Source organism: Microbacterium sp. DT81.1 (assembly GCF_049844955.1).
Classification (GTDB): domain Bacteria; phylum Actinomycetota; class Actinomycetes; order Actinomycetales; family Microbacteriaceae; genus Microbacterium.
Window position 1 is genome coordinate 321,323 of sequence record NZ_JBNCMA010000003.1, and the last position, 103,152, is coordinate 424,474.

A 103,152-nucleotide genomic window follows, 5' to 3' on the forward strand; every position below is an offset into this window, starting at 1 on the left:
CCGGATGGACAGGTTCACGGACCGCAGGCTGCGCGACCGGATGCCGCGAGCAGGCGCCTGGACATCCGCGCCCTGATCCCGGCGATCGTCGGCGTCGTTCTGGTCGTCTTCATGGCGATCCTGCCTCTGCTGAACATCTCGATCCCCGGCATCCTGCCCACCCCCACATACATGCCGGGAAGCCTCGCGCTGCTCTCCCTCTGCATGGTGTTCGCCGCGCTCGCGCTGTCGTACAACCTGCTGCTCGGGACGGCCGGGATGCTGTCGTTCGGGCACGCGCTGTATTTCGGCGCCGGCGCCTACGGGCTCGGCATCGTGCTCGAGAACGCGGGCGTTCCGCTGTTTCCCGGCATCCTGATCGCGCTCGTCGGCGGACTCGTCATCGCCCTCGTCACCGGCGCCGTGAGCATGCGGGTGTCGGGCATCCCGTTAGCGATGGTCACCCTCGCCTTCGCGCAGGCCGGCTCGGTGCTCGTGCGGCGCAATCCCCAGGTCACGGGCGGCGAGGAGGGCCTCGGGCTCAACACGGACAACGTGCCGGACTGGCTCGTCGGCGTCGCAGACACGCGCAACCTGTACTGGTTCACGCTGGCCGTTCTCGTGATCGTCTACCTCGTCGTGCTGTGGGTGGACGCGTCGCGCCTGGGACACCTGGCCGAGGCGACCCGCGAGAACGAGCTGCGCGTTCGCGTGCTGGGCCTTCGCCCCTACACCGGGAAGCTCATCATCTTCGTGATCGCGGCGCTGCTCGCGAGCCTCGCCGGCATGGCCTACCTCCTGCTGCAGTCGGGCACGGTGCCCCGCTCCGTCTCGGCCGATCTGACGATCACCGTGCTCGTCATGGTGGTGCTCGGTGGTGTCGGGTTCCGGTGGGGTGCCATCGTGGGGGGCGTGGTGTACACGCTCCTCGACCAGCGCCTCACCGTGCTGGCCGGATCGGACGCCATCGCGGGCCTTCCCGCTGTGCTGCGCGTTCCGCTGTCGGAACCGCTCTTCATCCTCGGAGTGCTGTTCATCCTCGTGGTCATGTTCCTCCCCGGCGGGATCGCCGGTACGGCCGACGCGTGGGTGCGTCGTCGCCGCGGGGAGCGCGCCCGCACCTCGCTCGCCCGCCTCGACGATGCGGATGCCTCGGCCGACACCGCACCCGAAGAGGTGAAGGCGTGACCTGGGAATGGGAGTTCGCCGGGCGCTCGTCGTCGGACGGAGCGCACACCATCGGACGGTGGCTGACCGACCGGGCCGTCGCCTCGCCGGACCGCATCGCGATCGATGACCGCGGCGTCACGATCGGCTACCGCGACCTCGAGACCCGGGCGCACGAACTGGCGCTCGCACTCCGCCGCGCGGGGTACGGTGCCGGCGACCGGATCGCCACGGTGTCGGGCAACTCCATCGATCACGTCGTCGCCTTCTTCGCGTGCGCCAAGGCGGGCGTCGCGTTCGTCCCGCTCTCGTGGCGCCTGACCGCCCGCGAACTGGCCGGGGTCGCGCAGCGCGCCGACGCGCAGCTCGTGCTCGTCGAGGACGAATACGAGGCCGTGGCCGCCGATGCCCTGGTTGTGATGCGGATGGGGACGGATGCCCAGGCGCCGCCCATCGCGACGCTCGGCACGACCGGGGTCGAGGCGCTCGTGCCGCCGCGCGACCCGCGCTTCGGCATCCCGCGCGAGACCCGCGCGGTGCTCGACGACGACCCGCTGCTGATCATCTTCACCTCGGGCAGTGAGGCTGCGCCCAAAGGCGTGGTCCTGACGCATGCCAACTGCTTCTGGAACAACCTCGCACTCGCCGGCGCCGTGCAGCTCACGGCCGATGACGTCGTACTGGCGATGCTTCCGCAGTTCCATGTCGCCGCCTGGAACTGCCAGCCGCTGCTCGCGTGGTGGGTGGGAGCGACCGTGGTGCTCGAGCGCTCGTTCCAGCCGTCCCGCGTGCTGCAGCTGCTGCAGGAGCGCCGGGTCACCACGATGATGGGGGTGCCCACGCAGTACCAGCTGCTGGCGGAGGACGCCCGCTTCGCGGCATCCGATCTCTCGCACCTGCGCACGGCGCTCGTGGGCGGCGCGACGATGCCGCCGGCCCTGTTCGACACGTGGACCGATCGCGGTGTCACACTGACTCAGGGATACGGGCTCACCGAAGCCGCCCCCAACGTGCTCTGTCTCACGCCCGCCGACGCGTCGCGGCATCCGGGCGCCGTCGGTCGCCCCTACCCGCACGTCGATGTCTGCCTTGCGGATCCCGAGACCGGCGAAGTGCTCGAGGGGCCGGTCACAGGCGAGCTGTGGGTACGAGGACCGAGCGTCTTCGCCGGATATCTCGGCGATCCGGATGCCACCCAGCGTGCGCGTTCCGGGGAGTGGCTGCGCACCGGCGACCTCGCAGCGCGCGATGCGGACGGCGTCTATCGGATCGTCGACCGCATCAAGGACATCTTCATCTCCGGCGGCGAGAACGTCGCACCCGCCGAGGTCGAGCAGGCGCTCATGCTGCATCCAGTGATCGAGGCGGCCGCGGTCGTCGGCGTCCCCGATCGCGTCTGGGGCGAGCGGGGCGTCGCATTCGTCGTCGCATCAGGCACGATCGACGAAGCCGAGGTGCTCGCGCACGCTCGTTCCGTGCTCGCCGCCTTCAAACTTCCCGTTCGTGTCGCCTTCGTCGACGAGCTGCCTCGCTCGACGATCGACAAGCTCGCCCGTTCCCGCCTCCGCGATCGCGCGCAGGCCCTCGTGGAGGAGGTGCGCCGTGAGCGCTCCTGACCCGCTGACCCTCGACGACGAGGCCGCCGGCATCTCGCAGGCGACCGGTCGCCCGCTCACCAAACGGGGGGAGGCGACTCGCCGCCGGCTGCTCGAGGCCGCGGAGCACGTGTTCGCCGAGTCCGGCTACCACGAGGCATCCATCGTCAAGATCACCGAGCGCGCGGGCGTGGGGCTCGGCACGTTCTACCTGTACTTCGACGGCAAGCAGGTGATCTTCGAGGCGCTGGTCATCGACCTGAACCGCCGCGTGCGCCACTCGATGGCGGAGGCGATGGCGGGCGCGGCGACGCGCCTCGAGGCCGAGCGCGCGGGATTCGCGGGCTTCTTCCGGTTCACCGCCGAGCACCCGGCGCTCTACCGGGTCGTGCGCGAGGCCGAGTTCGTCTCGCCCGAGACGCTGCGCATGCATTACACGCGCATCGTCGAAGGCTATGAATCGGGACTGCGGGCGGCGCAGGCCGTCGGCGAGGTCGACCCGGCGCTCGATCCGGGAATCACCGCGTGGGCGCTCATGGGGATGGGCGAGCTGATCGGGATGCGGTTCCTGCTGTGGGAGCGGGATGCCGACGGCCGCCCGCCCGCCGAGCTCCCGCCGGCCATCTTCGACGACATGATGCGCTTCATCCACAACGCACTGGCACCACGTGAGCAGGGGGATGCACGATGACCGAGCAGGATCTGAGTGACAAGCGCGCGCTCGTCACGGGCGGCGCGAGCGGCATCGGGCTGGCCTGCGCCCGGGAGTTCGCCGCGCGCGGCGCCCACGTGGTGATCGCGGACCTCGACGGACCGGCGGCGGACGCCGTGGCCGCCGAACTGGGCGGAGAGGCGTGGGCCGTGGACCTCGCGGCCACGACGGCCCTCGACGACCTGACGCTGGAGGTAGACATCCTGGTCAACAACGCGGGCATCCAGCGCGTCAGCCCGATTCCGGAGTTCGATCCAGAGGCGTTCCGCCTCATCCAGCGGCTCATGGTCGAGTCGCCGTTCCTGCTGATCCGCGCGGCGCTGCCCACGATGTACGAACGCGGCTGGGGGCGCATCGTCAACATCTCGAGCGTGCACGGGCTGCGAGCGAGCCCGTTCAAGTCGGCGTACGTCGCGGCCAAGCACGGCCTGGAGGGCCTGTCGAAGGTCACCGCGCTCGAGGGCGGACCCCACGGCGTGACGAGCAACTGCATCAACCCCGGCTACGTCCGCACGCCCCTCGTCGAGAAGCAGATCGCCGACCAGGCCCGCCTGCACGGCATCCTCGAGAGCGAGGTGGTCGAGAAGGTCATGCTGACCGAGAGCGCGATCAAGCGGCTGGTCGACGCGACCGAGGTCGCGTCGCTGGCCGGCTGGCTCGTCTCCGAGAAGGCCGGAATGGTCACGGGCGCCTCGTACACGATGGACGGCGGGTGGACGTCGCGATGACCGCGGGCGCGTATCGAACGCTGGATGTTCCCGTGGCCGGGGGAGAACTCCGGGTCGGGGTCTGGGAACCCCAGGGAGCGGAGGATCCGGATGCCGCGCCCGCCGTACTCCTGATCCACGGGGTGACGGCATCCCACCTGTCCTGGCCGCTGGTTGCGGAGCGCCTGCCTTTCGCGCGGGTGATCGCTCCCGACCTCCGGGGCCGCGGGCGCAGCAACGGCCTCGAAGGCCGCGCCGGGCTGGACACCCACGCCGCGGACCTGGTCGCCGTGCTCGACGCGCTCGGCGTGCAGCGCGCGATCGTCGTCGGACACTCGATGGGCGCGTTCGTGGCCCTCGTGCTGGGCGACCTGTACCCCGACCGCGTGTCGCGGATCGTGCTGGTGGACGGAGGCCTGCCGCTGGACCTGCCCGACGGCCTGTCGCCCGAGGGCACCATCAAGCTCGTGCTCGGACCGACGGCCGAACGGCTGGCGATGCGATTCGCCTCGGTCGATGCGTACCTCGACTTCTGGCGCGCGCACCCCGCGTTCCGGCGGGACTGGTCGCCGGCGCTCGAGGCGTATCTCGCGTACGACCTCGTCGGGCAGGAGCCCCACCTTCGGCCCGCGACGAGCTATGCGACGCTCGAAGAGGACTCGATCGATCAGAACTCCGGGACCGCGATCGCCGACGCGCTGGCGAGGCTGCGGCATCCGACCGTGCTCCTGACCGCCGAGCGCGGACTGCTCGACCAGGTCCCGCCGCTGTACGGGGAGGATCGGCTGCCCGGACTGCTCGCCGCCTATCCGGGACTCGAGCACGTGCCGGTCCCCGACGTGAACCACTACACGATCGCCCTCTCCGACCGGGGCGCGGACGCCGTCGCCTCCGTGGTGCGCGAGCACGCCAGGATCCCGGCGGACACAACGCAGGACTGAGCGCCGTGCAGGGCCGAGTTCGGGACGCCCGCGCCCCGATTCGACCCCGTTCTCCTGCGTTGTGTACGTGGGGCGGGGGCCGTTCGGACGTGTGCGTCGCGCGCCGGTCGGGTGGGTGTGGCCCGCCGGGGGCGCCGAGCTGCCGGTCGGCCCAGGACGCCGCCGATCACCGGGGAGCAGATCCGCGGTCCGCAGGCCCCTGGGGTGCGGATTCGTCGCTTTCGCGCCCGGATCTGCTCCCGAGTGCTCGGTCCGCTCCCCCCGCCGCGGCGCACCACCGGCGGGTCAGCGGCCCGAGGCCGCGATCCGGGTCGTGAGCTGGTGGGCGTGTGCAAGCAGCGTTCGGCCGAGGGACGGAAGCCGATCGGGGCCGAACCGGAACTCCACGCCCGTCAGGCTCAGCGCCCACTCCGGCTGGCCGGCGCGGTTGAAGACCGCCGCACCCAGACCCCAGCTGCCCTTGACGATGAGCCCGGGGTTGACCGCGTACCCGCGATCGCGGGTGTCCGCGATGCGGGCACGCAGCGGGCGGGGGGCGTGCGGGCGCCCGAAGCGCTCCGGCAGCTCGGGATGCCGCTCGAGGTAGGCCTCGACATCCGCCTCCGGCAGGAACGCGAGGATCGCGAGCCCCGCCGACGCCACGCCGAGCGGGAACCGCACGCCCTCGCTGAGCACGAACGACCGGATCGGGAAGCTGCCCTCTTCGCGCAGCAGGCAGACCGTCTCATCGGCGCGCCGCACGGACAGGAACGCGCTCTCCTCCGTCTTCACGGCGAGCGATCGCACGATGTCGCGCGCGAGACCCGTCACGTCGTACCGCGCGGCCGCGACGCTACCCATCAGGAACAGCTCGGGCCCCGGCATCCACCGTGCGGTGTTCTCATCCTGGTCGACGAGTCCCTCCACGCGGAGAGCGGTGAGCAGCCGGTGGGCGGTGGAACGCGAGAGGTCGGCCTGCCGCGCGAGCTCCTGGACGCCTGCCCCCATCTCGCCGGCGGCCGTCACGAGCCGCAGCAGCCGCGCCGCCCGCGCGATCGCCTGGGCACCGGGCACCGAGGTCGTCCGTTCCATAATGTGGACACTAGGTCCCATAGAACCCACATCACAAGCGGGCGCTTGAGACCTGCGTGCATACGGGAGCAGATTGGATCTGGCAACCCTGTCGGAACGCCGTGCACCGGGCCGCGGGCAGCGGTTCTGCGCCGCGGTGCTCGCTGAAACCCAGGGTGCTCACCGAATGCAGTGCTCACCGAAACCGAGGGTGCACCGAAACCGAGGATGCACCGAAACCGAGGGTGCGCCGAAACCGGCGCCCACGACGACCAGTGTTCGACGAAGGAGTGGCAACACGTGATCGACAAGACGTACGCATCGGCGGCGGAAGCCGTTGCCGACATCCCGGACGGCGCAAGCCTCGCCGTCGGCGGATTCGGGCTCTCCGGCAACCCGATCGCCCTCATCGAAGCGCTGCTCGCGCAGGGAACGAGCGACCTCAGCATCGTCTCCAACAACTGCGGGGTGGATGACTGGGGCCTCGGCATCCTGCTGAACGCCAAGCGCATCCGCAAGATGACCTCGTCGTACGTCGGCGAGAACAAGGAGTTCGAGCGGCAGTTCCTCTCCGGCGAGCTCGAACTCGAGCTGACGCCCCAGGGCACGCTCGCCGAGAAGCTCCGCGCCGGAGGCTCCGGCGTTGCGGCCTTCTTCACGCAGACCGGCGTGGGGACGCAGGTGGCCGAGGGCGGCCTTCCTCGTCGCTACGACGGCAACGGCGGCATCGCGGTCGCATCGCCGGTGAAGGACGTGCGCACCTTCGATGTCAGCGGCGCCCCTCGCGAGTACGTGCTCGAGGAGGCGATCGTCACCGACTTCGCCCTCGTGCACGCGCTGAAGGGCGACCGGCACGGCAACCTGATCTTCAACAAGGCCGCCCGCAACTTCAACCCACTCGCCGCGATGGCGGGCAAGGTGTGCATCGCCCAGGTCGAGCAGCTCGTCGAGCCGGGCGAGCTCGACCCGGACCAGGTGCACCTGCCGGGAATCTACGTGCACCGCATCATCGAGGTCGGCACCGACATCGAGAAGCGCATCGAGCGCCGCACCGTCAGCGTCGACCGTTCGACAGGCTCACGGACCGATACCTCGGCCCCGATGCCGGAAGGAGCGTGACCGCCATGGCCCTCACCCGCAACGAGATGGCGGCCCGCGCGGCCGCCGAGCTCACCGACGGCTCGTACGTGAACCTCGGCATCGGTCTGCCGACCCTCGTCCCGAACTTCGTGCCCGAAGGCGTCACGCTCGTGCTGCAGTCCGAGAACGGCATCCTCGGCGTAGGCCCGTACCCGAGCGAAGAAGCCGTCGATCCCGACCTCATCAACGCCGGCAAGGAGACGGTGACGACGCTCCCCGGTGCGTCGTTCTTCGACTCGGCGACGAGCTTCGGCATGATCCGCGGCGGAAAGATCGATGCGGCGATCCTCGGCGCGGTGCAGGTCTCCGCCACCGGTGACCTCGCCAACTGGATGATCCCCGGCAAGATGGTCAAGGGACCGGGCGGCGCGATGGACCTCGTGCACGGCGCCGCCAAGGTCATCGTGCTGATGGAGCATGTCGCCCGCGACGGATCGGCCAAGATCGTTGACGAATGCTCTCTCCCGCTCACCGGCAAGGGCGTGGTCGACCGGATCATCACGGACCTCGCGGTCATCGACGTGACGGATGCCGGACTCGTACTCGTCGAGACGGCCCCCGGCGTCACCGTCGACCAGGTGCGAGAGGCCACCGAGCCGACCCTTCTCGTCTCCGACGCGCTTAAGGTGGCCTCATGAATTCCCGCACCGCCCTCGACACCGGCGACGTCGTGCTCGTCGCCGCCGCCCGCACGCCGCAGGGCCGGCTCAAGGGCCAGCTGGCCCCGCTGACGGCGACGCAGCTCGGCTCGATCGCGATCCGCGGCGCTCTCGAGCGCGGGGGCATCCCCGCCGACGCCGTCGACGCGGTGGTCGTCGGGCAGGTCCTTCAAGCCGGGGCCGGCCAGAACCCCGCCCGCCAGGCCGCCGTCGGCGCCGGCATCCCGTGGACCGTGCACTCCGTCGCCGTCAACAAGGTGTGCCTGTCCGGCCTCACCGCCATCATCGACGCGAAGCGCATGATCCAGACCGGCGATGCGGATGTCGTCGTCGCGGCCGGCATGGAATCCATGACGCGTTCGCCCCACCTGCTGATGGGCTCTCGCGACGGCTGGAACTACGGCAGCGTCGAGGTGCTCGACTCCATGGCGTACGACGGCCTGACCGACGCCTACGACTCCGAGAGCATGGGCGCCTCCACCGAGCGGCACAACGAGCGCTACGGAATCGATCGAACGACTCAGGATGCCGTGGCCGCCCGCTCGCACCAGCGCGCCGCGGCCGCCCAGGCTGCTGGCGTCTTCGATGCCGAGATCGTGCCGGTCGAGATCCCGCAGCGCAAGGGCGACCCGGTGGTCGTCACGAAGGACGAAGGCATCCGGCCCGACACCACGGTGGAGACCCTCGCCGGTCTGCGTGCCGCGTTCGCCGCCGGCGGCTCGATCACCGCCGGCAACTCGTCTCAGATCTCGGATGGCGCATCCGCCGTCGTGCTCACCACACGGGCCCACGCTGATGAGAAGGGGTGGCCCGTGCTCGCGGTCATCGGATCCTCCGGTCAGGTCGCCGGCCCCGACAACTCCCTCCACTCACAGCCGTCGCGGGCGATCTCCAACGCGTGCAAGAAGCAGGGCATCGAGCCCGCGGACCTCGACCTGGTCGAGATCAACGAGGCGTTCGGCGCGGTCGTCGCGGCGTCACAGGCGGAGCTGTCGCTGTCGGACGATGTCGTGAACATCCACGGCGGCGGCATCGCCATCGGCCACCCCATCGGTGCGTCCGGCAACCGCCTCGTCGTGCACGCGGTGCACGAGCTCGTCCGTCGAGGAGGCGGCACGGCGGCCGTCGGCCTCTGCGGCGGTGGGGGACAGGGCGAGGCCCTCATCCTCACCCGCTAGGGCGACCCCTCGACAGCTCGGGGACCCGGGAGGATTGCTGAGGGGCGACCCTCGACAGGCTCGTGGACCGGGGGGATCGGTGAGCCGCGTTCGGTCGCTGAGCCTGTCGAAGCGTCGGAGTACCCTCGGCAGGGTGACGACGATTGCGCGATTGACGGCATCCGACCACGACGAGTGGCTGTCGCTCTGGTCGGGATACCTCGACTTCTACGAGAGCGTCCTGACGCGGGAGCAGACCGAGCTGACCTTCCAGCGCATCCTCGACGCCGACTCCGGGATCCACGGCGCCATCGCTCGGGATGACGGGGGCCGCGCAATCGGCATCACCCACTGGCTCACGCATCCGGCGACCTGGTCGGCCGGTCCGTACTGCTATCTGGAGGACCTGTATGTCGACCCGGCCGTGCGGCGTTCCGGGGCCGGCGCGGCGCTGATCGAGCATGTCCGGGACTGGGCGCGGGAGCATGGCTGCGCGAAGGTGTACTGGCTTACCCAGGAGCACAACCGAACGGCCCGTTCGCTGTACGGCCGGGTCGCTGAGGACACCGGCTTCGTGCATTACGAGATCGAGCTCTGACACGAAGCCCGAGCCCCCCGGCCTTCGGACTACCGCGTCGACGCCTCGATCTTGCGAAGGCGCTTCGCGCGCAGCTTCGCTTCCTTCCCGTGCGCGGGTGAGTCCGGGTCGATGGGCGCACCCATAGCGGCGCGGCGCATGTCGACGATCGCCCCGACCGCGAGGGCGAAGGTGATACCCCAGCTGATCCACCCCAGCGCCTCCCGCCAGGTGAATCTGCTGTCTCGCGACCCGCGCAGCAGTGTGAGTCCTCCGACGATCGCCGGGATTATGCCGCTACCGAACAAGTACTTCCGCATGGCCCCACGCTATCGCGACCGTTCGCTCGGATGGTGCCCCTTGACACCGGGCTGATCGCGATGCGAGGGCACGGTAGCCTGGAAAGACCGCGCCACCCACCGGCAGGAGCACGTGTGCCTCAGGCAGATTTCGTCGTCGTCGCGAACCGGCTTCCGGTCGATCGCGTCACGGATCCCGATGGCGAGCATTCCTGGCGGCGGTCGCCCGGTGGCCTCGTCACCGCCCTCGAGCCGGTCATGCGCCGCGCGGAGGGCGCGTGGGTCGGATGGCCGGGACAGCCGGACCTCGAGCTCGAGCCCTTCGATTTCGACGGGACGCATCTCGTTCCGATCTCGCTGAGCGCCGAGGACGTCGAGCTCTATTACGAGGGCTTCTCCAACGACACGATCTGGCCGCTCTACCACGACGTGATCGCCGAGCCCCGTTACAGCCGTCCCTGGTGGGACGCGTATGTACGCGTGAACCAGCGGTTCGCCGAGGCTGCGGCATCCGCCCTCGCCGAGAACGGCACCGTATGGGTGCAGGACTATCAACTCCAGCTCGTGCCGAAGATGATCCGCGAACTGCGGCCCGACGCGACGATCGGCTACTTCCACCACATACCCTTCCCGGCATACGGCTTGTTCTCGCAGCTGCCGTGGCGTCGCCAGGTTCTCGAGGGACTGCTCGGCGCCGACGTCATCGGCTTCCAGCGCGTGGCGGATGCCGGGAACTTCGCGCGCGCCGTGCGGCGGCAGCTGCGCTTCGAGACGAAGGCGTCCGGCATCACCGTGCCGCTCGCCGACGGCACGACCCGCATCGCCCGTGCCCGCGCGTTCCCGATCTCGATCGACGCGGCCTCGTATGTGCAGCTGGCCCGCAAGCCCGAGGTGCGTGCGCGCGCGGCGGAGATCCGCGAGAGCCTCGGCAACCCGAAGAAGATCCTGCTCGGCGTCGATCGCCTCGACTACACGAAGGGCATCGGCCATCGGCTCAAGGCCTACGGCGAACTGCTCGCCGAGGGCCGGCTCAACGTCGAGGACGTCACGCTCGTGCAGGTCGCGAGCCCGAGTCGCGAGCGGGTCGAGGCCTACATGTCGCTGCGCGACGAGATCGAGCTGACCGTGAGCCGCATCAACGGCGACGTCGACACGATGGGCCATTCGGCGATCCGCTACCTTCACCAGGGCTACCCCCGGGAGGAGATGGTCTCGCTGTTCCTTGCCGCCGACGTGATGCTGGTCACGGCCCTCCGCGACGGCATGAACCTCGTCGCGAAGGAGTACGTCGCGACGCGCACCGACAACCGCGGGGTGCTCGTGCTGAGCGAGTTCACCGGAGCGTCGGATGAGCTGGGCAGCGCGATCCGGATCAATCCCCACGACATCGAGGGCCTGAAGGACGCGATCATGCGCGCCATCGAAATGCCGGGAGCGGAGCAAGGGCGCCGGATGCGCGCACTCCGGCGTCGCGTGATGGAGCACGACGTCGACGCCTGGTCGCGGGACTTCCTGCGGGCGCTCGAGCGGGCCAAGCGCGAGGACGCGCAGACGGAGGCGGCACGATGACCTCGGAACTCGACGACACGGCGCTGGAGAACGACACGGCGCTGGGCCAGACGACGGCGCTCGACCAGACGACGGTCGACGCGGTGCGCCGCATCGCGGCATCCGAGAGGCTGCTGATCGCGCTCGACTTCGACGGCACCCTGGCGCCCCTCGAGGACGAGCCAATGCGCGCCCGTGCACTTCCCGAGGCGATCGCGGCGATCGACCGTCTGACGGCGCTGCCGGACACGACGGTCGCCTTCGTCTCCGGACGGCAGCTCGCCGACCTGGTCGTGATCTCCGAGCACACCGACGCGTCGCTCATCCATCTCGCCGGATCGCACGGCGCGGAGTTCTGGCACCCGGCGTCCAGCCGCGTCGCCGCGCGTCCTATGGCCGACGACGTCGCCGAGCGCGCGCACGCGGATGCGATCGTGGATTCCGCGCGCGACCTGGTCGCGAACATCCCCGGCGCATGGATCGAGCCCAAGGCCTTCGGGTTCGGGCTGCACACCCGCCTCGCGGACGACGCCGCCACCGTGCGGGCGACCGACGCGATCGACGAGCTCGTCACCACCCGCGTCCCCCGGTGGCGCCGGCGCGTCGGCCGCGACATCCTCGAGTACGCCTGGCGACACGAAGGCAAGGACACCGCGGTCGAGGCCCTCAGAGAGCTCAGCGGGGCGACCGCCGTGCTCTTCGCGGGCGACGACGTGACCGACGAGGACGCCCTGGCGAGCCTCGGGCCCGATGACCTCGGCGTACGCGTCGGAGAAGGCAGGACGGCGGCGTCCGTTCGCGTTCCGGATGCCGCATCGCTGGCCGTGCTGCTCGATCTGCTCGGCACCTTCCGCGCCGAGCGCTCGCAATAGACTGCAGGAATGGCGTCAGACACCTCCGCTCCCGACATCAAACCCCGCAGCCGCGTCGTCACAGACGGCATCGAAGCGACCACGTCGCGCGGCATGCTGCGCGCCGTCGGGATGGGCGACGCCGACTGGGAGAAGCCCCAGATCGGCATCGCGTCGAGCTGGAACGAGATCACCCCCTGCAACCTGAGCCTGGACCGCCTGGCACAGGGCGCCAAGGAGGGCGTGCACTCCGGCGGCGGGTATCCGCTGCAGTTCGGCACCATCTCCGTCTCGGACGGCATCTCGATGGGCCACGAGGGCATGCACTTCTCGCTCGTCTCGCGCGAGGTCATCGCCGACTCGGTCGAGACCGTCGTGATGGCGGAGCGCCTCGACGGCACCGTCCTGCTTGCGGGGTGCGACAAGTCGATCCCGGGCATGCTCATGGCAAGCGCCCGCCTCGATCTCTCCAGCGTCTTCCTGTACGCCGGATCGATCGCCCCTGGTTGGGTGAAGCTCAGTGACGGCACCGAGAAGGACATCACGATCATCGACTCCTTCGAGGGCGTCGGCGCGTGCATGGCGGGCCGGATGACGGAGGCCGACCTCAAGCGCATCGAGTGCGCCTTCGCGCCGGGCGAGGGTGCCTGCGGCGGCATGTACACCGCGAACACGATGGCGTCGGTCGCCGAAGCCCTTGGCCTGAGCCTGCCCGGCTCCGCGGCGCCGCCCGCGGCCGACCGTCGCCGTGACTACTACGCGCATCGCTCCGGCGAGGCTGTGGTCAACCTGCTGCGCCTGGGCATCACCACGAGCGACATCCTCACCAAGGAGGCGTTCGAGAACGCGATCGCCCTCGCCATGGCGCTCGGAGGATCGACCAACGTCGTGCTGCATCTGCTGGCCATCGCTCGCGAGGCTCAGGTGGATCTGACCCTGCACGACTTCAACCGCATCGGCGACAAGACCCCCCACATCGCCGACATGAAGCCGTTCGGCAAGTACGTGATGAACGACGTCGACCGCCACGGCGGCATCCCGGTCATCATGAAGGCGATGCTCGACGAGGGCCTGCTGCACGGCGACGCCCTCACCGTGACGGGCAAGACGCTCGCCGAGAATCTGCGCGACCTCGACCCCGACCCGATCGATGGCACCGTGATCCACACCATCGACGATCCGATCCATGCCACCGGCGGCATCACGATCCTGCACGGCTCGCTCGCCCCCGAGGGGGCGGTCGTCAAGTCCGCCGGGTTCGACGCGAACGTGTTCGAGGGACCGGCCCGCGTCTTCGAGCGGGAGCGCGCCGCGATGGACGCCCTCGAGGCGGGGGAGATCGCCGCCGGGGATGTCGTCGTCATCCGCTACGAGGGACCGAAGGGCGGCCCGGGAATGCGCGAGATGCTCGCCATCACGGCCGCCATCAAGGGAGCCGGGCTCGGAAAAGATGTACTACTCTTGACGGACGGCAGATTCTCAGGCGGCACAACCGGCCTGTGCATCGGCCACATAGCACCCGAAGCGGTGGACTCAGGTCCGATCGCCTTCGTGCGCGATGGTGATCTGATACGGGTCGATATCGCGGCTCGCACTCTCGACCTACTCGTCGACGAGGCTGAGCTGAGCTCCCGCCGGGACGGCTGGGAGCCACTTCCTCCGCGCTATACCCGAGGCGTTCTGGCCAAGTACTCCCGACTCGTGCGCTCCGCTGCAGAGGGCGCGACGACGGGCTGAGGCCCGTCCCCGACATCCATCCGCAATCGCAAGGACACTCCCATGCCTGCCGAAACCGCCACGGCCGTACCTCGGCCACCCGCTCGCGCCGCGTCAACGCCCGTGCTCACGGGCGCGCAGGCGGTCGTCCGCTCCCTCGAGCTGCTGGGCGTCACCGACGTCTTCGGCCTCCCGGGCGGTGCCATCCTTCCCGTCTACGACCCGCTGATGGACTCCACCGAGCTGCGGCACATCCTCGTGCGCCACGAGCAGGGCGCCGGCCACGCGGCCGAGGGCTACGCCGCGGCCTCGAACAAGATCGGGGTGGCGATCGCCACGTCGGGCCCCGGCGCCACGAACCTGGTCACGGCCATCGCCGACGCCTACATGGACTCTGTGCCGATCGTCTGCATCACCGGCCAGGTCTTCTCGAACCTGATGGGCACCGACGCGTTCCAGGAGGCCGACATCGTCGGCATCACGATGCCGATCACGAAGCACTCGTTCCTCGTGAAGCGCCCGGAGGACATCCCCGGAGCGATCGCCGCCGCGTTCGAGGTGGCGGGCACCGGTCGGCCCGGCCCCGTGCTCGTGGACATCACGAAGGACGCCCAGCAGGCCGAGGCGCCGTTCATCTGGCCGCCGCGGATCGACCTTCCCGGCTACCGGCCCGTCACCAAGGCGCACGGCAAGCAGATCCAGGCGGCGGCGCAGCTGCTCGCCGAGGCGAAGCGGCCGGTGCTCTACGTCGGCGGCGGCGTGATCCGGTCCCAGGCGTCGGCCGAGCTGCTCGCCCTCGCCGAGACGACGGGCGCACCGGTGGTCACCACGTTGATGGCGCGCGGCGCGTTCCCGGACTCGCACCAGCAGCACCTCGGCATGCCGGGCATGCACGGCACGGTTCCGGCCGTGCTGGCGCTGCAGGAGGCCGACCTGCTCGTCTCGCTCGGCTCGCGGTTCGATGACCGCGTGACGGGCAAGGCGGCGCTGTTCGCGCCCAAGGCGAAGGTCGTGCACGTCGACATCGACCCCGCCGAGATCGGCAAGATCCGCGCCGCCGAGGTGCCGATCGTCGGTGACCTCAAGGACGTGCTCGTCGACCTCGAGGGCGCGTTCCGCGGTCAGACCGACGGCGCGAAGCCCGACTACGAGGAGTGGTGGTCGTACCTCGACGGCCTGCGTGCGGAGTTCCCGCTCGGCTATGCACCCACCACCGACGGGCTGATGGCACCCCAGTACGTGATCTCGCGCATCGGCGAGCTGACCGGGCCGGAGGGGATCTTCGCCGCCGGCGTCGGACAGCACCAGATGTGGGCGGCGCAGTTCATCAAGTACGAGCGGCCGAACGCCTGGCTCAACTCCGGCGGCGCCGGAACGATGGGCTACGCGGTGCCCGCCGCGATGGGGGCGAAGGTCGCCGAGCCGGACCGCCACGTGTGGGCGATCGACGGCGACGGCTGCTTCCAGATGACCAACCAGGAGCTCGCGACCTGTGCGATCAACAGCATCCCGATCAAGGTCGCCATCATCAACAACTCCTCGCTGGGCATGGTGCGCCAGTGGCAGACGCTGTTCTACAACGGCCGCTACTCGCACACCGACCTGAACACGGGTCACGACACCATCCGCATCCCCGACTTCGTGAAGCTGGCGGAGGCGTACGGATGCCTCGCGATCCGCGTTGAGCGGGAAGAGGACGTGGATGCCGCGATCAAGCTCGCGCTCGAGACGAACGATCGCCCCGTGGTGATCGACTTCGTCGTGAGCGCCGACGCGATGGTGTGGCCGATGGTGCCGCAGGGCGTCAGCAACAGCTACGTGCAGTACGCGAAGGACCACTCGCCGTCGTTCGAAGAGGAGGCCTGAGCGTATGCCCAGCCATGTGCTGAGTCTCCTCGTGGAGAACAAACCCGGTCTGCTGACCCGCGTGGCGGGGCTGTTCGCGCGGCGGGGCTTCAACATCGAGTCGCTCGCGGTGGGTGTCACGGAGATTCCGGGGCTCTCGCGCATCACGGTCGTCGTCGACGTCGAGGAGCTGCCGCTCGAGCAGGTGACGAAGCAGCTCAACAAGCTGATCAACGTCATCAAGATCGTGGAACTCGACCCCGTCGCATCCGTGCAGCGCGAGCACATGCTCGTGAAGGTGCGGGCCGACAACGCCACCCGATCGAACGTGCTCGAGGTCGTGAACCTGTTCCGCGGCTCGATCGTCGACTACGCCCCCGACGCACTCGTGGTGGAGGTGACCGGCGACTCCGGCAAGGTCGACGCCTTCCTCCGTGCGCTCGAGCCCTTCGGCATCCGGGAGCTGGCGCAATCCGGCCTGCTCGCCATCGGGCGCGGCGGCAAGAGCATCACCGAGCGCGTCCTGCGTGCGTGAGAACTGTCCCGGTCGCTGTAGTTCGACAGGCTCACTAACCGGTCGAAGCGTCGCGACCACAGCACGACCCCTCGACAGGCTCGGGGACCGATATCCGAACAAGGAGAAACAACACGTGACCGAGATCTTCTATGACTCCGACGCCGACCTCGCGCTCATCCAGAGCAAGAAGGTCGCGATCGTGGGCTATGGCTCGCAGGGCCACGCCCACGCACTGAACCTGCGCGACTCCGGCGTCGAGGTCGTCGTCGCCCTCAAGGAGGGCTCGTCCTCGATCCAGAAGGCCGAAGAGGCCGGCTTCACCGTCAAGACGGTGGCGGATGCCGCGGAGTGGGCCGATGTGGTGGTCATCCTTGCGCCCGACCAGCACCAGCGCGGCATCTACGCCGAGTCGATCAAGGACAAGCTGACCGAGGGCAAGGCCCTGATCTTCAGCCACGGCTTCAACATCCGCTTCGGCTACATCCAGGCGCCGGAGGGCGTCGATGTCCTGCTCGTCGCGCCGAAGGGCCCGGGGCACACCGTGCGTCGCGAGTTCGAGGCCGGCCGCGGGGTGCCGATCATCGCGGCCGTCGAGGTCGACGCATCCGGCACCGCATGGGACCTCGCGTGGTCGTATGCGAAGGCGATCGGCGGCCTGCGCGCCGGGGGCATCAAGACCACGTTCACCGAAGAGACCGAGACCGATCTGTTCGGCGAGCAGGCCGTGCTCTGCGGCGGCACGTCGCAGCTGGTGCAGTACGGCTTCGAGACGCTGATCGAGGCCGGCTACCAGCCGCAGATCGCCTACTTCGAGGTGCTGCACGAGCTGAAGCTGATCGTCGACCTCATGTGGGAGGGGGGCATCGCCAAGCAGCGCTGGTCGATCTCCGACACGGCGGAGTACGGCGATTACGTCTCCGGTCCGCGGGTCATCGACCCCAGCGTCAAGGAGAACATGAAGGCCGTGCTCGCCGACATCCAGTCCGGTGCGTTCGCCGAGCGCTTCATCGCAGACCAGGACGCCGGAGCCCCGGAGTTCCTGGCGCTGCGCGAGAAGGGGGCGAACCACCCGATCGAGGCGACGGGCAAGGAGTTGCGCGCGCTCTTCGCGTGGAAGCAGCAGGATGCCGATTACACCGAGGGATCCGCCGCGCGCTGAGTCCGCGCTCGGTCCCTCGGCCGGCTGACTCCCGGCATCGACAAGGGCCGCCCCTCCGAGGGGCGGCCCTTCGTCATGCGCGGCGTTCATCCTCTTCCGTTTGCGGACGCCCTGAGCCACGCTGAAGGGTGGAAGGGATACTGGCATGAACCTCGAACCTTGGAGCACCGTCGGAGCGGGCGCCACCGGACCGGTGGTGACCGGCATCCAGTTCCTCCTTCGGGCTCGAGCGCACGCGGTCGCGGCCGACGGCGTGTATGGCCCCGCGACGGGTGCCGCCGTCGCCGCGTTCCAGTCGGCGGCGGGGGTGCCATCGGATGGCATCGTCGGTCCCGAGACCTGGCCGCAGCTCGTCGTCTCGACCGGCCCTGGTTCGACCGGCGACGCAGTCCGCGCCGTGCAGCAGTTCGGGCTGCTCACCATGCCCGGCGACCAGCCCCTCGCCGTGGACGGCGAGTACGGGCCGCTCACCACGGATCGGGTGAGCTTCTTCCAGGAGTCATGGGGCCTCTCGATGGACGGCTTCGCCGGTCCCGAGACGTGGTCGTTCCTGAGCACCGCACTGCCGGGGCCGCGGCCATGGCCCCTGGTGAAGCAGGGCGCGACGCAGGCGACCAACTGGCGGGTGCTCGCCGCCCAGCACCTGCTTCGAGCCAGGGGCCACGACATCGCCGCCGACGGCGACTTCGGCCTCGAGAGCGGGGGCGCCGTCATGGCGTTCCAGAGGACCCTGCGAGACACCGAGATCAGCACGAACCTGGGGCAGCTGGACTGGCCGGCGCTCGTTATCACCGTGCGCCAGGGCGACAGCGGCGAGGCCGTGCGGGCTTCGCAGACGCTGCTCGGCGGCGGGCTGGTGGTCGACGGAGAGTTCGGTCCTCAGACGGACGAAGCCGTGCGGGCCTTCCAGAAGAGCTTCGCTCCGCCCGCCGACGGGATCGTCGGTCCGGTGACCTGGCACGCGCTGACGCTGCGGATCTTCGACTGACGCAGCCGCCTCCGACGGGTCCGAGTTCCGTCAGGCGGCGGGCCGTTCACCGGCATCCGGCGACCAGCCCTCGCGCTGCAGGCGTGCAATCCGCGAACGGGCCGCCTCCTCCGACGTCGACCGCTCGCCCAGCAGCCCGCGCGCCGATCGGAGCACCGCGCTTGTCGCGGGCACGACGAGCAGCGGCGGCTTGCCGAGGCCGAGCATGCGGCGGTGCTGGGGCTCGAGCGAGGCGACCGCCCCGGCGAACATGATCCGGTACGCGGGCAGCATGCCCCGGGCCAGGGGAGGGTTGCGGATGAAACGCACGATCTCGCGTACCCGGTCGTCACTCTTCAGCACCCCATCGCGCGCGAAGGCGTCGAGGCGAGCGCGCAGTTCCGCGGCCGTTTCGGGCGGATGCTCCATGCCGATGAGCCGACCGGCGACCGCCCACTCCCGCACATAGGCGTCCACGCCACCGGGAATGGGCGCCTCCCACAGCTCATGGCACGCGAGGAACGAATCGGTGAAGGCGAGGTGCACCCACTCGATCAAGTCCGGATCGCTCGCCTTGTATGAGCGGGACTCGCCGCGCGCGTCGACGTACTCTCCCTGCACTCGGCGATGAAGGCCTCGCACCATCGCGGATGAGCGCTCCGCCGTCGCACGGTCGCCGAAGGTCACGGTGATGAGCCACCGGATCGTCCCGGTCAGACGACCGAGGGGGTCCTCCCGGTAGCGCGACCAGTCGTGCACGCCCGCCATTGCCCCGGGATGCAGCGCCTGCAGGAGGAGGGCCCGGATGCCGGCGACCATCGTCGCCATGCCTCCGTGGACGGCCCACGACGCGGAACCGGGACCGAAGTACCCCGCGTCATCTCCCCGCTCGAGATCGAGCACCCACTGCGGTGAGCCGTCGTCGGTGCCGGAGAGCGTCTGCAGCAGGTGCGAGCGCATCCTGTCGCGTACCGAGGCCATACGGCCAGTACAACACGGGCCGAAAGGGTCGAGGGCCGTCGGCAGGGTGTCTGGCTGGGGCCGCGGAGCGACGCGCCGTGAGGAGGCGGGTATCGGCACCTACACGATGTACCGCGACGACCAGGCCGATCCACCGGCCCTGGTCTGCCGGGTCGGCGCCACGACGCTCACGTACCACGTGTCGGCGATCGACGATCTCGCCGCGTGGCTCCGCGAGCAGGGCGACTGGGTTCCCCCTCGGCGCCGCGGACGAGCAGAAGCCGGCCGCCGATGGCACCGTGGAGGCGTGGGGTCGCGATCTGACCGCGCGCACGAGGTTCGGAGAATGACGCGGAGCTCGGGGCTGCTGGCGAGAATCGCCTTCACGTCGCGACATCGTCCGAACTTCGTGGCGGCGCCCGAAGCAGCCTAAGAGCGCGGTTACGCTGACCCTATGGTCCGACGCGACGACGACGCCCTGTCCTGGGAAGGGGATGACGACCCGACGCTCGACGTCGGGTCACCGACTCCTGGCACAGAGGCCACCGGACCGACTCGCCCCGCGCCGAGCCCCGCGACGCTCCCGGATGGCTGGAGCGCCGTCGGCAAGGGCAGCAACGCGGTCGCCGCCGACGCGGCGGCCAAGGATTCCGCATCCGGATCCTCGGCATCCGAGTCTCCCGATGCCGCGCACGAGAGGGCGCCGGCCCTCGGAAACGGCGCCCTCATCGCCACGGGTGTGATCGGGGGCGTCTACCTGATCTACGCGATCGGATGGCTGATCGGGGGCCTGAGACTGCAGGGTCTCCGCACCTATCTCGTCACGGACGTCATGTACATCGGCAGCCTGTGGCTGGCCACCCTGGCCCCGCTCATCTGGTTCTCGACCGTATGGCTCCTCACCAGACGAAGCGCGACCTGGGTCCGGTTCGTCTGGCTCGCTGTAGGTCTGCTGCTGCTCTTGCCGTGGCCGTTCGTGCTGTTGGGAGCGGTAGGACAATGAGCGACACGACGGTGGATGCCGCGGCTCCGCGCCGCACTCCGACATGGCTCGTGGCGACGATCGCCGGCGCGTTCGGCCTGTTCTACGCGTATGCGGTGTGGAATGCCCTCGGCAACCTTGTGCAGGCTGCGGGCCTGCCGACGGGCATGAACGGACTCGGCTGGTTCGTGTGGATCTTCGCCGTGGCCTTCCCGATCCTCGTCTTCGCGGCCGCGTTCGCCTTCGGGTACAAGCGACCCCCCCACCACTTCTTCCTGCTTCTGTTGACGGGCCTAGCACTGGTGGCCGTGGTCTGGCTCGATGTCGTGGCGTACACGACCCTCTACACGGCGTCGCTGCTGGCCTGACCGGTCGCGCGACGTCCAGCGGACCTCGCGGGCCGTCACAGAGTAGGGCGGCGCGCGAGCGAGCCGGTAGGCTGATCGGGCCTCGCCCCCACGGTGTGCGGCGGGGCGTCCCCATCGCTCTGCCCGCGCTTGCGCATGCATCAAAGGATCCGCTTTCGTGTCGAAGCCCGTCGTGCTCATCGCTGAAGAACTCTCTCCCGCAACGATCGAGGCCCTCGGCCCCGACTTCGAGGTGCGCAACGTCGACGGGACCGATCGCCCCGCCCTGCTCGCGGCACTCGCCGATGCGAGCGCCGTGCTCGTCCGCTCTGCGACGAAGGTGGATGCCGAGGCCCTCGCCGCCGCGCCCGCCCTGAAGGTCGTCGCCCGCGCCGGGGTGGGGCTCGACAACGTCGACATCAAGGCCGCGACCACCGCCGGCGTCATGGTCGTCAACGCCCCGACATCCAACATCATCTCGGCCGCGGAGTTGACCGTCGGCCACATCCTGAGCCTGGCCCGCCGCATCCCGGCCGCCCATGCCTCCCTCTCACAGGGTCAGTGGAAGCGCTCGTCGTTCACCGGCACCGAGCTCTTCGAGAAGACGGTCGGCATCATCGGCCTCGGCCGCATCGGCGCACTGATCGCGGCGCGCCTGAATGCGTTCGACATGCGCGTGATCGCTTACGACCCCTACGTCACGAGCGCCCGCGCCCAGCAGCTCGGCGTGCAGCTGGTGGGCCTCGACGAGCTGGTCGAGCAGAGCGACTTCATCACGATCCACATGCCGAAGACTCCGGAGACCACGGGGATGATCGGCGCCGAGCAGCTGAAGCGTATGAAGCCCACGGCATACGTCGTCAACGTCGCGCGGGGCGGGCTCATCGACGAGGACGCGCTCTTCTCCGCGCTCACCTCCGGAGAGATCGCCGGAGCGGGTCTGGATGTCTTCAACTCCGAGCCGCCGGCCGACAAGAAGCTGCTCGATCTGCCGAACGTCGTCGTGACCCCGCACCTCGGCGCCAGCACCGAAGAGGCGCAGGAGAAGGCGGGCGTCTCGGTCGCCCGGTCCGTGCGACTCGCGCTGGGCGGCGAGCTCGTTCCGGATGCGGTCAACGTCGCGGGCGGCGTGATCGACCCGTACGTCCGCCCCGGCATCCCGCTGGTCGAGAAGCTGGGCCAGATCTTCGCCGCCCTGTCGCACTCGCCCCTCACGAGCCTCGACGTCGAGGTGCACGGCGAGCTCAGCCAGTACGACGTCAGCGTTCTGAAGCTCGCGGCCCTCAAGGGCCTGTTCACGAACATCGTGAGCGAGTCGGTGTCGTACGTGAATGCGCCGCTGCTCGCCGAGCAGCGCGGGGTCGACGTGCGACTGATCGTGGATGACGAGAGCGACGAGTACCGCAACGTGATCACTCTGCGCGGCGCGCTGTCGGACGGATCCCAGCTGTCGGTGTCGGGAACCCTCACTGGAACGAAGCAGATCGAGAAGCTCGTGGGCATCAACGGCTATGCGGTCGAGCTGCCCATCGAGAAGCACCACATCGTGATGCTCTACACCGACCGCCCAGGCATCGTCGCCATCTACGGCCAGAAGTTCGGCGAGGCGGGGATCAACATCGCCGGTATGCAGATCGCGCGAACGGCCGCCGGCGGACAGGCGCTCAGCGTGCTGACCGTCGACTCGCCGGTGCCCGACGAGCTTCTGGACGTCGTCCGATCGGCGATCCAGGCAGACCTGTTCCGCCCGATCGAGATCACCGAGTCCTGACGCGCCTCCCTCGCTCGCTGGCCGCGAAGTGCGGGTAGCCAGAGCGGCGCCCCGCGGTTGGCGACGAGTGAGACGCCCGGACGACAGGGTCAGCGCTTCGTGGCGCCTTCGACGAGCTCGATGAGCGCATCCATGTCGGCGCCTTCGGGCACCGGACCGGGGATGCTGCCCCCGGCCAGCGCGTTGTTGAAGTAGAGGCCGTCGCTGACGAGCATCACGAGGTTGAGCGCCGCCTCGTCCCTGGTGTGCGGGCCGATCGCCTCGGCCCAGCGCCGCCGGATGTCACGCAGCGCAGCGCTCGCGGCCGGGCTGCCGTTCTGGGCGAGCCGTGCCGTCGCGATGATCGCGCGATCCAGAGGGTCGTTCTGCATCACGGAGGAGCGCAGGAAGTAGGCGATCGGGCCCTCTTCGGCGCTCATGATCGCCGCGATATCCGCCTCGACGAGCACGTCCAGTCGCTCGAGCAGCCCGGCCTCGAGAGCCTCCTTGGAGCCGAAGTGATAGAGCAACCCACCCTTGGACACGCCGGCCGCGCGGGCGGTCGCTTCGAGCGTCGCCCCGCGTTCTCCGCCGTCCACCAGGATCGCCTCGAAGGCGTCGAGCACGCTCTCACGGGCACGGGGAGGGCGGCTCATGGGCACGAGCCTAGTCACGCCTGCACGGTCATATCTGATACTATACCGGCTGGACGGTTAAGAAACTGAGGAATGGCGAATGACGGACACCATCACCCGCACGGCGGCCACCGCGACTCCGCGCGTCGGCTGGCGCGGCTGGGCTGCACTGGTCGTGCTGATGCTTCCCGTGCTGCTGGTCTCGGTCGACAACACGGTGCTGAGCTTCGCCCTGCCGCAGATCGCCCTCGACCTGGAGCCCACGGCCACGCAGCAGCTCTGGATCATCGACGCCTACCCGCTCGTGCTCGCGAGCCTGCTCGTCACGATGGGCACGCTCGGCGACCGCTTCGGGCGGCGGCGGATGCTGCTGATCGGTGCGACCGGCTTCGGCGTGGTCTCCGCCCTGGCGGCCTTCGCCCCGAGCGCCGAGTGGCTGATCGCGGCCCGGGCAGCCATGGGCGTGTTCGGGGCGATGCTGATGCCGTCGACCCTGTCGCTGCTGCGCAGCATCTTCACCAACCGGGATCAGCGCCGTATGGCGATCGCGGTCTGGGCGGCGGCTTTCTCGGCCGGCGCCGCGCTCGGACCGATCGTCGGCGGCATCCTGCTCGAGCACTTCGCATGGGGATCCGTGTTCCTGCTGGCCGTGCCGGTGCTCGTACCGCTGCTGATCCTCGTTCCGGTTCTCGTGCCCGAGAGCCGGGATCCTCATCCCGGCCGATTCGACCCGGTCAGCATCGCGCTCTCGCTCGGCACGATGGTGCCGATCGTGTACGCGATCAAGGAGTTCGCCGTGCACGGGGCGGAGAGCCCGCTGCCCCTCGTGCTCGCCGTCGCGGGAATCGCGTTCGGGGTGCTCTTCGTGCGCCGCCAGAATCGCCTCGAGACACCCATGCTCGACATGAACCTGTTCCGCAGCGGTCCCTTCTCGGGCTCGGTGCTCGTGAACCTGCTGAGCGTGGTCGGCCTCGTCGGCTTCCTCTACTTCGTGGCGCAGCACCTGCAGCTCATCGTGGGGCTGTCGCCCCTCGAGGCCGGCCTGGCGCTCGTGCCGGGGCTGCTCGCGATGATCGTCGCCGGCATCGGGATCGTGCCGATCGCGAAGCGCGTCGCCCCGCGCGTCGTGGTTCCCGTGGCGCTGGTCTTCTCCGTCGTCGGCTATCTGCTGGTCGCAGTCAGCACGGACGCCGCCGCGCTGGGGCTGCTCGTCCTCGCGTTCGTGTCGCTGGGCATCGGCATCGGCGCGGCCGAGACGGTGTCGAACGAGCTGATCCTCGCCAGCGCCCCGCCCGCGAAGGCCGGCGCCGCGAGCGCCGTGTCGGAGACGGCGTACGAGCTCGGCGCCGTGCTGGGAACCACCATCCTCGGCGGCGTCCTCGCCGCGTTCTACCGCGCGAATCTGGCGCTGCCCGATGGACTTCCCACCGGTGCAGCGGATGCCGCGCGCGAGACGCTCGGGGGAGCGGTGGCGGCATCCGAGGGGCTCGAGGAGGCGCTGGGGCAGGCGCTTCGAGACGCGGCTGCGCACGCATTCGACGCCGGCGTCGGCGTGACGGCGCTCATCGGCGCGGGGCTCATCGTGGTCGCCGCGGTGATCGCTGCGCTGACCCTGGGCGGCCGCCCGAAGCAGACCAGCACCCCGCACTGACCCGAGTCGACGCGCTCGGCGGCTTCGACCTCGCCGGTACGCTGGCAGGGACAGAAGGAGAGCGATGTCGCGCGCGCAGGAATCAGGGATCGTGAGGCTGGCAGTCATCCCCGGCGATGGGATCGGTCCCGAGGTGATCGCCGAGGCCGAGAGGGTTCTGGATGCCGCGACGGCGGGCTCCGGCATCCGCTTCGAGAAGACCCGCTTCTCGCTCGGGGCGGCGCGGTATCTCGAGACCGGCGACACGCTCACCGACGATGACCTCGAGGCGATCAAAGGACACGACGCGATCCTGCTCGGCGCCGTCGGCGGAGTACCGGGCGACGTGCGGCTGAAGGACGCGAACATCGAGCGTGGCCTCCTGCTGAAGCTGCGCTTCGAGCTGGACCACTACGTCAACCTTCGTCCCTCGAAGCTCTACCCGGGTGCCGCGGGACCGCTCGCCGCGCCCGGTGAGATCGACTTCGTGGTCGTACGGGAGGGCACGGAGGGCCCGTACGTCGGCAACGGCGGATCGATCCGCAAGGGCACTTCGCACGAGGTCGCGAACGAGACATCCGTCAACACGGCCTACGGAATCGAGCGGGTCGTGCGTTACGCGTTCGATCTGGCGGAGCGCCGGCGCAAGACGCTCACGCTCGTGCACAAGACCAACGTGCTGGTGCACGCGGGCGGCATGTGGCAGCGCATCGTGAACGAGGTGGCGGGGGAGCACCCCGACGTGGCCGTAGACTATCTGCACGTCGACGCGGCGACGATCTTCCTGGTCACAAACCCGTCCCGCTTCGATGTCCTCGTCACCGACAACCTCTTCGGCGACATCCTGACAGACCTGGCCGGCGCCGTCACCGGTGGCATCGGTCTCGCCGCATCCGGGAACATCAACCCGGATGGCGCGTTCCCGTCGATGTTCGAGCCCGTCCACGGTTCGGCGCCCGACATCGCGGGGCAGCAGAAGGCCGACCCCACGGCCGCGATCCTCTCCATCTCGCTCCTGCTCGATCATCTCGGGCTGTCGGACGAAGCCGCCCGCGTGACCCGCGCGGCCGAGCAGGACATCGCGCAGAGGGACGGCACCGCCCGCACCACCGCACAGATCGGCGAAGCGATCGCCGAGCGACTGCGGGCGTAACCTGGACATCGCGGACCTCCACCCGCACCACACGCAGGAGCGCACATGACCCTTCTCGATTCCGACACAGGACTCGCCCCGCTCGAGTTCGCCGTCACCAAGAACCTCGCGGCGAAGTCGCCGGCTCAGCGAGACGAGATCCTCGCCAATCCGGGGTTCGGCACGAACTTCACCGACCACATGGTCGACATCTGCTGGTCGTCCCGCGGCGGATGGCACCGCCCGCGCGTGCAGCCGTACGGCCCGATCTCGCTCGACCCGGCCGCAGCCGTGCTGCACTACGGCCAGGAGATCTTCGAGGGGATCAAGGCCTACCGGCATCAGGACGGCTCGATCCACACCTTCCGGCCCGACCAGAACGGACGACGCCTGCAGCGCTCCGCGCGGCGCCTGGCTTTGCCGGAACTCCCGGTGGAGTACTTCATCCAGTCGCTGCGCGAGCTCGTGGCGGTGGACGGCGCCTGGGTCCCCTCGGGCCAGGACCAGAGCCTCTACCTGCGCCCCTTCATGTTCGCGAGGGAGGCGTTCCTTGGTGTGCGGCCGGCTCAGAAGGTCGCCTACTACGTGATCGCCAGCCCCGCGGGGGCCTACTTCCACGGCGGGGTGAACCCCGTGACGATCTGGCTGTCCGAGGACTACGCGCGCGCCGGCAAGGGCGGCACCGGTGCGGCCAAGACCGGCGGCAACTACGCGGCGAGCCTGCTGCCGCAGTCGGAGGCGTACGAGCACGGCTGCGACCAGGTGGTGTTCCTGGACGGCGACGGCAACGTCGAGGAGCTCGGCGGGATGAACGTGATCTTCGTGATGAAGGACGGAACGCTGGTCACCCCGGAGTCGCCCAGCATCCTCGAGGGCATCACGCGCGACTCGATCCTGCAGTTGGCGCGCGACCGCGGGCACACCGTGCACGGGCGTTCCGTGTCGCTGGCTGAATGGCGCGAGGGCGTCGCCTCGGGCGACATCGTCGAGGTGTTCGCGTGCGGCACGGCCGCGGTGGTCACGCCGATCGGGACGCTCAAGGGCAAGGACTTCATCGACGAGCAGCCGACGGGCGAACTCGCCCTGTCGCTGCGCGAGGAGCTGACCGACATCCAGTACGGCCGTCGCGAGGACAAGCACGGCTGGCTCCTGAAGCTCGACAGCTAGCCTCTCGGGTCTTCACGCCGACCCGCCGCCTCGAAACAGCACTTCGGCGCCGAGACATCGCGCATTGCGTGATGTCTCGGCGCTCCTGTGCTGTTTCGGCCCGAGCAGGGGGTTCGTCGGGCGGCGGGACGACCCCTGGGCCGTGTCCGTGGCCGTCGCTAGGCTGATCCGGTGAGGATCGCACGCTTCAGCCACCAGGACGCCATTCGCTACGGGATCGTGGATGACGGTGAACTCGTCGTGCTCGCGGGCGACCCGATGTTCGCCGGCTACGACACGACGGGCGAACGGGTGCCGCTGGCCGACGCGGTGCTGCTCGCCCCCGTCATCCCTCGGTCGAAGGTCGTTGCGGTGGGTCGCAACTACCGCGCGCACGCGGAGGAGCTCGGCAACGAGGTTCCCGCCGAGCCGATGCTCTTCTTCAAGCCCAACACCGCCGTGATCGGACCAGGCGACACGATCGTGCGACCGCCGCAGTCCCGCTTCACGTCGTTCGAGGGCGAGCTCGCCGTCGTCATCGGCTCCATAGCGAAGAACGTCGGTGCCGAGCGCGCCGACGAGGTGATCTTCGGGTACACGATCGCGAACGACATCACCGCCCGCGATCTGCAGAAGACCGATGGCCAGTGGGCCCGGGCGAAGGGCTTCGACACCTTCTGCCCCCTCGGGCCGGCGATCGAGACCGAGTTCGATGTCGCCACCGCGACTCTCGAGACCCGCCTGAACGGCGAAGTGGCACAGAGCGCGCCGCTCACCGACATGATCCACTCGGTCGCCGATATCATCGCCTACGCCTCGGCGGCCTTCACGCTGCTTCCTGGCGACGTCATCCTGACGGGCACGCCGTCCGGGGTCGGTCCGTTCCAGGCGGGTGACACGATCGAGGTCGAGATCAGCGGCCTCGGCATCCTCCGGAACGGCGCCCGCGATGCGTAGAGCAGCATCGCGCCCGCTGACGCGCTGACGACCATGACCGACTCGACGCTCGATGTCGCCGCTGTTCAGCGTCGCACCGTCTGGGTGCTCTCGGGCGGTCAGGTGCTCGGTGGTCTGGCCTTCGGAGCGACCGTTTCCCTCGGCGCGCTGCTTGCGGCGCGCATCTCCGGCGACGACTCGCTCTCCGGCCTCGCGACCGCCGCCCTCACCCTCGGCTCGGCCGCTCTCGCAGTTCCGCTCGCCGCCCTCGCGCGCCGCCGCGGTCGCCGCGTGTCGCTGGCGGGCGGGATGCTGCTGGCACTCACGGGCGTCGGCGTCGTCATCGTCGCCGCCGGGTTGTTCAGCTTCCCGCTGCTGCTCGCAGGCTTTGTGCTGATCGGCGCAGGGCAGGCGGCGAATCTCCAGTCCCGCTTCGCCGCCACGGATCTGGCGTCGGTGTCAACGCGCGGGCGCGACCTCTCCATCGTCGTCTGGGCGACGACGATCGGCGCCGTGCTCGGGCCGAACCTCGTGGGGCCGGGCGAAGCGATCGGTGCCGCCATCGGCATGCCGGCGCTCACGGGACCGTACGTCTTCGGCATCGCGGCCCAGATCGCGGCCGTGCTCCTCTACGTCATCTTCATGCGCCCGGACCCGCTCCTCCTCGCCGATCGCATCGCGCGCCAGGAGCGCCTCGACCGCCCCACCGCGGTGCAGCGAGCCGACCGCCCGTTCGTCGCGCGCTACGCCATCCTCGCGGTGTCGGCCAGTCACGGCGTCATGGTCTCGGTCATGGCCATGACGCCCGTGCACCTGCTGCATCACGGCGCGAGCCTGTCCATCGTGGGCCTGACGATCAGCATCCACGTCGCCGGCATGTTCGCCCTGTCGCCGGTGTTCGGCATCCTGGCCGACCGCGTCGGTCGATTCGCGACGATCCTGCTGGGACAGGCGCTGCTGCTCGCGGCGCTGGTGACTGCGTGGCTCGGCGCCGAGAGCACGACGGCCGTGACGGTCGCGCTCGGGCTGCTCGGGCTCGGGTGGAGTGCGGCGACCGTGGCAGGATCCGCGCTGCTGACCGAGGCCACGGCCGAACCCCTGCGCACCCGCCGCCAGGGCCGCAGCGACCTGACGATGAGCCTCGTCGGAGCATTCGGCGCAATCGTCGCGGGGCTGCTCCTGGGCTGGATCGGCTACGGCGGGCTCGCCGTCGTGGCGATCGGCGCCGTCGCCCTGGTCGTCGGCTTCACGCCCGTCGCGCGCGTCCGCGCGGCGGGCCAAGGCGCGGACGCGTCCATTGCGATTCCTGCGGTCCCGGGCGCGGCCCCGGCAGCCTCTGCGCCGGCAGCCACTTCTTCAGCGGACGCTGCGGCACCGGCCACTTCTGCCCGGATCTCAGCGGCGCAGAGCGGCGACGGCCAGCTCGACGTCCCGCTCGTCGTTGAAGACGTGGAACGCAACCCGCGCCCGCCCCGCGCGTCCTGACGCAACGATTCCGGCGGCCGTGAGCCGGCCGAGGTCCGCGCCGTCGGGGTCGTCCCACGTCACGATCGCGCTCGGGCGGGTGGGCTCCGGGATCCCGAGCTCCGCCCGGAACTGCCCCGCCAGCCGGGTCGTGTGCTCGTACACGGCGGCCGGATCGAGCGCTGTGAAGAGCTCGAGCGCCGGCTCGGCGCCCACGAACGCCTGCCAGGCAGGGGACACGTCGTAGCGCCGGGCGTCCTCGGCCAGGGTGGCACCTCCGCCGTAGCAGGCGGCCCACGGGTCATCGCCGGCGTACCAGCCGGCGTGGATGGGCCGCAGCTCCCAGCCCTCCGCGACAGTCAGGAACGCGACGCCTCGCGGCGCGCACAGCCACTTGTACGCGTGGCACACCGTCGCATCGAAGGCGGATGCCGACACCGCCAGCCACCCGACGGCCTGGGTCGTGTCGCAGAAGGTGCGGGCGCCGTGCCGGGCGGCGCCGGCTACGATGGCCGCGGCATCCGCCACCTCACCGGTCGCCGATTGCACGAGCGAGAACGCGACGAGGTCGGTACCCTCGGTGATCGCTTCGGCCAGCTGGGCCAGCGGCACACTGCGGACGCGGATGCCTCGCCCGGCGTGCACGAACGGCAGCATTATCGACGAGAAGTCACCGTCCACGCAGAGCACCTCGGCGCCGTCCGGAAGCGACGCGGCGACGAGCCCCGCGAAGACCGAGGCCTGTGAGCCGATCGCCACGCGGCCGGGATGCACGCTCACGAGCCGCGCGTAGAGGTCTCGGCTCCGCTCGACGACCGCACAGTACTCGGGGATGTTCATCCGGCCGGCGGCTGCCGACTCGACGTCTGCGATCACCGCGCGCCGCGTCGATGCCGGCGGCGGCCCGACCGTGCACGCGGCGAGATAGCCGGGCTCGACCGCGAACTCGGCACGGGCCGAAGCGAGCGGGTCGAGGAGCGTCGCGGGTGTCATGGCTCCAGCATCCGTGTTGGCGACTCATCGGTCTACGGGCGGCTATCGATGCATCACTGCTCCGATGCTTATTATTCGACGTTGCGGGCAACGAGAAGGCGCGAACGAGCGGGCGCGTTCGCTGGAGGTCTGCGGCGAGCCCGCTATGGTCAGAGCCATGGCAGCAGAAGATCGTGATCAGATGCGTGGCGGCGTGCTCAGCAACGGTGGCAGTCCCGGACTGTGGGGAGCGCTGCTCGGGCTGATCGTCTTCGCCTTCATCGCCGTTCCGCTGTCTGCCGCCGTGAGGTATGCAACACATCCGGCATCACAGCAGCTGTTCGCCGGGCGACTTTCGGAGGCGACCACGGGGGGATACGTCGCGTTCTGGTGGATCGTCGCTCTGTTCCTGCTTGCGCTGCCGTTCCTCATCGGCTACGCCGTGGCCAACCTCTCCGGCCGGACGCTCGCGATCGTCGGCGCGGTCATCGTCTTCTTCTTCGTCGCCGTACTGATCCTCGGTCAGCTCTTCGTCTTCTAGACCGCGGCGCTCGCTCCCGTCTGGCGGTGGGGCCGACCGCTACGAATCAACGGTTCACACCGGCAGACAGCCGTAAATCAGCGCGTCCGCTTATGCTTCTGGCGTGGCCGATGATGAACTGCCGGATGTCGACCCCCTGACTCTGCGGGTGGTGAAGGCGATCGCCGACGAGGGGTCGTTGACGGCGGCCGCAGCGGCGCTCGGCTACAGCCAGTCGGCGCTCAGTCAGCACGTGCGCAGGGTCGAGGTCCGCCTGGGCGTGCCGCTCGTGGAGCGTGCCGGCAGGCGGCTGCGGCTGACGGAGGCCGGCCGCATCCTTGCTCGCCATGCCACGGCGGTGACGACGGCTCTGGATGCCGCGGCCGGCGAACTGGCCGAGTTGCAGGGTCTGCGCGCAGGGCGGGTTCGCCTCGCGGCCTTCCCCTCGGCGTCCCCGACGGTGCTGCCGCGGCTGATCCAGACACTGCGCGACCGGCATCCGGGGCTTTCGCTCACCTACGTCGAGGCCGAGCCGCCGGAGGCCGTGCAGCTCGTGCGCGACGACAAGGTGGACCTCGCGCTCACCTTCAGCTACCCGGGGGACCTCGGCGATCCGCACCGCCGCAGCGCCCGGGGACTGGCCACCCGACGGGTGGGTGCAGATGACGTGCTCGCCGTGCTGCCGGAAGGCCACGATCAGGCGCGCCGCGAGGCGGTGGACATCGGCGAGCTCTCCGCCGAGTCATGGATCGCCGGCTGCCCCCGGTGTCGCGGCCACCTCGAACAGGTGTGCCGCACGGCCGGCTTCGACCCGGCGATCGCGTTCGAGACCGACAACTTCGTGGCCGTCGAGGGGCTGGTCGCCATGGGCATCGGCGTCGCGCTGCTCCCGCGCCTGGCGATCGACTCCTTTCCGGTGCTGGCGGGCGTCGTCGTGCGCCCCACCACCAACTCCGACGCCCGCACGATGCACCTCGTGTCGGCTCAGGGGGCGGCGCGGGTGCCCGCCGTGGCGGCGACCGTTCGCGCGCTCCAGGAGTCCCTCGCCGGCTGAGCCCGTCGTGTGCACAATCGCGGGGGTGGCCGGCCGACTCGCGGGACGAATGCAGCCGAGCGGGGCGCGCACCCGGGAGCAGATCCGGACCCCGACATCCGCCCCTGCGGCCGTATCGCCCCACCGGACCACCGTTCTGCTCCCGGATGCACAACTAGGCTTGAGGCGCCATGTCTGAGACCTCTCCCGCGAACGCCCATCCCACGACCACCGCGACCGGCGCCGATGTGCGGGTGCGATTCTGCCCGTCGCCGACCGGGCTGCCGCACGTCGGTCTCGTCCGTACGGCCCTCTTCAACTGGGCGTACGCGCGTCACACGGGCGGCAAGATGGTGTTCCGCATCGAAGACACGGATGCCGCGCGCGACAGCGAAGAGAGCTACCTGCAGCTGCTCGATGCACTGACGTGGCTCAACATCGACTGGGACGAGGGGGTCGAGGTCGGCGGCCCGCACGCCCCCTACCGTCAATCGCAGAGGCACCACCTGTACCGTGAGGTGCTCGAGAAGCTGATCGCCAGCGGCGCCGTCTACGAGAGCTACTCGAACGCGGAGGAGATCGATGCCCGCAACGAGGCGGCGGGGCGCGCGAAGCAGCTCGGGTACGACAACCACGACCGCACCCTCACGGACGAGCAGAAGGCGGCGTTCCGCGCGGAGGGACGCGAGCCGGCGCTGCGCCTCACGGTGCCCGACGAGGACCTCAGCTTCACCGACCTGATCCGCGGCGACGTGACCTTCCCCGCCGGATCCTTCCCCGATTTCGTGATCTTCCGCGCCGGCGGGATCCCGCTCTACACCTTCGTGAACCCGGTGGATGACGCGCTCATGGGCATCACCCACGTGCTGCGGGGTGAGGACCTGATGCCCTCGACGGCCCGCCAGCTGGCGCTCTACCGGGCGTTGATCGATGCCGGCGTCACGACCTTCATTCCGCGCTTCGGCCACATGCCGCTCGTGCTCGGCGACGGCAACAAGAAGCTCTCCAAGCGCGACCCCCGCGCCGATCTGTTCCTGCAGCGGGAGCGCGGGTTCATTCCCGAGGGCCTGCTCAACTACCTCTCGCTGCTCGGGTGGTCGCTCAGCCACGACCGCGACGTGTTCTCGCTCGATGAGATGGTCGCCGCCTTCGACATCGCCGACGTCAACCCGAACCCGGCTCGCTTCGATCAGAAGAAGGCTGAGTCGATCAACGGCGATCACATCCGGATGCTGGAGCCCGACGACTTCGCCCGGCGAATCGTGCCGTACCTGGCTTCAGCCGCGGTCTTGGCCGACCCGCCGACCGCCACCGAATTCGCGCTGCTGACGAAGGCCGCGCCGCTCATCCAGGAGCGCCTCCCTCTGCTGGGCGACGCCCCCGGTCTGCTCGGCTTCCTCTTCACGAACGACATCGCGATCGAGGACGAGGCCCGCGCGTCGCTGCCCGAGAACGCGGGCGAAGTCCTGGTGGCGTCGGTCGGCGCCCTGGAACTGATTCCCGAGTCGGAGTTCACCGCGGCCGCCGTCCAGACGGCGTTGACGTCGGCGCTGATCGAGGGCCTCGGCCTGAAGCCGCGCGTCGCGTACGGTCCGCTGCGCGTCGCGATCAGCGGTCGCCGGGTCTCACCGCCGCTCTTCGAGTCGATGGAGCTGCTCGGCAAGCCCGAGTCGATCCGTCGGCTCGGCGCCCTCGTGGGGGAGACCAGCGCGTAGCGCGACCCCCTCGGTTTGGACGGCTCAGGGAACTGGTCTAGACTTGATCCTTGGCACGAGCTTCGGTTCGTGGCCTTGGGGTATGGTGTAATTGGCAACACGGAGGTTTCTGGTACCTTTGTTCTTGGTTCGAGTCCAGGTACCCCAGCTGAGAAAAACCCCCGCTCAGGCGGGGGTTTTCTCGTTCCCGCCGCACGAGCGCACGGCGCTGGGCGCCGTGTCTCGAGGCCAAGCCGGCGGATCCGAGCCTCGCGGCGCACGCCCCTGCCTCGGGCGGAACGCACACCGTCGGCAGCCGTGCCCGCCGACCCCGGCCCTTTCAACGGTGCCGCATGTCGCCTCCGGGCGGATAATGGGGGCATGGGCGCGACGCAGGCGTCGCCCTCCCGGGCGGATCTGGCCGAGCTCGCCGAGCTGCGGCGACGCGCGTATGGGCCGGACGCGGACATAGGCGGCGACGCGGTCGCCTGCGCACGACTGATCGAGCTCGAGGCAGCACTGGGTTTCGCGAGCGCGCTTCGGCCGATCGAGGAGTCCGGGAGCGCGAACGAGTGGCGGGACGCATCCGAGACGAAGTCGATACCCGGGCGGATGCCGGTCGGCGTCGCTGCGGAATCACCCGCTGAACCGGGACCGGTGCAGCACGCCGCCCGCCAAATGCGAGCGCCCCGCTGGTGGCAGCGGCGCGCCGCGATCCTCGTCGACCTGGGGGTCGCCGTCGCCGCTCTGGGTGTCCTTGCCTCGGTGCTCAGCCCTCCGTCGAGCGATGTCACGCTGCATCCGCGCACAGACGTTCCGGTGGAGGCATCCGTGGAACTCGGCAGCGCCGATGAGCTGAACTACCTCGGCATCTCACCGCGCGACGTGCGGCTGTACGACGAGTTCCGGGGCCTCAACATCTGGAGCGGGCCGCGCGGGACCAGCACGACCTGCATGTTCGTGACCACCGATGCCCGGCCGCGGTGGCGGGTCGATTGCTCACCGTGGAACGGCGAGCCGACGATCGACCTCGTCAAGTACCGCGAGTCTTCCCGGCTCTCCGGCATCGAGGCATGGGGCGATATGCCCGTGGGCAGCATGATCCGGCTCATCCTGCGGGACGGGGTCGTTCTCGCACAGACGGTGGACGCGCCGCCGCCGCTGGCCGGCCCCTCGCGCTGAAGCGCGTAGGCACATCATCGCCTGGCGTCCCGCTGCACGCGGATAATGGGGGGATGGACACGGCGCTGGGGTCGATCGACGAGTCGGACGAACTCGAGCGGCTGCGGGAGCGCGCGTACGGTCCGGATGCCGACATCGCACAGGATGCCGCCGCCCAAGCCCGGCTCTCCGAGCTGGAGGCGGCCCGTCGGCTGTCGATCATCGCACCGGTCCCCGAGGTTCCCCGCGGTGGTGACGCCGCTCCGGCGTCGGGGCCTGCGCACGGGTCGATCTTCATGGCGACCGGTCCGGCGGGTGCCCCTCTCCCGGTTGATGCCCACCTGGAATCAGGTCCCGGGGCCCGGCTCGAGGAAGGGGCGGGGCCGGTCACGACGTCCGTCGGCGCGTCGGCGCCCGCGGCCGCGGTAGCGGGCGCACCCACGGGACTCGCCGCCACACCGTGGTGGCGCCGCCGACGCTGGCTGGCGATGATCGGCGGGGGCGTCGCTGCTGTGCTCCTCGTCGCGGCAGTGGTCAGCTCGCTCGCGCCGCGCCCGGACTTCGTGCTCCAGCTGCAGGGGCCGGCCGGTGACGAGCAGGAGATCACCGACATGAACAGCAGCATCACATGGCTGGGCCTCGACCCGGAACAGCTGCTGAGGTTCGAGGACTTCCGGGGATTCCGGGTGTGGAGCGGTCCGACCCAGTACGGGACCGACTGCCTGATCATCTCCCGAGTCGACCAGGGACTCGCCGCCCTCGGCTGCTCGCCGGCCGGCCTCGCGACCATCGCCGATCTGCAGCGGTACTCCGGCGTCACCGATGAGGTCTTCGCCGACATGCCGACCGGAAGCATGATCCGATTCGTGCTCGACGGCGACCGCGTCGAGGTGTTCCTCGGTGAGGCGGAGGCTACGGCGTCCTAGGCGCGGAATCACCGGCCGCCGCGCGTCGCGGCGACGCGTCGCAGGGGATCGACACCCCTGGCCGGGCGGCGCTTGCGGGTGCACAATGGCCCCATGGACGCCGCGCTGCGGGCGGTCGAAGGGGACGAGCCGGATGAACTGAGGCGTCTCCGTGCGCGCGCGTACGGCAGGGATGCCGACATCTTGAGCGATCCCGTCGCTCTGGCGAGGTTGACGGAGCTCGAGGCGGCGAAGATCTCGCGGCAGACCGCGGCACACGCTGGGGGCGCGGGCGCCTCCGCCCCGGAACGAGGAACGCATCCGCCGTGGGGGTCGCTCCAAGAACCGTCCCCGGTGCACGCACCGGAGTCGGTGCACGCACCGGAGTCGGTGCACGCACCGGAGTCGGTGCACGACCTGGAGCCTGTGCCCGCACTGGACCCGGTGCCCGCACTGGACCCGGTGCCCGCACTGGAGCCTGTGCCCTGGCAGGAGCCGGGGCCCGAGCCGGAATCTACCCACGACCGGCGTCCGGCTTCCGGCTCGCCCTCAGCCTCCGCGCCCGTCGAGGCGTTCCCGCGCGCCCCACGCCCGTGGTGGCGCCGATGGCGGTGGTGGGTGGTCCTGGCGGGCGGGGCAGCGGCGCTGACCATCGCCGTCTCGGCTTTCAGCTGGTTGAGTCCTCGCCCGCCGGACTACGTCCTGCACCTCGTTCCGCAGTCACCCGACGACGCCCCCGGACCCTACATCGGGGGCTACCTGGCGCAGTTCGGCATCGACGACGAAGGTCTGCGTCGGTTCGAGGACTTCAGGGGTTTCTCCGTTTGGAGCGGCGAGTCGCGCTACGGAACGGACTGCGTACTGGTCACCCATCGACAGGAAGGAGGAACGGGCGGCTGCGCAGCCGACGGCCTGATACCGACCGTCGACCTCACGCGATACCAGGGGTGGAGCGACAACCTCTTCCAGGGGATGCCGACCGGCAGTCTGGTGCGCTTCACGCTCGAGGGCGACCACGTGAACGTCTATCTCTCCTCGGCATCTCGAGTCGGGTCGGGTCCCTGAGCCAGCTCCGCAAGGCACTCCCGGCCGAGCGCGGCGTATGGCGGGTTGTCGTCGCTGTGGGCCAGCAGCATGAGGGTGACGGCCGCCGCCCACGCGCGTGCGCGCGTCCACGTGGCTGCATCGACCCGGGTACCGCAAGCCTCCACGAACACCTTGCGCGCGGGGGCATCGAACGCCAGCCAGGCGACCGCGAGATCGTAGGCCGGATCACCGGCGGTGACGTCGCCGAAGTCGATGATGCCGGCCAGGGCCGATCCTGCCGTGATGACGTTCCCGGGATGCAGGTCGCCGTGGATCCACACCGGCACCCCGGCCCACGGGTCCGCTGCGAGCCCGGCCGCCCAGGCATCGGAGACCGCTCGCAGGGCGGCGGCCCCCAGCGTGCCTCCCAGGTGGCCGATGCGCTCGCGCACCGCATCCGCCCGTTCGATCAGCGGAGCTCCCCGAAACGGGTTCCGGGGGTGGTCGTCCGGCGCAGCGACGTGCAGCGCCTCGAGGGCGGCGGCGAGCGGCTGCGCCCAGCCGGCACGGTCCCTGCGGTCGAGGGCAAGCCCTGGCCCGCCGTCGATCCAGGGCACGATCGACCACGACCACGGGAAGTCCTCGGTCGGTCCGCCGGCGAAGACCGGCGCGGGGACCTCGATGCCGGTCGGCCGGATCCGCTGCGCGATCGCCGGGAGCCACTGCTGCTCGTGCAGCACGAGCGGCGCGGCGACGGCCCGGCGGGGGAGTCGCACCGCGCGGTCCGACCCCAGCCGCCACACCGAGCAGTCCCACCCGTCGGCCGCGTGCGAGAGCGCGAGCCCGTCGGCTTGCGGGTACTGGCCGGCCAGCAGTCCGCGAACGAGCTCGGAGTCGATGATCACTTCGGCGGCTGGCTTGTCGGGCACGCCTGACAGCCTAGGGCGGGTGCCCCCGGCGGCACTCGCCGATGTTGTTCTGTCTGTCGATCTGTGGCTTCCGGGTGGCGGGGCCGGCAGGGGGGTTCTCTGCTGCCGAAGCGCCGCGCATAATGGCCCCGTGGACACGACGGGGCAGTCGGTCACGCCGGGAATCGCCGCCGAGCTTCAGCGGCTCCGTCGGCGCGCATACGGCCCGGATGCCGACATCGCCGGCGACCCCGCTGCTCAGGCCCGGCTCGCCGCCCTCGAGACCACCATCGGACGCACCACCCCGCCACTCCGCACGGGGGACGACGACGCAAATGACGCGGAGCCGACGCCCGCGCGGGCCGCGTCCGTGCAAGCCGCGTCTCCCCGACCCATCGAGGAGCCCGCGCTCGGGCGTCGTGGCATCGACGAGTCCGCTCCTCCCTGGTGGCGCCGCCGCGACATCCTCGCCCTGGCCGCCGCGCTGCTGCTGATCTGTGCGGGCATCCTGGTCGGGATGCCCGGCGCGCTGCCCCGCGTTCCGGCGGAGACCCTGCATATCCGAGCCGAGAGTGCCGGCATCCCGTCCGCCGATCGCGCGGAGCTCGATGCCGCGGGATCCCTCAGCCACCTCGCCCTGGTCGATGACGGGCTGCGCCTGTACGAGGACCTCCGCGGCATCAACGTGTGGAGCGCACCGACGGTGCACGGCACGACGTGCCTGCTGCTCACGACGCGGTCGCAAGGCCTCTGGGCGGTGGCGTGCGCACCCTCCGAGACCGAACCCCGGATCGAGCTGAACAAGTACGGCAGCGTGCTGGTGCACCGCGACGAGGAAGACCCGTGGCACGGGATGCCGTTCGGCAGCCTGATCCGCGTGGAGCTTCGGGGCGACACGGTGCTCGTCTGGGACTATCCGGCACTCGGCCCCGTATCGCTCTTCGACTGAGCACCGTCATCTTGGCGCACACCAGGCCGGCCACGGGTATCCGATTCTCTGCGTTTGCACCTTGTTTCATCTGTGTTTGTGTTGTAGCGTGTGGATATCTTCCGCACAACGAGGAGCACGATGTACGCAACGGAGCGGCAGGGCCGCATCGCCGAGGGGATCGCGACGCAGGGGCGTGTCTCGGTGGTCGAGCTCGCCTCGAGCCTCGGCGTCACGACCGAGACGATCCGTCGCGACCTCGATGCCCTCGAGAACGCCGGCCTCCTTCGCCGCGTGCACGGCGGAGCCATCGCCCCCCGCCGAGCCAGCCTGGTCGAGCCGTCGCTCGACGAGCGCTTCGGCATGGCGGGCACCGCCAAGGCTGCCATCGCCGCGCGTGCCCTGGAGATGATCGGCCGCGGCTACCGCGGCGCGGTCCTCATCGACGCCGGATCCACCACGGGGGCCCTCGCCACGCTGCTGCCGGGGCACGTCGCGGAGAACCAGGCGAACGTGGATGTCGTCACCCACGCGGTGCCGATCGCCCACGTCCTTTCCGCCGTTCCCGGTATCGACCTCACCGTCGTCGGGGGACAGGTGCGCGGCCTCACGGCCGCCGCCGTCGGCGCCTCCACGGTTCACGCCATCGAGAACCTGCGCCCCGACCTTGCATTCGTCGGCGTCAACGGCATCTCCGCCGACTTCGGCCTCAGCACCCCCGACCCGGGCGAGGCGGCCGTGAAGTCCGCGATCGTGAGGGGCGCGCGCAGGGTCGTCGTGCTGGCGGACTCGAGCAAGTTCGGGGTCGAGTCGCTCGTCCGCTTCGGCCGGCTTGAAGACGTCGACATCCTCGTGACGGACGAGAATCCGGATGCCGCGCTGGCGCGGACCCTCGACGAGGCCGGAGTGGAGGTGTGGCTCGCATGATCGTCACCGTGACTCCGAACCCGTCACTCGACCGTGCGATCGCCCTCGATAGCCCCCTCGAGGCGGGCGAGGTGCAGCGCGCGACCGGCGACCGGCAGGATGCCGGCGGCAAGGGCATCAATGTGAGCCGGGCACTCGCCGCCGCCGGCCTGGAGACCGTCGCGCTCTTCCCTGCCGCGATGACCGACCCCTTCATCCGGCTCGTCGAGGGCTCGGGCGTCGCGGCCCGCGCCGTACCCGTGGCAGGTCGGGTCCGCTCGAACATCACGCTCGTGGACCCCACCGGCACCACGACGAAGGTCAACCTTCCGGGTGATGCCTCCGTGGCCTCCGCCGCCGAGCTCCTCGTGACCGAGATCGTGGAGGCATCCGCCGGCACGACGTGGCTCGTGCTGGCCGGATCGCTGCCGCCCGGGCTCGGCGACGACTTCTTCGCACGCGTCACCCGCATGGTGCGCAAGCGATGGGGAGCGGATGCCCCTCTCATCGCCATCGACACGTCCGGCGGTCCGCTGCGCGGAGCGGTCGAGGCCCACCCCGACCTGATCAAGCCCAACGGCGAGGAGCTCGCCGAGCTTCTCGGCGAGGAGCCGGGCGACGACGCCGAGCATCCGGCGGTCGCCCTCGAGCGTGCGCGCCGGCTCGTGCCGGAGCGCGTCGGAGCGGCCCTCGTGACCCTCGGTTCGCGCGGCGCCCTCTACGTCGACGCCGACACCGCGCTGTTCGCACCGGCGCCGAAGATCACCGTCCGCAGCACGGTCGGTGCGGGCGACAGCTCGCTCGCCGGCTTCCTGATCGCCGACGGCGGCGACCCCGCCGATCGGCTGGCCAGTGCCGTCGCGTACGGTGCGGCCGCGGCCTCCCTCCCCGGTACGCAGACCCCGACCCCGGCGGACGCGAGCATGCTCGTCACCGTCACCGACTGGACGGCCGGACCCCCGGCCGGACTTTGACCCTCGAAGAGGAGAGTTCCATGGCCAACACGATCACCCCAGAGCTGGTGACGCTCGACGCCGATCTCGGCGCCGACAAGTCAGCCGTCATCCGGGCACTCGCCGCGCGTGTCGTGGCGGAGGGCCGGGCGACCGACGCCGAAGCCCTGCACGCCGACGCGTGGGCCCGCGAGCAGAAGGATGAGACCGGGCTGCCGGGCGGGATCGCGATCCCGCACGCGAAGAGCGCCGCCGTCACGCAGCCCTCGCTCGCGTTCGCCCGCCTGAAGCCCGGCGTCGACTTCGGCGCCCCAGACGGCCCGGCCGACCTCGTCTTCCTGATCGCCGCGCCCGCGGATGCCGCGGAGGCGCACCTCGCGGTGCTCTCCAAGCTCGCGCGCAGCCTGATGCAGGACGACTTCACCGCCGGTCTCCGGGCCGCCGAGACCAACGACGACGTCGTCGCCATCGTGCGCAACGCCATCGGCGAAGGGGATGCCGCGGCCCCGGCATCCGCGTCTGCCGCTGCGGTCCCGGCTGCCGCGGCCGTCCCGGCCGCGTCCGCTGCCACCGCCGCACCGGCCGCCGCGCCCGCCGCGACCGCCGTCGCCGACGGACTGAGCGTCGATGGGCGCCCGGCTCGCATCGTCGCGGTCACCGCGTGCGCCACGGGTATCGCCCACACGTTCATGGCGGCCGACGCGCTCACCGCCGCGGGCAAGAAGAACGGCATCGACCTCGTGGTCGAGCCGCAGGGATCGAGCGGCTATCAGGCGATCGATCGCAGCGTCATCGACAACGCCGACGCGGTGATCTTCGCCACCGACGTCGATGTGCGGGAGCAGCAGCGGTTCGCCGGCAAGCCGGTCATCCGATCGGGTGTGAAGCGCGGAATCGAGCAGCCCGATCAGATGATCCGCGAAGCCGTCGCGGCCGCGAACAACCCGAACGCGGCGCGCGTGAGCGGCACCGCCAGCCAGGGAGGCGCCACCGACGCCGCACCGCTGTCGATGGGAGCGCGCATCCAGCGGATCCTTCTCACCGGCGTCAGCTACATGATCCCGTTCGTCGCCGGTGGCGGTCTGCTGATCGCGATCGGCTTCGCTCTCGGCGGCTACGAGGTGGGCAACGAGGCCGGCACCGTCATCGTCGACAACGCACTGTGGGATCTGCCGGCCGGAGGGCTCGGACAGTACCTCGGCTCCGTCGCCTTCATCATCGGCGTCACATCTATGGGCTTCCTCGTCTCCGCCTTGGCGGGGTACATAGCCTTCGCCATCGCCGACCGCCCTGGAATCGCCCCGGGATTCGTGGCAGGTGCCGTGGCCGTGCTGATGAACGCCGGCTTCATCGGCGGTATCGTCGGCGGTCTCATCGCCGGTGTCGTCGCCTGGTGGCTGGGGCGCCTGGCCGCACCCCGGTGGCTGCGCGGCCTCATGCCCGTCGTCATCATCCCGCTCATCGGCTCGATCATCGCCTCGGGTCTGCTGATCCTCTTCCTCGGTCGCCCGATCGCGACGCTGATGGAAGGCCTGAACACCTGGCTGACCGATCTTGCGGGAACCTCAGGAATCATCATCGTCGGCGTGATCCTCGGCCTGATGATGTGCTTCGACCTGGGCGGCCCCGTCAACAAGGTGGCCTACGCGTTCGCCGTCGCCGGACTCTCGGCCGGTACCGCCGAGAATCCCACTCCGTACCTGATCATGGCCGCCGTCATGACGGCGGGCATGGTGCCGCCGCTCGCGATGGCCCTGGCCTCGACGGTGCTCGCCCGAAAGCTGTTCACACCCGTGGAGCGCGAGAACGGAGTCGCCGCCTGGCTGCTCGGAGCGGCATTCATCAGCGAGGGCGCGATCCCGTTCGCCGCCGCGGACCCGCTTCGCGTCATCCCCTCCTCGATGGTGGGTGGAGCCGTGACGGGTGCCCTCAGCATGGCGTTCGCCGTCCAGTCGCTGGCGCCGCACGGAGGCATCTTCGTCCTCTTCGCGATCAACCCGATCTGGGGCTTCCTGCTGGCCCTCGTCGCGGGTGTGCTCGTCTCGGGATTCCTCGTGGTGGCCGCGAAGCGCTACATCGCGCCGAAGGAACTCGCCGCGGCAGAGGACATCCCCGCGGTCGCCGTTCCGGTGTGACCCTCGCCTCCGCATCCTGGATGCGGAATGCTTGACCCACTCGTCGAACCATCAGCACGTCGAAGAAAGGAATCCCCATGGCAGAGCGCCAGGCCACCATCGCGAGCGCCTCAGGGCTGCACGCCCGCCCAGCGAAGCTGTTCGTGCAGGCCGTGCAGGAGAAGAAGATCCCCGTGACGATCGCGACCGAGGGCGGTCCCGACCTGAACGCCGGCAGCATCCTGTCCCTCATGGGTCTGGGCGCGTCGAACGGCACGGTCGTGACGCTGAAGGCCGAGGGGGATGGCGCCGAACAGGCGCTCGACGAACTCGTCGCTCTGCTCGAGACGGACCTCGACGCCGAGTAGTCGCCGCATCGAAGGCGCCCGCCGACCGTCCCGGTCGGCGGGCGCTTCTGCGTTCGCGTTACGCGTCGAGCCCCTCGCCCGGATCGAGGAAGAAGAACTCGCCGCCGTTCTCCTCCGTGGCCCACTTCAGGCGGGCCCGCGCCATATCCCGCCCGATGACCGACAGTGTCATGTCGTGCGTCCCGAACGCCATCTTCGGCTTCACGGCGAGCACGAAGTCCATCGCCTCGCCGATCTTGAGCCACGGTGCGCCGATCGGCGCCGCCAGCAGGTTGACATCGACTCCGCGCGGGACGGCATACGAGTCCCCGGGGTAGTACAGCGACCGGTTCACCAGCACCCCGACGTTGTCCACGACGGGGATCGTCTTGTGGATGACGGCGTGCTCGCCGCCGAAGAACTCGAGCGTGAAGGGATCCAGATCCACCGTGTCACCGGGCGCGACGACGGTGATGTCATAGCCGGCCGCAGCCTTGGCTACGCCCTCCGGAGCATAGATCGGGATGCCGGGTGCGCCCTTGAGGATGCGGTCGAGGTGCTCGGGGGTCCAGTGGTCGGCGTGCTCGTGCGTGAGCACGAGGCCGATCACGGGTCCGAGGTTGTCCAGAGGGGTCGTGAACGACCCGATATCGATGAGGAGGCTCTTCCCCGAGTCGTCTACCCGGAGGGCGGCATGTTCGTACTTCGTCACTCGCATCGTCCGAGTCAAGCGGTCCATATGGGGACTGGCAAGGGGCGCTCCCTCGATTTGTTGAGGCGCCCCGGCCCATGGCATACTTGTCAGGTTGTCTTGTGAGGCCCCATCGTATAGAGGCCTAGTACGCCGCCCTCTCACGGCGGTAACGCGGGTTCGAATCCCGCTGGGGTCACAAACGCAGAATGCCCGTCCGAAGGACGGGCATTCTGCGTTTATGGTGACGGCAGGGTGAGAAACGCACCGCGGGCGGGCCCCGCCGCCGGAGGCTCCACACGTCGCGAAGCGACGAGTGGAGGGGCGGTGGGACGAATCCCCCTCGGGCCACCGCAGGAGAATTGCCTCGGGCCACCGCAGGAGAGTTGCCTCGGGCCACCGCAGGAGAATTGCCTCGGGCCACCGCAGGAGAATCGCCTCGGGTCACCGACAGAGAGGATGCGCAATGAAGATGCACCCGATCACCTCGGACAGCCTCCACGCCGTCGGATACGACGCCGCACGAAGAACGCTGCGCGTCGAATTCCGCAACGGCGGCGTCTACGACTACTTCGACGTCGACCCGTCGCTGTACGACGCCATGCTGCAGCCACATCCGTGGCGGAGAGTCAGCGAGAGGGTCAAGGCCCACGCATACCGCAAGGTACGCTGACCCGGCTCACACGCCGCCGAGGCGCTCCTCGATCTCCACGTACGCATCGAGCAGCCGAAGCGCTCGGGCCGCCTGTGGGCCGCCCTCGGCGGCTTCCGCCGCCAGCGACGACCGCATCTGCTCGAGCTTCTCACCGGCCGCCGCGAGGGGTGGGAGCATCGGTGTGGCGGGGTCGGTCTCGATCGCCAGGACGCACGGCCGGTCGGCCGCCCAGGCCCGCTGCCACGCGGCATCCAGATCGTCCGCGGCGGACACCCGTTCGCCGGCCAGGCCGAGCACGCGCGCATACTCCTCGTAGGGCACCGGGGGCAGGGCCTGACTGGCCTCGAAGCGCGGGCTTCCCTCCATTTCCCGCTGCTCCCAGCTGACCTCGGCCAGATCGCGGTTGTCGAAGACCGCGATCACGAACCGCGGATCCGGCCAGCGCTGCCACCGCGAGGCGACCGTCACGAGCTCGGCCAGGCCGGTCATCTGCATGCCGCCGTCGCCCGAGAGCACCACGACGGGCCGGTCCGGGGCCGTGAGCTTGGCTGCCAGGCCATACGGGATTCCGCAGCCCATGCTCGCCAGCGTCCCCGACACGTGCGCGGGCACACCGGGCGGCAGGATGAGCTGGCGCGCGTACCAGTAGACGACGCTGCCCACGTCGAGTGCCACGCGGGCGTCGACGGGCAGGTGCTCGTTCAGGGCGCGCATCGCGGCCTCGGGGTTCAGTGGCTCGGCTTCCACCGCGGCTCGTTCGGCGCTGATGCCGCGCCATCGCCGGACGACATCCCGCACGCGTTCGCCCCACGCCGGGTCGCGTGCCGGCGCGGTCGCCTCCCGCAGGGCGCGCAGGGTTGCCGCGGCATCTCCGGCCAGTCCGATCTCCACCGCACTGCGGTTGCCGATCATCCGCGGGTCGATGTCGATCTGCACGGTTCTCGCCTGCCCCGGCTGGGGATAGAACTCGGTCCAGGGGTCGTTGGATCCGACGATCAGCAGGGCGTCGCACTCCGCGAAGACCTGAGCGCTCGCGGTCGTGCCGAGGTGTCCCATGGTACCGGCGGCGTAGGGAAGGCGCTCGTCGACGTGCGGCTTGCCGAGGAGGCTTGTGACGACCGCCGCCTGCAGGTGCTCGGCCAGGGCGACGACCTCGTCGACGGCGCCGGCGGCCCCCTGGCCCACGAGGAAGGCGGGGCGCCGAGCCGCGCCCAGGAGCTCGGCGGCCTCGGCGATGCGGTCGCCGGCGGCGCGAACGATAGGTCGGTCGAAGATCGCGGCGCTCGGCACGATCCCGTGTTCGTGGGGATGCTCCGGCTCCGGCTCCGACTGCACGTCGTGCGGAAGGATGACGACAGCGGGGGAGCGGGAGGCCAGCGCCGCGCGGAATGCCCGGTCGATCACCATCGGCACCTGCTCGGCGGTCGAGACCTCCGTGATGTAGCTCGCGGCGACATCGGAGAACAGGGTGCGCAGGTCGATCTCCTGCATGTACCCCGATCCGAGCACGCTGCGGTGCTGCTGGCCGATCAGGGCGACCACCGGCACGTGGTCGAGTTTGGCGTCGTACAGGCCGTTGAGGAGGTGTACGGCACCCGGGCCCTGTGTCGAGAGGACCACGCCCACCCCGCCGGCGTACTTCGCCTCTCCGACGGCCATGAAGGCGGCGTTCTCCTCGTGCCTCGCCTGGCCGAAGTCCACTCCGCCCTCGGACCGGCGGAGAGCGTCCAGTACGCCGTTGATCCCGTCCCCGCTGTATCCGTACACGCGCGATACGCCCCACTCGACAAGGCGTTCGACGATCGCGTCGGACACCGTCCGCTGCTGCTGCGCCACCGGCTCCTCCCTTCGGCTACTCGTGGTCGTCGTCGCCGCCGACCACGACGATGTCGTCATCCACATCGCCGCCGTCCGTGATCACGCCGGTCGGTTCGGCCTCGATCACGCTGTGACGGGTGCCGAGCTCGTCAGCGAGCCGCCGGCCGGCCTCGATGGCCTCTTCCCGACTGCTGTAGCTCTGCGAGAGATCCTCCTCACCGACCACCCGGTTCACCCACTGCCCGCGCTTCGAGCGCGTCTCCACATCGCCATCGGCCATGTTCGATCCCTTCGTCTGCGAGCGACGGTATGCGGGGGCGCCCGCGTCACGGAGGGGCTTGCGAGCGACGGACGCCGTGTGCAAAGACGCGGTATCGGGCCTGAATCATTCCTGGGAAACGCCCCGCCGGGGCCCTCAGCGATATATCGTCGAGTATCGCTGGACCCACGGGGGTCCAGGACGGAGGAGGTCATCATGAGCGGTTCCAACATGGGCGACTGGTTCGGCGGCAGCGGCAGCGGCGGGCGCGGCAGCGGCGGAGGCTGGCCCACCGGCGGACTCTGGGAGGCGATGGAGAATCTTCGCGGACAGTTCGAGCAGAAGGTCGGCGGCACGCGCATGGGCAAGGGCGACGTCCGCTCGGCGGTGCTCGCGCTGCTCGCTGAGAAGCCGATGCACGGCTACCAGATCATCCAGGAGATCGACGACCGCAGCGGCGGATCGTGGAAGCCGAGCCCCGGTTCGGTGTACCCCACCCTGCAGCTGCTCGCCGACGAAGGTCTGATCCTCGCCGAGGAGTCCAACGGCCGCAAGACGTACTCCCTGACGGTGGAGGGACGCGCGGTTGCGGATGCCGCGGGCGACCGCTCCGCGCCGTGGGAGGCGTCGAGTTCCCGCGACAGCGGGCGCGCGACGGCGTTGCCGAAGGCGGGCATCGATCTCGCTCAGGCCGCCGCGCAGGTCGGACGCTCGGGCAACCCGGAGCAGGTGAAGCAGGCCGTCGCCGTGCTCGAAGAGGCGCGACGTAAGCTCTTCAGCATCCTCGCCCAAGACTGACCCTGCTGAAAGACGCTGCAGCTGAACGACGACGCGGCCGCAGTACGTCGGCGTCAAGGAGACTCGATGTCCGACGCCGGCAACATGCGGGCCCGCTACCGCCGGATCACGCGGTTCGCCGCACGGTATCTGGTCCAGGCGTGGTGGTACGAGCTGTTCCTTCCACGCCTGGGCCTCTCCCGGATCTCCGCACACGGTCGTGCGGCGCGGCTGCAGCGGATCGCGCAGCGCTTCCACGTGCTCGCGGTCGACCTCGGCGGGCTGATGATCAAGGTCGGCCAGTTCATGTCGTCGCGCCTCGACGTGCTGCCTCCCGAGATCACGAAAGAGCTCGAGGGGCTGCAGGACGAGGTTCCACCCGTCCCGTTCCCCGCGATCCAGGCCATGGCCGAGGCCGAGCTGGGCGTGCCGCTCGAGCGTGCCTATTCCTTCGTCGATCCGACGCCTCTCGCCGCGGCATCCCTCGGTCAGGCGCACAGGGCGCGACTTTCGGATGCCGATGCCGCCCAGACGGGCCTGACCGACATCGTCGTGAAGATCCAGCGGCCGGGGATCGACGAGGTCGTCGATGTCGACCTGCGCGCGCTGCGCCGGGTGGCCGGATGGCTGTCCCGCGTGCGGCTCGTGGCGGACCGCGTCGACATGCCGGCCCTCGTCGAGGAGTTCGCCGCGACGAGCATGGAGGAGATCGACTACCTGCATGAGGCCGCCAGCGCCGAGCGCTTCGGCGAGCTGTTCCGGGATGACGCCAGGGTGGGTGTCCCGGAGGTCGTTTGGGAGCGCACCACGCGGCGGGTACTCACTCTGCAGGACGTCACGGCGATCAAGATCAACGATGTGGAGGGCTTACGAGCGGCGGGCATCGACCCTTCAGAGGTCGCGACTGAGTTCGCGGCCGTCATGTTCGACCAGCTCTTCGCCGACGGGTTCTTCCACGCGGATCCGCACCCGGGCAACATCTTCGTGACTCCTCGCGTCGGGCCGGAGGCCCGGCCCTGGACGCTCACATTCATCGATTTCGGCATGATGGGCGAGGTCCCGGATGGCCTGCGGCGCGGGCTGCGGCGCATCCTCATCGCCGCCGCATCGCGCAATGGCAAGGGAATGGTCGACGGCATGCGCGACGTGGGCGTGCTGCTTCCGTCCGCGGACACCGCCGAGCTCGAGCGCGCGATGACCAAGCTGTTCGCCCGGTTCGGCGGGATGGGATTCGCGGAGCTGCAGGAGGTCGACCCGCGGGAGTTCCGGGACTTCGCGATCGAGTTCGGCGACGTGGTTCGCTCGCTGCCTTTCCAGCTGCCGGAGAACTTCCTGCTGATCGTACGCGCGATGTCGCTGACGTCGGGAATGTGCAGCTCACTCGATCCGGCATTCAACATCTGGGACGCGGTGGAGCCCTACGCCAATCGTCTGATCCGCGAGGAGTCGGGCAACGTGGTGCAGGGCTTCGCCAGGCAGGCCGTCTCGACCGCGAGTGTGGCTGCGCGGCTTCCGCAGCGGCTCGACGAGCTGGCCACGCGGATCGAGGACGGGCGCCTCGTGGCTCAGGTTCCGCGGATCGAGCGACGGCTCGATCGCGTGGAGCGGATGGTGCGGCGTGTCGTCTCAGCGATCCTCTTCGCGGCGCTGCTGATCGGCGGCATTGTGCTCCGTGCGGATGAGGCCATTCTCGGGACCGTTTTGATGGCGGCATCCGTTCTACCGCTGCTGCACGCCCTGTTCGCAGGTTGGGCCAGCGGCCGTGGGCCGGCGTAGACCCTCTGCGGGTCAGTCTCGGAGACCCACCCTGTCGGGGATCTCGAACGGGAGGTGCGGCAGCCAGGCCGCAGGGTCGGGCCACGCCCGCGACGACGGGAGCTTGCGCAGCAGGCGGCGCACCGCGGCATCCCGCGGCGTCGTCGGGGCCGGCGAAGTGAGAACCCGGCGGGGGGCGTGGTGCCCGAGGGCACCGCACCACCAGTGTCGCCAGGTGTCGGGAGCGCCCTCCGGTTCGAGCACGATGTAGTAGTCGGGCATGAGCGCGGAGCCCGCCTCGAAGAGCGCGAGGGCGTTCTCGACTTCCAGCTCGAGCGCCCCGAGCGTCGACCGCTCCTCGAACAGCTCCACCCACGCCGCGGCCACGTGCTCGAGCGGGTCCGCGTCGTGCACGATCCACGGTGTGCCGGCGGCGGTGATGCGCCGTGTCGCCAACGTGGGCTCGCTGTCACGCAAGGCGAGAACCTCGACCCCTCGGATGCCGTCCAAAGTGGCCAGTGCATCCTCCGAGTGCTCGCCGACGATTGCTATCACCGTCCCGGTGTTCATCGAGTGCGCCATGTTCGATGGTATGTCGGCGAGGCGCCGGAGGGCGGGATCTTCTCGATGTGGGCAGCCGCCGGGCGGGTCGCGCCTCGCCGGGCGCGGTGCTGCGGGGCCGGGGATTCAGTCCTCGCTCGAGTGGAGCCCCTGCCGCGCCGACAGGATCGTGATCTCCGGATGCGCCTCCGCGAACTGGTGATCCACGCGGTCGAGCACATTCCTCACGTGCGCCGCGTCGCTCGCGACGACCGACAGGCCGATCAGGGCCCTTCGGTGCAGGTCGTGGTGCCCGACCTCCGCCGCGGCCGCTTCGGTGCGCCGGCTCAGGTCGGCGATCAGTGGCCGGATGACGCTGCGCTTCTCCTTCAGGGAGTGCACATCGCCGAGCAGCACGTCGAACTCCATCCATCCGATCCACACCCTTGCGAGTCTGCCAGGCGCTGCGGGTTCCGGCACTGTGGCGGGCACGCCCGCGGCCGCACCCGGAGCACCGCGGGCTCAACGGCGGGGATCGTCTCCGACACGCCGACTCCGGATGCCGCAACCCGGCGTGTCGCCGAGGATCCCCGCCGTTGTGCACGACCGGCCCTCGCCCGGGCCCGATGGCCCCGGCGGATGACCGACACAGAACCCCGATCTCTCCGTCGCGCGACCCCGAGCGCAACGGCGGGGATCGCTCCCGACACGCCGTCACCGGATGCCTCTGCCCGGCGTGTCGCCGAGGATCCCCGCCGTTGTGCACGACCGGCCCTCGCTCGGCGCGGCGACCGGCACCCTCCCGACGACCCCTCCGGTATCGGGCGAGTGGCATCATGGCCGCATGAAAGCCGCGCTCGTGCTCGCCACTCAGGTCTTCGAGCGGCATCCGGCCTTCGACGACCCCGAGATCGACCTCGTGCTTTTCATCGAATCGGATGCCGCCTTCCGTCGCCGCCGGTACCACTCGCACAAGATCGTGCTGCTGCTCGCCGCCATGCGGCACGCGGCGGACCGGCTCGCGCGCTCGGGGACGAGGGTGGAGCGGGTCGGGCTCGAGAGCGGCCTCGGATTCCTGGACGGCCTTCGCGCCCTCGTCCGGGAGCACGGGATCGACCCCCTCGCGTGGATGAGCGCCACCGACCGCGGGATCGACCAGCGACTGCTGCGGTTCTGCACCGACCAAGGCCTGCGGACGCGCGTCTATCCGGACGCCCTGTTCCTCACACCGGCGCCGGTCATCGACGAGTGGTTCGCCGCCGCGCCGCCGAGCGCGCGGATGGAGGACTTCTATCGGTGGCAGCGCCGCCGCACCGGCATCCTGATGGACGGCGACCGGCCCGCCGGGAGGCGCTGGAACTTCGATGCCGACAACCGCGAACCGCTTCCGCGCACCGGGATCGACGTCCCGGCGCTGCTGGTGCTCCCTCACGACGAGATCACCCGCGGCGCCATCGCCGAGGTGACCGAGCGATTCCCCGACGCGCCCGGGGATCCCCAGAACTTCTGGCTTCCGGTCGCACCGGACTCGGCGCGAGCCTGGCTCGGGGACTTCGTCGAGCACCGCCTCGCCCTGTTCGGCCGATACGAGGACGCGATGGCGGAAGGCGAGCCGTTCCTGTTCCACTCGGTCAGCAGCGCCCTGCTGAACATCGGGCTGCTGACGGTGGAGGAGGTCGTCGCCACGACACTGGCTGCCCGGGATCGGGTGCCGTTGGCATCGCTCGAGGGATACCTGCGCCAGGTGATCGGATGGCGGGAGTACATGCGCGGCGCCTACCGCGCCATGCCGGAACTCCGAGAAGCGAACCACCTGGGGCAGACGCGCCGACTCGAACCATGGTGGTACACCGGATGCGACATCCCCGACGACCTGCCGGTACCGGTGCGCACGGTGCTCCAACGCGTGCACCGGTGGGGTTACGCCCACCACATCGAGCGGCTCATGGTGCTCGGCAACTGGTTCCTGCTGCAGGGGTACGACCCGCGCGAGGCGTACGAGTGGTTCTCGACGATGTTCGTCGACGCGTACGAGTGGGTGATGGTGCCGAACGTGCAGGGCATGAGCCAGTACGCGGACGGCGGCCGGGGCGCCCACGAAGCCGTACATCTCGGGCGGCGCGTACCTGCAGAAAATGGGCTCATGGTGGCGGAACGATCGCGAGGCGCGCGGGTCGGAGTTCACGACCGCCTATTGGGAGTTCCTCGAGGCGCACGAGGATCAGCTCGTGGGCAATCCCCGGCTCGAGCTGCCGCTGGCGCAGATGCGCAAGCGGCGCAGCCGGTGAGGACGCAGCGGGTCAGGAGGCAGCGGGTGAGAACACAGTGGTGGGGAAGGTGAACACGGCTGTCAACCCGTTGGCGGCACGGCCTCCGGCTCGAAGAATGGAATCGTGACTGACGACGACGCAACGACGGAGAAGAAGTTCTCGGATGCGGTGAACATGACCGCCTCGCAGATCGAGAAGTGGCTCGACACCGACGAGTCCAAGAGCGTGGGCGACCGCTCCGGCGGGGGAGAGTCGACCGGGCACGCGTCCGGGCGAAGGATCATCGACATCCTGCGCAAGAAGAAGGCCGAGCTCACCGGCGGTGATCGGGAGCACATGCGGAAGGTCGTGGGGTACGTCCACCGCCACCTCGCCCAGCGGCCGTCGGGGGATGTCACCGACACACCGTGGCGCTACTCGCTGATGAACTGGGGACACGACCCGAGCAAGTAGGCCGGGCGACGCCTCAGCCTTGCGGATCGGGTCCACGATCGGTGACCGTCATCCAGGATGAGAACATGCCCACCCACTACGACACCATCTCCGCCCGCTACCGTCGCCTGCTCGCGCTGCCCCTCTACGGTCACCTGGGCACCATCCGCCCCGACGACACGGTGCAGGTGACCCCGATGTGGTTCGAGTTCGACGGCGAGAATCTTCGCTTCACGCACACGACGTACCGGCAGAAGTACCGCAACCTGCAGCACAACTCCTCGATGGCGCTGTCGATCATCGACCCCGATGATCCGCATCGCTACCTTGAGGTGGCTGGTCGGCTCGTCGAGACCCTTCCGGACCCCGGTGGCCTGTTCTACGTGCGGCTGCAGAACCGCTACGGCAACCCGAGTTCTACACCGCCGAAAGACAAGGCCGATCGCGTGATCCTGGTGATGTCGATCGAGCGGTCGACGAAGCAGTAGCCGCACGCCGCCTGGCGCCGCCGTGCGCCGGCGCGGACAATGAATCCATGACCGACCCCGCGCCGCAGGATGAGGACCCCGTCCTGCTCGTCTCCCGGATCGCGGAGTCGCTGCCCGCGCTCGACGCGGAGGCGCTCGAGAGGCTCGCCGGCGCGCTCGATGAGCTGACGGAGGCCGTCGGTCTGCTCATGACCGCAGACGACGGCGAGTAGCGACCGCTCCACCTGCCGCACGGGCGTAGCCTGAACGGATGCCCGCCGATCACGCCCCGCAGAGCGCTCGGGCTCAGCTGATCGCCCTCGCCGACCAGTCCGCGAACGGCCATGGGGTGCCCGGATGGCGTGTGCTCACCGACCTGCCCGACGTTCCGGATGCCCGCTCCGCGGCCGTGCTGATGTTGTTCGGCGTCCTCGATTCGCTCGAGAGCGACCATGAGGCGCAGGCCCGGGCGGTCTCGCGCGACCTCGACGTGCTCCTGCTCGCCCGGGCATCCACGCTGCGTTCGCACCCCGGGCAGGTCGCCTTTCCCGGCGGGCGGGTCGATCCGGGCGACGAGTCGGTGGTCGCCGCGGCGCTGCGCGAGGCGCGAGAGGAGACGGGCCTCGACCCGGACGGCGTGGAGGTGCTCGGAGAGCTGGAGAACATCCCCCTGGAATACTCACGGCATCTGGTGACGCCCGTGCTCGCCTGGTGGCGGCATCCGTCGCCCGTGCGCGTCGTCGACGAAGCCGAGTCGGCCGACGTGTTCCGGGCGGGCGTCGCCGATCTGCTGAACCCCGCCAACCGCGGCTCGACGGTGATCCGCCGCGACGGGCAGGAATGGCGCGGCCCCGGCTTCGTCGTGGGGCACGCGACGGGCGAACACCTCGTGTGGGGATTCACCGGCATGCTGCTGGACGGACTCTTCGACCGCCTCGGCTGGACCGAGCCGTGGGACCCCAGTCGCGAGCTTCCGCTCGTGCTGCCCGACTAGCGCGGGGTCAGTACCAGCCGACCGACTGCGAGTGCGCCCACGCTCCGCACGGCGTTCCGTAGCGGCCCGCGATGTAGCCGAGGCCCCACGCGACCTGCGTGGCGGCGTTCGTCTGCCAGTCGGCACCGGCCGACGCCATCTTGCTGCCGGGGAGAGCCTGCGGGATGCCGAACGCACCGCTCGACGCGTTGTAGGCGCGATAGTTCCAGCCCGACTCCTTGTTCCACAGCGGCACGAGGCACGAGGAGAACTGGTCATCGCCCCAGCCGTAGTTCGCGGCGGCCATACTCCGCGCGGTCGCCTGCGCGCCCGCGGGGCTGTTGTCACCGCCCCCCGTGGCGACGGGCATCGGGGCGGCGCCGCCGCCGGACGAGCGCGCCGGCGCGGACGCCTTTGCAGCGGCAGCCTTCGCCGCTTCGGCTTCGGCCGCGGCCGCCGCGGCAGCCGCCGCCGCCTCGGCCTCGAGTCGCGCCTTCTCAGCGGCCTCTTCAGCAGCCTTGCGCGCCTTCGCCTCGTCGAGGAGTCGGCGCAGCTCCGAGACCCGGCCGTCGACGGAGTCGACCAGGCCGTTGAGCTCGTCGGTCAGATACGGCAGGAAGGGGGTTGCAGCGCTGTTCGCGCCGGAGAGCCGCTCGACCGTGGCCTCGAGCTCGGCGGTGTCGATGGAGGTGTCGGGCTGTCCCAGGTCCAGACCCGTCGCTTCGATGTCGGCAGCGAGCACCAGCGCGGCCGCCTTCGTCGCGTCGGCGGCTGTCAGAGCTTCGCGTGCCTCCCCCGAAGCGCTGTCGCTCTCCGCCGCGACCGAAGCCATGGCGGGCGCCGATGTCGCGAACGACGCCAGCGCGATGCTCGGCGAACCGAACGCCGAGCTCTGCGACGAGGCGGACGCCTCGGCCGACGAGGCCGGGGCTGTCGCGACGCCGGCGGTGGCGAACAGGCCCAGCGCGAGGCCCGCGGCGATGATCGCCGACCGGCGATCACGACGGGTCATCGCCGAGCGGCGGTCGCGACGACGGGGCTGAATGGCGGGCGAAGGGGTGCTGAGAGTGCGCATGAAAACCGAGTTCCGTATATGAAGACCGAGCCGATGGGGCGGCGAGTGCACCCGCTCGCGGGACGCAAAGCACCGAGTCTGCACGGCGCGTCTGGACGATTCCCGTGTATTACCTGTGTGCCGCGAACATGGCCGAGCACCGGAACCAGCACCGCTCGCGCTTCCGAGGCGCGAAGAGCATCCTGGACTCATGACAGGCGCGCAGCGGAGATCGGGCCCTCCGAAGGCTCTTCGGCGGGCGACCGAATCGATCGCGATGCTCCTCGCCGGCCGCCGTTGGTTCCCCCTGTGGGCGGTGATGCATCATCGAGGGCGACGCTCCGGCGCCGAGTACGTCACCCCCGTCGCGGTGATCCCCACCATCGACCGTGGCACCATCCTGATCGGCCTGCCATGGGGTGCGGGCACGAACTGGGCGCGGAACGTCGAGGCCGCCGGGGGAGCGCAACTCACCTGGAAGGGGCGCGAGCACCGGGCCGCGTCGCCTCGGATCATCGATCCCGCAGAAGCCGCCTCCCTGGCGAAGCCGATGTTCCGGCTCGTCGTGCGGCGGATGCCGGCCGCCATCGCGCTGAGACGGGTGCCGTGACCGCCGCCGCTCGAGCGCGCGGCCTTCTCGTGGCGCTGGCCGCGGCATCCGCGCTGCTGCTCACCGCCTGCGCGCCGCTCGCCGACCCCACCCCGCCGGGGGCGAGCGATCTGCCGGAGGACGCGCCCGTGGTCGCCTTCTACGGCGACTCGTACACACGAGGCACAGGCGCGTCCGATCCCTCATTGCGCTGGTCGACACGCATTGCCCAGGAACGAGGGTGGCGGGAGTTCAATCCGAGCGTCGATGGGCTGGGATTCGTGAACAACCGCACCGAGACGCGGGCGGACCTGCCGGGCGAGATCATCGAAGCCGATCCCGACATCGTTCTCGTCACAATGGGCTTGAACGACGCGTTCAGCTACGACCGGGCCGGCAGCGGCATCCGCGATCAGATCGAGAAGGACTTCGAGCGCCTGAAGACGGAGCTCCCGGATGCCCGCTTCGTCGTGGTGGAGCCGTTCTGGTACACATCCGATCGCCCGGCGTCGATCGAGGCGATCGTCGGCTGGGTGGAGGCCGCCGCCGACGACATCGGCGCCGACTACATACCGGGCGCCTCCCGCTGGATCCAGGGGCGGGAGGGCGAGATGGCGGCCGATGGGCTGCATCCGAACGACGACGGGTACGAGCTGATCACGCAGAGGATGGATGCGGCGCTCAGCGACCTCGGACTGTAGCCGGCGCCGCGCGGAGGCATCGACGGGGGCTTCACTTCGCGCGCCGAGTCGTCGTAGGTTCGGTGGATGGCGGATCGCTCAGTGCCGAACCTTCCCTCCCGCGACTTCGACGCGACCATCGACTTCTACACCGGCTTCGGGTTCGAGGTGTCGTATCGCGACGGCGGGTGGCTGATCCTCGCCCGCGGAGGGGTCGTGCTCGAGTTCTTCCTCGCCCCCGAGCACGACCCGTACAGCAGCTGGTTCATGGCGAGCATCCGCGTCGGCGACCTCGATGGGCTCTATGCGGCGGTGCGGGGCAGCGGCGTGCCGGAGGCGGATTCGGGCATTCCACGGCTCGTTCCCGTCGCCCTGCAGGAGTGGGGCCAGCGCGCGGGGTATCTCGTGGACCCCGACGGGACTCAGCTGCACCTCATCGAGGATGCCGGTTAGCGTCGGAGCGCGAGAAGCTGCCGCCCGCGTCCACACCGGCGGCGCCCGCCGGTACCGTCGCGGTGGTGCGACCCTCCGGGAAGCGAGCCTTGGCGCGGTCGTGTCTGCGGCCGGGAGCGGCCGCGCTCGCTAGCCTGAGCACGTGATCGCCGACGATACCCGCACGACGGTGCACCGGCATCCGCTGGCGACCTCGCACGTCGTCGGGGCGATGCTCGCGCTGACGGTGGTGCTCGCCATGCTCTCGCCGCAGTACGGATATCACCGCGACGAACTCTACTTCCGGATGCTGCCACCGGCGTGGGGCTACACGGATCTGCCGCCGCTGACGCCGCTGCTCGCACGCCTGTCGATCGCGGTGCTCGGCGACAGCGTCGTCGCGCTCCGGGTCATCGCCCTGCTCTGCGCCGCGGCATCCATCGTCCTGCTCGTCCTCATCACGCGCGAGGTGGGCGGCACCCGGCGGGCGCAGGCTTACACGGCCTGGGGGATGGCGGGCACGACCGGAACGCTGCTGTTCGGGCACGTCCTGCTCACCGCAAGCCTCGACCTCGTGGTGTGGCCGGCGGCGCTGTTCTTCGCGGTCCGCGCTGTCCTGCGCGATGACGGCCGGTGGTGGCTCGCGGCCGGTGCCGTGATCGGCGCGAGCACGTTCAACAAGCTCCTCGTGGTCGTGCTCATGATCGGGATCGCCGGGGGCCTCGCGGTCTGCGGTCCTCGTCGCTGGTTCGCCTCCCCGTGGCTCTGGGGAGGTGTCGCGCTCGCGGGGCTCCTTGCACTGCCGAATGTGATCTACCAGGCGACGCATGGGTGGCCGCAGCTCGCGATGGGCGCGGCGCTCAGCGAGAACAACGCCGAGGAGGTGCGCATCATGATGTGGCCGATGCTGGTGCTGCTCGTCGGCCCGGTGCTCGCCGTGTTCTGGGTGGTGGCAGTCGTGGCGGTGTTCCGCAGGCCTCGCTGGAGGCCCCTGCGCTTCCTCGCGGTCACGTTCGCCATCGTGGTGGTGTTCGTCTTCGTCGGAGGCACCCAGTTCTACTACACCGCGGGGGTGCTGTCGGTGCTCTCGGCGGTGGGCGCCGCCGTCGTCGCCGACTGGGCGCGCACCCGGGCGAGACGCGTGCTGGTGCCGGCCCTGCTCGGCGTCAATGCGGTCGCCTGTGCGATCGCGTCGCTTCCGGTGCTGCCGGTGCAGGCGTTCGGTGCGACGGGGCTCGCGAACATCAACTCCGCAGCGGCGGATCAGGTCGGATGGGAGCGATACGTCGAGCAGGTGGTGGATGCCGCGGCATCCGCCGAAGCCGACGCCATCATCGCGACGAACTACGGCGAGGCCGGCGCCCTGAACCGGTTCGGCGCCGGGCTGCCGCCCGTCGTCAGCGGCCACAACGCCCTGTGGGCACTCGGCGCCCCCGCCGAGGATGCCGAGACCGTGCTGATCGTCGGATGGCAGGCGACTCGCGCTCAGGAGTGGTTCACGCAGTGCGACGTCGTCGCGGTCTTGGACAACGGTGTCGGAGTGGACACCGAGGAGCAGGAGGCACCTCTCATGCGTTGCTCGTTCCCGCTGGCGCCCTGGAGCGTGCTCTGGGAGAGGTTCCGGCACCTGGACTGAGCGAATGGGCTAGACCCGGGTGCCCACCCAGCCGAGCGCCGGAGCAACGAGCGTCGCGAAGGACTCCACCACCCGAAGGTTGAAGTCGACGCCGAGCTGGCTGGGAATCGTCAGCATCAGCGTGTCCGCGCTCTGGATGGCGGCGTCCGCCAGCAGCTGCTCCACCAGCGCGTCGGGCTCGGCGGCGTAGGTCTTGCCGAACGTCGATCGCATTCCGTCGATGATTCCGATCTGGTCGCCGTCCTGTCGGCCGCCGAAGTACATGTGGTCCTCGGCCGTCACCAGCGGGAAGATCGAGCGGCTCACCGAGACGCGCGGTTCGCCGGCGTGCCCCGCCTCGCGCCACGCGGCGCGGAAGGCATCGATCTGCTCTGCCTGCAGGATGTCGAAGGGCCTTCCGTCGGCCGAGGTCAGCAGCGTCGATGACATGAGGTTGACGCCGACGCGGCCGGCCCACTCCGCCGAGTCGCGATTGCCCGCGCCCCACCAGATGCGCGAGCGCAGGCCGGGGGAGTGCGGCTCGATCCTCTGCATCCCCGATCCGCCGCCGAAGGGACTGGAGTCGTCCCGCTCGGCGAGACCCTCCCCCTCGATCGCGCGCAAGAACAGCTCGAAGTGGTCGCGGGCGAGGTCCGCGCCCCGGGGATCTTTCGAGCCGGTGTAGCCGAACGCCTCGTAGCCGCGCACGACCGTTTCGGGTGACCCGCGGCTCACGCCGAGCGCGAGCCGTCCGTCGCTGATCAGGTCGACGGCCGCCGCTTCCTCTGCGAGGTACAGCGGGTTCTCGTACCGCATGTCGATCACGCCGGTGCCGACCTCGATGCGCCGCGTGCGGGCGGCGATCGCGGCGAGCAGCGGCAGAGGGGATGCCTGCTGCCGGGCGAAGTGGTGCACCCGGAAATAGGTGCCGTCGACGCCGAGGTCGTCCATGCCCTGCGCCAGGTCGATCGCCTGCAGCAGCGAGTCGCCCGCGGTGAGCTGGCGGCCGCCGCCGAGGGGTCCGTAGTGGCCGAACGAGAGGGTTCCGAAGCGCTGCATGACAGGTGCAACGGTAATCCTCCGGTGTCCATTCCGGTGGATGCGCGCGCCTGCGCAACCGTGGCTCGACGGCCGTCGGCGGGGCCGGATGGCGCGGTGTGCGCCAAGATCGGTGTGTGTACCTGCCTCCGATGTCCGTAACGCCCCCGGAGGACGCTCTGCCGGGGGGCCACTCATATGGCGGTGTGATCCTTCCCGCCGGCGACGTGGAGCTGGATGACCTGCTCGCGCTCCTGCGCGTGATCCGCTTCTCCGGTTGGGTGGCCCCGCCCCAGGACGGCTGGATCGTCGTGCTGGGCGACCCCGGCGCCGGCGTCGTGGCCAACGGCCGGCGCGGCGTCCTCGAGGTCGGCGCGCTCCTCGCGGAGCGCAGCCCCGGCCCGTCGCTCGCCATCCGGGTGCTGCGCGACCGACAGCTGGCACTGGTCGCCTGGCGCGGGGGCGAGGAGTTGGTGCGCTACTGCAGCGATCCGTCACGTGAGCCGGGGGCGGATGAGGACGTCCTGAGCGAGCCTGTCGGAGCGGAATCCGCGGAACTGATCGCGGGGCTGTGGGATCGACCGGATGCCGCGGAGCCGCTCGGTGAACTGCTCGAGGAAGAGCTCGACCCCGACAGCGTCTACGAGTCGGAGCGACTGGGCCAGGTGCTTCGGATGCTGGGGCTGCCCGCGTGGCTCGTCGCCGCCGGCGAACTGCCTCGCCGCATGCCGACGGGTCCCGCACCGTCGGAGCTCACCCGGCTGCGAGCAGGGCAAGCCGGATGGGCGGGGAGGGCGTTCGGGGCGCTCTTGCGGCCCGTGCGCCGACGGCAGACGGCGCCTCCCGTGATCGCGGACCCGCCCAAGGGGAACGACATGGGGTTCGAGGGATGGATGTACTGATCAGTGACACATCCGTCCACGATGTCAAGCCCCCTCCGCGACGTGAAGCGACCGATTTAGCCTTCCGAGAACCGGGCCACACCCACGTGCGGTCCAGCACCAACCATGTTCGGAGGCATCACCATGAGTGCATCACAACCGGCGAGCACCCGGCGCTTCGCTGAGACGGCCGTTCAGAAGGCGGCACTGATCGTCGGCATCGTCTTCCTGGTCGTCGGCGTCGCCGGATTCATCCCCGGGCTGACGACGGACGTCAACGCCCTGCTGATCGCGGGGCACGAGTCCCACGCGCTGCTGCTCGGCGTCTTCCAGGTCTCGATCCTGCACAACATCGTCCACCTGCTGTTCGGCATCGCCGGAGTCGCCGTCGCCCGCAGCGCCTCGGCGTCGCGGCAGTACCTGATCTGGGGCGGGGTCATCTACCTCGTGCTGTGGATCTTCGGACTGTTCGTGGCGGGGGACAACCCGGCGAACTTCGTCCCGGTGAATACGGCGGACAACTGGCTGCACTTCGTGCTCGGAGTCGGGATGATCGCGCTCGGCCTGCTGCTGACGCGCGATCGCACCAGGACCCGCCGCACCACGACCGCCTGAGCCGGAGAGGCGTCGCTCCCGGGTCGGCTCGTCCGACCCGGGAGCGAAGTGCTCCGACAATGCGCGACCGCACGAGGCGCTTCTCCTCGCTCAGAGCCCGTCGAGGAGTTCCTTCATCCGCTCGATCTCGAGCGTCTGCGCTGCGACGATCTTCTTGGACAGGTCGATCGCGCCCGGGTTCTTCCCCTCCTCGATGTGCTCCTCGGCGATCTCGATCGCGCCTTCGTGGTCGGCGATCATCTGCTCGAGGTAGAGGGAGCCGGCGGCGGTGCCGGAGGCGCTGCGGAGCGCATCGAGATCGGCATCCGTGATCATGCCATCGTCGGCATCCGGCTCTTCCGGCTCCGCGGTGGCATGCCATTCGTCGAGCCATGTCTCGAGCTGGTCGATGTCGGTCTCGTAGGCGACCTTGATGCGGTCCGCGAGCTCGGTGACGCTGCCGTCGACATCGTCCTTCTCGAGCACGATGTCGGAGGCCTCGATCGCCTGCTCGTGGTGCGCGATCATCGTGCTCGCGAACTCGATGTCGTCTTCGTTTGCATCGACCGCCGCTCCGGAGGCGTGGTCCATGTCCGACATGTCGTCATCGCCGCCCGCGGTCCCCGCGCATCCGGTCAATATGAGCAGTGCGGCCAGGATCAGCGTCGATGCCGCGCCAGGTCGTGTCTTCATGTCGCTCCCCTTCGATCGAGTCGAACCCCTGCGTCAAGGGTACGCGGGGCAGGCGATTCATCGACGGCGGCCGCCCTTCCGGGCGGCGCGGAACTCCTAGAGCGAAGCGCGCTCGCCCCCGGAATCCTGTGTCGGAGTGGAGCGGCGCGCTGCGCGGCGACGTCGGACGAGCCGCACGATGCCCCACAAGAGAAGCGCGGCCACCCCCACGACCACGATCCACGGGAGAAGGAAGCCGAGCGCGATGACGATGCCGTTGAGCGTTGCGACCAGGGCGTTCCATCCGGTGACCAGGCCGTCGCCGAAGCCGGCGGGGTCGGCCTTCACCGGCGGGGTCTCCGAGGTCAGGTTGACCTGCAGCGATGACATGGCCACCTGGCTCTCGAGCTGAGCGAGCTGCTGCTCGTAACCCTCGAGGAGAGCCTGCCGATCCGAGAGGGCCACCTCTGCGGCGATGAGATCGTCTACGGATGCCGATTGCGACATGAGCTGCGTCAGCCGGTCTACCGAGGCCCGCGTGGCATCGACGCGCGCACGCAGGTCGATCGCCTGGTCGGTGACGTCGGTGCGATTCACGGATACCGCAGTGACCTCCCCGACATCGTCGAGGTCATCGACGGCCGCCTGCAGGTCGTCGGCGGGAACCCGGATACTGACCCAGCCGTAGTCCGAGGACGGCGGCTGTGGCGGGTAGATGGTGGACATGTCGTCGACCATCGGCTCGGCGCCGCCGACAGTTCCCACATTCATGCTCTCGACATAGCCGTCATACCGGGCCGCGAGGGCGCTCACCTCGTCGGCGCCCGCTGCGACATCATCCACGAGCACGGTGGCAGATGCCGACGCGATGATCTCGCGGGCCGCATCGGCCTGATCCGTGGCGGCACCGGCCGAGCTGTCGCTGCTGCTCGATTCGTCCGCGGCTTCCAGCCGAGCCGCGTCAGGCGCCACGATCCCGCTCCCGGCGTCGGGGGCGACCGCGGACTGGTCCGCCGAGCTTCCGGCCTCCATCGGAGACACGAGGCCGCCGACCGTCGGCGCGAGCACGGCCGCAGCCACCACGACGACGGCGGCCGCCGCACCGGCGCCCAGCCACGCGCGGCCCCGGCGACTGCGGGCACGCGAGACGTCCCGCGTACGGTCCTCCGCGATCCGGGCGAAGACGCCGGACTCCATGCGGTCGATCGATTCATCGGTCAGTTCGGGCAGGTTCTCGGTGGGAGACATCAGCCTTCCGTTTCTCTCAGAGCGGTCCGCATACGCGTGCGGATGCGCGAGAGACGATTGCGCACGACCCCGTGGGCGACACCGAGTTCGTCGGCGGCCGCCTGGTAGGCGAAGCCCTCCGTGGCGCAGAGCCGGAAGATCTGCTGATCCAGGGCGCTGAGTCCCTCGACCTCCCGCAGGATGCGCGACGCGAATTCCGCATCGATGACCTGCTGCTCCACGTCGACCGTGTCGGGAAGGGTGTCGTCGGCCTCGCCGGCGATGTGCTGGCGATCCCGACGCCGGGCACGGATGCGGTTCGCCGCCTGAAAGCGGCACACCGTTGCGAGCCAGGGCAGGAGCGAGTCTCCGGCCAGCTCGAGCCCCGGAATCCTGCGCCAGGCGACGACGAAGGTCTCCTGCGTGACATCCTCCGCGTCGGCCGGGTTGCCGAGCAGCCGGTGCGCCAGCCAGTACACGGGGCGGACGTACGCGCGGTAGAGCGCGCGGAAGGCCTGCTCGCTGCCGTTCGCGGCCTGCGCCACGAGCTCAGCGTCATCCGTCGCCACCCGCTCGGCCATGCCTCATCCGTTCCGCGCCCGTTCCCAGACGGTCGGCGCCTCATTGTCTCTCACTGATAGGTGTCGAGGCAGGCGAAATCGTCTCAAACGGTCGGCGAAGCGAGCGGGACGCGCGGCCGAAACCCCTGATGCGGCAGGAAGTCAATCCTCCCTCTCCACGCTCTTTCCGGCGGTATGCTTCTTGCTCCTCCTGCCCGAGGAGGTGCGCTTCCGCCGCGTTCCAGCGCGTCGCGACAACCTGAGTACGTCGAGAGCAGAGCCGCCCGATGAACACGCCTCGCCCGCCGGACACCTCGCCCGAGCCTGCCCCGGCGCCAGCGCAGGGGCCCGCAGCAGCGAAGAGCCCAGCGGCGGCAACGACGACGTCCGCGTCCGCGAAGAGGCCCGCGTCCGGCAAGAAGCCCGCGCCGACGAAGAGCTCGGCGGCGACGAAGAAGCCGACGCCCGCGAAGAGACCCGCCACGGCCGCGAAGCCGACAGCGGCGAAGAAGCCGTCCGCTTCTTCGAAGCCGGCGCCGCCCGTGAGCAAGCCCGCCGCGTCCGCGAAGCCCACTGCGGCGACGTCGTCGGCGCCCGCGAAGAAGCTCACCGCACAGAAGCCCACCGCAACAGGAACGCCCCGCCCGACAGGAAAACCCGCCGCGCGCAACCCGGCGGCGAGCGGAAAGCGACCGGCGGCGAAGCCGGCGGCCAGCAAGCCGCGCATGACCACTCCGACCGTCACGAAGCCCGCCGCGGACGACCTCGCCGTCCGGGAGTCTCTGTCCAGCGGGGCCACTCCCGTCGCATCGGCCAGGAAGCCGCTGCCCGTGGAGGTGCCCGGATTCGTGGTGCCTCCCGTGCCGCCGCTTCCCACGCAGCCTCCCGTGCGGTTCGAGGATCCGGCGACGATCCCGCCGCCGCGGACGGCGCATACGGCCGGCACCCCGCCCGTCCGCCCCGCACATGGGGAACGGCTCACGGGGCCGGGGCGAGGACGGCGCAGGCTCGGCGGAACGCTGCTCTGGCTGGTCCCCGCGGTGATCGCAGCGTGCGTTCTCGGCGGCGTCGCGTACATCGTCACCACCGCTGATCGGCCCGCTCTCATCGAGAGCACCGGCGGATCGCTCACCCCACCTCTGCACGAGGCGAAGGGCTGGCTCATCGAGAATGCGGAGAGAAGCGACCGACTGATCGTCGACGATGCGATGGCCGACGACATGGTGCTCGCAGGTTGGACCGTGGACGACGTGATCGCCTACGAAGAGCTCACGACCGGCTCCGCGGCGGCGTCCGAGCCTCTCACGGCATGGACGGATGCGCGCTACATAGTGACGACCGAGGCGTTGCGCGCCCCGCCCGATGGCTCCGAAGTGGTGAGCTCCGCCGTGGAGAATTCGGTCGTGGTCGCCTCGTTCGGCACGGGGGCGCAGGCGGTGGAGATCCGGCGCATCGTGCCCGAGGGCGTATCGGCGGCATCCGAAGCCGAGCAGAGAGCGGCATCCGTCCGCGCGGCCTACGGAGCCGAACTGGCGCAGAATCGGTCGGTCCGGATGTCGGACGCCGACCGCGCGCTGCTGACGGAGGGCCGCGTGGATGATCGCATCGCCGTCGTGCTGGCGGGGCTCGCCGCACAGGGCGAGGTCACCGTGGCCGGGTTCCCGGTGATCGAGGGCGAGCAGCAGGAGTCGATCCGCGAGGTTGCGCTCATGGACGTCGCCGGCACGACGCTCGTCCGCGACAACCGTCCGTCACCGGAGACCGGGGCCCTCCTCGGCGGCCTTCAGGGCCGCTTCGCCCCCGACGACGTGTACGTCGAGGGCGACCGTCTGATTCTGCGGTACTCCGTTCCGATCGACGCGCTGTTCGACTGATCGAACCGACCATTGGGGAAGGACACACCATGAACAAGCTCACCCTGGACCGGAGGGCGACCTTCCTGGCGGGGCTCGCCGTGCTGCTGGCCGGCGGTGCACCGGGTATGCCCAGCGCGGCGGTGGGGGCAACGGCTCCGCTGGCCGCTCAAGCGGTGCCCGCGGCCGCCCCGGAGGGCGGGTGGCTGAGGCTGGGGCACTTCTCGCCCGACACCGTTGCGGTCGACGTGCGCGTCTCTGCGCTGAGTGGAGGCACCGTCGTGCTCGAACTGCAGGATGTCGCGTACGGCGACATCTCGGGATATCAGTCGCTTCCCGCCGGCACATACGCGATCGGCATGATCCCGTCCGGCTCCGATGACTGGACGCAGCTGGCGGTCTCCGATTCGGTGACGGTGGATCCCTCGAAGGCCGCGACCGTGGCCGCGTACGGCCCCTCGGACGATCTGCAGGTGCAGGCGTTCGCCGACGACCTCACACCACCGAGCGCCGGCACCGCGCGGGTCCGCGTGATCCACACCTCCACCATCGTCCCGAGCGTCGATGTGCAGACGACGACAGGGGTCGTCATCGCCGACGACGCCCAGTCGGGGTCGGCCGCCCCATACGTGTTGGTGCGCCCTGGGACTCTCGAACTCGAATTGACCGGTGAGGGCGTCAGCGACGAGGCGAGCGTCGACGTCGCGGCAGGCACCATCACGACGCTCTTCGTCCTGGACACCGCCGACGGCGGGCTGACGGTCATGCCGGTCATCGACAGTGCCAGCCCCGCGGTCGTCCCGGATGGTGGTGTCGACACCGGCGGCGGCTGGCTCGGCGGCAACCACTCCGAGCGGCACCACGCGGCCGCCCGCTTCGGCATGATCGCGGTCTGAGTCATGCCCACGAGCACGCGGAGTCGGCGTTGACAAAAAGGCCGTCGTTCGCGGCGCTGGCCTCCGCGCTGGCGCTCACCCTGCTGCTCGCGGGGTGTGCGCCGCGCGACAGCGTCGAGATCGCAGGACCGGCTGTCGTCGTCGGGGCCGCCGAGAATCCGCTCGCGGCGGGGCGGATGCAGGATCCGCGTGTCGGGCGGTGGGCGCAGACCCGAGGAGAAGCCTCGACGCCGACGCGCATCCTGATCCCATCCATCGGCGTGGATTCCGGGCTCGAGAGCCTGGGGGTCGGCCCCGACGGGCGACTGGATGCCCCGGCGGACTACGACGCCGCAGGGTGGTACTCCGGCGGTGTCGTGCCGGGGTCGGTGGGTCCCGCCATCATCGCCGGACACATCGACTCCCCGACGGCGCCGGCTGTCTTCGCCCGCCTCGCGTCCCTGACCACGGGCGCCGACGTGATCGTGTCGATGTCGGACGGCTCGGAGCTGAGATTCCGGGTCACCGGGTCGACGCAGTCATCGAAGTCGGAATTCCCGACCGCCGAGGTGTACAGCAACGTGCCGGCCCCCGAACTGCGCCTCATCACGTGCGCCGGCGGCTTCGATGCGGCGTTAGGCCACTACACCGACAACCTCATCGTCTTCGCCGCCCTGACCGGCTGACAGCCGGACCTTCACTGTCAGGGCGTAGGCCGCGGCATCCGCCCTGTATCCTTGGAAGGCGAGAGGGAGTATCCCGTCATCGCGCGTTCGTCACCACGGGAGCCATCGCCGCATCCCCGGGCGCGTGACGCAGCAACCGGATTCGGGTGCTGCGGGGGAGAGACTTTCGACTCTTTGTCCTCCCTCTTGAAAGGCCCGCATGGACCTCCAGCTTCCTCTCTGGTTCGAAATCGGCTCGCTCATCGTGCTGACGCTGATCCTCGCCGCCGATCTGCTGCTCATCCTGAAGCGCCCGCACATCCCCTCGACCCGCGAGTCGACGCTGTGGGTCGTGTTCTACGTCACTCTCGCGCTCATCTTCGCGGGGTTGATGTGGATCTTCGCCGGGCCCGAGTACGCCGGTCAGTTCGTGGCCGGCTGGCTCACGGAGTACAGCCTGTCGATCGACAACCTCTTCGTCTTCGTGCTGATCATGAGCCAGTTCTCGGTGCCGCGGCGCTATCAGCAGGAAGTACTGATGGTGGGCATCATCATCGCCCTGATCCTGCGAGGGGCGTTCATCCTCGTCGGCGCCGCCGTGATCGAGCAGTTCAGCTGGGTGTTCTACATCTTCGGGGCGTTCCTGGTGTGGACGGCATGGCGGCAGGCCTTCCCCGGTGGCGACCACGACTCGGACGTCAAGCAGGAGAACTTCGTGGTCAGGCTGCTGCGTCGCACGATCGACATCAGCGACCACTACGACGGAGCCAAGCTTCGCACCCTCGTCGACGGCAAGAAGATGTGGACCCCGATGGTCATCGTCTTCGCGGCGATCGGCGTGACCGACCTGCTCTTCGCCATCGACTCGATCCCGGCGATCTTCGGCATCACCACGAGCCCGTTCATCGTCTTCACGGCGAACATCTTCGCCCTCATGGGGTTGCGGCAGCTCTACTTCCTGCTCGGCGACCTGCTCGACCGCCTGCGCTACCTGCACTACGGCATCGCGTTCATCCTCGCGTTCATCGGATTCAAGCTGGTGTTCCACGCGATGCACGTCAACGAGCTGCCGTTCATCAACAACGGAGAGCACATCGAGTGGGCACCCGAGATCTCGACGTGGATGTCGCTCGGCGTCATCATCGTGTCGATGCTCGTGGCCACCGTGGCCAGCCTCATCGCGTCGGCGCGCGACAAGAAGGCCGGCACGGTGGAATCCGCCAAGGCGGTCGCCGACGAGAAGGGCACCCCGGCGACGGTGGACGATGCCGCTGCCGGGCGGGACGCCGTGGCGGGCACCGCGCCCGCCGACCCCGCCTCGTCCCGGGCGTCGGCCCAATCCTCGGCTGGCCACGGCCCCCTGGACGAGGATCCCGCCGTACCGGACCCCACGAGCAAGCGCGGCCGCGCGTAGCATCGCGCGGCGCCCCCTCGCCGTCAGGAGTCCGCTTATCGCCAGACCCCAGGGTCGCGAAGGGGCGCAACCGGCGTGAATCAGCCTCGTGACGACGCGCTTTGCGTCCTTTCGGGACCCGCGCGGCGCGCTGACCGGGACGAGACAGCGGGCGCCGATGCAACCGGTACTCAGGCGAGGCCCCGGAAGCGGAGCGCCCGGCGAGTGCGAGCGACCAGTTCGTGGGGGCGCATCCTCTTCGACACCCTGATGACCAGCCAGCCGGCTTCGGTGAGGTCGTTGTACCGTGTGAGGTCGGTGGCCCACTGCGCGGGGTCCGTGAGGTGCTGTTCGCCTTCATATTCCAGCAGCACCATCCATGGCCGAAATACGAGATCGCCCTTCGTCCATCGCCCAGAGCGGAGCAGGATGCGGCCATTGGCCTCGGGTTCGGGCAGCCCCGCCCGCACCAGCACGAGCCGCGCCCACGTCTCGCGCGACGAGTAGGCGTTGGGCCGCATCTCCGCCCGTGCCTCCCGAAGACGGACCACGCCGCGCATGCCCGACCTTTCCTGTATCGCGCGGTCGATCTCGCCCAGCGTGGCGATGGGAATCGGGAGGCCGATCAGGCGGTCTCCCGCAGCGATGAGGTCGTCCAGAACCAGGAATGTGGCGAGACCACACCATGCCTCGACCGCTTCGACCACGGGCAGCCCGTCGATGCGATCGATCGGCAGCGGCCGGTCAGCGCGATGTCCCATGACTTCCCGTCCTCGTGGTGCCCTATCGCCGTACCGAGCGATGACGTGGAGGCGGGGGTCTCGCTCGAACCAGCCGGGCAGCGGCAGACCGTGGAGGAGCGCAGCCGTTGCGTGGGAGAACGCGTGGTGTCGCGGCATCCGTGTCGCGTAGGAACGGCATCGATCGAGGAAGCTCATCCCTCCTGCCGGCGCCCGCACCCCGTGAAACGGTGACTGCAAGTCATTGCTGCGAAGCCGATGCGGCCGTACCCCCTTCGCAAGCGCCGAGCCGACGGAGAAGGGCCTATCGCGGAGATCGGCCGGCAGAGGCTCAGGATGACGCATCCGCCAAGCCTCGAACCTCAAATCGCCGACAACCCGCACTCCTGGTTGTCGGTGGAATCCACCCGATCAGTTGCCCCCTGTGCAGAGTGCCGCGAAGGGACGCAGGTTGCTGCCGATGGGGCGCCAGAGCAGCACAATGCGTCCCCTCGGCGTCGCCCGCAGGGATACGACCGACATACGAGGGGCCCAAGCAGCATGCCCTAGTGTGCCCCGGCCGACGCTGGCGAAAGGACGCGATCTGCGGCACATCGGGCGCCTGAAGCGACAGAATGCGTCCTTTCGCGAAGAAGGGTCGGGGCGCGCCCGGAGCGACCGCTGCTGGGCCGGTGGTATTCTGGCCGGGTGCGGATCGCTCTCCTTCTCCTTAGCGGCCGCGACGAGACCTCGTTCTAGGCCTCTCTCGTCGCGGAGTCTGTTGCGGGCCCACACCCCTAGCTCCAGGAGATTGAACGCATGAGCACCAGCCCGGTTTCCGGCATCCCCGACTCCCCGCGCACACTGGCGGAGAAGGTCTGGGACGACCACCTCGTCGTGAAGGGCGAGAACGGCGAGCCCGACCTGATCTACATCGACCTGCACCTCGTGCACGAGGTCACGAGCCCACAGGCCTTCGACGGCCTCCGCGCCGAGGGCCGACCGCTGCGACGCGTCGACCTGACGATCGCGACCGAGGACCACAACACGCCGACGCTCGCGATCGACAAGCCGATCGCCGACCTGACGAGCCGCACCCAGATCGAGACGCTGCGCCGCAACGCCGAGGAGTTCGGCGTGCGGCTGCACTCGCTCGGCGATAAGGAGCAGGGGATCGTCCACGTCGTCGGCCCGCAGCTCGGCCTGACGATGCCGGGGATCACGGTCGTCTGCGGCGACAGCCACACCAGCACGCACGGCGCGTTCGGCGCCATGGCGTTCGGCATCGGCACGAGCGAGGTCGAGCACGTCATGGCGACCCAGACGCTGCCGCTCAAGCCGTTCAAGACGATGGCGATCACCGTCGAGGGCACGCTGAAGCCCGGCGTCACCGCGAAGGACATCATCCTCGCCGTGATCGCGAAGATCGGCACCGGCGGCGGGCAGGGCTACGTGCTCGAGTTCCGCGGCAGCGCCATCCGCGCGCTCTCCATGGAGGGACGGATGACGGTCTGCAACATGTCGATCGAGGCCGGTGCACGCGCCGGCATGGTCGCGCCGGATGCGACGACGTTCGCCTACCTCGAGGGCCGCCCGCACGCCCCGAAGGGCCAGGACTGGGAGGACGCCGTCGCCTACTGGCGCACCCTGCCCACGGACGAGGGTGCCGTGTTCGACGCCGAGGTGTACCTCGACGCCGACGAGCTCGAGCCCTTCGTCACGTGGGGGACCAACCCGGGTCAGGGCGTCTCGCTCTCCGGCGTGGTTCCCACCCCCGCCGACATCGCCGATCCGAATGAACGGGCAGCCGCCGAGCGGGCCCTCGAATACATGGACCTGCAGGCGGGCACTCCGCTCAAGGACGTGCCGGTGGATGCCGTCTTCATGGGCTCCTGCACGAACAGCCGCATCGAGGACCTGCGTGCCTTTGCATCGATCGTTCGGGGGCGCAAGAAGGCCGACGGCGTGCGCGTCATGGTCGTGCCCGGCTCGGCCCGCGTGCGGCTGGAGGCGGAGGCGGAGGGCCTCGACAAGGTCTTCACCGACTTCGGCGCCGAGTGGCGGTTCGCCGGCTGCTCCATGTGCCTCGGGATGAATCCCGACCAGCTCGCGCCGGGGGAGCGGTGCGCCTCGACGAGCAACCGCAACTTCGAGGGGCGACAGGGCAAGGGCGGGCGCACGCACCTCGTCTCGCCGCTCGTCGCGGCGGCCACGGCCGTCCGGGGCACACTGTCGAGCCCCAGTGATCTGGAGGAGACGCCGATCTTCGCGGCGGTCGACGCCTCGACAGGCTCGGCGACCGGGATCAATGGCGGGCGGGGGCCGGTCCCTGAGCTCGTCGAAGGGTCGACGCACGAGGGGGCACGCTGACGATGGACAAGTTCATCACCCACACGGGAATCGCGGCGCCGCTGAAGCGCTCGAACGTCGACACCGACCAGATCATCCCGGCGGTCTACCTCAAGCGCGTCACGAAGACCGGCTTCGAGGACGCGCTGTTCGCCGCCTGGCGTCAGGACCCGGACTTCGTCCTGAATCAGCCGGCCTTCCAGGGCGCAAGCGTCCTGGTCACCGGCGCCGACTTCGGCACCGGCTCGAGCCGCGAACACGCCGTCTGGGCGCTGCGCGACTTCGGGTTCAAGGTCGTGCTCAGCCCCCGCTTCGGCGACATCTTCCGCGGGAACTCCGGCAAGCAGGGGCTCGTCACCGGCCTCATCTCCGAGGAGGACCTGGAACGCATCTGGGCGGCGATCGACGCGGATCCCGGTGTATCGATGACCGTCGACCTGGAGGCGCGGAGCGCCACCCTGGGCGATATCCGGGTTCCTTTCGACATCGATGATTACACTAGGTGGCGGCTCCTCGAGGGGCTCGATGACATCGGGCTCACGCTGCGCAACGAAGACAAGATCGCGCAGTTCGAGGCCCGCCGCGAGGCGTGGCGGCCACGGACGATACCCGTCCCGTGAGCCTGGCGCCCCCATCACCACCGGGGGCCGCCGGCTGATTCAGACCACGCGCTCGAACACACCAAGTGAGGCCCATCGCATGACGACCATCCTGAACGAGTCCGCAGTGTCATCCTCGGGAGGGTTGGGCGAAGTCCTTGCCATTCGCGGTGGACGCCCCTTGCGCGGCCGCGTCGAGGTCAAGGGTGCGAAGAACCTCGCCACCAAGGCCATGGTCGCCTCGCTCCTCGGCGACACGCCGAGCGTGCTCCGGGATGTGCCGGACATCAGCGATGTCAAGGTAGTCCGGTCGCTGCTCGAGGTGCACGGCGTCATGGTCGAGGAGGGCGACGAAGAGGGCTCACTCCGGTTCGACCCGCGCGGCGCCGTGTCTGCGCACATGGAGGAGATAGACGCGCACGCCGGCGCCTCCCGCATCCCGATCCTGTTCTGCGGTCCTCTGCTGCACCTGCTCGGCGAGGCGCTGATCCCCGACCTGGGCGGCTGCCGCATCGGCGACCGTCCCATCAACTTCCACATGGACGCGCTGCGTGCGTTCGGCGCGATCGTCGACAAGAGCTATGAGGGCATCCGCATCACGGCCCCGAACGGTCTGACGGGCGCGAACATCGAGCTGCCGTACCCGAGCGTCGGCGCCACCGAGCAGGTGCTGCTGACCGCCGTGAAGGCGAAGGGCATCACGGAGCTCAAGAACGCGGCGATCGAGCCCGAGATCATGGATCTCATCGCCGTGCTCCAGAAGATGGGCGCGATCATCTCCTACGAGCCAAATCGCGTCATCCTCATCGAGGGTGTCGACCGGCTCACCGGGTATGACCACCGCGCCATCTTCGACCGCAACGAGGCCGCATCCTGGGCCTGCGCCGCGCTGGCGACCGACGGCGAGATCTTCGTCGGCGGTGCCAAGCAGCAGGAGATGCTGACCTTCCTCAACGTCTTCCGCAAGGTCGGCGGCTGGTTCGACGTGCGAGAGGACGGCATCCTCTTCCGCCGCGGCGGCCCGCTGAAGCCCGTCGTCGTCGAGACGGATGTGCACCCCGGGTTCATGACCGACTGGCAGCAGCCGCTGATCGTCGCGCTGACTCAGGCCCAGGGCGAGTCGGTCGTGCACGAGACCGTCTACGAGAATCGCCTCGGCTTCACGGAGGCGCTCGTCGCGATGGGCGCCGACATCGTCGTGCACCCGAACGGCATCGACGCCGGCGGGCGGCGCGTGCCGCGGCGCGCGCTCGAGCAGGCGGCCGTCATCAACGGCCCGACGCCGCTGCACGGCGCGGACATCGTGGTTCCCGACCTGCGGGGCGGCTACAGCCACGTCATCGCCGCGCTGACCGCCGAGGGCGAGTCCGTCGTCTCCGGCGTCGGAGTGATCAGCCGCGGTTATGAGAAGTTCTTCGCCAAGCTCGAGGCGCTGGGCGCCGACTTCGACGTCATCGGCTGACGCGCGTGTCTCGCCCTCCGGCATCCGCCGAGAAGACGCGGCCGTCGATCTTCTGGCCGCTCGCCGCCGTCGCCGTTCCCGCGATCGGAGTGCTCGCCGCCATCAAGCTCGATGGCGGTGAGAAGCTGCCCCGCGATGGCGCGTTCGTCATCGCACCCAACCACTACACCGAGATCGATCCGCTCATCGTGGCGGCCGCCGTCTGGCGCGCCGGACGTGCTCCCCGGTTCATGGCGAAGGACAGCCTCTTCAAGGTTCCCGTCCTCGGTTCGATCCTGCGGGCCACCGGCATGGTGCCGGTCGCGCGCGCGTCATCGAGCGCGTCCGCCCGCGCCACGCTGGATGCCTCGGAGCAGCTCGTCGAGCAGGGATCCGGCGTCATCGTGTACGCAGAGGGCACGCTGACGCGCGACCCCGACATGTGGCCCATGCGCGGCAAGACCGGCGCGGTGCGCCTTGCGCTCGAAGCCGACGTGCCGCTCTATCCGATGGCCCATTGGGGCGCGCAGGAGGTCATGGCCCGCTACGGCAGGAAGATCGATGTGTGGCCGCCCCGCAAGAAGGTGCGGGTGCTGATCGGCGACCCGGTGAACCTCGACGCCTACCGCGGCCAGCCGCTCAACCCGGCGGCGCTGGCCGCCGCGACGACACTCCTCATGAACGACATCACGCGTCTCCTCGAGGAGATCCGCGGCGAGAAGGCCCCCGCCGAACGGTGGGACCCCGCGTCGCACTCCCAGAAGGAGACGGGTCGCTTTGAGTCGTAGAGATCCCGCCCCCCGGGTCGCCGTCATCGGCGCCGGCAGCTGGGGAACCACGTTCGGCAAGATCCTCGCCGATGGCGGCGCGCACGTCACCATGTGGGCCCGCCGCCCGGAACTCGCGCACGAGATCGCGGAGGCCAAGCGCAACAGCGGCTACCTCCCGGGCATCAACCTGCCGCGCTCGATGACCGCCACGCATCACCTGTCAGAGGCGCTCGAGGGCGCCGAGCAGGTCTACCTCTCGATTCCGAGCCAGGCGGTGCGCCAGAACCTCAAAGCGGTGCGGCCCCTTCTCTCCGACGGCGAGTCCCTCGTGGTGAGCCTCATGAAGGGGGTCGAGCGCAGCACCGGCCTCCGCATGAGCGAGGTCATCGAGCAGGAGCTGCACATCGACTCCAGCCGGATCGCTGTGGCATCCGGCCCGAACCTCGCCCTCGAGATCGCACGCGAGCAGCCGACGGCCGCCGTGATCTCGTCGACGAGCCGTGAGACCGCGGATGCCGTGGCCCGGCGCGCGCGCAACGGATACTTCCGCACCTTCGTCAACACCGACGTGATCGGCACAGAGTTCGGTGGAGTGCTGAAGAACCTCATCGCCGTCGCCATCGGGATCGTCGACGGCGTCGGATACGGGGAGAACACGAAGGCATCCATCATCACGCGCGGACTCGTGGAGATGACGGACTTCGCCGTCGCGTACGGCGCACACCCCGAGACGCTTCAGGGACTGGCGGGGCTCGGCGACCTCATCGCGACCTGCCAGTCCCCGCTGAGCCGCAACAACACCGCCGGCCGGCTCCTCGGGCAGGGCTACCGCTTCGACGATGTGGTCAAGCAGATGAACCAGACCGCTGAGGGGCTCGCATCGGTTGCGCCCATCCTGCAGCTGGCGAAGGAGGTCGGCGTCGAGATGCCGATCGTGGAGCAGGTGAAGATGGTGCTCGATGGCACCATGAACCCGCGCGACATCGCACCGCACTTGACGACAGACGATGACACCCCGAAGGGTGAGAGGACGCAGAATGGACAAGCCGGCGGTGGCGGTGCTCTTTGGCGGTCGCTCCAGCGAGCACTCGATCAGTTCCGCAACAGCGGGCGGGGTGCTGAGGGCGATCAACCGTGACCTGTACCGGGTGATCCCGGTCGGCATCACCCGGACCGGCGTGTTCGTGCTCGAGGACGACGACGCCGACAAGTTCGCGATGGACGCCGACCGTCTTCCGGAGGTCGTCGACAACGGCACGCGAGTGCTGTGGCCCGAGGGCGGCGGCGACCGCGCTCTGCGTGTTCGCCGAGCGGACGGCATCGTCGACGAGCTGGGCGACGTGGATGTCGTGCTGCCCATCCTGCACGGGCTGCACGGCGAGGACGGGACGATCCAGGGCTTCTTCGACACGCTGGAGCTCCCGTATGCGGGCGGTGGCGTGCTGGACTCGGCGCTCTGCATGGACAAGCACTTCATGAAGATCGCCCTCGAGGCGTCCGGCGTGCCGGTGTCGCCGTGGGTGACCGTGCGGGCTGCGCGGTGGGCAGCGGACCCCACCGGCGTCCGAGCGGATGCCGAGGGCCTGGGTCTTCCCGCGTTCGTCAAGCCGGCCAGGGCGGGCTCGAGTGTCGGCGTCTCGAAGGTGTCGGAGTGGACCGAGCTCGATGCCGCGCTGGAGCTGGCTTTCGCCGAGGACGACAAGGTCCTCATCGAGACGGGCATCGACGGGCGGGAGATCGAGGTGGCGATCCTCGGCGCGCGACCCGGGCATCCCGTGCGTGCGTCGCTTCCGGGCGAGATCGTGCTCACCACCCGCGAGTTCTACGACTTCGAGGGGAAGTACCTCGGGGGCGCCGGAGTGGATGTCGTCTGCCCGGCCGACCTGCCGGCTGAGGTGGTCCGCGACATCCAGCAGCTCGGCATCCGTGCCTTCGAAGCGGTCGATGGACAGGGGCTCGCGCGCGTCGACTTCTTCGCGACGCCGCAGGGGCTGGTCGTGAACGAACTCAATACGATGCCGGGCTTCACGCCGATCTCGATGTTCCCCAAATGCTGGATCGCGTCGGGGATGACTTATCCCGAACTCATCAGCGAGCTCATCGAAGGCGCTCTCGCCCGAGGCTGAGCAGAGCGAGGCGACCGACCGCCCCCGTCCTCGGTTCTCCGGAACAGGGCGTACAGTGTACGGAGACCTGTTCTGGGGGTGGGTCTGAGACGTCTGTTCTGGGGATGGACGTCGGGCGCTCGTCTGCGGACGGACGTTCATCGCAGCTGTCGGGGGACAGGTGTGTGCATAGCACCTAGGGGGACAATCGTGCTGAAGAAGTCACTCTCTGCTCTGGCGTTGGCCGGGGCATTGATCGCAATGCCCATGGCCGCGAACGCGGCGGAGTCGTATACTCCGAATCCGCAATCAGATCTGTCGCTGGCCGGTACGGTGGCCACGAGCGAGTGCCTGGGGGATGTGCCGTGGATCAGTTTCAAGGTGTCGATGGATGACCCGGGCGATGTCGCGACGAGCGGCACCGCGGTACTGGTCATGAGCGATGGCGCGAACTCCGTCACCGTGCCGCTCGGCGAGCTGGTCGACGATTCGCTGTCCGGACGCGTGCTCTGGCCGGGTGCGAGCATCGACGCCGCCGGAAACCCGACGGGCTGGCCCGGATGGGCGCAGCAGGATGGCGCCTGGGTCGAGACGTCGGGAAACTTCGCGTGGACTCGTGGCGAGATCAGCGCGGTCATCGTCGTGAACCCCGAGATCGGCGTGCCGCTGTCCTACCCGCAGGCGACACCGGAGTGCGCGACGGGACCCCGTGGCGCCGTGGCGGCCGCGACGGAGCATGAGGCGGCGCTCGCGATGACCGGCACCGACGCGGCAGCGCTGTCGATCGCCCTCGGGGCAGCGGGCACCCTGCTCGCCGGTGGCGTCCTTCTCCTCGCGCGGCGACGCTCCGCGCGACGATAGGTCGTCGTGATCTTCGAGTACGCACCCCCATCTCCCGCGCACCGCGGGAGATGGGTGTGGATCGCATTGGGTGTCGTGCTCCTCGCCCTCCTGGCATGGGGAGGGTGGGTCGGCGTGCGCGCCATCGAGGCGAAGGGCGAGCTCGATGCTCTGGTGCCGGCGGCCGTGGGGGTGCAGGACGCGCTGAAGGCGGGAGACATCGCCGAAGCGACGGATATGGCCGATGACTTCTCCGCGCATGCCGCGCGCGCGTCGGAGCTCAGCGGCGATCCACTGTGGCGTGCCGCCGAGTCCCTTCCGGCGCTCGGACCGAATCTCGCCGCCGTCCGGGTCGCTTCGGCTCAGCTCGACGCGCTCAGCACCGAGGCGCTTCAGCCGGTGCTCGGGGCGTCGGGGCAGCTGTCTTCGCTTCTGGATTCGACGACCGGGTCGTTGGATGTCGTGGCGATGGAATCCCTGCATTCGCCGCTCGTCCGGGCCTCTGAGGCGCTCGACACCGCGGGCAGCGAACTCGGCCGGCTCCCGCTCGCCTCTGTACTGACTCCGATCCGTGCCGGTGTCACGCGGATGCAGGGGCACATCGAGGAGGCGCGCTCCATCACCTCCGACCTCGCCGATGTGACCGCGGTCCTCCCTTCCATGCTGGGCGCGGACGCTCCTCGCAGCATTCTGATGGTGTTCCAGAACAACGCGGAGCTTCGCACAGGTGGCGGGATCACGGCCGCGTTCGCCGAGGTGCGCGCCGACGCGGGCGCGCTCTCGCTGGTCGATCAAGGCAGCTCCCGCGAGTTCCCGGAGCTGGACGAGCCGATCATGCCGCTTCCGCAGACGTTGACGGCTCTGCACGGGGATGTGGCGGGTCGCTGGGTGCAGAACATCTCGATGTCGGCCGACTTCACCGTGTCCGCGGATCTGGCCTCGGAGTGGTGGAACGTGCGGACGGGTCATCGCCCGGACACCGTCGTGTCTCTGGACCCCGTCACGCTGCAGTCGGCGTTGGCCGCCCTCGGTCCGGTGGACGTGCCGGGGTGGGGCCAGCTGACGGCGGACAATGCGGTGCACCGCCTGCTCGTCGAGCCCTACATGACCGTCGACGATGTGGCGGCGCAGGACACCATCTTCGAGAACGCAGCGGCCAGCGCCCTGGCGGTGCTGCTCAGCGGCTCGGCCAACCCGGTCGAGCTGATCGCCAGCCTGGAGCAGCCGATCGAGGACGGCCGGATCTCGGTCTGGAGCGCCTATCCGGAAGAGCAGACCGTTCTGGCGGCCGGCCCGCTCGCCGGTCAGGCCGCGCGGCAGGAAGCGGCGGGTGAGGACGCCTTCGCGGTCTACCTGAATGACACGACCGGCGCGAAGATGGACAGCTACCTCGACATCGCCATTGCGAGCACCGTCGCCGACTGCCGGCCCGACGGGCTGCGGGACGTCACCGTGGCGGTGACGCTCACGAACAGTGCGCCGGCCGACGCAGCGACCTTCCTGCCGCCGAGCATGACCGGTGACGGCACCTACGGTGTGGCTCCGGGGAGCATCGGCACGTACGTGGCCGTGTCGGCGCCGAGGGAGAGCTTCCCCGGCCCGGTGACCAGGGACGAAGGATCCAGCTACTCCATCCAGGCCGACGCCGATGGGCGCCCGGTCAGCCAAGCACGTCTGGATCTTGCACCGGGACAGACCAACACGCTCGTCTTCCGCTTCGTGGCCGGTTCGCCGGGAAGCATCGAACCGCAGATCCTGCACACCCCGACGATCGGACAGGTCGACGTGACCGCGCCGATCGCCGGCGATTGCCCGGCTCTCGGCTGACGCCTCGCCGAAGGCGCCGCTATGGCGCCGGTGTGGCGTCCTCGGGCGCGACGCACTCCGCGTTCTTCGGCAGCTGCTGAAGGATGGGCGAGAGAGCCTGCAGCGCCTCGCCGCCGGAGACGGCGTCGTAGTCCACGAACACCTCGACGGCGGGGGTGCGGCCATAGGTGGTGAACAGGTACTTCGGCGCCCGGGACTCGTCGATGATCCAGTCGACTCCGGCGACGGTCTGGCATCGCAGCGTCGTCGGGCCGGGGGGCGCGACCCCGCAGGTCAGCAGTACGGCCGCCGGATCGCCCCACGCCCCCGTGGACTGGGCATCCGTCCATCGACGTTGCAGCCCCGCCACCGTGTCGGGCAGCCGGACGCTGACATCGGCGCAGAGCGTGGCGTTCGCGTTCTCCGCCGGCTCCATCGACACCGTGCCCGCGCAGCCGGTGAGTCCGACGCCGACGAGCAGAACGAGGGCGAGGGAGCGGAGGCGGGGCACGATTCCAGGCTAACCGGCGCCGCGGCGATGGTCGGCCGCGCGGCACAGCCAGTAGCGTGGGGGCATGAGCGCGCCCGCGGACGATCCTGCCGTCGGCGAACTGTCGGAGGGCGAGATCCTGCGCCGCATCCTGTCGCGGCTGACGTCCGTGCCCGGGGTGGAGGTCGGGCCCGGGGACGACGCGGCGGTGCTGGCGGCTCCGGGCGGCTCGGTCGTCGCCACGACGGACACCCTCGTGCACGGTCCTGACTTCCGACTCGCGTGGTCGAGCGGGTTCGACCTCGGGTGGAAGGCCGCCGCGGTCAACCTCGCCGACATCGCCGCGATGGGCGCCCGGCCGACCGCCCTCCTCGTCGCCCTGGCGATGCCCAACGACACGCGGGCGTCGTTCGTGGAGCAGGTCGCCGACGGGCTCCGCGCCGCGTGCGAGGCGCTCGCCCCCGGCTGCGGCGTGGTGGGGGGAGACCTGACGGTGTCCGACACCCTGACGATCGCGGTGACCGCGCTCGGCGCGCTCGATGGCCGCCCGCCCCTGCTGCGCTCCGGCGCCCGGGTGGGAGATGTCGTCGCGGTCGCCGGCGAGCTCGGCGTGGCGGCGCGTGGCCTGGAGGCGCTGTTCCGGGTCTTCGTCGATGCGGCTGGGGCGCCCGCCCCGGTCGATCCGGACGTGCTCGCCGACCTGCCCGATGCCGCCGACGTCGGCGCCATCGTCGCGCAGCTGCGCCCCGAGCCGCCCGTGTCGCTGGGCGCCCTGGCGGCCACCCACGGCGCGACCGCGATGATGGATATCTCGGACGGCCTGGTGCTCGACGCGACGCGCATGGCGGATGCCTCCCTCGTGACGATCGAGATCGATACGGGCCGCCTCGGAGCCGACGCGCACCGGGCTCTCCACGGCGGCGAGGACCATGCGCTGCTCGGCACGTTTCCCGCCGACGCGGGCCTGCCCGAGGGCTTCCGCCCGATCGGCCGAGTTCTCCCGTGCGGCGAAGTGCCGGTGCTCGTCGACGGGGCTCCGTACCAGGGCGTCGGGGGGTGGGATCCGTACCGCGACTGGGACTCGCAGGGCGGCTAGCTGTGCGGGTGCACCCACCAGAGCACCGTGTCGCCGTACCGCTTGTGGCGCGCATGCTCGAGCCCCGCGGGGAGTCCCGGCGCGGGTGAGCGCCGTGCCCGCTCGATGATGACCGTGGCGCCCGGCGCCAGAGCGCCCACGAGCAGTTCGAGGCTGCCCGCCAGCTCCGCCTCGGAAACGTCATAAGGGGGGTCGAGGAACACGAGGTCGAATGCTCCCTGCGACGCCCGGAGGTAGGCGTCCACAGACGAACGATGCACGCGGATCGCGGCATCCGAGCCGATCGACTTGGCCACCTTGACGGCGTTGCGCTGCACCACGGCGGCGGCCCGCGGTGCCTTCTCGACGAGGTCAGCGGATGCCGCGCCGCGGCTCACCGCCTCGAGTCCGAGAGCTCCCGATCCGGCGTAGAGGTCGAGCACGGCCGCGCCCCGCAGGGCGTCGGCCGACTCCAGCGAGCCGAAGAGCGACTCGCGCACGCGATCGGCCGTCGGCCGCGTCCCGGCGTCGGGCACCTCGAGGGCGATCGAGCCGGCGCGGCCGGCGATGATGCGTGTCACACGATCACGATAGCCGCGGCGTCATGCCCCGGCGCGCGGCCCAGCGCCGTCGTCGGCCGCAGCGCGATCAGCCTGCGACCGGCGGATCCTCTTCGCGGAGCCGCGGTTCCATGCGCAGTTCCGGCCGCAGCCCGGACTTGTCGGAGTAGAACGCCCGGATCACTTCCATGTCGGCGCGAACGTCGCCGGTCAGGTCGATCGTCGGTCCGAGTCCGGTCGTCCTCGTGGTGCGGTCGACGTAGCCCAGCGTCACGCCGAGGCCGGCCTCCCTGGCGATGCGGTAGAAGCCCGACTTCCAGTAGCCGCCGCCGCCGCGCGTGCCCTCCGGCGTCACGACGAGGCCGAAGACCTCGCCGGCGTGGATGCGCTCGACGATGTCCGCCACGACGCGGGAGGCGTCCGCCCGGTCCACCGGGATTCCGCCGATGCCGCGCATGATCGGACCGCGCCAGCCTCTGAACAGGCTCGCCTTGCCGAGCCAGCGGAAGTTCATTCCCAGGCGCCACGCGATCCCGAGCATGAGCACGAAGTCCCAGTTCGACGTGTGCGGCACTCCGAGCAGGATGGTGGGGCGAGTCGGCGCCGGCTCCGTGGAGAGGGTCCAGCGGCTGCAGGCCCAGTACACGCGTGCGAGCAGTCGTCGGAGCATGCGCACTACGGTAAGGCACCCGGCTGGGCGGAGTCCGTTTCGGCGCGGAGCGCGGGTCGGTGCCCCTGCCTAGACTCTTGGCATGTCGTTCACCCTCGAGTCGCGCCTGGACGGCATCGTGGGCGGCAAGACGGCGGGGGTGCTGACCCGCGCGTTCGGCATGAAGACCGTGGGCGATCTGCTCGTGCACTACCCCCGGCGCTACGCGCACCGTGGCGAGCTCACCCCGATCGGCTCGCTGCCTCCGGGCGAGACGGTGACGATCGTCGCCGAGGTCAAGCGGGTGAACGAACGGCGGATGCAGCAGCGCAAGGGCACGATCCTCGAAGTGATCATCAGCGACGGGAACGGCGAGATGTCGCTGACCTTCTTCGGCCAGAGCTGGCGCATGAAGGACCTGCGGCCCGGTCGTCGAGGCGTCTTCTCGGGCAAGGTCGGCGAGTACCGGGGCGGCAGGCAGTTCACGCATCCGGACTACGAGCTGTTCGATGACGAGGACGAGGCGCGCATGAACGCCGAGGCCTTCGCCAACCAGCCGATCCCCATCTACCCCGCGACGTCGACGGTCGCGAGCTGGCAGCTGCAGAAGATCGTCGCGATGGTGCTCGACGGCCTGGCCCCGATCGAGGACCCGCTGCCCGCTGACGTCCGCCGCACGCGCGGGCTCCTCTCCGCGAGCGATGCCGTCCAGCGCATCCACCGGCCCGACTTCGACGACCAGATCGGCCCCGCACGCCAGACGCTGCGCATGCACGAGGCGCTGGTGCTCCAGACCGCGCTGCTGCAGCAGCGGCAGTTCGTGCGCGCTCTCTCCGCCACGGCGCGACCGGCGGCGTCCGGTGGGCTGCTGGAGCGTTTCGATCGGGGGCTGCCTTGGGAGCTCACCCCCGACCAGTCGGAGGTGGGGAAGCGGATCGCCGCGGACCTGGTGGGCGCCTGGCCGATGAACAGGCTCGTGCAGGGCGAGGTCGGCTCGGGCAAGACCCTCGTGGCGGTGCGCGCGATGCTGCAGGTCGCCGATTCGGGCGGGCAGTCCGCGCTCATCGCGCCGACCGAGGTGCTCGCGGGGCAGCATCTGCGCACGATCGCCCGGATGCTGGGGCCGAAGCTCGCGCCGGAGCTCATACCGACGCTGCTCACCGGCCAGATGCCGGCCGCGGAGCGGCGAAAGGCGGCCCTGCGCGTCGCCTCGGGACAGGCTCTCATCGTCATCGGCACGCACGCGCTGCTGAGCGAGAGCACCACCTTCGCCGACCTGGGCCTCGTGGTCGTCGACGAGCAGCATCGGTTCGGCGTCGAGCAGCGGGAGACGCTCCGCGGCAAGGGGTCCAGCCCGCACGCCCTGGTCCTGACGGCCACGCCCATCCCTCGCACCGTGGCGATGACCGTGTTCGGCGACCTCGACGTCTCCACGATCCGCACGATGCCGCAGGGGCGAGCCGGCATCCAGAGCTTCGTGGCCCCCGTGGCCGAGAAGCCGGCGTGGTTCGGGCGGGTGTGGGAGCGAGCCGCCGAAGAGGTGTCGAAGGGACACCAGGTGTTCGTCGTCTGTCCGGCGATCGACGCCGACGCAGGCGCCAAGGATGCCGATGCCGAGGCGCCGCCGGTGGAGGGCGAGGCGCCGAAGGCGCACTGGGGCGTCGTCCAGGCCGCCGACGTGCTGTCGCGGCATCCGCTGTTCGGTGAGATCCGCGTCTCGACGCTGCACGGTCGCATGCCCTCGGACGAGAAGGATGCGGTCATGCAGGCCTTCGCCCGTGGCGAGATCGATGTGCTCGTCGCGACGACCGTGATCGAGGTCGGCGTCGATGTGCCCAATGCGTCGACGATGATCATCCTCGACGCCGACCGGTTCGGCGTCTCGCAGCTTCATCAGCTGCGCGGGCGGGTGGGACGCGGTGGTGTACCGGGTCTCTGCCTGCTTGTGACCGAAGCCGCGCCACGCACGCCGGCGCGGGCGAGGGTCGAGGCGGTCGCAGCGACCCTCGATGGCTTCGAGCTCGCCGAGGTCGACCTCGAGCTGCGGGGTGAGGGTGACGTGCTGGGTGACGCGCAGTCGGGCGCCCGTTCCTCCCTCCGCCTGCTGCGGGTGGTGAAGGATGCCGACATCATCGCCGATGCACGCGCGGTGGCCGAGGGGATCCTCGACGATGACCCCACGCTGTCGGCGCACCCGGGTCTGGCCGCCGCCATCGAGCGGCGGGTCGGCATGGAGGAACGAGCGGCCCTGGCCAAGAACTAGCCGCCCTTCGACGGGCTCAGGGACCGAATGGCCGGAAATCGCAGAAAGACCGGATCGGCGGTGATCGCAAATAGGCTGATTGCATGAGCAGCCGGATCGCCGTCGTACCTGGTTCCTTCGACCCCCCGACGCTCGGCCACCTGGATGTCATCCGCCGTGCGGCGACCCTCTACGACGAGCTGCACGTGCTGGTGGTGCACAATCCAGGCAAAGAGGCGATGCTGCCGATCTCCCAGCGCCTCGCGCTGCTCGAGCAGTCGATCGCCGAGAGCGACATCGACTCCACCGTCATCGTCGCCTCGTGGAGCGTGGGCCTGCTGGTCGACTACGCGACGGATGTCGGCGCCGGCGTGCTGGTGAAGGGCATCCGCTCGCAGGTCGATGTGGCGTACGAGACACCCATGGCCATCGTCAACCGCCATCTGGCACACGTCGAGACCGTCTTCCTTCTCCCCGATCCCGCGCACGCGCTGGTCTCCAGCTCGCTGGTCCGCCAGGTCGCAGGCCTCGGGGGAGACGTCTCGCCCTTCGTCCCTGCGCCGGTGGCGCGCTTCCTCGACAGCGGCGCACGCGAGGCCTGACGAGCTCCGCCTGACGCACCACGGGTAGGATTGTCCGGTGAGAACCCGGCGCCCGACCCCGTACATGATCAATGTGCGCGACATCGCACACCACCCCGGTGAGATGCGAGAGCACTCGCTCACCGTCGTACCCACCGAGCGCTGGGGCGAGGGACTCGTGGCCGTCGAGGACGGTCGGGAGATCGACCTCGACGTCCGGCTGGAGTCGGTGCACGAGGGCATCCTGGTGACCGGTGAAGCCGAGACCTTCTACGACGGCGTGTGCGGTCGTTGCCTCACGGCGATCACCCAGCCCGTCGAAGTCGAGATTCAGGAGCTTTTCACGTATCCTGGGAACGAGACATCTGACTACGAGGTTCAAGACGACCACGTGGATCTTGAAAATCTGGTCAGAGATGCGATCGTATTGTCGCTTCCGTTTCAGCCGGTATGTCAGCCGGATTGCCCCGGCCTCGACCCGGTCACGGGCGAGCGACTGGCAGAGAAGCCCGGTACAGAGCCACGCGAACCCATCGATCCACGCTGGGGCGCGCTCCAACAATTCACAGACGAGGGCCGCGGAGCGTAACGCCCCGCGTCCGAAGAACACAGAAGAGAGCTAGCCATGGCAGGTAACCCCCCGAAGCGGAAGGTCTCCCGCTCCAACACTCGTTCGCGTCGCGCTCAGTGGAAGGCGGCGCCCATCACGCTCACCAAGACCGTCGAGAACGGCGTCGTCGTCTACAGCCGTCCCCACCAGGCCAAGGTCGTCACCGACTCGCAGGGCACCGAGCTGTTCCTCGAGTACAAGGGCCGCAAGGTCGCCGACGTCTAACCGCCGGTTCACGAGCGGTGTCAAGCATTTCCGAGCGCACAGCGCTCTCCGAGAAGCTCGGGGTTGATATCGACCCCGAGCTTCTTTCGCTGGCGCTCACGCACCGTTCCTTCGCGTACGAGAACGGCGGCCTGCCGCACAACGAACGCCTCGAGTTCCTCGGCGATTCCGTGCTCGGCCAGGCGGTCACGGTCATGCTGTTCACCCGGCATCCGGAACTCGATGAGGGTGCGCTCGCCAAGCGCCGCTCCAGCGTCGTGTCGACACTCGCGCTGGCGGAGGTCGCGCGCACGATCGGCCTCGGCGAATATCTGATGCTCGGTCGCGGCGAAGAGCAGACCGGCGGACGCGACAAGGACTCGATCCTCGCGGACACCATGGAGGCCGTGATCGGGGCCACCTATCTCTCGGTGGGTCCCGAGGCGGCGACGGCGCTCGTGCTGAGGCTCACCGAGCCGCTGCTCGCGGACCCCGAGCGCTACGGCGCTGCGATGGACCCGAAGACGAGCCTTCAAGAACTCGCGGCCAGGGTCGGTGCCGCACCGCCCGTCTACTCCGTCGAGTCCACCGGCCCGGATCACGATCGGCTCTTCACCGCGACCGTCCGCGTCGGCGAGGTGCTCACTCAGGGCACCGGCAGCAGCAAGAAGTCGGCCGAGATGGCCGCGGCGCTTCGGGCATGGCACGAGCTCGGCGAGAGTGCCTGAACTCCCCGAAGTCGAGGTCGTGCGCGCGGGCCTCGCCCCTGCCGTGACCGGCGCCCTCATCACGGGCGTGCAGGCGTTCGATCCTCGCGCGCTGACGAGGTTCGCGGGATCATCCGCCGAGTTCGAGGCGGCACTCGATGGCCGGCGGATCGTCGGCGCGGCTCGACGAGGCAAGTTCCTGTGGATGCCGCTCGGCGGCCGCCCCGAAGCCGAAGAGGCTTCGCTGCCGCAGGGGCTCGTCGCGCACCTGGGCATGAGCGGGCAGCTGCTGCTTCGGGATCCGGGCGCTCCGCAGGAGCGCCACGAGCGCGTTCGCCTGACGATCGAGCATCCGTCCCACGGGGAGCTCGCCGTGGTCTTCGCCGATCAGCGCACCTTCGGGTCGCTCACCATCGACATCCTGGTGCCCACTCTCGACGGCGCCGCCGGCGGCCTCGGAACCGAGGAACCACTGGTGCCGAGCCAGGTCGCGCATATCGCCCGAGACCCGCTGGACCCCGCGTTCCTCGACACGAGGTTCCGCTCGCTCCTCCGACGAAAGGACTCGGCGATCAAGCGGGTGCTGCTCGATCAGAACGTGATCAGCGGGGTCGGCAACATCTACGCCGACGAGGCACTCTGGGCGGCGCGCATCCACCCGGAGACGCCGGCGCGCGCGCTGTCGACCCGCGCCGTCAACCGGCTGCTCGCCGAGGTGCGCGCGGTGCTGCACAAGGCCCTCGCGGAGGGGGGCACGAGTTTCGACGCCCAGTACGTGAACGTCAACGGTCAGGCGGGGTACTTCGCCCACAGCCTGAACGCCTACGGGCGAGGGGGTCAGCCGTGTCCCCGGTGCGGACGGCCGGTCGTGCGCGTGTCGTTCATGAACAGGTCGAGTCACTACTGTCCGTACTGCCAGCGGATGCCGCGCGCGGCCTGATCAGGCGAGGCGCTTCCGCCACTCGCCGGCGTGCAGCACCGGCGCGAAGCCCATCGCCTCGTAGATATCGAGCATGGGACGGTTCTCCTCGGCGTTGAAGGTCTCGATGCGCTCCGCCCCGGGAACGACCTCGAGCCATCGCAGCAGGGTCTCGCACTTCACCAGCAGCCCGAGCCGATGCCCGCGGTGCTCGCGGAGCACGGGTGTGTCGTTCTGGTGGGTCAGCGCGGGGGTGGACGTATCGACCGTGAGCGAGAGCTTCGAGGTGCGCGAGCATCGCCGAGCCGGTACCCCGGCCCCACCGTTCGTGTGCGACCCGGACGTTGAGGCCCGCGGTTGATCGCCCGGCTCGAGCGGGAGATCGACCGAGCCCGACGCCACAGCGGCACCGCCCAGGCCCCCAGGTGGAACAGCTGACGTCTGTCGGACTGCTCGCGCCAGAACGGCGGCGCCTGCTCGACGGTGAGCGAATGCTCGTCGTTTCCGCGGACGCGGCGCATATCGGCGTTCCGGAGCCCGATGAGCTGCGTCAGATCATCGGACTCCGGAGCCTCGCCGTCGGCGGGGATCCGTATCCGCGTGATCACCGTGGTTTCAGGCATCCATCACCTTCTTCCACGCCCCGGCGTAGGAGGCCGGTACAAATCCGAGCGCCTCGTTGATGTCGAGCATGGGGCGATTCTCCTCCGCGTTGAACGTCGAGACGCGTGGCGACTCGGGCACGAGGTCGCGCCAGCGGCGCAGATTCTCACCCTTGACGAGCATTCCGAGGCGGTGACCGCGATGCTCCTCGAGCACCAGGGTGCCGTACTGATGGGTCGGTCCGCTGTGGTCTGGGCCGATCACCAACTCGTTGTACGCGACGATCCGCCCCGACGGCACGTGCTGCGCCGCGGCGACGGAGATCGTCTGACCACCCTTGAGCAGCCGTTCGTCCCGGCGGGCGATGCGCGCCGCATCCCACGTCTCCTCGTCGAACACCATTGCGCCGCTCGGCACATCGGTCGCCATGCGGGAGATGACGTACGCGTACCCCTCGGCGTACTCGGCAGGCGTCGGCAGGTTCCAGGTCACCACGCGGTAATCGGCGCCGGCCTTCTCGCGCGCCTCGGCGAGAAGGCGATCGGCCTTCTCGAACGATCCGCGCAGGTCGAAGACGCTGTTGCGCTCCGTCTGCTCGAACGTGTAGCCGCGACGAAGGAACAGCTCCGTCTGGGGGTCCGTCGCCGGGATGCCGCCGAAGCCCGTCGGGGCCATGAGCTTCTCGCCGGTCGAGTCGCCGCGGTGCAGCGTCCAGGTGTGGGCGACCGAGCGTCCGCGTTCCGCCGCCACCCGCTCCACCGTGTCGAGCAGCGCGTCCCCGATGCCTTCGCCCCGATGACCCGGGTGCACGAATGCATCGAAGTCGAGTGTTCTGCCGCCCTCCTCCGTCGGGATCGTGATCGTCACCGCGCCGACGAGCTTCCTGCCGCTGTACGCGAGGTAGCCGAGCCGGGTGCTATCGGTCTGGTCCTGCCAGGACGGCAGGACCTCCGAGGGAAGGTGGTCGAAGTAGTCGTGGCCGGCCTCGTGCCGGCACACCAGGTTGTCGAGCTCGGCGAGCTCGACGAACGGACGCGCATCCGGCCCCTCCAGCGTCTCGGGCACGACGAGCGGGACGATGCGAAGCTCGGTCAACGTCGAGTTCGTCATGGCAGAACCTTCTTCCAGGCGCCGTTGTAGGCGATCGGAACGAAGCCGATGGCCTCGTTGATGTCGAGCATGGGGCGATTCTCTTCGGCGTTGTACGTGATGACGCGGGGAGATTCAGGGGCGACGTCCCGCCACGCGAGCAGGTTCTCGCATTTGACGAGCATTCCGAGCTTGTGACCGCGGTGCGCCTTCAGCACCAGGGTGTCCTCCTGGTGCGACGCCTCGGTCTTGTCCACGCCGACGACGAGCTCGTTGAATGCGCAGAGCTCACCCGTCTCGATGTGCTGGGCGGCGGTGACGTGCAGCGTGCGACCCGCCGAGGTGTACCGCGCGTCGTGGATGGCGATGCGCCCGGCATCCCAGGTCTCCTCGTCGAACTCGAGCGCTGCCGCCGGTGCGTCCGTGACCATGCGCGACTTCATCCACGCGTAGCCCTCGACGAACTCCGGTGGCGTCGGTGCGAACCACTGCACCACGCGATAGCCGGCGGATGCTGCGCGTGCGTGCTCGAGCAGCTTCTGCACTCCCTCGAACGACCCTCGCAGGTCGAACGCGCTGTTGCGCTCGATCTGCTCGAGCGTGAATCCGTTGGCGACGAACCACCGCGCGGCGTGGTCGTCCGCCGGGATGCTGCCGAACCCGGTCGGCGGCTCTAGGCGGCGCCCAGGCCCGTCCGGGTGCTCGGCCCATGACTGCAGCACGGAGCGGCCGTTCTCGCGCGCGACCTTCTCGACCAGTTGGAGCGCCGCCGTGCCGATCCCCTGTCCCCAGACATCCCGGAGCAGTTCGATCAGCACGAAGGCGACCTTCGAATCGTCCTCGATCGGCAGGTCGAGGCCCACGCGGCCGACGGGCCGGTCGTCGACCAGCACGAGCCAGGAGAGGCGTCGCTCGTAGTCGTTCGGCGAGTAGTGGGGGAGCAGCTCCGCGGCGGTGATGAAGTGGTCGTCATGCCCGGAGATATCCCGGTAGATGACGTTGCGCACGTCGACCATCGCGCGGAAGTCGGCGGCATCGTCGCCGTCGATGGTCGATGGAACGTTCAGCGGCCGGAACTCGAGTCCGGTGAGCGTGAGATTCATGGTGTTCTCTCTGTTGCGTCTGGGCGACGGCGGTGTCGGGGTGGGTGTGGCCACGTTGGTCCGGGGATGACCCGGGGTCGGATGAGGACCCCGGGTCACGCACCGGTCACGCGTGCACCGTGGACAGGAGGTTCCGCCGCAAGGCGGCCTGCTCGCGGGCGAGGCGGGCTCGCTCGTTGGCACGGCGCAGGTGGTGGGATTCGTGCGCGGCGTTCCGCTGAACGCTGCGCGTGCTCCGGAGCAGCAGCCACAGGCCGACGCGCAGGAAGACGCGGTCGGCGAGCGAAGGGCGTGCGCCGGTTGCCGGCAGAGCCGGGACGGTGAACTCGGACCTGTCTCGATTCGGAGATCGGACGGGCGACAAGGTGTCGTGCATGGTGGTCGTGTCTCTTTTCAGAAGAAGGGTTGGGTGGAGGTTCGCCTGGTGGCGATGTCGCACGCATGCCGAAGAGGCCACGCGCCGACGGGAGGGCGCTCGAAGGGGCGGCGGATCTCATCGATCGGAGTGATCGAGCGATCGGCGGCGGGACGTCCTGCCCGAGGGCAGAGTCCTCCCCGGCGGCGCCTAGCGGGCGGCGGGCGTGAAGGCGCCGAAGGAAACGGCCACCACGGAGCAAGCGACTCCGCCGAAGGGCGCGAGTGCAATCGGCGCAGTGCCGGACTTGTTGATGTGCATCATCATGGTGACCTCCTTTCGACTTCAGACGCGAAGAGTGACGTTAGCGCGCTCCAGATACCCACGTCAAGCGAATTCCCAGAAATGATCGACGCCCGGGCGTTGCGGCGACGGCGCGGCGGGTGCGGTCGGGTAGCGTATGGCTGTCAACGAGCATGGCCGGGAGGCGCGTTTATGCACCTGAAGAGCGTCACGCTCAAAGGGTTCAAGTCGTTCGCGCAGCCGACGACGTTCGCCTTCGAGCCCGGGGTCACCTGCATCGTCGGGCCGAACGGATCCGGAAAATCGAACGTAGTCGACGCTCTCGCCTGGGTGATGGGCGAGCAGGGGGCCAAGACGCTGCGTGGCGGCAAGATGGAAGACGTCATCTTCGCCGGAACGGCGACGCGGGGACCACTCGGCCGCGCCGAAGTGCAGCTCACGATCGACAACGCCGACGGCGCCCTGCCGATCGAGTACGCCGAGGTCACCATCAGCCGGACCCTGTTCCGCAATGGCGCCAGTGAGTACGCGATCAACGGGGACGTGTGCCGGCTGCTCGATGTGCAGGAGCTTCTGTCCGACTCGGGGCTCGGCCGCGAAATGCACGTCATCGTCGGTCAGGGACGGCTCGACACCGTGCTGCAGGCGTCGCCGGAGGACCGACGGGGGTTCATCGAAGAGGCCGCCGGCATCCTGAAGCACCGCCGCCGCAAGGAGAAGACCCTCCGCAAGCTGGAGGCGATGGAGACCAACCTCACGCGCCTCAGCGACCTCGCGGGAGAGATCCGCCGGCAGCTGAAGCCACTCGGCCGGCAGGCCGAGATCGCCCGAGAGGCGGCGACGATCGCGGCGATCGTGCGCGATGCGAAGGCACGCCTGCTCGCCGACGAGGTCGTCGCGCTGCGTGCGGCTCTGGCGGATCACGCGCGCTCCGAACGGGAGCGGCACACCGAGCGGATGGTCCTGCAGGATCAGTCGGCGAACCTGCGGGCGCGCATCGAGGGACTCGAGCGGGAGCAGGGGTCCGAGGTCGTCGACGAGGCACGGCGGGTGTCGTTCGCGCTGGAGCAGGTGCAGGAGCGTCTGCGCGGCCTGTTCACCCTCGCGAATCAGCGGCTCGCGCTGCTGGGAGCCGACGACGAGGCCGTCGGCAGCGGTGTGACCGTCACCCAGGCGATGATCGACGAGGCGCGCGCAGAGATCCAGCTGATCTCCCAGGGGCTCGGCGACGCCCACGACGCCGCACTTGCCGCATCCAGGGAGGTCGTCCGCGCACGCGCCGAACTCGATGCGCTGGACACCGACATCGCCGCGCAGAGCGCTCTGGTGTCGGCGCATGACATGCGCCTCACGGCACTGCGCGGCCGAGCCGAGGCTGCGGCATCCGCTCTCGCTGCCGTTCGGGGCGGCGTACTTCGACAGCAGAACGCGCTGGATGCCGCGAACGCGCGCCGCGCCGAAGCCGAGCAGGCGCTGGCGGGGCTCGACCCGTCGCTCGCACCCGAAGGGTCGGCCGCAGAGCACGCGGCGGCGTACGAAGCCGCGCAGCGGGAGGTCGGCACCACCGAGGCGGACGTCGAAGCGCTGCGCGAACGCCTGCACGCCGCGGAGCGCGAGGCCGACGCCCTGACCGCGAAGGGGGCTGCGCTCGGCAGCGCCCTCGACATCACGAACGGTGCCGCGGCGCTCGTCGCGGCCGGCGGGCCGGGTATCCGGGGCATCGTCGGCGACGCGGTGCAGGTGACGGCGGGGTACGAGGCGGCGATCGCGGCCGTTCTCGGCTCGTTTGCCGAGGGGCTGCTCGTCGAGACACGGGAGGACGCCCTGCGCGTCGCCGGCGACGCCCGCGACGGGAACATGGGTGTCGTCGACATGGTGATCGCGGAGGCCGGCGCCATGCGCCCCGGATTCCCGGACATTCCGGGGATCGTCGCGGCACGCGATGTCGTTCGGGGACCCGAGGGGCTGCTCGGTGTGCTGTCCTTCGTCGCGGTCGCCGACGACCTCGAGACGGCCGCCGGTGCCGCCCCGGCGTTGACCGATGCCGGCCTCGGCGGTCCGGTGACGCTGGTGACGCGGGCCGGCGAGGTGTACACCGAGCACACGCTGCGGGCGGGGTTGGGTGGAGAGCGCTCGCGCCTCGAACTCGTCGCGGAGCGGGAAGCCGCATACGAGCGCCTCGCGGAGGTCCGGGTCATCGTCGATTCGCTGCGAGAGGCTCGTGGAGACCGCGTGCGCGACCTCGAGACGGCTCGGCAGCGGGCGAAGGCCGCGCTGACGACGTTGCGAGAGCACGACGCCGCACTCGCCGCCCATGCTGAGCAGGTGAACCGCGTGACCGTGCGGCACGAGGCGGTTCTCGCCGAGTGCGAGCGGCTGGCCGCCGGGCTCGCGCAGGCGCAGGGTGCAGTGGCGGATGCCGAAGGCGCGGCGCGCGCGGCCTCCGCTGAACTGAACACCGCGCTCGAAGCGCCACGACCGATGCTCGACGCATCGGCGCGAGATGAGATGCTCGCCGCGCTCGACGCAGCACGCGAAGGCGAGATGCGGGCCCGGCTCGACGTCGAGACGCTGCGGGAGCGCGTTCGGGCCGGCGATGCGCGGGCGACAGGGCTCGAGCGCCAGCGGGAACGCGAGCGGGAGGCCGCCGCTCAGGCGGCGCGGCGCGCCGTGATCCGCCGGGCGCAGAGGGATGCGGCGGCCGGCGTCGTGGCGGAGCTTCCTCACCTCCTCGATTCGGTGGACCGATCGGTCGCCGAGGCTCGGCTTGCGCTGAGGACCGCCGAGTCCGAGCGGTCCGCCGTGACCGCCGAGCTCACGGAGCTCCGCGGGCAGGAAGCTGGGATGCGGGAGCGACTCGCGGGGCTCACCGAGAGCGTGCACGGCCTCGAGCTGCAGATCCACGAGAAGCGACTGCATGTGCACGGGCTGCTCGAACGCGTCGGCTCCGAGCTGGGTCTCGACGAAGATATTCTTGTTTCGGAATATGGACCGGATCAGGAGGTTCCTCGCGATGGTGTCGAAGAGGGCGACGGTCACCCGGCATCCGTCCCGTTCGATCGCCGCATGCAGCAGCGCCGACTGCAGGACGCCGAGCGGAAGCTCGGCCAACTCGGCCGGGTGAATCCGCTGGCGCTCGAGGAGTACGCCGCTCTGGAGCAGAGGCACGCCTTCCTCACCGAGCAGCTCGCCGATCTCACGCAGACCCGCAAGGACCTGATGACGATCATCGGGGAGCTCGACGAGAGGATGCAGATCATCTTCTCGGCGGCCTTCGAAGACACGAAGGCCGCCTTCGCCGAAGTCTTCCCGGTGCTGTTCCCCGGTGGAACGGGCAGCATCTCGCTGACCGATCCCGAGAACATGCTGACGACGGGCATCGAGGTCTCGGTGCGACCGGTCGGGAAGAAGATCGAGCGGCTTTCGCTGCTCTCCGGAGGCGAGCGATCGCTGGCCGCGGTCGCACTGCTCACGGCGATCTTCAAGGCCCGTCCGAGCCCCTTCTACATCCTCGACGAGGTGGAGGCGGCGCTCGATGACGCGAACCTGGGCCGGCTGCTCGGGGTGTTCGAGCAGCTCCGCGAGAGCAGCCAGCTCATCGTCATCACGCACCAGAAGCGCACGATGGAGATCGCCGACGCGCTCTACGGTGTCTCGATGCGCCAGGACGGCGTCTCGGCCGTCGTCGGCCAGCGCGTCGGCGACCGCGTACCGGTCTGACGCCCGATCCTCACGGGATCCCCCGGTCGTTGAGCGAGCGCAGCGAGACGAAGCCTCCGCCACCCGATGCATGGGTGCGCTCGCGCTGCACTTCTCTGAACGCGCGCCATCAATAGGTGCAGCCTCTGCAGGAAACTGCCGCGCGACAGGCGGGTGCCGCATGCACTGATCCCCGGTCGTTCACGGCCCTTCGTCTCGCTTCGCCCGCTCAGGGACCGGGGGAGGAGGCGCTCGCTCAGGGACCGGGGGAGGAGGCGCTGGCTCAGGACCGGGGGAGGAGGCGCTCGCTCAGGGGCCGGGGAGGAGGCGCTCGCTCAGGAGCCGGGGGACGGCGGGGAGGGCGGCGGCCGCGGGGCGCCCCGTAGGCTGGAGGCATGGCGGAGAACTCCTGGTCGCTCGGCCGCGCACTGCGCGGCATGTTCGTCAAACCCACCATCGACGAGACGACCTGGGATGACCTCGAGACCGCGCTGATCACCGCCGACTTCGGGCCCGACATCACCGAGCGGATCGTGGACGAGCTCCGCGAGAAGGTCGAGCGCTACCGCACGACCGACCCCAAAGACCTGCGGCGCATGCTGAAGGAGACGCTCGAGGAGCACTTCGCGAAGTTCGACACGACGCTGCGGCTCACCGAGCGACCGGCCGTTGTGCTGGTCGTCGGCGTGAACGGCGTCGGCAAGACCACGACGATCGGCAAGTTCGCGAAGTTCCTGCAGCGCTATGGGCGCACGGTGGTGGTCGGCGCAGCCGACACGTTCCGGGCGGCGGCCGTGGACCAGCTCGCGACCTGGGCCGAACGAGGGGGAGCGGCGATCGTCCGCCCGCAGCAGGAGGGCCAGGACCCGGCATCCGTCGCCTTCCAGACCATCGAGTATGCCAAGCGCACCGCCACCGAGATCGTGCTCGTCGACACCGCCGGCCGCCTGCACACCAAGGGCGGGCTGATGGACGAGCTGACCAAGATCCGCCGGGTGATCGAGAAGCAGGCGCCGATCAGCGAGGTGCTGCTCGTGCTCGACGCCACCACGGGCCAGAACGGCGTCATGCAGGCCCAGGCCTTCCTCGAGCACGCGGGGGTCACCGGCCTCGTGATCACGAAGCTCGACGGATCCGCGAAGGGCGGGTTCGTGCTGGCCGTGCAGGAGCGCACCGGCATCCCCGTCAAGCTCCTCGGCCAGGGCGAGGGAATCGGCGACCTCACCGGTTTCACGCCGCACGTCTTCGCGGCATCCCTGGTCGAATGATCCCGGTTATGCGCGTATCCGTGGTCATTCTCCGCGTGTCGAAGTCCGTTCGGGCTACCGCCCACGCCTACACCCTGGTTTCATAGCCGTATGGCGATCGAGCACGATTTCTTCGGGCTTCTGGAGTCCGGACCGGACGGGTCGATCTTCTGGTCGGAGAACGTCGATCTCGGCGACCAGTCGGTCACCGTCGATCTGACCGCGCCCGATCAGGACGACGTGTCCGAAGACGCTCTGGATGTCGCGGCCGCCATGGTCTCATCCCTCGAGGCCATCGATTCAACGGCCCGTGACGCGATGCTCGCCGAGACCGACGACCGCACCAGCGAGGTGACGGAGTACATCCTGCAGCAGCAGGCGACCCTCGGCGACGAGCTCGAGGAGCTGCTGCTGGACAACAGCGGCGACATCAGCGTGGACATCATCCGCTCGCTGCAGCTGATGAGCATGACGATCCTCGCCGACGAACACGGCGGCAACGATCCGTTCGCCGTGCTGGAGTATGCGCTGGACCCGGATGCGACGGACGACGTGCTGCTGGTCAACCTGGCCTCCGACGGCTCGGTGCAGTCTGTCACCAGCGCCGACTGAAGCCGCTGTACAGGTTCAGGGACCCGAGAACGGTACGCGCGCGATGCAGACGTTCCTGCCGTACCCCTCGTTCGCGCGCTCCGCTGAGGTGCTCGACCCCGTGCGGCTCGGCAAGCAGCGCGTCGAGACCTTGCAGCTCCTGCGGGCGAACACCATCCCGACGTATGGGTGGCGGCACCATCCGGCGGCGAAGATGTGGGGCGGATATCTCCCGGCGCTCGTGTCGTATGGGCTGGCGATGACGGATGCCTGGACGGCGCTCGGACGGGCTGACACCGTGCGACCGCAGCTGCTGGAGTTCGCCCCGGAGGTCGATGGCGTGCCGCAGGATGAGCTCGAGATGCCGCCGTGGCTCGGCGATCCGGACTTCCACCTCGCGCACCGCTCCAACCTGCTGCGCAAGGATCGCGAGTTCTACGGCCCGAAGTTCGGAGACATCGCCGACGACCTGCCGTACATCTGGCCCCTGCCCTGACCCTTGACAGGCTCAGGGACCACGCTTCGAGGGGCTCAGCCACCGCGGCTCGAGGATCCGCCGTACGTCACACCGCCTGCGCGAACCCCAGGTCGGCGCTCTCAGCGATGTGCGCCAAGTGCGGCGGGATCTCCCGTCCCTTCGACAGCATCGACTGCGCCCACAGACGGCCCGCGCGGTAGGACGACCGCACGAGGGGTCCCGCGAGCACCCCGAGGAACCCGATCCGCTCCGCCTCCTCCTTGAATCCCACGAACTCGTCCGGCTTCACCCAGCGCGCCACCGGCAGGTGCCGCGGCGTGGGTCGCAGGTACTGCGTGATCGTGATGATGTCCGTACCGGCGTCATGCAGGTCCTGCAGCGCTTGCACGACCTCTTCGGGCTCTTCGCCCATGCCCAGGATGAGGTTGGACTTCGTGATCAGCCCGAAGTCGCGTGCCTGCGTGAGGACATCGAGCGACCGCTCGTACCGGAACGCCGGCCGGATGCGCTTGAAGATGCGGGGCACCGTCTCCACGTTGTGGGCGAAGACCTCCGGTCGCGACTCGAACACCTCGCGCAGCAGCGTCGGGTTGCCGGAGAAGTCGGTCGCGAGGATCTCCACGCCGGTCGCGGGGTTCTCGGCGTGGATGCGCCGCACCGTCTCGGCGTGCAGCCACGCGCCCTCGTCGGGCAGGTCGTCACGGGCCACACCGGTCACGGTCGCGTAGCGCAGGTTCATCCGCTGGACGCTCTCGGCGACGCGCCGGGGCTCGTCGATGTCGTAGTCGGCCGGCTTGCCCGTGTCGATCTGACAGAAGTCGCAGCGGCGTGTGCACTGGGATCCGCCGATGAGGAAGGTCGCCTCGCGGTCCTCCCAGCACTCGAAGATGTTGGGGCAGCCTGCTTCCTGGCACACCGTGTGCAGACCTTCGTCTTTGACGAGATGCTGCAGCTGCGTGTACTCCGGGCCCATCTTGGCCTTCGTGCGGATCCATTCGGGCTTGCGCTCGATCGGGGTCTCGGCGTTGCGGATCTCGAGCCGCAGCAGCTTGCGACCCGCAGGAGCCGTGGCAGCGTTCGCGCCCGAAGCGCCGGCGCGATCGTGCGCCGACCCGGAGTCGTGCGCGGACCCGCCCGCCGGCCCGCAGTCGCTCACGCGGGCACCCCCGCGTACTCGGCCTCGAACACGCGGAGCACCGAGTCGAGGATGCCGGCGGGGGAGACATCCGCCCCCACCACCTCGCTCACCGTCGTGACGCCGGCATCGGTGATGCCGCACGGGATGATGCCGCGGAACCCCGCGAGCGAGTTGTTGCAGTTGACCGCGAAGCCGTGCATGGTCACGCCGTTCTGCACCCGCACCCCGATGGCGGCGACCTTGTCCTCGGACAGCGGGCGCCGCACCCACACGCCGCTCCGGCCCTCGACCCGGTATCCGTCCACGCCGCGATCGCGCAGCGCGTCGATGAGCAGCCCCTCGAGGCGGCGGACGTGGGCGACGACATCCATCGGCTCGGGCAGTCGCACGATCGGATACCCGACCAGCTGACCGGGCCCGTGCCACGTGATCTTCCCACCGCGGTCGACGTCGATCACCGGGGTGCCGTCGGCCGGGCGCTCCTGGGGTTCGGTGCGCTTGCCGGCGGTGTACACCGCCTCGTGCTCGAGCACGATCAGCGTGTCGGCGCGTTCCCCGGATACCACGCCGGAGTGGATGCGCCTCTGCAGCTCCCACCCCTCGAGGTACGGCACATAGGCGGGGGACATCCCCGCGTTGACGATGTCGAGCATGCGCGTCCTCGTTCCTCGTGGGTGTTCTTGGATCGAGTGCAACAATACGCCCGTTGCGCCTCACAGGCGTGCACCTAAGGTGGTTGCATGACGGTCGATCCCAAGGCCGGTCGCCCCCGCGCCTCTTCCCGCGAGACGCTCGCCGAGGCCGCGTGCGAGCTCTTCCTCGAGCAGGGGTACGAGGCGACATCCATCGCGGAGATCGCCACGCGGGCGGGCGTGAGCCGTTCGAGCTTCTTCAATTACTTCTCGTCGAAGGGGGACATCCTCTGGGCGGCCTTCGACGAGCGAGCGGATGCCGCGATAGCCGCACTCGCGGTCGGCGACGCCTCGACCCGGTACATCCTCACGGCGATCGCCGACGACTTCGCGCCCGACAGCCTTGCGCTGGCCGTCGCGAACGCCGACGTCATGGGCCTCGATGACGAGCTCCAGCGCGAAAGGGCGATGCGGCAGGCGAGACTCGCCCGGGCCGTCGCCGACCGCGCGCAGCGCGACGGCGTGGCGCGCCTGCGCGCCGAGGTGGGGGGCGCGGCCGCGGCCGGGGCCGTGCTCGCCGCCGTGTGGGAGTGGGCGCTCGCCGGCGCCGGTCGTGCGGACCTCGCACCTCTTGTGGCGGAGGCGCTCGACGCGGCGCCGCTTGGCGCAGCGGGATCCGTGCGTCAGCTGCGCGTGGTGGTGCAGGCGCCCGATTTCGACACAACCCTCGCGTTCTACCGCGACGTGCTGGGAATGGTCGAGGCCGAGGCCTATGAAGAGGAGGGCGGGGCGCGCGTCGCCATCCTCGACGCGGGGCGCGCGACCCTCGAGCTGGCAAACCCGGCTCAGGTCGCGTTCATCGACCGCGTCGAGACGGACGGCGTGGCGAGCGATCGCATCCGCGTGGCTCTCGAGGTGGGGGACACCGCGGGAGTGGCCGAGCGGCTGGTCGCAGGCGGAGCCGTCATCGAGGCATCCGCTCGCGAGACGCCGTGGCGGTCGCTGAACGCCCGGCTGCGAGGCCCCGCCGACCTGCAGCTGACGCTCTTCCAGGAGCTCGGGCCGGCCTGAGGCCCGGTGCGCCTGCAGAAACCCGTGCCGCCGGGGCGTGGCGCCGCCCGGCGGCGCCGTGCCGCGGCATCCGCTCGCGTAAACTTGGATCCACCATGGCTACCTTCGGCACCCTCTCCGACCGGCTCACCGAGACGTTCCGCAACCTCCGCAAGAAGGGGCAGCTCACCCCCGCCGACGTGGACGGCACGGTCCGCGAGATCCGCCGAGCGCTGCTCGATGCCGACGTCGCGCTTCCGGTCGTCAAGGAGTTCACCGCCAAGGTGCGTGAACGCGCGCTGGGCGACGAGGTGAACAGAGCCCTCAACCCCGCACAGCAGGTCGTTCAGATCGTCAACGAGGAGCTCGTCGCCATTCTCGGCGGCCAGCAGCGCCGCCTGCAGTTCGCCAAGAACCCGCCGACCGTCATCATGCTCGCGGGACTGCAGGGATCCGGCAAGACGACCTTCGCCGGCAAGCTCGCGAAGATGCTCGAGAAGGACGGCCACACGCCGATCCTCGTCGCGGCGGATCTCCAGCGCCCGAACGCCGTGAACCAGCTGCAGGTCGTGGCCGCCCAGGCCGGTGCGGCGATCTACGCGCCGGAGCCGGGCAACGGCGTCGGGGATCCGGTGCTCGTGGCGCGCGACGGCGTCGCGTACGCGACCCGCCAGCAGCACGACGTCGTCATCATCGACACGGCCGGCCGGCTCGGCGTCGACGCCGAGCTGATGAAGCAGGCATCCGACATCCGCCGCGTCACGAACCCCGACGAGGTGCTGTTCGTCATCGACGCGATGATCGGTCAGGATGCCGTCAACACGGCGAAGGCGTTCCAGGAGGGCGTCGATTTCACCGGCGTCGTGCTCTCCAAGCTCGACGGCGACGCCCGCGGTGGTGCGGCACTGTCGGTCGCTTCGGTCACCGGACGTCCGATCATCTTCGCGTCGACGGGTGAGGGACTCGATGACCTCGAGCCCTTTTACCCCGACCGCATGGCCTCCCGCATCCTGGACCTCGGCGACATCCTCACCCTCATCGAGCAGGCGCAGTCCGCGTTCGATGAGGAGGAGGCCCGCAAGGTCGCGGAGAAGTTCGCGACCGACAGCTTCACGCTGGAGGACTTCCTCGAGCAGATGCAGCAGCTCAAGAAGATGGGCTCGATGAAGAAGATGCTCGGCATGCTGCCGGGCATGGGCCAGATGAAGCAGCAGCTCGAGGACTTCGACGAGAAGGAGATCGACCGCACCGAGGCGATCATCCGCTCGATGACCCCGGGGGAGCGACGCAACCCCAAGGTGCTCAACGGCTCGCGGCGCCTGCGCATCGCGCGCGGCTCCGGGATGACGGTGACAGACGTCAACGGGCTGGTGCAGCGCTTCGACCAGGCCGCGAAGATGATGAAGACGGTCGCGAAGGGCGGCGTGCCGCAGATCCCCGGCATGGGCCCCATGCCCGGCGCGCACGGCGGCGGCAAGCGGAACAAGCAGGCTCCGAAGCAGGTGGGTTCGCGCTCGGGCAATCCCGCGAAGCGCGCGGCCGAGAACGCCGGCCTCGCCGCGGCACCGGTCGCCCCGACCGGCTCGGGCTTCGGGCTCGGCGCCAAGGGCACGGGGGCACCCAGCGAGGCCGACCTCGCGGAGATCCAGAAGCTCTTCGGCAAGGGCTGAGTGCTTCGCTCGGCTCGGGCCGCTGGCTTCGGATCAGGCGGGATACGAGTCCATCGGCCTGATCCGGCGCTCAACACCTAATCTCGTGCACAGCACCCGCACGAGTCCGGACGGCAACCCTCGAGCGTGACGCGTGCGCCGGATCAGGAGTTATGCACCGGATCAGGTGGATATCCGCCGAATGGGCCTGAATCGGCGCACATTGCCTGAGGTCGTGCACGGCGGTGATGTGTAATCGGCGTCTCCTCCACAGCGGGGACGAGCAATCGGCGCCTCCTCCACAGCGGGGATGAGCCGCATCGTCGGCACGCACTCTCGCGGTGTGCGCTTGGGGTCGGGATATGGCCAGCAGGCTTGTCGGATGGCACGGGCGAAGGCTGTTCGGGAGTGGGTGACCGCACGGGGTGGTCTCGCGCACGGGGCGGAAGCGCGGGATGCCGGTTTCTCACGCCGCGACATCGATGAGGCAGTCGGTGCCGATCTCCTGCGCCGGGTGCGCCGGGTGTGGCTCGTCGCCCCGTCGGTCGATCGGGGTCGGCTGCTCGCCGTCTCGTGCGGCGGCCGATTGACGTGCGTGAGCGCGGCCAAGCGGGCGGGACTGTGGGTACCGAGCGGCACCGCCGTGCACGTTTCCGTAGCGCCGAACGCCTCACGCTTCACGAAGGCGGATGCCATCATCCACTGGTCTTCGCCTCCCGTGCCGGTGCGTCCCCGCACCGCTGAGCAGCCGTTGATCAATGCCCTCTTCCACACCGCGCAGTGTTTGCCGCGACTGGACGCCCTCACCGTATGGGAATCGGCCCTCAACAAGGGGCTTGTCACGAGCGGCGCTCTTACCCGTGTCGGTTGGAGAAGCAGTGCGGCGCGGCAACTGGCGGAAGCCGCGTCCGCGCTCTCCGACTCAGGACTGGAGACCCATATGGCGACGCGGCTCGCACCATTCGGCGTCGCGGTACGTCAGCAGGTCTGGGTCGACGGGCATCCGCTCGACCTCCTCGTCGGCGATCGACTCGCGATCCAGATCGACGGCGCCCACCACCTCGAGCAGGTTCAGCGGCGTCAGGACATCCGCGGGGACGCGAGACTTGTCCTGATGGGCTATACGGTGCTGCGGTTCGACTACGCGCAGGTGCTCTTCGACTGGGAGTACGTCGAAGCAACGGTGCTCACGGCGATCGCGCAAGGTCGCCACCGCGCCGCATGACCTCGTCGAGCGTCAGCTCAGGCCAGTGGCTCGAGATCAGGACGCTTCCGGAAGAATCAGCCTGTTCTGGTGCACATCTCCTGACGCGACGCACAGACCGCGCGACCGCGCACCGGCGCCCCGCGGCGCACCGGCGCCCCGCGGCGCTACTCGGCGAGGGAGGCCAGGTGGTCGCGGAGCGTCGGACCAGAGCGGAACTCGCGGATGAGGTGACGCACGACCTCCCGCAGATCGCCGTCCGCGGCATCCGCCACCCGCACCTGCCGGGCGTAGCTCGCGCCTTCGGCGAGGATCGTCTCCGTCCCCGCGAACTCGCGGGCGCACTTGAGCTGCACCGCGATCGGGGCGAGGCGCTCCATCGTCTCGCGGATGTGGTCCGTCACCATCACCTCACGCCCTGAGGGGTCGATGATGATCCGCGCATCCAGCCCATACCGGGCCGCGCGCCACTTGTTCTCGCGCACGAACCACGGCTGCAGGGACGTCAGCTCGCGTCCTTCGTCGAGCTCGCGGCTGAAGTGCTCCACGAGCACCTGCACGAGCGAGGCGACCGCGGCGAGCTCGGGCAGGGTCGACATCCCGTCGCACGCACGCACCTCGATGGTGCCCCAACGAGGCGCCGGGCGGATGTCCCAGCGCACCTCGGATGCGTCGGCCATCACCCCGGTGCGGACCATGTCGTCGAGGTACCCCTCGAACTCCGACCACGACTGCAGAGGCCACGGCAGACCCGCCGTCGGCAGCTGCTGGAAGACGAGCGCCCGGTTCGACGCGTAGCCGGTGCGCTCCCCGGCCCAGAAGGGGCTCGCCGCAGAGAGTGCCTGCAGATGGGGGAGATACACGGCGAGGGCGTTGATGATCGGGAACACCTTGTTGACGTCGTCGACGCCGACATGCACGTGGATGCCCCAGATCATCATGTTGCGGCCCCACCACTGGGTCCGCTCGATCAGCTTGTGGTACCTCGTCTTGTCGGTGACGGACTGCTCGTACCACTGCGCGAAGGGATGACTCCCGGCGCAGAGCAGCTCGACGCCGATCGGATTCGTCGCGGTGCGCACGGCCGCGATCGCGTCGGCGATGTCGTCTACGGCCGCGGCGACCGTGTCGCCGATCCCGCTCGTCACCTCGACCGTGTTGGTGAGCAGCTCGCCGGTGATCGTGTGGCGCTCGAGTTCCGAGGACGCCTCCAGTGCTTCCAGGATGTCGGGAGCCCGGCCCACCAGGTCGCCCGTCTCGCCGTCGGCCAACATGATCTCCCACTCGATTCCGACTGTCGAGCGGGCGGATGTCGCGAAGGGCACCGTCATCCGCTCATCTTGGCACGCGGTGTCCGGCGTACCGTCCGGTTGACGGCGTGCGCCGGGATGTGCGACGCCTCGTCTCCCCAGGGCCGGGTGTTCGCGGGCTGGTTCGCGGTATGGAAGGGCCGGGTGTTCGCGGGCTGGTCCGCGGTATGGAAGGGCCGGGTGTTCGCGGGCTGGTCCGCGGTATGGAAGGGCCGGGTGTTCGCGGGCTGGTCCG

At 69.8% G+C, this 103,152-nt stretch carries 106 protein-coding genes and 2 tRNA genes; 78 read left to right on the plus strand and 30 right to left on the minus strand.

From position 1 onward, the window contains the following. Window positions 1-111 precede the first annotated feature (111 nt). The 5 genes from ACLQ2Q_RS10015 to ACLQ2Q_RS10035 are packed head-to-tail and all read left to right on the plus strand — an operon-like array spanning window position 112 to window position 5,101. Window positions 112-1,167, plus strand: a complete 1,056-nt coding sequence (locus ACLQ2Q_RS10015; protein ID WP_425820577.1) for a branched-chain amino acid ABC transporter permease — start codon at window positions 112-114, stop codon at window positions 1,165-1,167. Further along, window positions 1,164-2,762 (plus strand): AMP-binding protein, encoded by a 1,599-nt coding sequence (locus tag ACLQ2Q_RS10020; RefSeq protein ID WP_425820295.1) that lies wholly within the window; start codon window positions 1,164-1,166, stop codon window positions 2,760-2,762. The genes ACLQ2Q_RS10015 and ACLQ2Q_RS10020 overlap by 4 nt, the downstream gene beginning before the upstream one ends. Continuing rightward, on the plus strand, window positions 2,749-3,432 hold the full coding sequence (locus ACLQ2Q_RS10025) for a TetR/AcrR family transcriptional regulator (RefSeq protein ID WP_425820296.1): 684 nt from the start codon (window positions 2,749-2,751) through the stop codon (window positions 3,430-3,432). The genes ACLQ2Q_RS10020 and ACLQ2Q_RS10025 overlap by 14 nt, the downstream gene beginning before the upstream one ends. Beyond that, a complete protein-coding gene (locus ACLQ2Q_RS10030; RefSeq protein WP_425820297.1) occupies window positions 3,429-4,181 on the plus strand; it encodes a 3-hydroxybutyrate dehydrogenase in 753 nt (250 codons plus the stop codon). The genes ACLQ2Q_RS10025 and ACLQ2Q_RS10030 overlap by 4 nt, the downstream gene beginning before the upstream one ends. Beyond that, window positions 4,178-5,101 carry an alpha/beta fold hydrolase gene (locus tag ACLQ2Q_RS10035; RefSeq protein WP_425820298.1) on the plus strand — a complete coding sequence of 308 codons (924 nt, stop codon included), beginning with the start codon at window positions 4,178-4,180 and terminating at the stop codon, window positions 5,099-5,101. Before ACLQ2Q_RS10030 ends, ACLQ2Q_RS10035 begins: the two co-directional genes overlap by 4 nt. 285 nt (window positions 5,102-5,386) lie before the next feature. Here the strand turns inward: ACLQ2Q_RS10035 and ACLQ2Q_RS10040 are convergent, their stop codons facing one another. Next, window positions 5,387-6,172 (minus strand): IclR family transcriptional regulator, encoded by a 786-nt coding sequence (locus ACLQ2Q_RS10040; protein ID WP_425820299.1) that lies wholly within the window; start codon window positions 6,170-6,172, stop codon window positions 5,387-5,389. 279 nt (window positions 6,173-6,451) lie between these two features. Here ACLQ2Q_RS10040 and ACLQ2Q_RS10045 point away from each other — a divergent pair, with 279 nt between their 5' ends. From ACLQ2Q_RS10045 to ACLQ2Q_RS10060, 4 genes are all read left to right on the plus strand, one after another. Further along, complete coding sequence (locus tag ACLQ2Q_RS10045; RefSeq protein WP_425820300.1) at window positions 6,452-7,270, plus strand: CoA transferase subunit A; 819 nt, start codon at window positions 6,452-6,454, stop codon at window positions 7,268-7,270. 5 nt (window positions 7,271-7,275) lie between these two features. After that, on the plus strand, window positions 7,276-7,929 hold the full coding sequence (locus ACLQ2Q_RS10050) for a CoA transferase subunit B (RefSeq protein WP_425820578.1): 654 nt from the start codon (window positions 7,276-7,278) through the stop codon (window positions 7,927-7,929). After that, complete coding sequence (locus ACLQ2Q_RS10055; protein WP_425820301.1) at window positions 7,926-9,128, plus strand: acetyl-CoA C-acetyltransferase; 1,203 nt, start codon at window positions 7,926-7,928, stop codon at window positions 9,126-9,128. The genes ACLQ2Q_RS10050 and ACLQ2Q_RS10055 overlap by 4 nt, the downstream gene beginning before the upstream one ends. A 133-nt stretch (window positions 9,129-9,261) precedes the next feature. Continuing rightward, complete coding sequence (locus ACLQ2Q_RS10060) at window positions 9,262-9,705, plus strand: GNAT family N-acetyltransferase (protein ID WP_425820302.1); 444 nt, start codon at window positions 9,262-9,264, stop codon at window positions 9,703-9,705. A 29-nt stretch (window positions 9,706-9,734) separates the two neighbouring features. On the opposite strand, the gene ACLQ2Q_RS10065 is transcribed toward ACLQ2Q_RS10060, so the two are convergent. Beyond that, entirely contained in the window at window positions 9,735-10,004 is a 270-nt protein-coding gene (locus ACLQ2Q_RS10065) for a hypothetical protein (RefSeq protein ID WP_425820303.1), read from the minus strand. A gap of 60 nt (window positions 10,005-10,064) precedes the next feature. Between ACLQ2Q_RS10065 and ACLQ2Q_RS10070 the strand changes: the two genes are divergently transcribed. From ACLQ2Q_RS10070 to ACLQ2Q_RS10100, 7 genes are all read left to right on the plus strand, one after another. Continuing rightward, the gene (locus ACLQ2Q_RS10070; protein WP_425820579.1) at window positions 10,065-11,552 is read left to right on the plus strand and encodes an alpha,alpha-trehalose-phosphate synthase (UDP-forming); all 1,488 of its coding nucleotides are present in this window, start codon (window positions 10,065-10,067) and stop codon (window positions 11,550-11,552) included. Then, complete coding sequence (gene otsB, locus ACLQ2Q_RS10075; protein ID WP_425820304.1) at window positions 11,549-12,403, plus strand: trehalose-phosphatase; 855 nt, start codon at window positions 11,549-11,551, stop codon at window positions 12,401-12,403. Before ACLQ2Q_RS10070 ends, otsB begins: the two co-directional genes overlap by 4 nt. Before the next feature lie 9 nt (window positions 12,404-12,412). Then, the gene (ilvD, locus tag ACLQ2Q_RS10080) at window positions 12,413-14,119 is read left to right on the plus strand and encodes a dihydroxy-acid dehydratase (RefSeq protein ID WP_425820305.1); all 1,707 of its coding nucleotides are present in this window, start codon (window positions 12,413-12,415) and stop codon (window positions 14,117-14,119) included. 42 nt (window positions 14,120-14,161) lie between these two features. Next, window positions 14,162-15,964, plus strand: coding sequence for an acetolactate synthase large subunit (locus tag ACLQ2Q_RS10085; RefSeq protein ID WP_425820306.1), 1,803 nt, complete (start codon window positions 14,162-14,164; stop codon window positions 15,962-15,964). Window positions 15,965-15,968: 4 nt separating this feature from the next. Continuing rightward, on the plus strand, window positions 15,969-16,478 hold the full coding sequence (gene ilvN / locus ACLQ2Q_RS10090) for an acetolactate synthase small subunit (protein WP_425820307.1): 510 nt from the start codon (window positions 15,969-15,971) through the stop codon (window positions 16,476-16,478). A gap of 115 nt (window positions 16,479-16,593) precedes the next feature. After that, entirely contained in the window at window positions 16,594-17,619 is a 1,026-nt protein-coding gene (gene ilvC, locus ACLQ2Q_RS10095) for a ketol-acid reductoisomerase (RefSeq protein WP_425820308.1), read from the plus strand. A gap of 145 nt (window positions 17,620-17,764) precedes the next feature. Then, on the plus strand, window positions 17,765-18,607 hold the full coding sequence (locus ACLQ2Q_RS10100; protein ID WP_425820309.1) for a peptidoglycan-binding domain-containing protein: 843 nt from the start codon (window positions 17,765-17,767) through the stop codon (window positions 18,605-18,607). A gap of 30 nt (window positions 18,608-18,637) precedes the next feature. Here ACLQ2Q_RS10100 and ACLQ2Q_RS10105 read toward each other — a convergent pair whose 3' ends face one another. Continuing rightward, window positions 18,638-19,567: an oxygenase MpaB family protein gene (locus ACLQ2Q_RS10105; RefSeq protein ID WP_425820310.1), complete on the minus strand. Its 930-nt coding sequence runs from the start codon at window positions 19,565-19,567 to the stop codon at window positions 18,638-18,640. A gap of 46 nt (window positions 19,568-19,613) precedes the next feature. On the opposite strand from ACLQ2Q_RS10105, the gene ACLQ2Q_RS10110 reads away from it, so the two are divergent. From ACLQ2Q_RS10110 to serA, 4 genes are all read left to right on the plus strand, one after another. After that, window positions 19,614-19,979 (plus strand): DUF6855 family protein, encoded by a 366-nt coding sequence (locus ACLQ2Q_RS10110; protein WP_425820311.1) that lies wholly within the window; start codon window positions 19,614-19,616, stop codon window positions 19,977-19,979. A 21-nt stretch (window positions 19,980-20,000) separates the two neighbouring features. Next, on the plus strand, window positions 20,001-20,549 hold the full coding sequence (locus tag ACLQ2Q_RS10115; protein ID WP_425820312.1) for a DNA polymerase III subunit gamma/tau: 549 nt from the start codon (window positions 20,001-20,003) through the stop codon (window positions 20,547-20,549). Further along, window positions 20,546-20,896 carry a bacitracin resistance protein gene (locus ACLQ2Q_RS10120; RefSeq protein WP_425820313.1) on the plus strand — a complete coding sequence of 117 codons (351 nt, stop codon included), beginning with the start codon at window positions 20,546-20,548 and terminating at the stop codon, window positions 20,894-20,896. Before ACLQ2Q_RS10115 ends, ACLQ2Q_RS10120 begins: the two co-directional genes overlap by 4 nt. A gap of 157 nt (window positions 20,897-21,053) precedes the next feature. Then, window positions 21,054-22,646 (plus strand): phosphoglycerate dehydrogenase, encoded by a 1,593-nt coding sequence (gene serA, locus ACLQ2Q_RS10125; protein ID WP_425820314.1) that lies wholly within the window; start codon window positions 21,054-21,056, stop codon window positions 22,644-22,646. Window positions 22,647-22,735: 89 nt separating this feature from the next. Here the strand turns inward: serA and ACLQ2Q_RS10130 are convergent, their stop codons facing one another. After that, window positions 22,736-23,281 carry a TetR/AcrR family transcriptional regulator gene (locus ACLQ2Q_RS10130; protein WP_425820315.1) on the minus strand — a complete coding sequence of 182 codons (546 nt, stop codon included), beginning with the start codon at window positions 23,279-23,281 and terminating at the stop codon, window positions 22,736-22,738. A gap of 79 nt (window positions 23,282-23,360) precedes the next feature. Here ACLQ2Q_RS10130 and ACLQ2Q_RS10135 point away from each other — a divergent pair, with 79 nt between their 5' ends. The 5 genes from ACLQ2Q_RS10135 to ACLQ2Q_RS10155 all read left to right on the plus strand — a co-directional run bounded on the left by ACLQ2Q_RS10135 (window position 23,361) and on the right by ACLQ2Q_RS10155 (window position 29,589). Next, window positions 23,361-24,911 carry an MFS transporter gene (locus ACLQ2Q_RS10135; protein WP_425820316.1) on the plus strand — a complete coding sequence of 517 codons (1,551 nt, stop codon included), beginning with the start codon at window positions 23,361-23,363 and terminating at the stop codon, window positions 24,909-24,911. 64 nt (window positions 24,912-24,975) lie between these two features. Then, window positions 24,976-26,043, plus strand: a complete 1,068-nt coding sequence (locus ACLQ2Q_RS10140) for a 3-isopropylmalate dehydrogenase (protein ID WP_425820317.1) — start codon at window positions 24,976-24,978, stop codon at window positions 26,041-26,043. A 45-nt stretch (window positions 26,044-26,088) separates the two neighbouring features. Continuing rightward, a complete protein-coding gene (locus ACLQ2Q_RS10145) occupies window positions 26,089-27,189 on the plus strand; it encodes a branched-chain amino acid aminotransferase (protein WP_425820318.1) in 1,101 nt (366 codons plus the stop codon). A 171-nt stretch (window positions 27,190-27,360) separates the two neighbouring features. Then, window positions 27,361-28,125: a fumarylacetoacetate hydrolase family protein gene (locus ACLQ2Q_RS10150; protein ID WP_425820319.1), complete on the plus strand. Its 765-nt coding sequence runs from the start codon at window positions 27,361-27,363 to the stop codon at window positions 28,123-28,125. 33 nt (window positions 28,126-28,158) lie between these two features. Beyond that, the gene (locus ACLQ2Q_RS10155; RefSeq protein WP_425820320.1) at window positions 28,159-29,589 is read left to right on the plus strand and encodes an MFS transporter; all 1,431 of its coding nucleotides are present in this window, start codon (window positions 28,159-28,161) and stop codon (window positions 29,587-29,589) included. Here the strand turns inward: ACLQ2Q_RS10155 and ACLQ2Q_RS10160 are convergent. Next, window positions 29,500-30,561 (minus strand): aminotransferase class V-fold PLP-dependent enzyme, encoded by a 1,062-nt coding sequence (locus ACLQ2Q_RS10160; RefSeq protein ID WP_425820321.1) that lies wholly within the window; start codon window positions 30,559-30,561, stop codon window positions 29,500-29,502. The genes ACLQ2Q_RS10155 and ACLQ2Q_RS10160 overlap by 90 nt on opposite strands. 157 nt (window positions 30,562-30,718) lie before the next feature. Here ACLQ2Q_RS10160 and ACLQ2Q_RS10165 point away from each other — a divergent pair, with 157 nt between their 5' ends. From ACLQ2Q_RS10165 to ACLQ2Q_RS10195, 7 genes are all read left to right on the plus strand, one after another. Further along, entirely contained in the window at window positions 30,719-31,081 is a 363-nt protein-coding gene (locus tag ACLQ2Q_RS10165) for a hypothetical protein (RefSeq protein WP_425820322.1), read from the plus strand. A gap of 103 nt (window positions 31,082-31,184) precedes the next feature. Continuing rightward, window positions 31,185-32,114: a LysR family transcriptional regulator gene (locus tag ACLQ2Q_RS10170; RefSeq protein ID WP_425820323.1), complete on the plus strand. Its 930-nt coding sequence runs from the start codon at window positions 31,185-31,187 to the stop codon at window positions 32,112-32,114. A gap of 170 nt (window positions 32,115-32,284) precedes the next feature. Beyond that, window positions 32,285-33,808 carry a glutamate--tRNA ligase gene (gene gltX / locus ACLQ2Q_RS10175; RefSeq protein ID WP_425820324.1) on the plus strand — a complete coding sequence of 508 codons (1,524 nt, stop codon included), beginning with the start codon at window positions 32,285-32,287 and terminating at the stop codon, window positions 33,806-33,808. A gap of 76 nt (window positions 33,809-33,884) precedes the next feature. Further along, a tRNA-Gln gene (locus ACLQ2Q_RS10180) sits at window positions 33,885-33,956 on the plus strand. Window positions 33,957-34,168: 212 nt separating this feature from the next. Beyond that, window positions 34,169-34,969 carry a hypothetical protein gene (locus ACLQ2Q_RS10185; RefSeq protein WP_425820325.1) on the plus strand — a complete coding sequence of 267 codons (801 nt, stop codon included), beginning with the start codon at window positions 34,169-34,171 and terminating at the stop codon, window positions 34,967-34,969. A gap of 53 nt (window positions 34,970-35,022) precedes the next feature. After that, entirely contained in the window at window positions 35,023-35,874 is an 852-nt protein-coding gene (locus ACLQ2Q_RS10190; RefSeq protein WP_425820326.1) for a hypothetical protein, read from the plus strand. A 93-nt stretch (window positions 35,875-35,967) separates the two neighbouring features. Continuing rightward, window positions 35,968-36,918 (plus strand): hypothetical protein, encoded by a 951-nt coding sequence (locus ACLQ2Q_RS10195; RefSeq protein ID WP_425820327.1) that lies wholly within the window; start codon window positions 35,968-35,970, stop codon window positions 36,916-36,918. Here ACLQ2Q_RS10195 and ACLQ2Q_RS10200 read toward each other — a convergent pair. Further along, on the minus strand, window positions 36,879-37,808 hold the full coding sequence (locus ACLQ2Q_RS10200) for an aminoglycoside phosphotransferase family protein (protein ID WP_425820328.1): 930 nt from the start codon (window positions 37,806-37,808) through the stop codon (window positions 36,879-36,881). The two genes, ACLQ2Q_RS10195 and ACLQ2Q_RS10200, sit on opposite strands and share 40 nt — an antisense overlap. A 130-nt stretch (window positions 37,809-37,938) precedes the next feature. Here ACLQ2Q_RS10200 and ACLQ2Q_RS10205 point away from each other — a divergent pair, with 130 nt between their 5' ends. The 5 genes from ACLQ2Q_RS10205 to ACLQ2Q_RS10225 all read left to right on the plus strand — a co-directional run bounded on the left by ACLQ2Q_RS10205 (window position 37,939) and on the right by ACLQ2Q_RS10225 (window position 43,056). Then, the gene (locus ACLQ2Q_RS10205; protein ID WP_425820329.1) at window positions 37,939-38,736 is read left to right on the plus strand and encodes a hypothetical protein; all 798 of its coding nucleotides are present in this window, start codon (window positions 37,939-37,941) and stop codon (window positions 38,734-38,736) included. Window positions 38,737-38,856: 120 nt separating this feature from the next. Beyond that, complete coding sequence (locus ACLQ2Q_RS10210) at window positions 38,857-39,642, plus strand: DeoR/GlpR family DNA-binding transcription regulator (RefSeq protein WP_425820330.1); 786 nt, start codon at window positions 38,857-38,859, stop codon at window positions 39,640-39,642. Beyond that, window positions 39,639-40,595 (plus strand): hexose kinase, encoded by a 957-nt coding sequence (locus tag ACLQ2Q_RS10215; RefSeq protein WP_425820331.1) that lies wholly within the window; start codon window positions 39,639-39,641, stop codon window positions 40,593-40,595. Before ACLQ2Q_RS10210 ends, ACLQ2Q_RS10215 begins: the two co-directional genes overlap by 4 nt. Before the next feature lie 20 nt (window positions 40,596-40,615). After that, on the plus strand, window positions 40,616-42,709 hold the full coding sequence (locus ACLQ2Q_RS10220) for a PTS fructose transporter subunit IIABC (protein ID WP_425820332.1): 2,094 nt from the start codon (window positions 40,616-40,618) through the stop codon (window positions 42,707-42,709). 77 nt (window positions 42,710-42,786) lie between these two features. Continuing rightward, complete coding sequence (locus ACLQ2Q_RS10225) at window positions 42,787-43,056, plus strand: HPr family phosphocarrier protein (protein ID WP_425820333.1); 270 nt, start codon at window positions 42,787-42,789, stop codon at window positions 43,054-43,056. 58 nt (window positions 43,057-43,114) lie between these two features. Here the strand turns inward: ACLQ2Q_RS10225 and ACLQ2Q_RS10230 are convergent, their stop codons facing one another. Further along, window positions 43,115-43,753: an MBL fold metallo-hydrolase gene (locus ACLQ2Q_RS10230; RefSeq protein ID WP_425820334.1), complete on the minus strand. Its 639-nt coding sequence runs from the start codon at window positions 43,751-43,753 to the stop codon at window positions 43,115-43,117. 99 nt (window positions 43,754-43,852) lie between these two features. On the opposite strand from ACLQ2Q_RS10230, the gene ACLQ2Q_RS10235 reads away from it, so the two are divergent. Beyond that, a tRNA-Glu gene (locus tag ACLQ2Q_RS10235) sits at window positions 43,853-43,925 on the plus strand. 267 nt (window positions 43,926-44,192) lie between these two features. Beyond that, window positions 44,193-44,399, plus strand: coding sequence for a KTSC domain-containing protein (locus ACLQ2Q_RS10240; RefSeq protein ID WP_425820335.1), 207 nt, complete (start codon window positions 44,193-44,195; stop codon window positions 44,397-44,399). Window positions 44,400-44,405: 6 nt separating this feature from the next. Here the strand turns inward: ACLQ2Q_RS10240 and ACLQ2Q_RS10245 are convergent, their stop codons facing one another. Together ACLQ2Q_RS10245 and ACLQ2Q_RS10250 are read right to left on the minus strand one after the other, a co-directional pair. Further along, window positions 44,406-46,277, minus strand: a complete 1,872-nt coding sequence (locus ACLQ2Q_RS10245; protein WP_425820336.1) for a thiamine pyrophosphate-requiring protein — start codon at window positions 46,275-46,277, stop codon at window positions 44,406-44,408. Then, the gene (locus ACLQ2Q_RS10250; RefSeq protein WP_425820337.1) at window positions 46,234-46,479 is read right to left on the minus strand and encodes a DUF2188 domain-containing protein; all 246 of its coding nucleotides are present in this window, start codon (window positions 46,477-46,479) and stop codon (window positions 46,234-46,236) included. The genes ACLQ2Q_RS10245 and ACLQ2Q_RS10250 overlap by 44 nt, the downstream gene beginning before the upstream one ends. Window positions 46,480-46,674: 195 nt before the next feature. Between ACLQ2Q_RS10250 and ACLQ2Q_RS10255 the strand changes: the two genes are divergently transcribed. After that, window positions 46,675-47,256: a PadR family transcriptional regulator gene (locus tag ACLQ2Q_RS10255; RefSeq protein ID WP_425820338.1), complete on the plus strand. Its 582-nt coding sequence runs from the start codon at window positions 46,675-46,677 to the stop codon at window positions 47,254-47,256. A 66-nt stretch (window positions 47,257-47,322) separates the two neighbouring features. Continuing rightward, a complete protein-coding gene (locus ACLQ2Q_RS10260) occupies window positions 47,323-49,011 on the plus strand; it encodes an ABC1 kinase family protein (RefSeq protein ID WP_425820339.1) in 1,689 nt (562 codons plus the stop codon). 12 nt (window positions 49,012-49,023) lie between these two features. On the opposite strand, the gene ACLQ2Q_RS10265 is transcribed toward ACLQ2Q_RS10260, so the two are convergent. Together ACLQ2Q_RS10265 and ACLQ2Q_RS10270 are read right to left on the minus strand one after the other, a co-directional pair. After that, window positions 49,024-49,572, minus strand: a complete 549-nt coding sequence (locus ACLQ2Q_RS10265; RefSeq protein WP_425820340.1) for a hypothetical protein — start codon at window positions 49,570-49,572, stop codon at window positions 49,024-49,026. Between the two features lie 105 nt (window positions 49,573-49,677). Further along, complete coding sequence (locus ACLQ2Q_RS10270) at window positions 49,678-49,974, minus strand: DUF503 domain-containing protein (RefSeq protein WP_425820341.1); 297 nt, start codon at window positions 49,972-49,974, stop codon at window positions 49,678-49,680. 400 nt (window positions 49,975-50,374) lie between these two features. On the opposite strand from ACLQ2Q_RS10270, the gene ACLQ2Q_RS10275 reads away from it, so the two are divergent. The 5 genes from ACLQ2Q_RS10275 (at window position 50,375) to ACLQ2Q_RS10295 (ending at window position 53,693) form a co-directional block, all read left to right on the plus strand. Continuing rightward, window positions 50,375-51,871, plus strand: coding sequence for a cryptochrome/photolyase family protein (locus ACLQ2Q_RS10275; RefSeq protein WP_425820342.1), 1,497 nt, complete (start codon window positions 50,375-50,377; stop codon window positions 51,869-51,871). Window positions 51,872-51,923: 52 nt separating this feature from the next. Next, window positions 51,924-52,253: a DUF3140 domain-containing protein gene (locus ACLQ2Q_RS10280; protein WP_425820343.1), complete on the plus strand. Its 330-nt coding sequence runs from the start codon at window positions 51,924-51,926 to the stop codon at window positions 52,251-52,253. 65 nt (window positions 52,254-52,318) lie between these two features. Next, window positions 52,319-52,720: a PPOX class F420-dependent oxidoreductase gene (locus tag ACLQ2Q_RS10285; RefSeq protein ID WP_425820344.1), complete on the plus strand. Its 402-nt coding sequence runs from the start codon at window positions 52,319-52,321 to the stop codon at window positions 52,718-52,720. 47 nt (window positions 52,721-52,767) lie between these two features. After that, a complete protein-coding gene (locus tag ACLQ2Q_RS10290; protein WP_425820345.1) occupies window positions 52,768-52,932 on the plus strand; it encodes a hypothetical protein in 165 nt (54 codons plus the stop codon). A 38-nt stretch (window positions 52,933-52,970) separates the two neighbouring features. Further along, entirely contained in the window at window positions 52,971-53,693 is a 723-nt protein-coding gene (locus tag ACLQ2Q_RS10295; protein ID WP_425820346.1) for an NUDIX hydrolase, read from the plus strand. Between the two features lie 7 nt (window positions 53,694-53,700). Here ACLQ2Q_RS10295 and ACLQ2Q_RS10300 read toward each other — a convergent pair whose 3' ends face one another. Continuing rightward, entirely contained in the window at window positions 53,701-54,747 is a 1,047-nt protein-coding gene (locus ACLQ2Q_RS10300; RefSeq protein ID WP_425820347.1) for a lytic transglycosylase domain-containing protein, read from the minus strand. A gap of 190 nt (window positions 54,748-54,937) precedes the next feature. Here ACLQ2Q_RS10300 and ACLQ2Q_RS10305 point away from each other — a divergent pair, with 190 nt between their 5' ends. The 4 genes from ACLQ2Q_RS10305 to ACLQ2Q_RS10320 all read left to right on the plus strand — a co-directional run bounded on the left by ACLQ2Q_RS10305 (window position 54,938) and on the right by ACLQ2Q_RS10320 (window position 58,063). Then, complete coding sequence (locus tag ACLQ2Q_RS10305; protein ID WP_425820348.1) at window positions 54,938-55,336, plus strand: nitroreductase family deazaflavin-dependent oxidoreductase; 399 nt, start codon at window positions 54,938-54,940, stop codon at window positions 55,334-55,336. Next, window positions 55,333-56,016, plus strand: coding sequence for an SGNH/GDSL hydrolase family protein (locus ACLQ2Q_RS10310; protein WP_425820349.1), 684 nt, complete (start codon window positions 55,333-55,335; stop codon window positions 56,014-56,016). Before ACLQ2Q_RS10305 ends, ACLQ2Q_RS10310 begins: the two co-directional genes overlap by 4 nt. Window positions 56,017-56,082: 66 nt before the next feature. After that, the gene (locus ACLQ2Q_RS10315; RefSeq protein ID WP_425820350.1) at window positions 56,083-56,448 is read left to right on the plus strand and encodes a bleomycin resistance protein; all 366 of its coding nucleotides are present in this window, start codon (window positions 56,083-56,085) and stop codon (window positions 56,446-56,448) included. 142 nt (window positions 56,449-56,590) lie between these two features. Next, window positions 56,591-58,063, plus strand: coding sequence for a glycosyltransferase family 39 protein (locus ACLQ2Q_RS10320; protein ID WP_425820351.1), 1,473 nt, complete (start codon window positions 56,591-56,593; stop codon window positions 58,061-58,063). A 9-nt stretch (window positions 58,064-58,072) separates the two neighbouring features. Here ACLQ2Q_RS10320 and ACLQ2Q_RS10325 read toward each other — a convergent pair whose 3' ends face one another. Beyond that, on the minus strand, window positions 58,073-59,101 hold the full coding sequence (locus ACLQ2Q_RS10325) for an LLM class flavin-dependent oxidoreductase (RefSeq protein WP_425820352.1): 1,029 nt from the start codon (window positions 59,099-59,101) through the stop codon (window positions 58,073-58,075). A gap of 131 nt (window positions 59,102-59,232) precedes the next feature. Here ACLQ2Q_RS10325 and ACLQ2Q_RS10330 point away from each other — a divergent pair, with 131 nt between their 5' ends. Beyond that, window positions 59,233-59,982: a hypothetical protein gene (locus ACLQ2Q_RS10330; RefSeq protein WP_425820353.1), complete on the plus strand. Its 750-nt coding sequence runs from the start codon at window positions 59,233-59,235 to the stop codon at window positions 59,980-59,982. Between the two features lie 123 nt (window positions 59,983-60,105). Then, window positions 60,106-60,576: a DUF4383 domain-containing protein gene (locus ACLQ2Q_RS10335; protein ID WP_425820354.1), complete on the plus strand. Its 471-nt coding sequence runs from the start codon at window positions 60,106-60,108 to the stop codon at window positions 60,574-60,576. 90 nt (window positions 60,577-60,666) lie between these two features. On the opposite strand, the gene ACLQ2Q_RS10340 is transcribed toward ACLQ2Q_RS10335, so the two are convergent. From ACLQ2Q_RS10340 to ACLQ2Q_RS10355, 4 genes are all read right to left on the minus strand, one after another. After that, the gene (locus ACLQ2Q_RS10340) at window positions 60,667-61,248 is read right to left on the minus strand and encodes a DUF305 domain-containing protein (protein WP_425820355.1); all 582 of its coding nucleotides are present in this window, start codon (window positions 61,246-61,248) and stop codon (window positions 60,667-60,669) included. A 96-nt stretch (window positions 61,249-61,344) separates the two neighbouring features. After that, window positions 61,345-62,475: a DUF4349 domain-containing protein gene (locus tag ACLQ2Q_RS10345; RefSeq protein WP_425820356.1), complete on the minus strand. Its 1,131-nt coding sequence runs from the start codon at window positions 62,473-62,475 to the stop codon at window positions 61,345-61,347. After that, entirely contained in the window at window positions 62,475-63,035 is a 561-nt protein-coding gene (locus tag ACLQ2Q_RS10350; protein ID WP_425820357.1) for an RNA polymerase sigma factor, read from the minus strand. The genes ACLQ2Q_RS10345 and ACLQ2Q_RS10350 overlap by 1 nt, the downstream gene beginning before the upstream one ends. A 40-nt stretch (window positions 63,036-63,075) precedes the next feature. Continuing rightward, complete coding sequence (locus tag ACLQ2Q_RS10355; RefSeq protein WP_425820358.1) at window positions 63,076-63,741, minus strand: hypothetical protein; 666 nt, start codon at window positions 63,739-63,741, stop codon at window positions 63,076-63,078. On the opposite strand from ACLQ2Q_RS10355, the gene ACLQ2Q_RS10360 reads away from it, so the two are divergent. The 4 genes from ACLQ2Q_RS10360 to ACLQ2Q_RS10375 all read left to right on the plus strand — a co-directional run bounded on the left by ACLQ2Q_RS10360 (window position 63,740) and on the right by ACLQ2Q_RS10375 (window position 67,821). After that, window positions 63,740-64,888: a hypothetical protein gene (locus ACLQ2Q_RS10360; protein WP_425820359.1), complete on the plus strand. Its 1,149-nt coding sequence runs from the start codon at window positions 63,740-63,742 to the stop codon at window positions 64,886-64,888. The genes ACLQ2Q_RS10355 and ACLQ2Q_RS10360 overlap by 2 nt on opposite strands. A 29-nt stretch (window positions 64,889-64,917) precedes the next feature. After that, window positions 64,918-65,763, plus strand: a complete 846-nt coding sequence (locus ACLQ2Q_RS10365; RefSeq protein WP_425820360.1) for a DUF4397 domain-containing protein — start codon at window positions 64,918-64,920, stop codon at window positions 65,761-65,763. A gap of 29 nt (window positions 65,764-65,792) precedes the next feature. Further along, window positions 65,793-66,428, plus strand: coding sequence for a class F sortase (locus ACLQ2Q_RS10370; RefSeq protein WP_425820361.1), 636 nt, complete (start codon window positions 65,793-65,795; stop codon window positions 66,426-66,428). A 199-nt stretch (window positions 66,429-66,627) separates the two neighbouring features. Beyond that, a complete protein-coding gene (locus ACLQ2Q_RS10375; RefSeq protein WP_425820362.1) occupies window positions 66,628-67,821 on the plus strand; it encodes a TerC family protein in 1,194 nt (397 codons plus the stop codon). 170 nt (window positions 67,822-67,991) lie between these two features. Here the strand turns inward: ACLQ2Q_RS10375 and ACLQ2Q_RS10380 are convergent, their stop codons facing one another. Next, window positions 67,992-68,561 (minus strand): hypothetical protein, encoded by a 570-nt coding sequence (locus tag ACLQ2Q_RS10380; protein ID WP_425820363.1) that lies wholly within the window; start codon window positions 68,559-68,561, stop codon window positions 67,992-67,994. A 777-nt stretch (window positions 68,562-69,338) separates the two neighbouring features. On the opposite strand from ACLQ2Q_RS10380, the gene leuC reads away from it, so the two are divergent. The 8 genes from leuC (at window position 69,339) to ACLQ2Q_RS10420 (ending at window position 78,450) form a co-directional block, all read left to right on the plus strand. Continuing rightward, complete coding sequence (gene leuC, locus ACLQ2Q_RS10385; protein ID WP_425820364.1) at window positions 69,339-70,889, plus strand: 3-isopropylmalate dehydratase large subunit; 1,551 nt, start codon at window positions 69,339-69,341, stop codon at window positions 70,887-70,889. Between the two features lie 2 nt (window positions 70,890-70,891). Further along, on the plus strand, window positions 70,892-71,488 hold the full coding sequence (leuD, locus tag ACLQ2Q_RS10390; protein WP_425820365.1) for a 3-isopropylmalate dehydratase small subunit: 597 nt from the start codon (window positions 70,892-70,894) through the stop codon (window positions 71,486-71,488). Between the two features lie 79 nt (window positions 71,489-71,567). After that, complete coding sequence (gene murA / locus ACLQ2Q_RS10395; protein WP_425820366.1) at window positions 71,568-72,929, plus strand: UDP-N-acetylglucosamine 1-carboxyvinyltransferase; 1,362 nt, start codon at window positions 71,568-71,570, stop codon at window positions 72,927-72,929. Then, window positions 72,926-73,696 carry a lysophospholipid acyltransferase family protein gene (locus ACLQ2Q_RS10400; RefSeq protein WP_425820580.1) on the plus strand — a complete coding sequence of 257 codons (771 nt, stop codon included), beginning with the start codon at window positions 72,926-72,928 and terminating at the stop codon, window positions 73,694-73,696. Before murA ends, ACLQ2Q_RS10400 begins: the two co-directional genes overlap by 4 nt. Further along, window positions 73,686-74,816 (plus strand): NAD(P)H-dependent glycerol-3-phosphate dehydrogenase, encoded by a 1,131-nt coding sequence (locus tag ACLQ2Q_RS10405; protein WP_425820367.1) that lies wholly within the window; start codon window positions 73,686-73,688, stop codon window positions 74,814-74,816. The genes ACLQ2Q_RS10400 and ACLQ2Q_RS10405 overlap by 11 nt, the downstream gene beginning before the upstream one ends. Further along, window positions 74,716-75,804: a D-alanine--D-alanine ligase family protein gene (locus tag ACLQ2Q_RS10410; protein ID WP_425820368.1), complete on the plus strand. Its 1,089-nt coding sequence runs from the start codon at window positions 74,716-74,718 to the stop codon at window positions 75,802-75,804. The genes ACLQ2Q_RS10405 and ACLQ2Q_RS10410 overlap by 101 nt, the downstream gene beginning before the upstream one ends. 189 nt (window positions 75,805-75,993) lie before the next feature. Further along, window positions 75,994-76,644, plus strand: a complete 651-nt coding sequence (locus ACLQ2Q_RS10415) for an LPXTG cell wall anchor domain-containing protein (RefSeq protein ID WP_425820369.1) — start codon at window positions 75,994-75,996, stop codon at window positions 76,642-76,644. Between the two features lie 6 nt (window positions 76,645-76,650). Continuing rightward, entirely contained in the window at window positions 76,651-78,450 is a 1,800-nt protein-coding gene (locus ACLQ2Q_RS10420) for a DUF4012 domain-containing protein (RefSeq protein ID WP_425820370.1), read from the plus strand. Between the two features lie 19 nt (window positions 78,451-78,469). On the opposite strand, the gene ACLQ2Q_RS10425 is transcribed toward ACLQ2Q_RS10420, so the two are convergent. Beyond that, window positions 78,470-78,940, minus strand: a complete 471-nt coding sequence (locus tag ACLQ2Q_RS10425; protein ID WP_425820371.1) for a DUF3515 family protein — start codon at window positions 78,938-78,940, stop codon at window positions 78,470-78,472. 64 nt (window positions 78,941-79,004) lie between these two features. Here ACLQ2Q_RS10425 and thiL point away from each other — a divergent pair, with 64 nt between their 5' ends. After that, window positions 79,005-80,015, plus strand: a complete 1,011-nt coding sequence (gene thiL, locus ACLQ2Q_RS10430) for a thiamine-phosphate kinase (RefSeq protein WP_425820372.1) — start codon at window positions 79,005-79,007, stop codon at window positions 80,013-80,015. Here the strand turns inward: thiL and rsmD are convergent. Further along, window positions 80,012-80,575, minus strand: coding sequence for a 16S rRNA (guanine(966)-N(2))-methyltransferase RsmD (gene rsmD, locus ACLQ2Q_RS10435; protein WP_425820373.1), 564 nt, complete (start codon window positions 80,573-80,575; stop codon window positions 80,012-80,014). The two genes, thiL and rsmD, sit on opposite strands and share 4 nt — an antisense overlap. Window positions 80,576-80,642: 67 nt before the next feature. Continuing rightward, on the minus strand, window positions 80,643-81,224 hold the full coding sequence (locus ACLQ2Q_RS10440) for a 1-acyl-sn-glycerol-3-phosphate acyltransferase (RefSeq protein ID WP_425820374.1): 582 nt from the start codon (window positions 81,222-81,224) through the stop codon (window positions 80,643-80,645). Between the two features lie 82 nt (window positions 81,225-81,306). Between ACLQ2Q_RS10440 and ACLQ2Q_RS10445 the strand changes: the two genes are divergently transcribed. From ACLQ2Q_RS10445 to mutM, 6 genes are all read left to right on the plus strand, one after another. After that, window positions 81,307-83,466 (plus strand): ATP-dependent DNA helicase RecG, encoded by a 2,160-nt coding sequence (locus tag ACLQ2Q_RS10445; protein ID WP_425820375.1) that lies wholly within the window; start codon window positions 81,307-81,309, stop codon window positions 83,464-83,466. An 83-nt stretch (window positions 83,467-83,549) separates the two neighbouring features. Then, window positions 83,550-84,047, plus strand: coding sequence for a pantetheine-phosphate adenylyltransferase (gene coaD / locus ACLQ2Q_RS10450; protein WP_425820376.1), 498 nt, complete (start codon window positions 83,550-83,552; stop codon window positions 84,045-84,047). 103 nt (window positions 84,048-84,150) lie between these two features. Further along, window positions 84,151-84,615, plus strand: coding sequence for a YceD family protein (locus ACLQ2Q_RS10455; RefSeq protein WP_425820581.1), 465 nt, complete (start codon window positions 84,151-84,153; stop codon window positions 84,613-84,615). Window positions 84,616-84,651: 36 nt separating this feature from the next. Then, a complete protein-coding gene (gene rpmF, locus ACLQ2Q_RS10460; RefSeq protein WP_425820377.1) occupies window positions 84,652-84,861 on the plus strand; it encodes a 50S ribosomal protein L32 in 210 nt (69 codons plus the stop codon). A 17-nt stretch (window positions 84,862-84,878) separates the two neighbouring features. Beyond that, a complete protein-coding gene (gene rnc / locus ACLQ2Q_RS10465; RefSeq protein ID WP_425820378.1) occupies window positions 84,879-85,568 on the plus strand; it encodes a ribonuclease III in 690 nt (229 codons plus the stop codon). Beyond that, the gene (gene mutM, locus ACLQ2Q_RS10470; protein ID WP_425820379.1) at window positions 85,561-86,487 is read left to right on the plus strand and encodes a bifunctional DNA-formamidopyrimidine glycosylase/DNA-(apurinic or apyrimidinic site) lyase; all 927 of its coding nucleotides are present in this window, start codon (window positions 85,561-85,563) and stop codon (window positions 86,485-86,487) included. The genes rnc and mutM overlap by 8 nt, the downstream gene beginning before the upstream one ends. On the opposite strand, the gene ACLQ2Q_RS10475 is transcribed toward mutM, so the two are convergent. The 5 genes from ACLQ2Q_RS10475 to ACLQ2Q_RS10495 all read right to left on the minus strand — a co-directional run bounded on the left by ACLQ2Q_RS10475 (window position 86,488) and on the right by ACLQ2Q_RS10495 (window position 89,637). Then, a complete protein-coding gene (locus ACLQ2Q_RS10475; protein WP_425820380.1) occupies window positions 86,488-86,688 on the minus strand; it encodes a hypothetical protein in 201 nt (66 codons plus the stop codon). 20 nt (window positions 86,689-86,708) lie between these two features. Then, window positions 86,709-87,089 carry a hypothetical protein gene (locus tag ACLQ2Q_RS10480; protein WP_425820381.1) on the minus strand — a complete coding sequence of 127 codons (381 nt, stop codon included), beginning with the start codon at window positions 87,087-87,089 and terminating at the stop codon, window positions 86,709-86,711. Then, window positions 87,082-88,179 (minus strand): GNAT family N-acetyltransferase, encoded by a 1,098-nt coding sequence (locus ACLQ2Q_RS10485; protein ID WP_425820382.1) that lies wholly within the window; start codon window positions 88,177-88,179, stop codon window positions 87,082-87,084. The genes ACLQ2Q_RS10480 and ACLQ2Q_RS10485 overlap by 8 nt, the downstream gene beginning before the upstream one ends. Then, window positions 88,176-89,261, minus strand: a complete 1,086-nt coding sequence (locus ACLQ2Q_RS10490; RefSeq protein ID WP_425820383.1) for a GNAT family N-acetyltransferase — start codon at window positions 89,259-89,261, stop codon at window positions 88,176-88,178. Before ACLQ2Q_RS10490 ends, ACLQ2Q_RS10485 begins: the two co-directional genes overlap by 4 nt. A 106-nt stretch (window positions 89,262-89,367) precedes the next feature. Further along, entirely contained in the window at window positions 89,368-89,637 is a 270-nt protein-coding gene (locus ACLQ2Q_RS10495; RefSeq protein ID WP_425820384.1) for a hypothetical protein, read from the minus strand. A 474-nt stretch (window positions 89,638-90,111) separates the two neighbouring features. On the opposite strand from ACLQ2Q_RS10495, the gene smc reads away from it, so the two are divergent. The 4 genes from smc to ACLQ2Q_RS10515 all read left to right on the plus strand — a co-directional run bounded on the left by smc (window position 90,112) and on the right by ACLQ2Q_RS10515 (window position 95,952). Next, window positions 90,112-93,639 carry a chromosome segregation protein SMC gene (gene smc / locus ACLQ2Q_RS10500; RefSeq protein ID WP_425820385.1) on the plus strand — a complete coding sequence of 1,176 codons (3,528 nt, stop codon included), beginning with the start codon at window positions 90,112-90,114 and terminating at the stop codon, window positions 93,637-93,639. Window positions 93,640-94,013: 374 nt separating this feature from the next. Then, window positions 94,014-94,886 (plus strand): signal recognition particle-docking protein FtsY, encoded by an 873-nt coding sequence (gene ftsY, locus ACLQ2Q_RS10505; RefSeq protein ID WP_425820386.1) that lies wholly within the window; start codon window positions 94,014-94,016, stop codon window positions 94,884-94,886. A 90-nt stretch (window positions 94,887-94,976) separates the two neighbouring features. Further along, on the plus strand, window positions 94,977-95,477 hold the full coding sequence (locus ACLQ2Q_RS10510) for a DUF2004 domain-containing protein (RefSeq protein ID WP_425820387.1): 501 nt from the start codon (window positions 94,977-94,979) through the stop codon (window positions 95,475-95,477). Window positions 95,478-95,520: 43 nt separating this feature from the next. Further along, window positions 95,521-95,952: an MSMEG_6728 family protein gene (locus ACLQ2Q_RS10515; protein ID WP_425820388.1), complete on the plus strand. Its 432-nt coding sequence runs from the start codon at window positions 95,521-95,523 to the stop codon at window positions 95,950-95,952. A gap of 67 nt (window positions 95,953-96,019) precedes the next feature. Here the strand turns inward: ACLQ2Q_RS10515 and lipA are convergent, their stop codons facing one another. Further along, window positions 96,020-96,982 carry a lipoyl synthase gene (gene lipA / locus ACLQ2Q_RS10520; protein ID WP_425820582.1) on the minus strand — a complete coding sequence of 321 codons (963 nt, stop codon included), beginning with the start codon at window positions 96,980-96,982 and terminating at the stop codon, window positions 96,020-96,022. A gap of 104 nt (window positions 96,983-97,086) precedes the next feature. Further along, a complete protein-coding gene (gene lipB, locus ACLQ2Q_RS10525; protein WP_425820389.1) occupies window positions 97,087-97,725 on the minus strand; it encodes a lipoyl(octanoyl) transferase LipB in 639 nt (212 codons plus the stop codon). A gap of 87 nt (window positions 97,726-97,812) precedes the next feature. Between lipB and ACLQ2Q_RS10530 the strand changes: the two genes are divergently transcribed. From ACLQ2Q_RS10530 to ACLQ2Q_RS10540, 3 genes are all read left to right on the plus strand, one after another. Further along, entirely contained in the window at window positions 97,813-98,775 is a 963-nt protein-coding gene (locus tag ACLQ2Q_RS10530; protein ID WP_425820390.1) for a TetR family transcriptional regulator, read from the plus strand. A 95-nt stretch (window positions 98,776-98,870) separates the two neighbouring features. Further along, window positions 98,871-100,424 (plus strand): signal recognition particle protein, encoded by a 1,554-nt coding sequence (gene ffh / locus ACLQ2Q_RS10535; protein ID WP_425820391.1) that lies wholly within the window; start codon window positions 98,871-98,873, stop codon window positions 100,422-100,424. Between the two features lie 361 nt (window positions 100,425-100,785). After that, window positions 100,786-101,628 carry an endonuclease domain-containing protein gene (locus ACLQ2Q_RS10540; protein WP_425820392.1) on the plus strand — a complete coding sequence of 281 codons (843 nt, stop codon included), beginning with the start codon at window positions 100,786-100,788 and terminating at the stop codon, window positions 101,626-101,628. A gap of 146 nt (window positions 101,629-101,774) precedes the next feature. Here ACLQ2Q_RS10540 and ACLQ2Q_RS10545 read toward each other — a convergent pair whose 3' ends face one another. Together ACLQ2Q_RS10545 and ACLQ2Q_RS10550 are read right to left on the minus strand one after the other, a co-directional pair. Further along, window positions 101,775-102,938, minus strand: coding sequence for a glutamate--cysteine ligase (locus ACLQ2Q_RS10545; RefSeq protein ID WP_425820393.1), 1,164 nt, complete (start codon window positions 102,936-102,938; stop codon window positions 101,775-101,777). Then, window positions 102,935-103,152, minus strand: a 218-nt coding sequence (locus ACLQ2Q_RS10550; RefSeq protein ID WP_425820394.1) for a hypothetical protein, incomplete at its 5' end; no start/stop codon positions are given. The genes ACLQ2Q_RS10545 and ACLQ2Q_RS10550, both read right to left, overlap by 4 nt.

What these genes read in the sequence shown, in the direction of transcription:
- ACLQ2Q_RS10015 (WP_425820577.1), top strand. Translation starts at nt 112, where the DNA reads ATGGCGATCCTGCCTCTGCTGAACATCTCGATCCCCGGCATCCTGCCC.
- ACLQ2Q_RS10030 (WP_425820297.1), top strand. Translation starts at nt 3,429, where the DNA reads ATGACCGAGCAGGATCTGAGTGACAAGCGCGCGCTCGTCACGGGCGGC.
- ACLQ2Q_RS10035 (WP_425820298.1), top strand. Translation starts at nt 4,178, where the DNA reads ATGACCGCGGGCGCGTATCGAACGCTGGATGTTCCCGTGGCCGGGGGA.
- ACLQ2Q_RS10040 (WP_425820299.1), bottom strand. Translation starts at nt 6,172, where the DNA reads ATGGAACGGACGACCTCGGTGCCCGGTGCCCAGGCGATCGCGCGGGCG.
- ACLQ2Q_RS10050 (WP_425820578.1), top strand. Translation starts at nt 7,276, where the DNA reads ATGGCCCTCACCCGCAACGAGATGGCGGCCCGCGCGGCCGCCGAGCTC.
- ACLQ2Q_RS10055 (WP_425820301.1), top strand. Translation starts at nt 7,926, where the DNA reads ATGAATTCCCGCACCGCCCTCGACACCGGCGACGTCGTGCTCGTCGCC.
- ACLQ2Q_RS10065 (WP_425820303.1), bottom strand. Translation starts at nt 10,004, where the DNA reads ATGCGGAAGTACTTGTTCGGTAGCGGCATAATCCCGGCGATCGTCGGA.
- ACLQ2Q_RS10070 (WP_425820579.1), top strand. Translation starts at nt 10,065, where the DNA reads ATGCGAGGGCACGGTAGCCTGGAAAGACCGCGCCACCCACCGGCAGGA.
- otsB (WP_425820304.1), top strand. Translation starts at nt 11,549, where the DNA reads ATGACCTCGGAACTCGACGACACGGCGCTGGAGAACGACACGGCGCTG.
- ilvD (WP_425820305.1), top strand. Translation starts at nt 12,413, where the DNA reads ATGGCGTCAGACACCTCCGCTCCCGACATCAAACCCCGCAGCCGCGTC.
- ACLQ2Q_RS10085 (WP_425820306.1), top strand. Translation starts at nt 14,162, where the DNA reads ATGCCTGCCGAAACCGCCACGGCCGTACCTCGGCCACCCGCTCGCGCC.
- ilvN (WP_425820307.1), top strand. Translation starts at nt 15,969, where the DNA reads ATGCCCAGCCATGTGCTGAGTCTCCTCGTGGAGAACAAACCCGGTCTG.
- ACLQ2Q_RS10100 (WP_425820309.1), top strand. Translation starts at nt 17,765, where the DNA reads ATGAACCTCGAACCTTGGAGCACCGTCGGAGCGGGCGCCACCGGACCG.
- ACLQ2Q_RS10105 (WP_425820310.1), bottom strand. Translation starts at nt 19,567, where the DNA reads ATGGCCTCGGTACGCGACAGGATGCGCTCGCACCTGCTGCAGACGCTC.
- ACLQ2Q_RS10115 (WP_425820312.1), top strand. Translation starts at nt 20,001, where the DNA reads ATGGTCCGACGCGACGACGACGCCCTGTCCTGGGAAGGGGATGACGAC.
- ACLQ2Q_RS10120 (WP_425820313.1), top strand. Translation starts at nt 20,546, where the DNA reads ATGAGCGACACGACGGTGGATGCCGCGGCTCCGCGCCGCACTCCGACA.
- ACLQ2Q_RS10130 (WP_425820315.1), bottom strand. Translation starts at nt 23,281, where the DNA reads ATGAGCCGCCCTCCCCGTGCCCGTGAGAGCGTGCTCGACGCCTTCGAG.
- ACLQ2Q_RS10135 (WP_425820316.1), top strand. Translation starts at nt 23,361, where the DNA reads ATGACGGACACCATCACCCGCACGGCGGCCACCGCGACTCCGCGCGTC.
- ACLQ2Q_RS10140 (WP_425820317.1), top strand. Translation starts at nt 24,976, where the DNA reads ATGTCGCGCGCGCAGGAATCAGGGATCGTGAGGCTGGCAGTCATCCCC.
- ACLQ2Q_RS10145 (WP_425820318.1), top strand. Translation starts at nt 26,089, where the DNA reads ATGACCCTTCTCGATTCCGACACAGGACTCGCCCCGCTCGAGTTCGCC.
- ACLQ2Q_RS10155 (WP_425820320.1), top strand. Translation starts at nt 28,159, where the DNA reads ATGACCGACTCGACGCTCGATGTCGCCGCTGTTCAGCGTCGCACCGTC.
- ACLQ2Q_RS10160 (WP_425820321.1), bottom strand. Translation starts at nt 30,561, where the DNA reads ATGACACCCGCGACGCTCCTCGACCCGCTCGCTTCGGCCCGTGCCGAG.
- ACLQ2Q_RS10165 (WP_425820322.1), top strand. Translation starts at nt 30,719, where the DNA reads ATGGCAGCAGAAGATCGTGATCAGATGCGTGGCGGCGTGCTCAGCAAC.
- gltX (WP_425820324.1), top strand. Translation starts at nt 32,285, where the DNA reads ATGTCTGAGACCTCTCCCGCGAACGCCCATCCCACGACCACCGCGACC.
- ACLQ2Q_RS10185 (WP_425820325.1), top strand. Translation starts at nt 34,169, where the DNA reads ATGGGCGCGACGCAGGCGTCGCCCTCCCGGGCGGATCTGGCCGAGCTC.
- ACLQ2Q_RS10190 (WP_425820326.1), top strand. Translation starts at nt 35,023, where the DNA reads ATGGACACGGCGCTGGGGTCGATCGACGAGTCGGACGAACTCGAGCGG.
- ACLQ2Q_RS10195 (WP_425820327.1), top strand. Translation starts at nt 35,968, where the DNA reads ATGGACGCCGCGCTGCGGGCGGTCGAAGGGGACGAGCCGGATGAACTG.
- ACLQ2Q_RS10210 (WP_425820330.1), top strand. Translation starts at nt 38,857, where the DNA reads ATGTACGCAACGGAGCGGCAGGGCCGCATCGCCGAGGGGATCGCGACG.
- ACLQ2Q_RS10215 (WP_425820331.1), top strand. Translation starts at nt 39,639, where the DNA reads ATGATCGTCACCGTGACTCCGAACCCGTCACTCGACCGTGCGATCGCC.
- ACLQ2Q_RS10220 (WP_425820332.1), top strand. Translation starts at nt 40,616, where the DNA reads ATGGCCAACACGATCACCCCAGAGCTGGTGACGCTCGACGCCGATCTC.
- ACLQ2Q_RS10225 (WP_425820333.1), top strand. Translation starts at nt 42,787, where the DNA reads ATGGCAGAGCGCCAGGCCACCATCGCGAGCGCCTCAGGGCTGCACGCC.
- ACLQ2Q_RS10230 (WP_425820334.1), bottom strand. Translation starts at nt 43,753, where the DNA reads ATGCGAGTGACGAAGTACGAACATGCCGCCCTCCGGGTAGACGACTCG.
- ACLQ2Q_RS10240 (WP_425820335.1), top strand. Translation starts at nt 44,193, where the DNA reads ATGAAGATGCACCCGATCACCTCGGACAGCCTCCACGCCGTCGGATAC.
- ACLQ2Q_RS10245 (WP_425820336.1), bottom strand. Translation starts at nt 46,277, where the DNA reads ATGACGACATCGTCGTGGTCGGCGGCGACGACGACCACGAGTAGCCGA.
- ACLQ2Q_RS10250 (WP_425820337.1), bottom strand. Translation starts at nt 46,479, where the DNA reads ATGGCCGATGGCGATGTGGAGACGCGCTCGAAGCGCGGGCAGTGGGTG.
- ACLQ2Q_RS10255 (WP_425820338.1), top strand. Translation starts at nt 46,675, where the DNA reads ATGAGCGGTTCCAACATGGGCGACTGGTTCGGCGGCAGCGGCAGCGGC.
- ACLQ2Q_RS10260 (WP_425820339.1), top strand. Translation starts at nt 47,323, where the DNA reads ATGTCCGACGCCGGCAACATGCGGGCCCGCTACCGCCGGATCACGCGG.
- ACLQ2Q_RS10265 (WP_425820340.1), bottom strand. Translation starts at nt 49,572, where the DNA reads ATGGCGCACTCGATGAACACCGGGACGGTGATAGCAATCGTCGGCGAG.
- ACLQ2Q_RS10275 (WP_425820342.1), top strand. Translation starts at nt 50,375, where the DNA reads ATGAAAGCCGCGCTCGTGCTCGCCACTCAGGTCTTCGAGCGGCATCCG.
- ACLQ2Q_RS10285 (WP_425820344.1), top strand. Translation starts at nt 52,319, where the DNA reads ATGCCCACCCACTACGACACCATCTCCGCCCGCTACCGTCGCCTGCTC.
- ACLQ2Q_RS10290 (WP_425820345.1), top strand. Translation starts at nt 52,768, where the DNA reads ATGACCGACCCCGCGCCGCAGGATGAGGACCCCGTCCTGCTCGTCTCC.
- ACLQ2Q_RS10295 (WP_425820346.1), top strand. Translation starts at nt 52,971, where the DNA reads ATGCCCGCCGATCACGCCCCGCAGAGCGCTCGGGCTCAGCTGATCGCC.
- ACLQ2Q_RS10300 (WP_425820347.1), bottom strand. Translation starts at nt 54,747, where the DNA reads ATGCGCACTCTCAGCACCCCTTCGCCCGCCATTCAGCCCCGTCGTCGC.
- ACLQ2Q_RS10305 (WP_425820348.1), top strand. Translation starts at nt 54,938, where the DNA reads ATGACAGGCGCGCAGCGGAGATCGGGCCCTCCGAAGGCTCTTCGGCGG.
- ACLQ2Q_RS10315 (WP_425820350.1), top strand. Translation starts at nt 56,083, where the DNA reads ATGGCGGATCGCTCAGTGCCGAACCTTCCCTCCCGCGACTTCGACGCG.
- ACLQ2Q_RS10325 (WP_425820352.1), bottom strand. Translation starts at nt 59,101, where the DNA reads ATGCAGCGCTTCGGAACCCTCTCGTTCGGCCACTACGGACCCCTCGGC.
- ACLQ2Q_RS10330 (WP_425820353.1), top strand. Translation starts at nt 59,233, where the DNA reads ATGTCCGTAACGCCCCCGGAGGACGCTCTGCCGGGGGGCCACTCATAT.
- ACLQ2Q_RS10335 (WP_425820354.1), top strand. Translation starts at nt 60,106, where the DNA reads ATGAGTGCATCACAACCGGCGAGCACCCGGCGCTTCGCTGAGACGGCC.
- ACLQ2Q_RS10340 (WP_425820355.1), bottom strand. Translation starts at nt 61,248, where the DNA reads ATGAAGACACGACCTGGCGCGGCATCGACGCTGATCCTGGCCGCACTG.
- ACLQ2Q_RS10345 (WP_425820356.1), bottom strand. Translation starts at nt 62,475, where the DNA reads ATGTCTCCCACCGAGAACCTGCCCGAACTGACCGATGAATCGATCGAC.
- ACLQ2Q_RS10350 (WP_425820357.1), bottom strand. Translation starts at nt 63,035, where the DNA reads ATGGCCGAGCGGGTGGCGACGGATGACGCTGAGCTCGTGGCGCAGGCC.
- ACLQ2Q_RS10360 (WP_425820359.1), top strand. Translation starts at nt 63,740, where the DNA reads ATGACCACTCCGACCGTCACGAAGCCCGCCGCGGACGACCTCGCCGTC.
- ACLQ2Q_RS10355 (WP_425820358.1), bottom strand. Translation starts at nt 63,741, where the DNA reads ATGCGCGGCTTGCTGGCCGCCGGCTTCGCCGCCGGTCGCTTTCCGCTC.
- ACLQ2Q_RS10365 (WP_425820360.1), top strand. Translation starts at nt 64,918, where the DNA reads ATGAACAAGCTCACCCTGGACCGGAGGGCGACCTTCCTGGCGGGGCTC.
- ACLQ2Q_RS10375 (WP_425820362.1), top strand. Translation starts at nt 66,628, where the DNA reads ATGGACCTCCAGCTTCCTCTCTGGTTCGAAATCGGCTCGCTCATCGTG.
- ACLQ2Q_RS10380 (WP_425820363.1), bottom strand. Translation starts at nt 68,561, where the DNA reads ATGGGACATCGCGCTGACCGGCCGCTGCCGATCGATCGCATCGACGGG.
- leuC (WP_425820364.1), top strand. Translation starts at nt 69,339, where the DNA reads ATGAGCACCAGCCCGGTTTCCGGCATCCCCGACTCCCCGCGCACACTG.
- leuD (WP_425820365.1), top strand. Translation starts at nt 70,892, where the DNA reads ATGGACAAGTTCATCACCCACACGGGAATCGCGGCGCCGCTGAAGCGC.
- murA (WP_425820366.1), top strand. Translation starts at nt 71,568, where the DNA reads ATGACGACCATCCTGAACGAGTCCGCAGTGTCATCCTCGGGAGGGTTG.
- ACLQ2Q_RS10410 (WP_425820368.1), top strand. Translation starts at nt 74,716, where the DNA reads ATGGACAAGCCGGCGGTGGCGGTGCTCTTTGGCGGTCGCTCCAGCGAG.
- thiL (WP_425820372.1), top strand. Translation starts at nt 79,005, where the DNA reads ATGAGCGCGCCCGCGGACGATCCTGCCGTCGGCGAACTGTCGGAGGGC.
- ACLQ2Q_RS10440 (WP_425820374.1), bottom strand. Translation starts at nt 81,224, where the DNA reads ATGCTCCGACGACTGCTCGCACGCGTGTACTGGGCCTGCAGCCGCTGG.
- ACLQ2Q_RS10445 (WP_425820375.1), top strand. Translation starts at nt 81,307, where the DNA reads ATGTCGTTCACCCTCGAGTCGCGCCTGGACGGCATCGTGGGCGGCAAG.
- coaD (WP_425820376.1), top strand. Translation starts at nt 83,550, where the DNA reads ATGAGCAGCCGGATCGCCGTCGTACCTGGTTCCTTCGACCCCCCGACG.
- ACLQ2Q_RS10455 (WP_425820581.1), top strand. Translation starts at nt 84,151, where the DNA reads ATGCGAGAGCACTCGCTCACCGTCGTACCCACCGAGCGCTGGGGCGAG.
- rpmF (WP_425820377.1), top strand. Translation starts at nt 84,652, where the DNA reads ATGGCAGGTAACCCCCCGAAGCGGAAGGTCTCCCGCTCCAACACTCGT.
- ACLQ2Q_RS10480 (WP_425820381.1), bottom strand. Translation starts at nt 87,089, where the DNA reads ATGCCTGAAACCACGGTGATCACGCGGATACGGATCCCCGCCGACGGC.
- ACLQ2Q_RS10485 (WP_425820382.1), bottom strand. Translation starts at nt 88,179, where the DNA reads ATGACGAACTCGACGTTGACCGAGCTTCGCATCGTCCCGCTCGTCGTG.
- ACLQ2Q_RS10490 (WP_425820383.1), bottom strand. Translation starts at nt 89,261, where the DNA reads ATGAATCTCACGCTCACCGGACTCGAGTTCCGGCCGCTGAACGTTCCA.
- ACLQ2Q_RS10495 (WP_425820384.1), bottom strand. Translation starts at nt 89,637, where the DNA reads ATGCACGACACCTTGTCGCCCGTCCGATCTCCGAATCGAGACAGGTCC.
- smc (WP_425820385.1), top strand. Translation starts at nt 90,112, where the DNA reads ATGCACCTGAAGAGCGTCACGCTCAAAGGGTTCAAGTCGTTCGCGCAG.
- ftsY (WP_425820386.1), top strand. Translation starts at nt 94,014, where the DNA reads ATGGCGGAGAACTCCTGGTCGCTCGGCCGCGCACTGCGCGGCATGTTC.
- ACLQ2Q_RS10510 (WP_425820387.1), top strand. Translation starts at nt 94,977, where the DNA reads ATGGCGATCGAGCACGATTTCTTCGGGCTTCTGGAGTCCGGACCGGAC.
- ACLQ2Q_RS10515 (WP_425820388.1), top strand. Translation starts at nt 95,521, where the DNA reads ATGCAGACGTTCCTGCCGTACCCCTCGTTCGCGCGCTCCGCTGAGGTG.
- lipB (WP_425820389.1), bottom strand. Translation starts at nt 97,725, where the DNA reads ATGCTCGACATCGTCAACGCGGGGATGTCCCCCGCCTATGTGCCGTAC.
- ACLQ2Q_RS10530 (WP_425820390.1), top strand. Translation starts at nt 97,813, where the DNA reads ATGACGGTCGATCCCAAGGCCGGTCGCCCCCGCGCCTCTTCCCGCGAG.
- ffh (WP_425820391.1), top strand. Translation starts at nt 98,871, where the DNA reads ATGGCTACCTTCGGCACCCTCTCCGACCGGCTCACCGAGACGTTCCGC.
- ACLQ2Q_RS10540 (WP_425820392.1), top strand. Translation starts at nt 100,786, where the DNA reads ATGGCACGGGCGAAGGCTGTTCGGGAGTGGGTGACCGCACGGGGTGGT.
- ACLQ2Q_RS10545 (WP_425820393.1), bottom strand. Translation starts at nt 102,938, where the DNA reads ATGACGGTGCCCTTCGCGACATCCGCCCGCTCGACAGTCGGAATCGAG.